This window comes from Sphingobacterium sp. HJSM2_6 (assembly GCF_049316305.1).
GTDB lineage: Bacteria > Bacteroidota > Bacteroidia > Sphingobacteriales > Sphingobacteriaceae > Sphingobacterium.
Window position 1 is genome coordinate 57,672 of sequence record NZ_JBMOXB010000014.1, and the last position, 84,653, is coordinate 142,324.

The following is an 84,653-nucleotide window of genomic DNA, read 5'->3' on the forward strand; positions in this document are numbered from 1 at the left end:
GAATAAGAAGCAACAAAGTTATAAAAATAAAATGGCTGTTCGGGATTATTTCGTGGGATTCAGCATAAGCAAATGGTTTACTTCTTGTTTGTAATGTCATTTAAATAGTGAAAATAGTTAATTACACTATCTTCAATCAAAGACACTGACACCGAACTATTTAAATCATAACAAGCAAAATGTCCTGAATAACACGATTTTACATAGTTAAACGTAAGTTCAAAAGGCCTTAACAATTCCTCTATAGTGTATTTACAAGTTCCATCAGGTCCATATGCTAACTCTTGAATCCCTACAGTAATCGCGATGTGTATATATTTTCCTGCCATCGCATAACCACTGTTTGAGCCGTAAGCCCAACCATAGGTTAATACCTCATCCAACCATTTTTTTAATAATGGCGGACAGTTAAACCAGTAAAACGGAAATTGTATAACAATGAAATCATAAGCACTCAATAATTCTTGCTCGGCAGGTATATTAATTTTTTCATCAGGATAAACTTCCTGAAGATGATGAACCTTAAACCTAGCGGAGTGCTTTTTTAATTCTTGAATCCAACGTTTATGAACCCTAGAATTCTCCAAATTTGGATGATCAACAATAACCAATATTTCCATAATCGCGCCATTAACTAAGCTGCTAATGTAAGCGATTAGTTAGATTAGCAAACTGATAATCCCAAATGATGAGCAGGCAACTAACCTTTCACTTACGTAAACAACTCTAATTCTGCTTTATGCACTCCATCGGGAGTTGTATAAAAAGGTCTCCCTTCAATAATCGCATGTTTCTGAGGATCAACACCTAAAGCATGATAAATTGATTGATGTATTCGTTCTATCCGAATCGGCTTTTCAATCGTTTTGCAAGGCCGCTCATCCGAAGTTTTACCATAAACATTTCCCTTCTTGATACCACCTCCAAACATTAAGATCGAACAACCATCTGTAAAATGGCGATGCATGCCATAATTCTTGATATCTTGAATCACATCTGGTTGTTCAACCTGATGTAATACCTCTGCTCCTGGCCTTCCTTCCATCACCATATCTCGACTAAACTCACTCGCTAATATAATTAATGTCCGATCCAAATGACCCGATTGATCTAAATCCTTAATCAATTGTGCGATAGGTGCATCAATTAATTTCTTCATATCTTTCGCTCTTGTGTGTCCATTTTCATGCGTATCCCAACCCATAAAAGGTTCGTATTCTGAAGTCACACTGATAAATCGCGCCCCTTGTTCCACTAAACGACGAGCCATTAAACAGCCTAAGCCGAACTTACCGGTATTGTAAACAGCATATTTTTCTTTAGGTTCTAACGATAAATCAAAGGCTTTAGATTCTGGAGATTTCAATAAAGCATATGCCTGCTCCATAGATCGTTTAAAAGATTCCTTTTGATAATCTGAGCCAAATTCACCGATTGGATTCTGCTGTAACAGCTCCGTATAAAGTTGATTTCTACGTTCAAATCTAGAAAATGACATGCCTGCGGGAGGTTTTACCGCATCTAAACCTGAAGTCGGATCTGGAATCATAAAAGGACCAAATTCACTGCCTAAAAAGCCCGCTGTATGAAATGCTTTTAATTCTTCCGCTTCCCCAACACTCATACGTTGTCCAATATTAATAAAGGCTGGAATAACCGGGTTTTTTGGCCCTAATTCCTGAGCAATCCAAGAGCCGATATGGGGTGCTGCTACCGTTTGTGGGGGCTCGTAACAAGTATGCCAATGGTATTGATGCCGAGAATGAAGAATATGCCCCAAATCTGCCGCCATATAGGATCGAATTACTGTTCCTTTATCTAAAACAGAGGCTATGGATTCTAAACCTTCTGAAAATTGAATCCCATCTAAGGCTGTAGGAATAGATTTAAATGTACTCAACACCTTATTGGAATCCAAGCCTTTCTCATACGCTGTAAAACGCTTAGGATCGAATGTTTCTGTATGCGCCATTCCTCCAGCCATCCATAATAAAATTACGGAATCGGCCGTTGAATTAGCACTCTTCTTGCATGATGATAAAAATCCAGCCAATGGCGAACCAGCTGCTAATGCGGCCATAGTACCCATGCTCGCAGATTTTAAAAAATCTCTCCTATTCCAATTACTCTTCATGTTTTTTCAAATTATTTTCCTCGACACTTTTCGCTCAACCTACCCCTATTTTTCCTTAATAATGCTTGTTATTCCCAATATAGCCTCCACTTATTCAATAAACTGGAATTCCGGAAGTAAAACGATAGCCCATAACAATTCCTGAACAGCGTCTTCCTTCACTTCATTGGCAAATAATTTAAGCGCTACTTGACGCTCTGCATCATTTACATTTCTTCCTAAGGTTTGCAAATATATGGCCTCAACCAAAGCTTGAGGATTAGTAAATTTCGTAACCCATTGTTTGGATGCCTGAACTAATGTTTCATTTAATTTTGTCCCATTGGTCAATTCCATCGCTTGTAACAAGGTCGCTTGCCCTTCCCGTACACTGGTGATGTTTTCACGACTTGGCCTTCCTAATGCCGTTAAAAACGGATCATTTTGCACCAAGGCTGCTCGCACAAAATTGGACGATTGCAAGTATGCTTGTGGATCACCAAATGGATTATATTTCAAAGCTGCCTCTCCATATAATGGATGCACCAATTGACTTACTGCATCAGCAAATTGTTCTGCAGTTAACTTCCGTTTTAAATGACCGTTAAATACAAATTTTTCCGAATTAATACTACTTGGATCTTCTACTATACTAGAAGGTAGTTGATAGGTTTTGGATGTCGCAATCAAATAGATTAATTTTTTGATATCATATCCTTCATCCACAAAATGTACAGCTAACCAATCTATTAAATCTTCACTCCATGGTTTTTTGTCCATTTCATCGGTTGGAGAAACAATTCCTCTTCCTAACATTTGAGCCCAAACTCGATTCACAATGGTACGGTATAAACGCCCATTACTTGGCAATGTTAGCGAGTCTGCCAATTGTTGCGAGCGTTGCTGAACATTAAATGCTTTATTTACACTTCCCAATTCCGGCCAAAGCAATCTCGTATCTGCCATTTTCCCAGTGGGCACATCACAGCGATTAATTTCCAAGGCGGTCTCAGAAAAAATATTTGCAAAGGCATAAGCATCATCCAATTTCCAATCACTCACAAAACTATCATGGCAAGAAGCACATTTCAGGTTTACGCCTAGTAGTGCTTGGGAAACATTTTGTGCCGCTTGCATAGCTGTCGTTTGACTGCTATTGACAGCTCCACGCCATTCAATACCCTTTATAAAACCTTTTGATTCTTCCGTAGGATTCAATAGTTCCTTGGCAAATTGTTGATATGATTTATTCGTTACTAAGGATTGGTATAACCAAGCTGAGATATTAAAACGTCCATTTGTGATATACCCTGTTCCGGTATAATCATTCCTTAATAAATCGTTCCAAAAAGTAGTCCAATGGGTGGCATATGCATGATTATTAGAAAGCAAATCCGTAACCAAACGTTCTCGCTTATCCACTGCAGGATCCGCTAAGAAACGCTGAATATCTTGTTCACTTGCAGGTAATCCTATAATATCAAAGTATACACGACGTAGATAGGTACGGTCATCTACACTTTCAGGCCACTGAATTTTATTCTTTTTAAAGTATGCATTCACAAGGAGGTCAATTGGGTTTGTCAACCCAGCTTCGGCCGCTGGCAATGTGACTAGCCTTGGCGCCAATGGTGCTACCCTAAAAATACCTTTCGCCTGGTCTGGCCATGGAGCACCTTGGTTAATCCATAATTTGATTACTTCAATTTCGTTTTCACCTAACTTTTTACCCTTAGTAGGCATCGCTTCTTTATGACCTGCCGGAAGCGTAATCCGACGAACTAATTCACTCCCCTCTGCATCACCTGGTTGGATAACCGCTCCAGATTCTCCTCCCTTAAACACTAAATCCTTCTCATCTAAACGCAATTCTCCTTCGGTCTTATCGCTACTATGGCATTGATAACAGTGATGTGCAAAAATCGTTCGTGCGGCTATATTTAGATTAACCTGCTGTTCTAAACTTAAGGTGTCACCAGGATTTGTGGTAAAGGAAGCTAAGTCAATAGTGGAGGCTGGCATCCCTTCCGCAAATTCAGACAATTCATCCTCATCGCTAGCCCAAGGTGTTGTACTCAATAAATACCCCTCTCCATGCGTTAAAGAGCCACCATAATGTCCTGTTAAAAAAACACTAAATACCGCTAGAAATAAACCTATACGGTAGACTATTATCAGTTTATTTTGTTTGTATTTTAAAATAATCCACAAAGAAATTGCGGTAATTCCAGACATAATGGCGGTACTTATTCCAAACCATTGATGCCATTCAAAATTTTCACCAGCGTAACTTCCCGTATTACCCAATATCAACCCTAACACCGTCGCAAATATTGCCCCAGCAGTACCTATAAATACCATCCAATTGGTCCCTGTCCGAAGATTTGATTGAAATCTACCAATTTTGGATATTTCCATTATTCCACCAATAACAATTAATGCAATAGGGAAATGGACTATTAATGGATGCAGTCGACCAAGAAAAACCCAAACCCACCAAGGCTCAGCATCTTCGACTGGTATTTCATTCGTTGATGCGACAATTTCTTGTGCATTAACTAGCGAACTGGACAATAGCAATAGCAACAAAAAAACTAAGTTTTTTCTATGAGGAACAGCATGAACACACTGAAAAAGTTTATACATGATTGGTTTATAATAATATTATAAGGACTTGTAAAGATACCGAATATCTTAACAAAGACTATCCTGCACTTACAGGTCACGAACCTAAAATGCCTATCCCATTCATTAGACTTCTCCTAATAATTAATAAATAAACTTTAGAGGATCCAAAATCTGAAAAACGTGAGGAAATTAATAATTAAATTATTGATTTATTAAGCTAAAATTGCGCGGATATGTATTATTTATTTACCAATATCTTAAAACCTTTTTAAAATAATAAAGCTTGAGTCAATCGGGCGATCGCTCAAGCTTTAAAAAATAACCTCTTATGAGGTAATCAACCTAAACCTAAAACAAAGGTAGAAAATTTCTTTCAACATTTCAAAATATATTTATGTAATTAAAGGGAGAACTTGAGTATAAAAATATTAACTAACTAGAAATCAATTATTTATAATAACAAAAAAGGTTTTCAAACGGGGAGAATGAAAACCTTTATAACCAATTATAAACCTAAATTATGATGACACAAAGATAGTGTACAATTTACACATATGCAAATATTTTTTAATTTTTTTTCAGTCTTCCTAGTTTTTACTTCCTATAAAGAATATTGTATCTTTGTCCTTATATCATTTACATTATGTTTACTGGAATAATTGAAACCTTAGGTACCGTTCAAAAAATTGAAAAAGATCAAGAAAACATACACTTCTATATCTCTTCGAATATCAGTAATCAACTTAAGATTGATCAAAGTGTCGCTCATAATGGGGTTTGTTTGACTGTAGTACAGGTGGAAGAAAACATACATCAAGTAACTGCCATCAAGGAAACTTTATTGAAGTCAAACTTAGGCAACTTGCAAATCAACGACGAAGTCAATTTAGAACGCTGTACGAGTGTAGGAGATCGCTTAGATGGACATATCGTTCAAGGGCATGTAGACCAAACGGCAATCTGTATCGCAAAAGAAAACCAAAATGGCAGTACCATTTATACCTTTGAATATGAAACTAACATGGATCATATAACTGTAGAAAAAGGTTCTATTACTGTAAATGGAATTAGCTTAACGGTTATTAATTCATTGACCAATCAATTTTCAGTAGCCATTATCCCCTACACCCTAGCACATACGAATCTAAAATGGATAGAAATAGGATCTACTATCAACTTGGAATTTGATATTATAGGCAAATACGTCGCTAAATTACTTTCTTTAAGAGATTAACTTTTGGAAGTAAGAGATACCTTTTTATAAAGAAAATCCAACCACCTCTTTCTTTTTCTTGCTTTTAAATCGTTCTGGTACGATTTGAAGAATCTCCTGCTTTAATATTTGAATCGCCTGCTTTTTCACATAATTATGAGGTGTGACTAAGCTAATCTCACGTACGGGCTCTGGACTCTTAAAATAGCGAACATGTTGCAGCTGATCTTCATCATAGGTCGCAATACTAAGCTCTGGTAATATGGTTATACCTCCATTTAAATCCACCATGCGTTTCAAGGTTTCTACACTCCCTGTATTATAATCAAATGTCCCTTCCTTGGCTTGGTTATGTTTAAAATTACAGATGTTCAAAACCTGACCTCGCATACAATGACCTTCATTTAACAACCATAACTTTTCCTCAGCAATTTCATCTGTATTTAACAGTTTCTTTTGAGCTAATTTACTTTGGTCAGACACATAAGCTACAAACGTTTCATAAAATAAGGGATACTCTTTGATAACAGCATCATGAAGCGGCGTCGAAATAATTCCACAATCCAATGTACCAAGTTTCAATTCAGTTATAATTTGTTCGGTGGTATATTCCCAGATCTGTAATTTCAATTTATCATACTTCTTTAGGAAATTAGAAATCACCAATGGTAATAAATAAGGTGCTACGGTCGGTATCACTCCAATTCTTAATTCCCCGGTTAACTCCCCTTTTTCGTTTTGCAACAACTCTGCAATCCGTTTACTTTCCATCAAAATGACTCTAGCTTGAAGAATAATTTTCTCCCCTATTTCAGTCGGAATTACCGGTTGACGGCTGCGATCAAAAATCTTCACACCTAAAGAATCTTCTAATTTTTGAATCTGCATACTTAAGGTTGGTTGCGTGACAAAACACTTCTCTGCGGCAGCAACAAAGCTTTTATATGTATCTACAGCAATAATGTATTCCAATTGAACTAAGGTCATCCTATAAATTTTAACTATACAAATGTACTAAGATTAACCAGCTTATAGTTATAATTTATCCGACAAATACAGGATTGTAGAGGACCATGTTTCGCTAAACTGATCTAGTTTAAGCAGATTAGCTATGGTTATTTTGAGTATGTCGAAGTTCTAATTCAAGAATAATATCCCGTTTTCTTCCTTCCAAAAAGGATAAATTACCAGCAACAAATACACCTTTATCACCCGTATGTATATTTCTAATTCCATATACGGATGACTCATCAGCAGGATCAGTGAGGCCTTCATATCGATATAAATAATCAATAATATATTGTTCAGCTTCGGATGCTAAACCATCAAATTCGATGTTGAAATCGATGCTATACCCTTTGCTTTGTAAATCGGCAATCGCCTGACTCGTGGTAGCGTATTTATGTGATGTCTTCATATCAACGAGTTTTTTCTTTTTAAAACAAGTAACTTTGCCTATTGTTTGTTTTTCAATAGCAATCTATACATTTAAAGTATTATGGCATTTATAGCTCCAGCACCTGAATCAAGCCCTTCAAAGGCTTTTGAACGTTTATTAACCGTACTCAATACCTTACGTTTAGAATGTCCATGGGACAAAAAACAAACGATGGAATCTTTAAGACACCTCAGTATCGAAGAGATGTACGAATTGGCCGATGCCATATTAGAAAAAGATATGCAAGAAATCAAAAAGGAACTCGGTGACCTACTGATGCATTTGGTCTTTTATGCTAAAATTGCAGAGGAGCAAAACGAATTTGATATAGTTGATGTATTGAATTCCATCTGTGACAAACTCATTCATAGACATCCACATATTTATAGCGATACGGAAGTAAAAAATGAAGATGAAGTGAAGCAAAACTGGGAAACTATTAAACTTCAAGAAGGAAACCAATCCGTACTAGCCGGAGTACCTAAGAGCTTACCAGCCTTAGTGAAAGCTTTTAGAATTCAGGATAAAGTTCGCGGAGTAGGTTTTGATTGGGAAGATAAAAAACAAGTTTGGGAAAAAGTGGAAGAAGAATTGGCCGAATTTAAACAAGAATTTGATATTCAAGCTGACGATATCATTAGTGATAAAGCAGAAGAAGAATTTGGAGACCTGTTATTTTCTTTAATTAATTATGCAAGGCATATTGGAATCAATCCTGAAAACGCATTGGAAAAAACGAATAAAAAGTTTATTTACCGATTTACTTACTTAGAAGCTAAAGCAAAAGAATTAGGAAAATCATTGCAGGAAATGTCTCTTGCAGAAATGGATGTTTTTTGGAATGAGGCAAAATTGTCTAAAACAAAATAATATCAGATAAATTTCTAATTTTAATTAGAAATTCTAAAATTTATGAAAAGGATAGGAAAATTTTTCAAATATTTAAGTATCAGCCTTATTTCTGTATTAGCCTTAATAATAATCGCTCTTTATATTTTTCGGGTAGACTATATTTTGAAAGGTATTTACGTAACCTACCTACACGGTCATCAAACAGCCTATCTTTCCGACTACAAACATTTTGACAACCATACCATTGCACATCAATCGGCAGTGCCTTGGCCCAAATCTACACGATATAATCAAAAAGAGATTAATGATACGCTTAAATCCATACACGAAAAATTAAGTTCTGTAGCTTACCTCATTATCCATCGAGATAGCTTAATTGTAGAAGAATACTACCAAGGATATACAGACTCTACGAGATCCAATTCGTTTTCAATGGCCAAAAGCATCGTATCAGCTATTTTAGGAAAGGCGATAGCGGATGGTTACATAACAAGCATCAACCAAAAAGTAAAAGACTTTGTTCCAGAAATTACGGGGCCTTATGCAGATTCTATTACCTTTAAGAACTTAGTAAGTATGAGTTCAGGAATGAAATGGAAAGAAGCCTATTACGATCCTTTTTCCATAACCACTCGGTTATATTTTGACAAAAATATCGTTGGCGCCTTGGAAGCTATGCCTATTGAAGCAAAGCCAGGAACCTTGTTTAAATACCAAAGTGGAGATACGCAATTATTAGGAATTGCTATCCAACGTGCTACAAAAAAGAGTTTATCTCAACTTTTAAGCGACTATTTTTGGAAGCCCATGCAGGCAGAACACGATGCTTTATGGCAAGTAGATAGTAAAAAACAGGGGATTGAAAAAGCCTATTGTTGTATTGCGAGCAACGCTAAAGATTTTGCGCGTTTTGGAAAACTTTACCTTCAGCATGGCAAATGGAATAATCAACAACTCTTGGACTCTTCCTATGTGCAGGAATCATTGACTCCAGTATTCGAAGAATCTACACAATATGGATATGGCTGGTGGTTGGGTCATTATAAAAACAAGCCTTATTTTTATATGGATGGTCATTTAGGTCAATTTGTCATTGTGATTCCAGCGGATGATTTAATCATTGTGCGTTTAGGAAACCAACTGGATCAGTTAGCCCATGAAGACCCTCGTTCTGCATTTTATAATTTTATCGATGCCGCATATCAAATTATTGATTAATCCTGTTTTAGGAATTTATTTTATGCTTAACTAAATAAAAAAGAACTGCGATCAATTGAATTAAGTAAGAATATGGGAAAGAATTATGGTGATACTTTTAATTATTGGATCTTCATTTTTAACATTATTAATAAAACTAATTAAAGACAAGCAATCCTTTAGCTAATGCATCCTATTAACCATTTCATTTTTCCAATAGGTATTTATGGATACAAATACCATTCTAAATACACAATGAAATTGAATCAGTTATAATTTACTTTGCTAATTTTTTGCTGAATACCATAACTAAAATTAGCACTTAGCAATTAGACACAACATTATTAGAAAAATCAAAGCCCCTTCTCGTTTTTGAAGGGGCTTTGATCCTATGTAGCTAAATTTATTTAGGGAATTCGGCAACTAGTTAAAATTTTAATTCTCTGCAAATTATTTAAGGATATAATCCACTAAACCATAACTAACTTCATTTATATCATCATAGGTTGTTTTCTCAAATATTAAACCTACCCCTTTTGATAACCAAGTTTCATAGGCAATGATGGTTGTAATACCTGTAATGCTATTAATTACTGTTTTTTTAGTTTCTAGCTTGATTACATTTTTATAGCTTTTACCATTAATAGTAGCATTAACTGATTTTTCTAATATTTTACCTTCGTTTATATGTTTTACAGTTCCAACTGCACTTCCTGTAATATTTAATACGACTTCATCTTTCCATTCTTGCCCAGCATTTAAATTGCTGTTCATAGAAATTATAGTTCCTGCAGAAATAGTCATTCCATTGTGAGCAATTACTCCATGCAATTCATAAAATATACCGTTATCTTCTCTTATCCCATAGGTGAGGTCCTCATCCTCCATTCCAATTGGTTTAAATTGAAAATAAGTCTTCCCTTCATATGCTAATGATTTATGAATGTGATAATTCATATCATCGGTCTCATCTTCAGGATTTATTAAATCCCATTGGTTTCCAACTTTTAATGGCCAATACGAATTACTAGATGAACCTCCCCCATTGTCATCGGGTCCTACATTGTCTGATTTGCTACATGCAGTAAATACGCTAATTAATAGTAATAAGAAATAATTTAAATTGATCTTCATAATAGATGTGTTTTTTGATTTATAACGCTGTTTTAATCTAGTTTGCTACATACACAAGGTTAAAATTAGCGTACTTGTTCTTTTTAGGTGCTTCATCAGCAATACCTATACAAGAAGTATTACAATCCGTTGGCGGGTTATTAACAGAAACAACAAAATACAAGATGCAGTATACCAAATCCTTATACTTTGTAATTTGGGAGTTCAATTGGCTCTTCGTGAATTTGATAATGAATTTTTATAGATAAAAACCAAGTCACATTATCTTTTGAAACATGACGTAATTTTTAAAACGAATTGCTGCTTATGTTTAATTATAAATTGGTAAAAACTTAAGAAAAGCACAGAACTGATACCCCTTCCAAATAACACGTTTTATTATGCTTATCTTTGCGGTAAATAGATAAAATACTATGCAACATAAAAAATTTTTCGCTGTGTTTACAGATGGCTCAATTCGCCATTTTTTTTATAGAAATTCAATTGAGGAAATTCTAGTTAAATACAAAGAAGTTTACAGCAATTCAGAATTTTACATTGTTGGAGTAATGGAAATAAAATCAGGTAAATTAGTATATCCTACCGATATAAACATTTCTAAACAAAATGAAAAGCTTAAATTTATTAAAAAATATTTAGTTCCTCCAACAAAGCCTAACTAATAAATTAGGCTTTTACATGCTCTTACGAAAGGTTTTTTAGGCAAATAAAGACAACATTTTATTAAGGCTTTTTTCTGTTGAGCCTTACAGGAGTAGGCATGGTTCAAATTTAAGCTTCTAAAAATCATTCCCTTATTTTGCTAAGAAATTAATTATCATCCATATTCACCCCTAAGCCGAGGTATATTATATATTGTACTTCACTTTGCTTTTGCTTATTATCTTTTTCGAACAACCCCATATGTTTTCCTAAAGCTTCTAAAGCCCGAAGCTTATCGTACATTTTCACCTTTTTTGATTCCCCAATTGGGACTCTCTGAACTCTAATCACATCTATTTATACAGACGAAACGGCTGCCGCTGTGTGATCATCCAATTGCCTAACATCATACAGATTATTGTCTGGAGTGAAAAGCTTCCTAACGTCACTAAAAGCTATCTTAGCATACTCTTCAATTACCCGTTGAGCAGTCACTCCCATTTGTTCAGAAAGATCTTGTTTAAGGGTTTGGATGGCTTCCTGGATAACAGGTTTTGACAGGTTTTCGCTTCCCATCTGTTGTGCAGTATCAGGACTATAGCCAGCACGAATAGCAGCTTGTGTGGCATTTAAGTCCACCATGTATTCTTCTATAAATCGTTGTTGCTTATCTGTTAATAACATTGCTAAAGTTTATTTTAAACGTATATTAAATCAAGTCTACCCTTTTTGTTATGTAGTATCCTATTTCTTGCTGTTGCTTGACTCATTCCATTCAATTCTGCATATTCATTTATTGAATAATAGAACACCCCTGTTTTTTCATCAAACAATATTTTAGACCTATCACGAAACACAATCGGGTTATTTGTCTTAGGTAGCTCACAATAAGATTTGTTATTAATAACATTATGCACTATAAGCTTATTGATATTTAAAACAGAAGCTAATTCCTTTTGAGTGAATTTATTTCTATTGCTTCTAATGTATTGTATTTGCTCGCTATTAAGTTTAGATCTCCCAGAGCCAAATTCTATTTTTTTAAATAATCCGCACTTCCATGCGTGCTTAGTATTCTCTTTATGTGTAACCCATTCAAGGTTGATTAAATTATTATTCAATCTGTTTCCATCAATATGATTGACACAACGTTTATTTAATGGATTATGAATAAATGTTTCTGCTAATATTCTATGTAAATGTTTAATTTCTCTCTTACCGCCTTCTGATAAAGAGACAGCAAAATATCCAGCAACTTTATATGATTTTAATTTAGCAAAATGGTTAACCTTAACTCTGAACACTTCGCCCTTAGTATTTACTTTATATTTAGTATAACCTTTAATATCAAACAATTCATTCATTACAATTTAGCTAAAATCAATCATACGTAATATTATCAAAACTAACTAAATTATTTTAGCAAAACAAACAAATACTAAAAATCATAGCAAAAAGAAAGCCCATACTTTTTGAGTATGAGCTAAAATTAATGTTGTTAATTTTTTTATTCCCCTTTAATGGATTTTAATAAATATTGGATTGCTATAGGAATTATTGCTTTTACAGTTTCAAAAGTTAATGACATTCCACTTGACTTAGCTAAGTCTTTAGTTTTGGTCCAAATAGTATCATCTAACATTTGTCTTAAAAACTCATGCCCATAGTATGTAATTTCAGTCGTAAAATATTCATATTTATTACTTTTACCATATATATCATAATCAATATACCCAGCTTCTTTCATTTTTTTTATTTGGTAAAAAACAAAATCATCATTATAACCATTTATGTGTGGAAATATTTGAAGTCCATTTATATCAGATTCATTTTCAATTTTCTGAAGGATAATTCTACATAATTCAATATCTAATTTCATATTAATTGATTATTTGAATATTATATATAAAGCCCCAATCAATTAAGGAAGGGGTTTTATTTATTTAATAGTTTTATTTACTTTTTATGACTAACTCTCTGGTCATCATCAATTATTGATTTTATCCTCTTAAAAAGATTGTTCGATAATTCTCTATAACCGTCTGGATTAGGCAAATACTTTAAAGCTCGATGATGAACCAAATCAGATGGAATATCGCCTAAATTTTGCGCAATAGGAATAACTATTTTTCCTAACGTATGTGCGATACCAGTTTCATACATAACATTGGGATTTCTATCACTAAAATCAACAATTACAATCTTCGAACAAAAAATTAAATCGAAAATATCCTGAATTATAGTGGAATTTTCCCAAATATCATCTGCTCTCAAACAATCCAATTGTAAATGATCTGCAACTCGTTTTATAGCATCATAAGTTCCTTTAAACGCTGGGTTAAATGGCATCATAACAGATATTAATTTAGAATTTACCGTTTTATTAGGGATTTTAAAAACCGCAGGAGAAAATGTGATTTGTTTAATTGCTTCAACTTCACTTATGACTGTTGATATAAATTGACCTGTTGTAGATACAATGAAAAATTGCCCATCAGATTTTTCTTTAAGAACTAATTTTGATGATTTTAAAGCTTTATTAACATCATCTACTGCTTTAACGTGGTCTAAATTATCATCAAATAGGAAATAGTCAGGATTTACAAGGGAAATAAGAACTTTAATTAAATCTTTGTTTGGTATATTATCGTCATCAGAACTTTTATCATTTAGAGTATTTAAAACAGTTTGAACCCACATATGACGTGTTGATCCATCATGTATAAACTCAAGATCATTGTCAATAAAAAACTTGGTTAATTGAGATGAAGATCGATAAGGAAAATGTTTAAATGATTCATTACCACAAATCATTTCTGATAATTTCAAAATCGCAGATTGACTTATTATCATAATATTTATTTTGGTTAATAAATTGGTTAATTTGTTAAATATAACAAAAATCCCCTACCGAGCGATAGAGGATTCTAACTAACCAATTATACCTAAATTATGAAAAGACGTTTTAAAAAAAAGGAGATTCCGCACCATTCTTTTTATATCCCTTTTCCTGATTGTTATATGCGATAATCAAAAACACTAAATATTTTAGAAATTACGAATTTTCATCCCATTTATTATGGCAAATTCCTGTACCCTATCAACTTTGGACCAATCCGATTTTAGATATACCTATTATCGTAATTTAAACTAGCTAACAAAAACTTCAATACCATCAGAAAATTTTGCTTGCATGTTCGTTATATACCTGAACTAGGTTTTCATAAGCTATGCAATAATAGTATCTTTGTCATAATGAAAGAAATAGCAACAATCTTTGATATGGATGGAGTTATTGCCCATACCAATCCATATCATGCCAAGGCCTTCGAAGTATTTTTAGATCAACGACAAATTGCGCACTCAGAAGCTGAATTTGAACAGCACATGTACGGCAAGCATAACAGCCATATTTTTACTTATTTTTTCAAAAGACCCATACAGGGAGAAGAATTATTAGCATTAGAAAGAGAAAAAGAAGGATTATTTCGCGAAATTTATGCTGCTGAAGCAAAGCCAATCCCTTACCTACCCGAATTCTTAGCCGACTTAAAAGAACATCAAATAAAGTTGGCTGTAGCCACCTCTGCTCCACGCGCTAACATGGATTTAATATTAAATAAATTGGAAATTTTTGATTTCTTTTCCAGCACCTTGAGTAGTGAAAATGTGGAGCTTCATAAGCCACATCCGGAAGTTTATTTAAAATCCGCAGAAAATCTTCAAATTCAACCCAGTAACTGTTTTGTATTTGAAGACTCATTTTCTGGAGTTACAGCAGGAATAAATGCAGGTATGAATGTTATTGGAGTGTTAAGTACCCATACGAAACAAGAGTTGCCGCCATGCATCCACTATATTGACAATTATAAAGAAATGAACAGTAAAAAATTAGCAGATTTACTAATCAATATACATGCTGACTAATAGTTTTGAATTACTTCAAACACCATACGCTTGGGCCTTATATTTCTTCTGTGCCATGCTTATTGGGGTATCCAAAACTGGAATACAAAATATTGGAACCTTTACCATCCCATTTTTTGCATTTCTATTCGGAGCGAAAGAGTCAACAGGCATAGTTTTAATTCTATTGTGCTTAGCAGACCTTTTAGCCATCATTTACTACCGCAAAGAATTCTTATGGTCTGAAGTTAAAGGAATGATGCCTTATGCAATTCTAGGTTTATTAATCGGCCTATTTATAGGCGATTGGATTAATGATCAAACCTTTAAAATTATCATGGGGGTATGCATATTGAGTTCCGTATTATTAATGATTTGGGGTCAACAAAAATCAAAAAATGAATTAACTGGAAATGATTATACCAAGAAAAAATGGTATTCTCCGGTATTTGGATTACTTGTCGGATTTTCCACGATGATAGGCAATGCCGCTGGACCTGCGCTAACCATATTTCTACTCACTAAAAAGTTAAACAAAGTTACCCTTGTCGCAACTGGAGCCTGGTTTATTATGATTTTAAATTTTTCAAAAATTCCCTTACAGGCATTTGTTTGGAAAAACTTATCCTGGGAAGGAATAATTCTCAACATCATTGCCATTCCATTTATTCTTTTAGGCGGCTATATAGGCATAAAATTAGTTAAAATCATTCCAGAAAAAGAATTCAGAATTGTCATTTTGGCCTTGGTATTATTATCGGCCATTATGCTTATTGTTGGATAAGGATACATTTTATATGAAAAGCCTGAATTAAAAATTCCTGATATTTCTTCGTACAAATCGATGCTAAGTATCCTATTTTTTACATCAAGAATTAGAACCCAATTGCCCATCTAATTTTAGTAGCATATTGATTTACCGCATTTTAGTAAATACTGCATAATTTTCTGAAAAATCGTTTTTTCCAATTGCTTTTATACGGATCTCCTTCGGATCTTACTCGGATATTGCTTGGATATCCATGCAAAAAACTCGAATGAAATGCGTTAAAGATCCATCGAAGTATGAATAAATTGTAGAATAATTGAAACGAATTATCAAAAGGAGAAAGGATTAGTTATTAGCCTGATTTTTAGCAAGAAATTTTACCCAATAATCAAAAACATAACCCTATTCCCTAAGCTGTAGTTTTGGATCAAAACTGATAGTTGAGCGATGAAAAGCAGGTCTTAAATGGGTTTTACAAAATCCATGTTTAGCATATCCTGATAGGAAATATAGCAAGTAATCACCTTAAGAAAATTGTTTACCTGTGATCAAGAAAAGTTATTTTAGGGCTAATGTAGAACAAAAACTTCAGGTAGAGCCTCCTATCGGAATCGAACCAATGACCTACTGATTACAAGTCAGTTGCTCTACCAGCTGAGCTAAGGAGGCTTTTGGGTTTGCAAATATGAAAATCTATCGGCTAAAATGCAAGCAGATTTGCAATTTAGCTGGTTAAAAAAAAGAAAACTAGTTGAAGCTCAATAGAATAATTTTGACAAGCGCATATTCGTATGTAAATTTGTCATCAAAACTCATAAACAACTGACACAATAACAGTTAAAGCGTCCAAAAAACGAGCAGGCATTCCTTTTGTTATTCGAATAATACAAATTTAAACCATATGAATTTTAATAATTATACGATAAAAGCACAGGAAGCTTTACAAAAAGCTTCAGAGATAGCCTTAGGCAACCAACAACAAGCTATAGAACCAGCACACCTATTGAAAGGATTACTATCGGTAGATGAAAACATAATTAGTCATTTGTTGAAGAAACTCAACGTTAACATCAATTATGTTAGCACAGAATTAGATCATCAGATCGCAGCTCTACCTAAGGTAAGTGGAAGCAATGTTTATTTGGCAAATCATACAGCCGCAATACTACAGAAAGCCCAAAGCTATTTAAAGGAGTTCAATGATGAATTTATTTCCATTGAACATATCTTATTAGCACTTCTCAGCGCAAATGATAAAACCTCCAATTTATTAAAAGATCAAGGAGCAAATGAAAAAGATTTAAAACTTGCGATAAAAGAATTACGTGGTAATAACCGAGTTACTGATCAAAATGCTGAAGCTACCTATAATGCTTTAGGTAAATATGCTAGAAATTTAAATGAATTTGCAGAATCAGGGAAACTAGACCCGGTGATTGGCAGAGACGAAGAAATTCGGCGTGTAATGCAAATTTTATCGAGGAGAACGAAAAACAATCCTATTTTAGTCGGAGAACCGGGAGTTGGTAAAACCGCAATTGCAGAAGGCATAGCCCATCGCATTATCAAAGGAGATGCTCCGGAGAACTTAAAAAATAAAACCGTATTTTCTTTGGATATGGGCTCTCTAATTGCAGGGGCAAAATATAAGGGTGAGTTTGAAGAGCGCTTAAAAGCAGTCGTAAAGGAAGTGTCTGATAGTGATGGTGAAATCATTCTATTTATCGACGAAATACACACTTTAGTAGGTGCTGGAGGTGGAGAAGGCGCCATGGATGCAGCCAATATTTTAAAACCAGCCTTAGCTCGTGGAGAGCTTCGCGCCATTGGTGCGACCACCCTCAATGAATATCAAAAATATTTTGAAAAGGATAAAGCCTTAGAACGTCGTTTTCAAAAAGTAATGGTGGAAGAACCCGATACACAAGATGCCATTTCTATATTACGTGGATTGAAAGAGCGTTATGAAACACATCATAAAGTGAGAATTCTGGATGAATCAATCATTGCCGCGGTGGAGTTATCCCAACGGTACATCACCGATCGTTTTTTACCTGACAAGGCCATTGACTTAATTGATGAAGCGGCTTCCAAATTACGATTAGAAATGGACTCAGTGCCTGAATCGGTGGATGAGCTGAATCGTCGAATCATGCAATTAGAAATTGAACGGGAAGCTATAAAACGAGAAAATGACACTAAAAAAGTAAGTGAACTTACAGAAACTATTGCCAATCTATCTACCGAACGAGATTCTTTAAAAGCGGCTTGGCAATCGGAAAAAAGTTTAGTAGATCAGGTGAACCAGGAAATTCAGCATATCGAAGATTATAAATTAGAAGCCGATCAGGCCGAACGAGCTGGAGACTATGGCAAGGTGGCTGAACTACGTTACGGTAAAATAAAAGATGCGCAGGATCAAGTAGAGAAATTGAAAGCAGCGCTTGCCGAAAAACAACAAAGTAGCAGAATGCTAAAGGAAGAGGTTACATCTGAAGATATTGCGGATGTTGTATCTCGATGGACAGGAATACCTGTCAGTAAAATGGTGCAGTCCGAGCGTGAAAAACTATTGAATTTAGAGGAAGAGTTGCATAAACGAGTGGCAGGCCAAGAAGAAGCTATTGAAGCGATATCCGATGCAATAAGACGTTCAAGAGCAGGTTTGAGTGATGCAAAAAGACCGATAGGATCTTTCATCTTCTTAGGAACTACAGGTGTTGGAAAAACAGAACTAGCGAAGGCATTAGCTGAATTCCTATTTGATGATGAGCAATCCTTGGTGAGAATCGATATGTCGGAGTATCAAGAGCGTCATTCGGTATCTCGTTTAATTGGAGCGCCTCCAGGATACGTAGGTTACGATGAAGGTGGGCAATTAACGGAAGCTGTAAGACGGAGGCCTTATTCTGTCGTATTACTAGACGAAATCGAAAAAGCACATCCTGATGTGTTCAACATTCTATTACAGGTGTTGGATGATGGGCATTTAACCGACAATAAAGGTCGAGTGGTTAATTTTAAAAACAGCATCATCATTATGACCTCCAATACCGGTTCACCGATCATTCAAGAAAATTTTTCAAAATTGACTGATATAAACCGTGATGAGGTAATCGCAAAAACGAAAGATGAGGTATTTGAGTTATTGCAAAAATCCATTCGTCCAGAGTTTTTAAACCGTATAGATGAAATTATAATGTTTACACCTTTGAGTCGAAATGAAATTGGCGACATTGTTAAAATGCAATTTTCGAATGTACAAAAACAATTGGCAGAGCAAAACATTTTCATTTCAGCCACAGAGGATGCATTAGACTGGTTAGCACAATTGGGTTACGACCCAATATATGGCGCTAGACCATTGAAACGTGTTATTCAGAAGAGAATATTGAATGAACTTTCCAAAGAAATTTTATCAGGAAAAGTATCTAAAGATTCAATCATCCAATTAGATTCTTTTGATGGGAAGTTTGTTTTCTTGAATAAAGCAGGAGAAACGGCCTAACTAAAATTGAGTTAATAAAGCAAAAAAGAAGGCTTATGAAGTATATCTTCATAAGCCTTCTTCTTATATTTTGCTATGCTAGCCTTTAAAGAAATAGTGAAAATGCAGGTGATCTGTAAATTAATTAGCAGCTCTTGCCGACATCTCCGTTAATTTTCTATTAGATTATTACAAGGCGATGAAATCCTTGTTCAATCTATTTAACCCCCTTAACCGATTTGGTCGGAATACAGGTATCTAATTTCTTCTCTTAAATTATACCGTGATGCCATTACTTCTCCATAGGCTCCTGCTGTGCGAATGGCAATGTAATCTCCACGTTCTGCTGTAGGAAGTAATACCTCTTTACCAAAACAATCGGAGCTTTCACAAATTGGACCAACAACGTCATAATTGATTTGTTCATTTTCTCCACTATCACCTAATTTTTCAATTTTATGAAAGGCTTGGTAGAGCGCAGGACGCATCAATTCCGTCATGCCTGCATCGAGGATTAAAAAGTTTTTTTTCACCCCATTTTTGGTGTATAAAACTTTAGAGACTAAAGTACCTGATTGCGCAACTAAAGCTCTACCTAATTCAAAATGCACCTCCTGGTGGGCATTTCGTTCTAAAAATTTATCAAAGACTTCGAAATATGCCTCAAAATCAGGAATTGGATGTTCATCAGGATGATGGTAGTCCACACCTAATCCACCACCTACATTAAGCACATGGATTGTTGTTCCGCGTTCTTCAAACCAATTTTTCCACTCATTGACTTTGACACATAAGCTCTTAAACACATTCATATCGGTAATTTGTGAACCTACATGAAAATGCAAACCTAGCAATTGAACATGATCACAAGCCCTTAATACCGCTGCTGCTTTTTCTAATTCCGAATTGGGAACTCCAAATTTGTTTTCATCCAAACCTGTGGTGATGTAATGATGGGTATGCGCATCTACATTTGGGTTAATCCGCAGAGAAACATGAGCCTTCACTCCTTCTTGCTCAGCTAATTCATTGATCACCAACAATTCTTGAATTGACTCTACATTAAATGCAAATATCTCTTGCTTAAGTGCTAAAATGATTTCCTTATCGGATTTACCTACACCTGCAAATGTGATTTTAGAAGCTGGAAAACCTGAGTCTATGGACTTCTGCACCTCATTTCCACTTACACAATCAGCACCAAAGCCTTTCGATTGGATAAGCTGTAGGACACGATCATTAAAATTAGCTTTGAGGGCATAATGTATATGAAAACCGCGTTTATCTGCTGCTTTTTTTGCTGAATCCAGGGTATTAGCCAACAATTGCATATCGTAATAATACAATGGCGTTTCTAATTCCTGAAGTTTATTGATATCCAATTGGTGAATATTCATACGTACTTATTAAAATAATCTATTGTGTAAAGATCTTAACGCTTCTATTTTATGCTCAGCTTCAATTAACAACGAGACATTATTATCTGATCCTCCATAGGAAATCATGCGAATAGGCAAATGCTTTACAGCGTCCAATACGCGGGCAGCGTAACCATGGGTATTCACGCCAAAATCTCCTACCACACAAATAATCGTATGATTGCGATCTACATCTACTGTACCAAAATCTTCCACTTCACGGATGATATCTTGTAAATTAGTGGTATCATCTATGGTTAAAGAAACTGCTACCTCGGAAGTCGTAATCATATCTATCGGCGTTTTATAGCGTTCAAATATTTCAAATATTTTACGCAAAAAGCCATAGGCTAATAACATTCTAGAAGAATGGATTTGTATCGCGGTAATATCATCCTTTGCGGCAATAGCGCGAATTGATCCTTTTTTACCACCATGCTCCGAAATCAAAGTTCCCTTAGCTTGAGGATCCATCGTATTTAATAAACGAACCGGGACATTATATTTTTGCGCAGGGAATACACTTTGAGGGTGCAAAATTTTTGCGCCAAAATAAGCTAATTCCGCCGCTTCATTAAAGCTTAATTCGGCAATTGGAGATGTGTTTTTAACAATTCTAGGGTCATTATTGTGCATGCCATCTATATCCGTCCAAATTTGAACCTCATCGGCTTGAATCGCTGCTCCGATAAGGGAAGCGGTATAATCAGAACCACCTCTTCTTAAATTATCGATTTCACCGAAAGAATTGCGACAAATAAATCCTTGCGTAATAAAAAGCTTATTAGTTGGATGCTGTGCTAGAATAGTTTCTAATTTTTCTTTTATAAATGGAACAACAGGCTCATTATCTTCATCGATTTTCATGAAGTCTAAAGCAGGCAACAAAACGGAAGAAATACCTATTTCCTCTAAATATAAGTGCCATAACGTGGTAGATATTAATTCTCCCTGAGCTAATGTTACTTTTTCCTCAGTATGCGTAAAAAGATCATTGGATAATGAAGAAATTAAGTTAAAATGATAATCAATCAATTCCTTACCGCGCTTATATCCGTTCTCTGTGCTGAAGAGTTCCTTGATCAAAGCCTCATATTTATTTTTATGGTCTTCGATTAATTGTTTGGCATCGTCTTGTTTACCATTGATAATCGCTTTAGAAATTTCCACTAAAGCATTGGTGGTTCCGGCCACGGCCGAAAGCACGACGATTTGGCGCTCTGCTGGGTTTACGATATCTAGTAAACTTTTGATACGCTCAGCACTTCCTACGGAGGTTCCTCCGAATTTTAGAATTTTCATATCTATATTTTAACTATATTTTTTAGCGGGTGTGAATATAAGGATATTAATAAAAAAAGCGGCACAAATGCTAAAAAAGCTTTTGTGCCGCATATATTTTATGCGGTAGCCCTATTTCTTCAGACCCTCGATTAATAAATTTGCTAGTTCTTCACCAATACGCTCTTGGGCTTCATTCGTTGCAGCACCAATGTGAGGAGTTAATGAAATTTTTGGATGAGTTAAGATTTCTTGTCTAGGCGTTGGCTCATTATCAAACACATCTATTCCTGCAAATGAAACTTTTCCAGAATTCAATGCCTCGACTAGCGCTAGTTCATCAATGACCCCTCCACGAGAAGCATTTACTAAACCTACACCATCTTTTAGCAAGTCAAATTCCTCTTTACCAATCACTGGTTTATCCGTGAAAGGTACGTGTAAAGAGATGAAATCAGCTTGTTTAAAAATTTCAGCTAATTCTACTTGCTCTACTGGAACTTCAACTTCCACGCCAGCAGTAAAGTTTAATTTTAAGGATATAGGGCCTTCGAATAAGTCGGAATAGATCACTTTCATGCCTAAAGCTAAACCAATTTTTGCCGTTTCACGACCAATTCTTCCGAAACCAACTACCCCTAATACTTTACCTTGCAGCTCAACACCAGCAGCATATGCCTTTTTTAAACCACCAAAATTGCTATTTCCTTCTACCGGCATTTTGCGGTTGGAATCGTATAGGAAACGAACCCCATTTAACAAATGCGCAAAAACCAATTCCGCAACAGAATGTGAAGATGCCGCAGGTGTGTTAACCACGTTAATACCTTTTGATCTAGCATAATCTACATCAATATTATCCATGCCTACTCCACCTCTACCAATAACTTTAATGTTAGGACAAGCATCAATTAATGCTTGTCTTAATTTTGTTGCGCTACGTACTGTAACAGCATCATACTCATTTAAGCGGTTGATTAATTCATCTTGAGGAATATGAACTGTATCGACTATAAATCCAGCATCCTCTAATATTTTTTTACCGATAGGATCAATCCCATCGTTAGCTAAAATTTTCATTTTTAATTATTTTTTATTCAACTCTTCAAATTCTCTCATCGCATCCACCAACGCATTGATGGAAGTTATCGTTAATGCATTGTATACAGAAGCTCTAAATCCTCCTACAGAACGATGACCTTTTATTCCTATTAAATTACGCTCTTTAGCTAGGGATAAGAAAGCAGCCTCTTCTTCTGCTGAATTCATCACAAATGTAATATTCATTCGAGAACGATCTTCTACTTCAGCTGTACCTTTGAAGAATGGATTACGTTCAATTTCATCGTATAACGTGCGAGCTTTAACAATATTTTCTTGTTCAATTACATCAATACCACCTTTTGCTTTTAACCAACGTAAGTTTAACATTGACACGTAAATGGAGAATACAGGTGGCGTATTGTACATAGAACCAGCCTTAGCATGCGCTTCATAATCGAAAATAGTTGGAATCGTACGCCCTGATTTATGGAATAATTCATCCTTAATAATCACCAAAGTTACTCCTGCAGGCCCCATATTCTTTTGAGCGCCAGCGTAAATTAAATCAAATTCTGAAACATCAATTTTTCTGCTTAATATATCTGATGACATATCCACAACAGTAGGAACTGAAGTAGCCGGTTTTTCAAAAATCTCTGTACCGTAAATGGTATTATTCGAGGTATAATGAAAATATGCAGCATCCGCAGGGATTGCAAAATCCTTAGGGATATAGTTGTAGTTTTTATCGCTAGAAGAAGCTACCACCTCAACTTGACCTATTTTCTTGGCTTCTTTAGCTGCCTTAGATGCCCAAACACCCGTATCTAAATAAGCTGCTTTAGCACCCTCAGGCAATAGATTCATAGGAACCATGGCAAATTGTTGACTTGCCCCACCTTGAAGAAACAAAATGGAATATCCATGAGGGACATTCATTAGTTCACGTACTAATCGCTCTGTTTCGATTACAACCTCTTCGAATTCTTTTGAACGATGCGAAATTTCCAATATGGATAAACCAGTACCATTAAAATCAATTACTGCTTTAGAAGCCTCCTCAAATACCTCTTTAGGCAAAATACAAGGACCTGCACCGAAATTATGTTTCATTATGACTGTTTAAATTTGTATAACATAAATTTGATAATCAACCTATAATAGGAAGTTTATACAAAGAAGTCTCAAAGGTAAAATATTTTTTAAAAATTTTTAAAACAAAATCCTAAATTGATTAAAATATTTTAAATTTTACACAATTTAGATATGATTTTATCAGTAAACTTCCCTTATCCAAAGGAAGGCTTTTAATAAAATTTATTCCAAAGCAAGCGTCATTATTAATAATTTTAAGAAAGGCTTTTACTAAGTTTTACGCAAAAAATTATGTATCTTCGCCTGCTAAGTGTCTTTTATTAATACGATAAAATAGAGCACACTTTATTGTTTGATTGAAACCAAAAAAGAATGGCTGAAGAAACAGAAAACGAAAACAATTTAGTTCCTGCAGAAAACAGGATTATCCCCATTAATATTGAGGACCAAATGAAATCTGCTTACATCGATTATTCGATGTCAGTGATTGTTTCAAGAGCACTTCCAGATGCTCGTGATGGTCTAAAACCAGTACATAGACGTGTTTTATACGGGATGTTAGACTTAGGTGTTACCAGTGGTAAACCTTACAAGAAATCAGCGCGTATTGTCGGAGATGTATTAGGTAAATACCACCCACACGGTGACTCATCCGTTTATGACGCGATGGTTCGCTTGGCCCAAAATTGGGCGATGAGGTATCCCCTAGTTGATGGACAAGGTAACTACGGTTCTGTGGATGGTGACTCTCCAGCAGCGATGCGTTATACCGAGGCTAGACTTCGTAAAATAGCAGAAGAAATGCTTGCTGACATCAACAAAGACACCGTTGATTTCCAGTTAAACTTTGATGATTCCCTACAAGAGCCTACTGTACTTCCAACACGTATTCCAAACTTATTAGTGAATGGTGCTTCTGGTATTGCTGTGGGTATGGCCACCAATATGGCTCCACACAATTTAACCGAAGTAATTGATGGCACCATTGCTTATATAGAGAATCGTGACATTGAAATTAGTGAACTTATTACGCATGTAAAAGCTCCAGATTTCCCTACAGGCGGATTAATCTATGGTTATTCCGGAGTAAAGGATGCCTTTGAGACTGGTCGAGGCCGTGTCGTTATGCGCGCTAGAACAGAAATCGAAACGACCAAATCAGGTCGTGAGGTGATTATTGTAACGGAGATTCCATACCAGGTTAATAAAGCAGATATGATCAAACGTACTGCTGATTTAATCCAAGAAAAAAGAATTGAAGGTATTTCTGAAATACGTGATGAATCTACCAAAGATATTCGAATTGTTTATGAAATAAAGCGCGATGCTAATGCCAACGTAGTATTAAACAATTTATTTAAACACACTTCTCTACAAACCTCATTTTCAGTAAATAACATTGCCTTGGTAAAAGGAAGACCAATGTTGATGAATTTGAAAGATATGATTCACGAATTTGTGGAACATCGTCATGTTGTGGTTATCCGTAGAACGAAGTTTGAGTTATCTGAAGCAGAAAAAAGAGCCCATATCCTAGAAGGATATCTTATTGCTCTAGATCATTTAGATGAAGTCATAAAATTAATTCGTAGTTCTGATACTCCAGAAGAAGCTCGTCTTGGTTTAATGGAACGATTTGCCCTTTCAGACATTCAAGCTCGTGCCATCCTAGACATGACACTTAGAAGATTGACTGGACTGGAAAGGGATAAGATCAAGGAGGAATATGCTGAATTGATGAAAACCATTGAATATTTGAAAGAAGTACTTTCCGATGAAGAGCTTCGGATGAGAATTATAAAAGATGAACTTCAAGAGGTTAAAGAAAAGTATGGTGATGAACGTCGTTCTGAAATCGTACATTCTACCGAAGAAATGAATTCAGAAGACTTCATAGATAATGAAGAAGTGGTGATTACCATCTCGCACAATAGTTATGTAAAACGTACACCTTTGACGGAATATCGTCGTCAAGGTCGTGGCGGGAAAGGTGCCATAGGCTCCACTACTCGTGATGAAGACTTTACAGAACACATTATCACGGCAATGGCGCATAACTACCTGTTGTTCTTTACAGAAAAAGGGCAATGTTATTGGCTAAGAGCTTTTGAAATTCCTGAAGGAAGTAGAACTAGCAAAGGTAGAGCTTTACAAAACATCATCAATATCCCTAAGGAAGAGAAGATTAAAGCCTTCATTAAGGTTACCGACTTAAAAGATAAAGAGTACTTAGATAATAACTTTATTATCATGTGTACGAAGAAAGGTACCATAAAGAAAACTTCTTTAGAAGCTTACTCACGACCACGTGCAAATGGTATTAATGCGATCAATATCAATCCTGGAGACGAGCTAATTGAAGCTACATTAACTACAGGAAATTCAGAAATTGTGATGGCATTGCGTTCAGGAAGAGCTATTCGATTCAATGAGTCTACTGTAAGACCAATGGGAAGAACAGCAACTGGAGTTCGTGGAATTACGCTTGGAAGTGATCGAGATGAGGTTGTTGGCATGATTAGTGTTAATGACCAAGAAACGACTGTTTTGGTAGTTTCCGAAAAAGGATACGGAAAACGTACAGATATTGAAGATTACCGTATTACCAATCGTGGTGGTAAAGGCGTAAAAACCATTAATGTAACTGATAAAACAGGAGAATTAGTGGCTATAAAAGGCGTGACCGATGAAAACGATTTAATGATTATTAACAAATCAGGTATTGTAATACGTATCGGTGTAGAAAGTTTAAGAACAATGGGCCGTGCCACTCAAGGAGTTCGCCTAATTACATTGAAAGGTAATGATGAGATTGCGTCCATAACAAAAGTCGATAGACAAGATGAAGAGGAATTTGAAGGTGAAGAAAATGAAAATCTTACAGAAGATAACTCAAGTAATTCAACGCATGATGAACAAGAATAATATTCGATTTGTAGCTGCACTATTTATGATGCTTTTGGTGAGCCAAGTAACCTTTGCTCAATCAGCATATAAAGAGGCTAGCAATGCTTTTGCTTTATATACTCAAACCAAAGAGGTAAAACATTTGGATAATGCCTATAAGCAAATTTCAAATATTTATAAAACGAAAAAGGATTCCTCTAAAACACGCGTCAATGTATTGCGTGTTTTAGTCTTGAGTTCCTTAGCTTATGCAGACTCGAATAGAACAGTAAAAACGGATAAAGATCCTATATTCCTGACACAACAAACTATGGAAAAATTTGACCGTAGTGATTTGGCTAATAATTCAGGAGAAATTGACTATGTAAAGCAGAATTTGGCGGCCGCATTGATTTTTAGGGCAAATCGATTTTTACAAGAAAACAAGTTTGCTGAAGCCTATGAAGATTTCAGTCAGGTCGCGCTATTAAATGGCTCCAATGCGGATGTGTTAAACAACTTAGCTTTATTGGCAAACAAAGCTGCTAAGAATGATGATGCTATAAAATATTACAAGGAAATTATAGCTGCAGGAAATGCAACCGCTGATCAGTACATCGAATTGGCTAATATTTATGACAAAAAGAACGAACGTCAATTATCCTTAACCACATTAGAAGAAGCTAAAACAAAGTTTCAAGATAATAAGTCGGTATTGTTTTTATTGATCGATAAATATGCTAAGAATAAATCTTATGATGCCATCGTTCCTATTATTGAAGGAGCCATAAAATATGAACCAGAAAATATAGATTTAAACTATTTAGCTGGATATGCTCATGAGAATGCAAATCAACCTCTTATCGCGAAGAAGTATTATGAAAAAGTTCTTGAGTTGGATGCAAATAATTACGAAGCAAATTTAGCTTTAGGATTGTTGTATTTAAATGATTTTTTAAAGGAACCAGATAATCAAGAATTCCAATATTATGCTCAAAATTTCTTATTGAAGGCTAATGAAATAAAGCCTTATGAAATAAACGCGTTAAAATCATTAGCTTTATATTACGAAAAAGCGGAAGATGAAGCACAATTAGACCGTGTAAATCTGCTATTAAATCAACTTACAAATTAAAATAAACAAATAAAACGATATGAATTTAGGGAAATCAATATTATTCGTAGGATTAGTATTTGCAACTTGCTCCTCTGCTTTGTATGCGCAATCGAGTAATGTTAAGAAAGCAAAAACTAACATTGTTAAATTTGAAGGACTAAAAAATACTGGGGCTTTAGATTTAATTAAACCAAGTTTGACTGCAGCACAAGAAGCCATAGATTTAGCTGTCGTTCATGAGAAAACAAAGGAAGATGCGGAAGCATGGACTTATTATTCCTTAGTTTATGCAAACCTTGCTAAATTAGATTCAAGTGCAGACGCAGCTACTAAAGCAGAAGCAGGATTGAAAAAAGCGAAAGAACTAGATGTTGAGAAAAAGCATGCTGAAAACTTAGATATTGCTGGTCAAACATTAGGTCAATTTAAATTTAATCAAGCTGTTAAAGCTTGGGATAGCCAAAATTATAAATTGGCATATAATGAATTCAATGGTGCTCTAACTTACCTTCCTGGTGATACTACCTTAACTTTTTATGCTGGTTTAGCAGCCTATCACAATAAAGATTATGATAATGCGATCGCTAAATACAAAGAGTTAGTGCCTTTAAAGGATTATTCTTCACATAAGTCTATTATGTTGAATCTTCCTAGAATTTACAATGAAAAAGGCGATACTGAAGCAGCTTTAGCTGCAGCTAAAGAAGCAGTAGCTGCTTATCCAAATGATAATGAAGCTGCCGTATTGAATATCGAGCTAAATTTAATCGCTGGTAAAGAAGCTGAAGTTATCAAGGATATTCAAAGCCAAGTAGAAAAAGATCCTCAGAATAAAAATTTATTATATTACCTAGGTTTAGCTTATGGTTCTTCTGGAGATAATGTTAAAGCATTGGAAGCGTATCAAAAAGTATTAGCAATCGATCCTAATCATAAGGAAGCTAATAATAATTCAGCGGTGGTAATTATGAATACTGGTCGTGATGAATTATTAACTTTGAACGAAGATAAAACCATCTCTACTCCTGATTATAATAAAAAAGTTGCGGAATTGAAGGGTAAAATTGGTAAAGCACTGCCTTTTTTAATTAAAGCAACTGAATTGGATCCTACAAATGTAGATGCTTTCAAGAACTTAAAAAACTATTATGATTTTGTAGAAGATGAAGCAAAATCAGCGGAGACACAAGCAAAAATGGATGCTATAAAACAATAAATTAATAGCTTACTACAAAAAAGAGCGGTTAGATTAAATCTAACCGCTCTTTTTTGTAGTATGAATGCTTGTTCTTATAACCAAATGGCGTTCTATCCTAGGGCAACATCTAAAATCATCATGATCACAAATCCAAGAATAAACCCTAAAATAGGTATATCACTGTGCTTCTCTTGTTGGGTTTCTGGAATTACCTCTTCTATTACAACAAATATCATTGCTCCTGCAGCAAACGCTAAAGCATAAGGTAGAATTGGCAAAAAGAACCCTACGGCAAAAGCTCCTAAAACTGCAAAAATAGGTTCTACTACAGCGGAGAGTTGACCATATTGAAAGCTTTTCCACTTGGATAAACCCATTCTTCTTAAGGGCATAGATACCGCTACACCTTCAGGAAAATTTTGAAGTCCTATACCTAATGCCAACAACACTGCTCCAGCAATACTTGCATCTGGATTACCGGCAGCTGCACCCCCAAATAATACACCTACAGCTAAACCTTCTGGAATATTATGTAGTGCAATAGCAATGGTCAATAAAGTAGTGCGATGTAAAGAAGATTTAGGTCCCTCCGATTTTAAGAAGTTAAGGTGTAAATGCGGCATTAGTTTATCGAGCCCAAAAATAAATAAAGCACCTAAACTAAATCCGATAGCGGAAGGCATTACTTTTTCAAAACTTTCTCCCTCACTCATTTCAATAGCTGGAGCTAATAGCGACCAAAAGCTTGCGGCCACCATTACACCACCTGTAAATCCTAACATTCCATTGAGTAATTTCTTATTTATACCTTTAAATAAGAATACAAAAGAAGCCCCTAAAGCGGTAACGGCCCAAGTAAATAATCCAGCATACAATGCTGCTGTAACAGGATGAAGCGTTTCTAAGTATTTAATTAATCCTTCCATAGAAAATTTATAAGGAGTGTTGATTTGACGATGAAATTAACTAAAGTTTTGAATATAATGCGACAAAAAACCTATTCTAATCCATAAATTTTAGAAATAGTATTAAAAAACAAAAAAAGCTCCGTTTAGGAGCTTTAAGTTTCATAGTTTCATACTATTTTAGATGAGATCTTAACATCCAAGCCGTTTTCTCATGTTTTTCTATGATTCCAACTAAGAAGTCTTCTGTTCCTGCATCGTTATGTTCTTCAACTAATTTAATTTGTTCTCTGAGGCTTATAATAATGCTTTCATAATCTCCCAATAACTCTTTAATATATCCAAGACTATCATTTTTGGTATACTTCATTTCAGTGAGTTGCGTTAACTCCAAATACTGCTTTAAGCTGCCTACGGCATAATGACCAATCGCACGAGTACGTTCAGCGATTTCATCTATTACTTCTGCGATTTCATTATATAAACTTTCAAAAAATAAATGCTGCGCGTGAAAATCAGGCCCTTCTATATTCCAATGCGCATTTCTAATCTTCATATACAACACGTGCTCATCTGCTAACAATTTATTTAGAATAGCAGCAACTGCGGCTGTATCATTCTCTTTAATTCCAATGTTAATTTTCATATGTATATTCTTTAATTGTAATCGTATTGACTTGCTTCATTCAATTTACCCAATGCATCCTCCCCTAACCTGACTTGCAAGGCGGCAACAAATGCTGCCAAATGGGATTCTTTCGTAGCACTAGCAATGGGAGCCGTAATAGTAGGCTGTGCTAATAACCAAGCTAAAGCAATAGCAGAAGCTGACGTGTGGTACCCTGCTGCGACTTCTTCTAAGGCAATGATAATTCGTCTACCACGATCATTCCAATAACGTTTTTCAATACCACTTCCACGTGTATACTGTTTAAAATCCGCTTCAGATTTATATTTACCTGTTAAAAAACCACTTGCTAAAGCATAATAAGGAATAACCCCCAATTGGTTTTCTTGTGCAATCGCTAGATACTGCGTTTCATAATGAGCTCGATCAAAGAGATTATATTCAGGTTGAAGGGAGCTGTATTTTGGTAGTTGCTGCGCGTTGGCAATCGTCAAACTCTCTTGCAATCGCTCCTTTCCAATATTAGAAGCGCCAATGTATCTTACCTTCCCTTGTTGAATCAGTTGCTCATAAGCCTTTAGGGTTTCATCTATGGGCGTTTCTTCATCGTCATAATGGGTTTGATAGAGATCGATATAATCTGTTTGCAGGCGCTTTAATGAATGCTCTACTTGTTCTAATAGATAAGATGCTCGAACATTGGGTTTACTTTGATAATCAAAACGGCCTCCAACTTTCGTAGCCAAAATAATTTGATCACGTTTATTCGTCTTTTGGAGCCATTTTCCGATAATGGTCTCAGATTCGCCACCAATATGGCCAGGTACCCAATGTGAGTAATTATTTGCTGTATCAATGGCATTAAAACCTAAATCAATAAATTGATCTAAAATTTGAAAAGATTGATTTTCATCTAAGGTCCAGCCCAATACATTTCCTCCAAAAATAATAGGAACAACAGCAAGTTCAGAATGTCCTAATACACGTTTATTATCCATATTTTATTCCATTTTACGCTATACAAGTTAACAAATAATTTTGCCAAAGGTTTAATAGAATAGCATATTCTTGTCATAAAATATTGATTTTTAGCAATGGCATTTCAACTAGGAATGTTAATTTTGCAAAGCTCATGACAAACAATAGTTTATTCAAAAATCCGCCCCACTTTCATGCCTTCAAGCATGATATATCTAAGATAACAATCCCAGAACAGTTTACCTTTCCGTTTTGCTACGAACCTCATCCATTAAGCTTACTCGCTGTAAAGGAATTGCAGCATTATTTGGAAAATCAGCAGGATTTCGAGCATAATTTTGGATTAAAAAAGGATCAGAAAGGATTAGTTATTGGCAAAATGTTTGGGGTTTTAGTAGTTTCAGATGAGGATCATAATTTGGGATACTTAGCAGCTTCCTCCGGGAAATTAGCTGGTTCTAACCAGCATTCGTATTTTGTGCCAGCAATTTTTGACATGTTGGATCCCCAAGGTTACTTCTTAAAGGAGGAAAATAAAATCAATGCATTAAATAAAGAAATAGCGCAAATCAGTACGAATACCACGCTTATTGCATCCAAAAATCAAATGGATGAAATGCAAATGGAGATGCAACAATCTTTATCTGCATTGAGGATTCAACATAAATACAACAAGCAGGAAAGAAAACGGATAAGAACCCAAGAAAAAGAACGCCTAAATGAGGTTGATTACCAAGTGCTAATCGAAGACTTAATTAAACAAAGTTACCGAGACCAACATGAATATGATGTTGCAAAAATGACTGCTAATGAAAGATTTCAAGAGGTTTCACAAGTCTATCAACAACAATTAAATCAACTTACCGACTTAAAGGAAAGGCGGAAAGTTATGTCCAATGAATTGCAACAATACTTATTTGATCAGTATCATTTTTTTAATGCCAATTCAGAGACAAAGCCATTATTAGCCATATTTAATAATTCAGGAGGAATTATTCCCCCTGCTGGTGCAGGAGAATGTGCTGCCCCTAAATTATTGCAATATGCTTATAAGCATCAATTAAAACCAATATGCATGGCTGAATTTTGGTGGGGAGCATCCCCAAGTTCAGAAGTAAGAAAACATGGATATTTTTATCCTGCATGTCGAGGTAAGTGTGAACCTATTTTGAACCACATGTTGCAAGGATTAAAAGTTGAAGCAAATCCAATGCTTGTTGGCCCTAGTCAAGAAATAGAACTAGAAATATTGCATGAGGATGAAGACATTATTGTAATCAATAAGCCGGTGGAATTTTTATCTGTTCCTGGTATAAACGTTCAAGACAGTGTGCAAGTTCGAATGGAAGCACGCTTTCCTGAATTGAATAGTCCAATGATTATTCATCGATTGGACATGTCTACATCAGGGATTTTAGTCTTGGCAAAGAATAAATATGCGCATCAATTTATTCAAGAACAATTTATTAATCATACGGTAGAAAAACGTTATACGGCCTTATTAGATGGGTGCCTTAAAGAGACAGAAGGAATAATAGACCTTCCTTTACGCGTAGACTTAGATGATCGACCTCGGCAGGTGGTTTGTCAGGAATATGGTAAACCAGCAAAAACTAAATTTAAGGTTGTTGCTATAGAAAATAATAAAACACGGGTACACTTTTACCCATTAACGGGACGAACGCATCAATTACGTGTACATTCCGCGCATAGTTTAGGTCTAAATACAGCTATTTTAGGTGACGATTTATACGGAAAGAAATCCGATAGGTTACATTTACACGCTGGATATATTGCATTTATACACCCCAGCTTAAAGGAAATAATCAGATTTCATTTACCTGATCCATTTTAATTTATTTGATTGAATAGGTATATTCGATCAAATATAAACGCTAAGTCCTATGGATACTCTCCGTTATGCCTATCAACACCCTTTGTTCCAATCAGCTGATTTTGAATTGTTGTTTGCTGCACATAAAAAAATGACCGTTCCTAAAGGAAGTTATTTATTAAAAAAAGGTCAAGTGGCTAATGATTATTATATTCTTGAAGATGGCTTAGTCAGGACTTATTTATATGACTATGAAGGAAATGAAATCACAACCTCATTTGCTGGTACGCAAGAAGTGGTGATCGAAGTTGCTTCCATATTTCAACGAATACCAACTCAAGAATATATTCAGTGCATCACCGATTGTCAGTTATGGAAAATTTCATACACCGATTTTCAAGAATTATTTCATAAAATACCCGCAATGCGAGAATGGGGCCGCGCTTGGATGGCATTTGAACTTTATTTGAGTAAAAAACGCGCAACCGAAATGATTACTGAGTCTGCAAAGAATAGGTACTTAAAATTAATGGAAGAAAAGCCTCAAGTACTGCAGCAAGCACCACTGAAATATATCGCATCCTATTTGGGCATTACGGATACTTCCCTCAGTCGAATAAGGAAAGAGATTTAACTTAATATTATCAAAAATTGAATATATCTTACGTAGAAAATAAGCGATTTCAAGGTATAGTTATCGATAGAAACGACCTTGTATCGGAATACGAAAAATGTGAATTTATTGCTTGCAATTTTTCGGGAATTGATTTAAGCAATATCAAGTTTATTCATTGCCAATTTGTAGACTGCAATTTAAGCATGGCTCTCTTAAAAAACACAACCTTAGAAAAAGCACATTTTGTCTCGACTAAATTATTAGGCGTAAATTTTAGTGAATGCAACGCTTTTAACCTAAGCTTATCTTTTGAAGAATGCACCTTAAATGACAGTTCATTTTACGGCTGTAAATTAAGTAAAACTACTTTTACACATTGCAGAATCTGCCATGTAGATTTTGAAAATGCTGATTTTAGCAAATCTAAGTTTGTAGATTGTTTATTAACGGGATCAAACTTTTTCAACACAAATTTACAAGCTGCCGATTTATACACTGCCCAGGAATTCTACATAGACTTAGATCATAATAAAGTAAAGGGAGCTATATTTTCTTTGGAAGGATTGCCAGGGCTTTTGGAAAAATATAAATTGAAAATAAAAAACTAAAGTTTATAAAGAATCATTTTCGATCTTGCATGACTGCTCATAAAAACATTGCCAACAAGATCCTTGCGATCAAGAACCGATGGATAGATTGTGTTAACCATAAATTGGCTATGCATGAAATTGACAGAGAACAGCTTCACATTTTAATGGTTGTGTATAAAGATTTACAGGTTTTGGAACTTTATGGAAGTCATCGGGATGCGGATACCTTTAAGAAAATAAGTACGTTTGAACTGACCAAACGGAGTGGCCGTTTAGGACCAAAACGTCAAGAAGGGGATAAACAAGTTCCAGAAGGTTTTTATGAGATCGATGTGTTTAATCCCGATAGCAAATATCACCTATCCCTACGTTTAAATTATCCGAATGCATTTGATCAAAGCCATCAGTATACAGGATCTTCAATATATATACATGGCGGAAATGAATCTGTTGGTTGTATTCCTGTAGGTGATACTGCCATGGAGGAAATTTATATTTTTGCATCGCTAGCAAAAGATAATGGACAAATAAATATTCCTGTCTATAGTTTTCCTTTTCCAATGAGTACCGAATACCTCAGTAAATATTCGGGCAACCCATATCAAGAAATAATTCCATTTTGGAAAAATTTACAAGAAGGTTATCAGCAGTTCATGGATACAAAAAAGAAATTATCCATTCAATATTTGGATGGGAAATATCATTTCCATCATTAATTGGCCATGTACGATAATTTAGATTTTAGATCAAGTAAAAAACAATCATACAGCAAAATGAAATTTTCCTATAAAATTGATCAAAGTGGCCTTTAACCGATTTTTTAAACCAGTTCACTAGGCTACTTTATGAAAACTAGGTTTAAAAAGTTTTCAAATGATTACAGAGAATTTACAGAAAGAGTATTCATCAGAAATTAACATATTTATAAAATAGCGCAATATGCATATCATATACTTTATATCGTTTTGGATTTGTCAAATAGCCTCTAGCATCATTTTTAAAAGTGCTGGCATACAACCCAAATACCAATGGCTAGGATTACTACTGGGAAATGCAATTTTAATAGGAGCTAGTTGGTTTTTATTGCAATTATTTAAATCTGTTCCTCAACCCATAGTGATTGCATTATGTTCTGGAGGAACTTTCTTGTCAGTGCAACTTGCCATGGCCTTATGGTTTAAAGAATCATTATCCCTAAATCAAATCTTAGGTTCCTTTATCATTATCGTTGGAATGGTATTGGTTACTTTTGGTGGAAAATCCGCAGTACAATCTTAAGCTTATGAAAAATGAATTAGAAGTATGGATGCGGGGCCAAATTCCCGACATATCCCCTTTTCTTCAACCTACAGCGCATGCTTTATTACAGGTTCAAGAAGATATTGAATATCATTTAAGTGCTGATCTAGATGATATGCTCTGGGAAAAACCCTTTGGTATGGCTTCTATAGCTTTCCACGTGAGGCATATCATCGGAGTTACGGATAGAATGTTTACTTATGCAAGAAACGAGTCTCTCAATGAGGATCAATTTGATTACCTAAAAAATGAATCTATTTTCCATGAGCATATAGACAGTTACTTTCTAAAAACAGCGCTACATAATCAAATTAACAGTGCCATTCAACAACTTAAAACCATTAAAGAAAGTGAAATTACCGAAGTTCGCTATTTAGGTCGACAAAGAATTCCAAGCACGTTAATAGGATTATTGTTTCATGCTGCAGAACATGCCCAAAGGCATTTTGGCCAACTACTCGTTACCTTAAGCATATTAAAAAATTCTAAACCTTCGATTTAACTATTTATACCTTATGCTATAAATTATTTTGTATGTCTTCCAATGATTTTCCTTTAGTCTCAGGCATGGCGATGATGAAGAAAAACGAAAAAACAACCATGATCGAATAAAATAGAAATATATAATAACCTCCGGAACTGAAATTTTCCACCACTACTGGGAAAACCCATGAAATAATCGTAGCCATTACCCAATGCGTCGTGCTGCCTAAGGATGTTCCTTTAGCGCGAACAGCATTAGGAAAAATCTCGGAAATAAATACCCAAATCACCGCTCCTTGAGACAGTGCAAAAGAACCTATAAAACCAAGAATATAATATAATAAATAGGTTGTATTTCCAGATTTTAATCCAAGAGCGACTAATAGTAGGAATATGAACATACCTACTGCCCCACTTAACAACAATTTTTTCCGACCAAATTTATCAATGATTGACATACCGATTAATGTAAATACCATATTCGTTCCTCCAATAAATATTGGTTGTAAAAAGGCTAATTCCTCATTAAAACCAGCCATTTCAAATATTCGTGGAGCATAGTATAGTATGGCATTAATGCCTGTCAATTGATTAAACAAGGCTAATAAAACCGCAAATAGAATGGGTTTCATATATTGTTTTTGAAACAAAGGTTGTTCTTTTTTTTCTTCTTGAGATTGCTCGACGGGCTGCGCATTAGCTTGACCTAATAATTCGAAAACAGCTTTTGCCTCTTCTTTGCGGCCTTTTAACATTAACCATCTAGGAGAATGGGGAATAATTTTTAAAAGCACAATAAATGCAATAGATGGTATAGCCATAATACCTAACATATACCTCCAAGCATGCTCTCCAATGCCTGCAAATAAGTAGTTAGTCAAAAATGCAATAAAAATACCTCCTACGATCATAATTTGAAACATACCAGTCATTCTTCCTCTGGTACTTGCTGGTGCAATTTCAGAGATGTATAATGGCCCCACAACAGAACTTACGCCGACGGAAATACCACCTATTAATCGAAATATTAAGAACATCGGCCAATTAAAGGATAGACCACAGCCTACAGCAGAAAGTAAATACAAAACAGCAACCCATTGCAATACTCGCTTACGGCCATATTTTTCGGAAGGCTTTGCTGCGAATATAGCCCCAAAAATGGTACCTATCAAAGATATAGATACTGTAAACCCATGCCAAAAAGAGTTTAAATTCCAAAGTTCTTGAATGATCTTTTCTGCTCCAGAAATAACAGCAGTTTCAAATCCAAATAAAAATCCTCCTAAGGAGGCAATGATGACATAGGTCCAAATCTTATTCATATGATAATTTTCAAACGCACAGTGTAGCAGATAAAGTCTGTAGAAATATCGATAATAATAAATCTATAAAATTAAACTGTTGTAATGGCGGTTAGGTTTTATAATGTAAGCTTTTGCGTTTTAGCTGAGCTAAATATAGAATTAATTATGGAAAAAATGAATTTTTTGAAGAAATTTGAGAACAGTGTTTTTGAAGAAAAGGATTATTTGATCTCAATGACCTCATCATGTATAATTGCATAAATCGTGCTATCTTCCTGTTTCTTCATCATATGGAGACCTGTAAATTTTCCAAAGGCAGGAAGGATGAGTAAATGATCTTGAATGTAAAAGCAAGGTAGTCGAAAGTTTTGCCTCCCCTTAAATCCGACTAAATAACCAGGATGAATATGCCCCACAATATTCAACATATACGTCGGTAAACCTACAATGGGTTCGTGAGAAAAGACTAATCCTTCGCTGAGGATATATTCCGAACGTATCGCGATAGGCAGCTTATTAAAATGCTTTTTATCTAATACATCATGATTTCCCTTAGTCAAGGTGAATTTGATTTGCTGAGCTACAGAATTAATAAATGTTTTAAAATACTCCCAATCGGTATTCCATTCCGAATGAAACAAATCGCCCAAAAAAATAATTTCTCGAATTGGTAAATCAGAAATTAACAACCGAAGTTCATCTATTTCTAAAGAAATATCTGGGGATGGAACAAAAAAGCCCGCATTTCTAAAATGTTTCAATTTACCTAAATGCCAATCGGATATGACTAACAACTCATATTTAGAAACATACATCGCCTTTTGAGGAAGTAGAAAACACTCCAATCCATTTAATTCTATACGTTTAGCCATCTAAGAGCTGAGATTTTAATTTTTCTAAACGACTTTGCCAATCTTCATTACTATATCGTTCTCTAAACGACTCCGCAAATATAGGAAATGAAAAAGGGGTTAATCGTTCTGGTTTACTCAAAATAATTTGATGATCAGCAATGCGCTCAAAAGCACGTTGCATTCTTCCTTCATCAAGTTGAAAATCGAAAACTTCATCATAGGATTGTCGAAGTAATAAATTGCCAGGATCATAATCGGAAAACACAGAAAAAAACAAACTCGCATTAGCCTGTAGATGTTTACCCTTCATTTGCTTGCCAGGAAATCCTTGAAAAATCAATCCAGCTATTCCTGCAATATCCCGAAATCGACGTCTTGCCATTTCTTGAACATTTATTCCGGAATTAATTGCTTCGTGTAAGCCTTTGGATGAAAAAATCTGCTGTAACATTTCTTGGGTTAAATCATATTTTACATCGGATAGCAATTCGACCCCATATTCATTGCTTGCAATACTAAAGGTCGCAGATTTAATTAATCCTAACCTATAAGCGATTACCTGCGCCATTCCCTCATGGACTAATTTACCTTCAAAGGGATAAAAGAATAAATGATATCCGTATTTTGTTTCTAAATACTCCACTAATAATTCGGATTCATATGGTAGCGCGGATAGACGCTGCTGTTCTGCAAATAATGGTTTCAAAAACTTTATTTCATCGGAAATATTGGTAAGCTTGTGAATATTTTGAAAGCTATGCCGAATGGCAATCCCTAAATCTGGAGAGATCGAAAAACGTCCGCCCATCCAGGATGGTACAACGCCTTTTTTCTTTTCGGTGTATTTAACGATGACATCATTAACAATAACTTGAACCAGTTCCAATTGCCTGCCTGAAAACCAAAATACATCGCCTACGTTAAGCTTTGAGATGAAGGATTCCTCAATCGAACCTAAATATTTTCCTGAAAACAGTTTAACCCGCATCATGAGATCAGATACTATCGCACCGATAGATAAACGATGCCGCATCGCTAATTTTCTAGAAGTAACTTTATATTTTCCATCTATCTTGACCAAACGGTGAAAATCATCGTATGCTGACAAACTGGAGCCTCCATGAATTAATAATGCCATACATTGATCAAATTCCTCTGGACTAATTGATGAGAAACAATGCGTATGGATTACTTCTTGAAAAATCTGATCTGCGTCGAAACCGTCTCCTACAGCCAATGTCATTAAATATTGCAGTAATACATCAAAAGATCGAATGTACGGTATTCGACTTTCCACTATTTTATTACTCACGGCAAATTTTAATGAATCTCCTTCAATAATCTCTAATGAGTTGGTTGGTACATAATAAATCTTAGAAGTGGCATCAGGTCGATGTCCAGACCTCCCTGCCCTTTGTAGAAACCGTGCAATACCTTTAGGCGAACCAATTTGAATGACACAATCGACAGGCCTAAAGTCTACGCCCAAATCTAAACTACTGGTGCAAACTACAGCCTTTAGCTTCCCTTCATGCAATGCTTCTTCCACCCAGAATCGAACTTCATCGCTTAAAGAACCGTGATGAATAGCCAGCAAGCCTGCAAATTCAGGATAATTCATAATAATTTGTTGATACCATATTTCGGCTTGCGATCGAGTATTGGTAAAAATCAGGGTCGTTTGGTACTGATTTATTATTGGAATAACTTTGTCTAATAATCGAATACCTAAATGTCCTGCCCATGGAAATTTCTCTAACGTATCTGGAAATACCGTTTGTATAGCTATTCGTTTATTGATATTGGCTTGAATTAATACACCCGGTTGTTTTGTTCCCAAAAGAATTTCCTTTGCTTCTTCTAGATTTCCAATGGTAGCGGAAATACCCCATATTTTTAATGATGGATTAATTGCCTTTAACCGGCTTAAAGCCAATTCAATTAACACGCCTCTTTTAGACCCTATTAATTCATGCCACTCATCAACCACAATAAATTCAAGGTGCTTAAAATAATCCTGACCTGATTTACTAGCCAATATCAAATGAACACTTTCTGGAGTGGTAATTAATGCATTTGGCGGGTTTTTTCGTTGTTTCTGACGATGACTAATGGATGTATCTCCAGTCCTCAGTTCGACTTCATAATCCAAATCTAAATCTTCTGAAACCTGCCGTGTTGCTTTCCCTATTTCTTTCGATAGTGCTCGCAATGGGGTAATCCATAGACAATGAAGATTTTTCTTCTTCGACACAGTCGTTTCTATTTTCCTATGAGTATAATAATGAGCTATAACTCCAAACCAAATGGCAAAAGTTTTCCCATAGCCTGTTGGAGCATTTAATATACCAGACTTCCCTTTAGCTATAGCTTTCCAACTTTCTGTTTGAAAGGAATGGGGCTTCCATCCTTGGTTAAAAAACCATACTGACGCAAATTCATTCTCCATTTATGCAGGTTGATATTCCATTTTACAAAGCCAAATTCCTATTTATAAATAACAATTATTAACCTCAATTGTTACCAATTAAAACAAATTATTATGCGTGTTAAAAAAATAGGAATATTGATAGGATCCTTAAGAAAAGAATCTTATAATCGTAAAATCGCAAAACACATTATGGAACTGGCAACGGAAGGACTTGATTTTAAAGAAATTAAAATTGATAATTTACCTTTCTACAATGAAGATTTAGATAAAGAAAAAACTCCAGAAGCCTATCTGGATTTTCGTAAAAGCATATTATCCTTGGATGCCATATTGTTTGTGACTCCGGAATATAACCGATCAATACCTGCGGTATTGAAAAATGCCTTGGATGTAGGATCTAGACCTTATGGGAAATCCGTATGGGATTTAAAACCAGCAGCCATCATTTCATCTTCTATTGGAGCAATAGGCGGATTTGGTGCTAACCATCACCTCCGGCAATCACTGGTTTTTCTCAATATGCCTTGCCTTGCTCAGCCTGAAGCTTATATCGGTAATGCATCCAAATTATTTGATAAAGCGGGAAAAATGATAAATGAGGATACAGATAAATTTTTAAATCAATTTATAATATCTTTTAGCGAATGGATGGAAAGGTTTCAAAAATAAATATTCTCGATGCTGAATTCAATCAAATACACCATCGAGAATTAATTCAGTTATTCAAACGGAAAAAGCCTAAAGGCTATCTGCAATTGCATCCCACAATAGCATTCTTTTTTGCAAAGCCTCTTTAGCAACTTGCTTCATATCTGCCCATTTCTCTACATCCTGTTGTGCTAAATCCTCAATCATTAATTTTGCTAATGGTCCATGTTCATCTGCGTCCAACTCAATATGTCGTTGAAAATAATAGATTAGTGATTTTAAAGCAGCATCAGGGAAATTCTTCTGGATTTCAGTTAGAATAGAGGTGAACATCTTTGGTATCAAATCCTCGCGCCCAAAGGTAAATACAGCGGCAATTTTATGCAGCTCCTTAGTCCGAATAATCTCAAAAGTAAACTTTAGAAAATCTTTAATTCGTAAATCAAGTTCACTAAGTTGTATCGCATGAAATATATCCGATTCATGCTGGCATAAGTTCAAGAAACTATCGATTTGATCCGTATTTGCATGAATTTGGTTCATAGCAATCTGATACATTTCAAAATGACTCATTCGATTACCATCTATGAATTCATCAGATTCCTCTGCTAGCACAATCTCATTAATCAAATACCTGGTTTTAGGATTCGCAGTAGCATACCATGGCACTTGCACACAGGTAAGCTCTATTTGTAAAGCCTTTAATAAAGACATAAAATCCCATACAGCATAAACATGACCCTCTGTAAATTTTTTAAGATCGTCTATGTGTTGTATTCTTTGATATAAGGGATGATTTAAAAGGAGCTTTTTTTCTTCGGAAATATAATTCTCTAATTCTTCAAAATAGTTCATTCGCAAAAATACTGCGTATATGTCAATTAAAGAAAATATATTTCAGCTATAAATTCATTTTTAAGACCTAAAAACTGAAAGAGAACCCTATTTAAATTGGATTTCTCCAAAATATTCTGGGAGATGAAAGTTAGGCGTTTCACTCAACACTTCATTCCACGATAAAAAATGCGGATTTGGAAGTTTATCTCCACATTTATAGAAGTTAGCGTGAACTATTTTACCATTTAATTGATGGCCCTCTTTGCCAAAAAGGCTTAAAGGAATGGCCAAAATGATTCGCCATTCCTTTTTACCTTGTATGTTTTTTACTACAGTGTAGGTATCTACCGATTGAATTTCACTATCCTTTAGCCTTTGTCGATCACTTTTCAAACTAGGGCCAAATCCAATTAAACCCGTACCTAACACATTAAATTCGAAGTTATAATAGGTTTTTCCAGCATCCAATGACAGAAAAAATTCCACGCAGCTATCTTCCCAAACATTTTCATTGGGGCGGATATAATTGGCTTTAATATATTGTTCTTGGACCTGATAATGAATAAAGAGGTGTGAACCCTGGTAGGCAATCTGAAAATTAGCTTGAGTTTCCGAAGGATACGCTCGTGACCAATTTGCAAACTCCAATGTATTCCAAGGCAAACCTGCCAATTCAGTTGCTAATTCGGAATAAGTACTTTCCGAATAAGGTAAATCCAAAAAATCAATTTCAAGCCTTTTCATGTTAATTATCGATCAAACTTTCTGAAAGAATTGCTACCAATTCATTTTGATGTTTTTCTAATTCCGCTACTAATTTTAATTGCGCTTTCGTACGAACTAAATTATGGGTGGCATAAGCTATCTTATAATAGGTGTCTCCATTGATGTAATCGGTTAAAAACCGTACAGCCTGCATATACGGCAATAGATGAACCGCATATATTAAAGTATTTATCTCGGTATCTGTTAAGAAATCTTTTGCCTCCGATAAATACCCTTCCGTAAACGATCTAAACAATGGAATATTCAATACGATTTTGGATACATCTTCTTCATCTTCCGCAGCAGAATTAATAATGGTACGAATTGCATCTCCAAAATCATAAGCCACATAGCCTGGCATCACCGTATCTAAATCAATAACACATTGAACTTGATCGTTTTTATCCAAAAGTACATTATTAAATTTTGTATCGTTATGGGTAATCCGTAATGGTAATGCCCCAGACAATCCTAAATTTAATATTGTTCTCATTTTTTCTTCCCGTTCAAAAATATAGTCCAAGAGGTCTTGAATTTCATCCAATCGCCCTACCGGATTGCTAGCAATTGCCGAACGTAGATTATTCATTCGAAAATCGATATTATGAAAGTTGGGTAATACCTCCACGATTTTCTTCGGATCTAAATCACTCAATTGCTTTTGAAATTGACCAAAAGCCATTCCTCCGGAATAGGCTTGTTCCGTTGTCTCCAGAATATCGTAACTTCTCGTATCAGGAATCAATATAAATACCCGCCAGAAATCACCATTTGCGTCTTCGTAATAGTTTTTTCCAGTTTTAGTAGGTATTAAAGTCATGGTTCTTTTAAGAACCTCTTCCTCCCCTAAATGAGCGAGTTTAGCTTTTAAATGGTTACATACAACTTCAATATTATTCATCAAACCCTCAACATCTTGAAATATATGGTGATTGATTCGTTGCAATAAATAGATATTATTCGTATTCGAGCTCGTAGTAATTTTATAGGTGTCATTAATATGCCCAGATCCAAATGGACTAGTACTTAATACTTCACCTTCTAAATTAAATTGTTTTGCAGAGTTTATGCTATTTTCAGTTTCTTTGGTTGACATCACTTAGTTTTCATTCATAATTATATGTAAGTAAATGCAATATCTATATAAGCAATCAATAATTAAAATATTTTTTTCAATCAAACGGTTGCATTAAAAATATTTATTTTTTTGCCATGCTTAACTGATTTAATAAAAAACATTTCCAATTTAAAAAGTAGATTTTTTAAAATAATCTATAGAAAAATGCGTATTTTGTGAATTCTATCGCGATAATATATATATGGTCACCGAAATAATTATTATTTTACTATTAATAATCCTTAATGGAATTTTGTCTGCTTCTGAAATTGCTATTGTTTCCAGCCGGAAAGCTAGGCTAAGTGCAGCTAGTGAAAACAACAAAGGGGCAAGAACTGCACTGCTACTAAAAGAAAATCCAAACAATTTCCTATCCACTGTCCAAATCGGAATTACTTTAATAGGTATTCTAACAGGTTTTTTTTCCGGTGGTTCTATTTCCTTATTTATAGCCGAACAACTAAAATCCATTTCGGTCATTGCACCTTATAGCGAGCAAATCTCGGTAGTATTAGTCGTATTAATTATCACCTATTTATCATTAGTGGTTGGTGAACTTGTTCCTAAACGTATTGGGATGGCTATTCCTGAAAAGTATGCGTCATTAATCGCGGTACCTATGTCCGTATTAAGTAAGATTGTAAAACCGTTTGTTTGGTTATTAAGTATATCTACCGATTTCATTGTAAAACTATTTCAAATCAAATCCAATGCAAATAGTGTGACTGAAGAGGAAATTAAAGCTTTAGTAGACGAAGGCGTAGACAGTGGGGTTATTGAACATTTTGAACATGATTTAGTAGATCGTGTATTAAGTTTGGGCGATAAAAAAGCAATTAATTTAATGGTTCATCGTGGAAAGATTACCTATTTAGATATTCAGAAACCTTTTGAACATATTAAGAAAATCATCATGAAAGACGAGCATACAGAATATCCTGTATGTAATGGTAATTTCGATCATGTTATTGGTCTTGTACATGTTAAAACCTTATTTAGAGAATACCTTACCAATAAAGAACCAGATCTTACCAAATTAATAAAGCCAATACCGTACGTAAACGAAAACACTTATGCCTATAATGTATTGCAAACTTTAAAATCTTCTAAAGTTACCCAAGCCGTTATTGTAGATGAATATGGTAGCCCTCAAGGTATAATTACCGTTACGGATATTGTAGCTTCCTTAGTTGGTGGTTTTGATTCCGCAGAAAATGAAGAAAAGAAAACTATTCGTAAACGTGAAGATGGTTCTTTCGTTATAGACGGAAGTTATCAACTCCAAGATTTTATCGAATTGTTTAACCTATCGCTTTCTGAAGAGGATGAGGATGAAATTGGAAATTTAAGTACGGTAGCAGGTTTAGTGTTTTTGCTGTTAGACCATATTCCGGTAGAAGGCGATCGTGTTACGTATAAAAATTTAGAGTTTGAAGTATTGGATATGGATGGTCACCGTATCGACAAGATCATTTTAAATACGCTTAAAGACTCCGATGACGAACCTGATAATATAGATTAAAAGCACAAGTCATATGGATTAACCAATTGTTAATCCGTATGGCTTCTTATAATTTTCAACAAATCTTGTTTACTTTGGAGGCCACTTTGCCTCCAAACTTGTTTACCCTCTTTATATAAAATTAAGGTAGGCACACCTTGAACCTGAAATTTCGTTGCAATCAATTGATTTTTATCGACATCAATTTTAAGGACCTTAAGCGAATCCCCCAACTCATCCTTTACCTCTTTCAGTATTGGCGCTAGCACTTGGCATGGACCACACCATGAGGCAGTGAAATCAATTAATACAATATTATTACTTTGAATTAGCTTGTTAAATGTTGACATAAATCTTAATTTATTAATTATATGGAATACAAAGTTCTTCTAATTCTTCCATATTTCCGACAAACATATTTAAATCCACTGGACCTTTGATACCATTGACGGTTCCCTTTTCTGAAAACTGCCAAATATTCCAATGTTTTTTAGGACGTTCTACCCAAAAATTATAATTTGCAATCCACAAAGTATAATCTTCAAATTCTTCCTCTAGAAAATCTGCAAAATATTTATCCCCAGAATATAAAACAGGCTTTACCTCATAATGTTTTTCTACAAGGTCCAACCATCGCTTTAGACCAATTTTCAGACTATCCATGGATTGATTCCTAGGCATTTCCTCGATATCCAATACAGGCGGTAAATCCCCCGGATCTAAAGCTACCTTTTTAATAAAATTCTTAGCTTGTTTTACCGAATTCTCATTCGGCCTAAAATAATGATATGCCCCCCGCAATTTATTTTTCTGCTTTATAGCCTTCCAATTCTGTGAAAACTTCTTGTCTATCCCATCCTCTCCCATTGTTGCGCGGACAAAGATGAAATCAACAGGAAATTCATTATTGATAAAAATCACCTCTTCCCAATTTATTGATCCTTGATATTGTGACACATCAATCCCGTATAAATGATCATTATGACGCTTCATCAAGGCAATATTTCTTACATCATATTTACTTTGATCTTTATCAAGGAGTTCTTCCTGATGAAACCATTCTTGAAATAAATAAGATATCCCTGCACGATGTTGCCAAGCAAATAAGCATATGACTAGAATCAAAGGAATCGAAATACTCCAAAACAACATTTTATGCCTCATCTGTTGATCAGGATTTACTTTTCCCTTGCCTGTATGGTTGTTTTTTGACATATTGCGTGAAATTAACTATTTCAACTTTTTTGACAAAACATTTTATCAATGATTGTTTACAACCCTAAAGATTGGTTAAGTAAAACCATATATCTGCATTCTTTTAAAGTATTTAAAAGGCTACTTCCATATTTATGTGTTTCTGTATTTATATCTTGGGGTTTAGCTTTTTTGGAACTGGAATACTTGAAACTATCTGATAAAAGCTGGCTAAAGAACATCACCCTGGTGCACAGTTTATTAGGATTTGTATTATCCTTACTGTTAGTGTTTAGAACCAATACCGCATATGACCGCTGGTGGGAGGCTCGAAAACAATGGGGAGCATTAACCAATTCGAGTAGAATTATTGCCATGAAAATGAATGCTTTCCTCGATATAGAGGATAAAGTAAATCGGAGCTTTTATAGAAAGTCCATTGCCTTGTTTTCCGAAACTTTGTTTAATTACCTTCGTTCCGATTATACAAAGTTTATGTTGGATGAGGCTGAACATCCTGAACTTAAAGATTTAGATGAAAAAAAACATGGCCCCAATCAAGTAGCCTCTTTAATATTTAAAAAGACAAACCTCTTATATATGCAGGGAAAATTGCTCCCTGAACAATTTCTCATCATCAATAAAGAAATTACAACATTGACTGAAATTACTGGAGCTTGCGAACGGATTAAGAATACACCTATCCCTTTAGGATATAGTGCTTTCATTAAAACGTTTATCATAGCCTATACAGCAACTTTACCCATTGGATACGTGTTTTCTATGGGTTACTTTGTCATTGCAGCTGTGCCTTTTATTTTCTACGTATTGGCAGCATTAGAAATGATTGGTGAATCAATCGAAGATCCTTTCGGTACTGATTCTGATGATCTACCAATTGAAAAAATAACTTCAAATATTAAAAAACATTGCAATGAAATTCTGCATGCTTAAGCAGAATCAGCCGTCTAATTAGAAAATATGCTTGGATTAATATAAGGAAAACAGGTCTTTAACGCCCAACAATTTTCTACAAGTAAATCCTTCTGCATACTTAACCTGGATGGATCTACCAAACTCCTGTGCTCGCGCCTTAGTAGATTGCATAAAATCAGGATTAGAGATATACGTATTAGGTTCTTCATCCGTATCAGACACATTAAATTGTGTCGTATATGCTAGAATGGACTGCTCTTTAATATCCCAAAATTCCGTAATATCAATTAGCACATCCGGTTCAATAAATTTATCCTGAATTAATTGCAACTGTAGTCTGGGGCGGAATGCTTCCTGCTCTACCTCATCAAGCTGAGTCGAAATTCTTCTTAGTCCTGCTAAAAATAAAGCATCATTTACCAAATGACTTGCTCTACCATGATCTGGATGTCGATCATCCAAGGCGTTTGTAATGACTATTTCAGGTTGATATTTTCTAATCGCTCGAATTATCGTCAATTGACTTTCTTCATCGTTTCGAAAAAAACCATCCCGAAGTTTAAGATTATCGCGCATTGCTACACCCAATATAGCAGCCGCATGTTGAGCTTCGATATGACGAGTTTCTAGAGTCCCTCGGGTACCTAGCTCTCCTTGTGTCAAATCTATTATTCCAACTTTCTTTCCTTCTGCCACATACTTCGCAATCACTCCTCCAGCACCTAATTCAGCATCATCTGGATGAACGGTCATAACTAATAAATCTAACTTCATTTGTTTCTCTTTTTTCAAAAGTACAAATTTACATGGCTAAACACCTACCTATAGCAGTTCTTCTATACGTTTGTGGATTTTCTTTGACAAAGGACTTGTCAAAGAATAATAATAATCAACCACCTCCCCTTTTCTATTGACTAAATATTTATGAAAATTCCACATTGGATTTGAATCAACCTGACCATTGAGTTTAATATCAGACAGATACCTATACAGCGGATCCTGGTACTCACCGATCACATGAATACGTTTAAAAACTGGAAAACTCACCTGTTGACCTATTCTACAATAAGTTTCTAAGTTTGAACCCGTTAAAGGTTCTTGTTCTTTAAAATCATTGGACGGGAAAGCTAGAATTTCAAATCCCTGATCTTTATATTTTTTATATAAGATCTCCAAAGTTTTAAACTGTTTCTTAAAAAAGCATTGACTAGCTGTATTTACAATAAGTAATACCTTTCCTTCGAAATCTTTCAATGATTTTTTTTGCCCATTAAATTCCAAAGCTGAATAATCATAAACAGTCATATCCATAAAAAAAATAAATATTAAGGGTTTGCAACGGGTCTAACACGCTCATATTCGCGTATGATATTTTCTATTTCGAATTCTTCTTGGGGATCATAGGTACTTTTCAAATCATGACCGAATATTTTCGCCACACCTTGAAAAACAAAAGCCGATATGTTTCCTTTTAAGTCTTTAACCAATTCAAAACTGGTACTTCCAGTTTGTCGTTCAATCAGTTTAATCAATATTTTGCCTTGCGATATACTCAGATTTTTTACCTCTGAAGTTATTTTATCTTTAATCTCTCGTTCACATTCTTTAATCAACCGTTTCTCTTCTCGCCTTGAACTGGCCAAAGCTAAATCTCGATCCAATTGATCATAACGCCTTTGAGCATATATCGCATAGGGCAATACCCGTATCACATTCCGCTTTAAGCGCAGGTAGGTTTGCCGCTCTTCTTCTGATTTAAATCTTCTTACCGCTCTGATGACGATCTCTTCAATGGGAAACCAAGGCACTACTTCTCCATTATCTAATGTGGTCGTGGCATAATGCGTTACAACTTCCGCCTTTCCTTCCCCATACTGCGGTTTAGTCAATGCTTGACCCTCACTTTTTATAGGGAAAACAAAGAGAACAAACAGTAGGAAAAACAAGCCTTTTTTACACGCACACATCGTCAATTTATTATGTCCTTAGCGTTAATAATTAAAATTTATCTGTATATTTATATTTTAATAAAAGTACTAAAAATATAGATTATTTACCCTATAAAAATAGGAAATAATTTTAAATACATTGTCATTATCAGGAAGTTTTATGGAAGAATATGTGATTGATATTGAGGCTGAAAATAAAGAAATCCGTAAAAGATATCGTGCATTACTTAGAGCTTGTAAACCTACCTTGCAAAAGGGGGATAAACAGCAGATAAGAATGGCTTTTGACTTAGCGCTAGAAAGTCATAAAGATATGCGCCGCAAATCGGGCGAACCTTACATCTACCATCCTATTGCTGTTGCTCAAATTGCAGCCGAAGAAATTGGTTTAGGAACAACTTCCATTGTCTGTGCCTTATTGCATGATGTCGTTGAAGACACAAGCATCACCCTACAAGATATTGAAGAACAATTCGGAAAAAAGGTTGTTCGCATCATTGATGGCTTAACAAAAATTTCAGGAATTTTTGACCCAAATAGTTCCATGCAAGCGGAAAATTTCCGCAAGATGTTACTCACTTTAGCTGATGATGTCCGTGTAATTCTAATCAAACTTGCCGATCGCTTACACAACATGCGAACCATGGAGTTTATGGCACGCCATAAACAATTGAAAATTGCTTCGGAGACCAGCTACCTTTACGCACCATTAGCGCATCGACTTGGCTTGTACGCGATTAAATCTGAATTGGAAGACCTATCCATGAAATTCACGGATCCGGACACCTATAAGTTTATCGCTAAAAAGTTAAATGAAAAGAAAGCCGAACGGGAACGTTTTATTGCAGACTTTATCAGTCCTGTAAATGAAATATTAGCGGAAGAAGGCATTCATGCCTCCATATTTGGAAGACCAAAATCCATACATTCCATTTGGAATAAAATGCGCAAGAAATCAATCCCTTTCGAGGAAGTCTATGATTTATTTGCTATTCGAATCATCATCGATTCCGAAGATGAAAAAGAAAAAACAGAATGTTGGAAAGTGTATTCCATAGTTACTGATCTCTATAGACCAAACCCTGATCGGTTGCGCGATTGGATTTCATCCCCAAAAGCAAATGGTTACGAATCCTTACACACCACGGTTATGGGACCTAAAGGCCAATGGGTAGAAGTTCAAATTAGAACCCGCCGGATGAATGAAATTGCAGAAAAGGGATTTGCTGCACACTGGAAGTATAAAGAATCCAATTCGGATAATGGATTGGATCAATGGATTCAAAAGGTTAGGGATATCTTAAATAATCCAGAACCTAATGCCTTGGATTTCATTGATGATTTCAAAATGAATTTATTCTCTGATGAAATCTTCATTTTTACACCAAAAGGAACCTTGGTGCAATTACCGAATGGGGCAACAGCCCTGGATTTCGCATTTGAAATACATACCGATATTGGGGCTACCTGTATTGGAGCAAAAGTAAACCACAAACTAGTTCCTTTAAGTCATGAATTACAAAATGGTGATCAAGTCGAAATCATCACCTCTAGTAAACAATCGCCTAAGGAAGATTGGTTGAGTTTTGTCGTAACGGCTAAAGCGAAATCAAAAATAAAATCCTCGTTAAAAGAAGAAAAAAGACGAGTAGCGGAAGATGGAAAAGAAATATTAGAGCGTAAACTAAAGTCTTTAAAAATCACGTACAATACTGAAAACATTAACAAAATTTCGAATTATTTCAAGTTTCCTTCCTCCCAAGAGCTTTTTTACAATGTGGCGAAAGGAACTATTGACATCCGAAACTTACGTGAATTTGTTGCTAATGAGCGTTCCGAGGACAGCAGTCAAAATCAATTTCAATCCCATATTTCTGGTTTAGTAGAAAAAATCAATAAAAAAGATGATACGATTCTAATTGGTGATGATTTCCAAAAAGTCGATTATACCCTTGCCCCTTGTTGCAATCCCATTCCAGGCGATGACATCTTTGGTTTCTTGACGGTAAATGACGGCATCAAAATACACCGTACCAGTTGTCCGAATGCTTCCAAATTAATGGCAAACTACGGCTATAGAATCCTAAAAGCCAAATGGGCTTCCTTACATAATACTTTAGCCTTTTTAACCGGGCTTCGCATCGTTGGAATTGATGACGTTGGCCTAGTCAATAAAATTACAACCGTTATTTCTCAAGAATTTCATGTCAATATTCGGTCTTTATCGATATCGAGTAATGAAGGAATATTTGAAGGTGATATCATGGTATTTGTGAATGATACTGATCAATTGGATAGCCTCATCAAGCACTTGAAAAATATCAACGGAATTACGGGGGTTACTCGCTATGAATCCGAGAACTAATTATTACACGCTATCAACATAAATACTAGCGAATACCATAGTTATTTGCTAAATTTGAATCTTTTAAAAAGTTGAAATCAAATGAGACAGGGCGAAAATTACGAAACTGTTAAAAAGATTTTTGAAGCATATCTCGAAAACAAAAATCTAAGAAAAACTCCAGAACGTTATGCGATATTGGAAGAAATATACTCACGTTCAGACCATTTTGATGTGGAATCTTTATACATCCACATGAAAAACAAAAAATACCGTGTAAGCCGTGCTACCGTTTATAATACATTAGAACTCTTAGTTTCTTGTGATTTGGTGACCAAACACCAATTTGGTAGAAATATGGCACAGTTTGAAAAGTCATACGGTTATAAGCAACATGATCACGTAATTTGTATTGAATGCAACAAAGTTGTTGAGTTTTGCGATCCTCGCATTCATCAAATTCAATCCATGATCGGTGATTTATTAAATTTTGACATAAAACACCACTCTTTAAATCTATATGGAATTTGTGCGGATTGCAGAAAAAGCAAAGTCCCTCAAGACCATGTTTCCAAGGAAGCACTAATTTCAAATTAAATTAACATTCGTCAAAATATTATATACCTTTGTTCGGAAAAAGTCATACTATAACACTTTTTCCGAATTGCTTTTTTTATTCGTTAATAAGAAATAATTAATTAAACACACATAATTCAATAAATACTATGCAAGTTGATGTGCTTCTGGGTTTGCAATGGGGTGATGAAGGTAAAGGAAAAATCGTAGATGTATTCTGTCCAAAATATGATTTAATAGCTCGCTTCCAAGGTGGGCCGAATGCTGGACACACTCTGGAATTTGACAACAAGAAATTTGTCTTAAACACGATTCCTTCAGGAATTTTTAATGAAGACACATTGAACCTTATTGGGAATGGTGTTGTGATAGACCCGATCATCCTAAAAAGAGAATTAGACAACTTAAAAGCTGCAGGATTTGATCCAGTAGGAAAAGGTAAGTTAGTTTTAGCACGTAAAGCACACTTAATTCTACCAACGCATCAATTATTAGATGCGGCCTCTGAATCAAATATGGGTGCTGGTAAAATTGGCTCTACCTTAAAAGGTATTGGCCCTACCTATATGGACAAAACAGGAAGAAATGGCCTTCGTGTGGGCGATACTACCCTTTCTGATTTTCAAGAACGCTACGAGAAACTGAAGCAAAAACACATCTCCATGCTTTCGCATTACGGAGAAATCCCTGATTTTGCAGAAAAAGAAGAAGCTTTCTTAGCAGCAATCGAATTCTTAAAAACTATTCCACATGTTGATTCTGAACATTTAGTCAATCAATATTTAAAAGAAGGAAAACGTGTTCTGGCTGAAGGTGCACAAGGAACTTTATTGGATGTAGATTTCGGTTCTTATCCATTTGTTACTTCATCCAATACAACTACCGCTGGGGCTTGTACTGGATTAGGTATTGCTCCTAATAAAATTGGTCAAGTATATGGTATTTTCAAAGCATATGCTACCCGTGTAGGTGGAGGACCTTTCCCTACGGAATTAGACAATGAAGTTGGAGAGAAACTACGTCAATTAGGCCATGAATTTGGTGCTACTACTGGACGTGCTCGCCGTACAGGTTGGATTGATCTTCCGGCATTAAAGTATGCAATCATGATTAATGGCGTTACTGAATTAATTATGATGAAAGCTGATGTTTTGGATACTTTTGATAAAATTTACGCGTGTACACATTATAATTACCTTGGTGAAACTATCGATTACATGCCGTATGAGATTATTACCAATAAACCTGAACCTGTCTTAAAAGAAATTGAAGGATGGAATCAGGATTTAACAGGTATTCGTAGCCAAGATGAAATTCCTCAAGCTTTAGCGAATTATATTTCGTTTTTAGAGCAAGAGTTAAATGTGCCGATTAAGTATCTTTCTGTAGGTCCAGATCGTACGCAAACAATTGCATTATAAGAGAATATGGCCAAAGCCATTTTTGAAACGAATACGAAGCAATTTTTAGCCAAATGCCTGCAATGGTCTAAAAGCTATCAACATGTTTGTTTGTTTCATTCCAATGGTTTTCAAGACCAATATTCCACGATACATAGCCTGTTGGCTATTGGTGCGAAAGATGAATTTTCAGCTCAAGCTGGTCAAGCATTCGCCGCACTTGAAGATTTTAAATCCCGACATAAAGGAAGCTTTATGCCGGGATTTTTTAGTTATGAACTTAAAAATGAGCTCGAAACATTAAATTCCAAAGAACAAAATGTATTGGAATTTCCGGACGCCTATTTTTTTATTCCTCAAATTAGCATCGTATTTTATGGTAATTCCATCGAAATTTCTTGCGAAGAGGACCCTCAAATTTTATTCAATAATATTATTCAAACCGCAGAAATAGCGGATAGCGAAAATTTTCAAATTCATATTCAACCTAAGATGCAAAAGGAAGAATATATGGAAGCTTTCCATTCTATGATTCAGCATATTCAGCGTGGAGATATCTATGAAGCAAATTTGTGTCAAGAATTTTTTGACGATAATGCCCATATTGCACATCCTGAGCAATTATTTTTAAAACTCAACACACTTTCCCCTACTCCATTTGCTAGTTTTTTTAAAATCAATAAACATTACATCATCAGTGCTTCACCCGAAAGGTTTCTCGCAAAACGCGGTAATACGCTAATTTCACAACCGATTAAAGGAACTGCCCCAAGGGGACGTTCTCCTGAGGAAGATCAACAGCTAAAGGACAAGCTTAAATCTAATCCGAAAGAAATTGCTGAAAACGTCATGATCGTGGATTTAGTGCGAAATGATTTAACCCGAAGTGCTGTCCCTGGTACCGTTCAAGTAACTGAAAAATTAGGATTATACAGCTTCAAACAAGTGCATCAATTAATATCAACTATAACTTGTATTAAAGACCAACATATCTCTGATATTCAAGCGATAAAGAATACATTTCCAGCAGGTTCTATGACAGGCGCACCTAAATTATCTGCCATGAAAATTTGTGATCAACTTGAAAAATCGAGACGTGGCATTTACTCCGGTAGTATTGGTTATTTCGATGCGAATGGTGATTTTGATTTCAACGTGGTCATAAGAACTATCTTGTACAATCAACATAAAAACTATCTTTCATTCCATACTGGCGGTGCAATAACCATTGATGCAAATGCAGAAGCCGAATATGAAGAATGCTTAACCAAAGCCAGTGCAATCTTAAAGGCTTTAAACCAAACAATTAAGTAATTTCCCACCTTTTTGAATTTTTTCTAATTATTTTTTCAATAAAATCACTTAATCATTAACATTTTACTATTTTTGTCAGCATTATAAGGCTATGGGTTTCTGATCGTGGAACCACAAACTAGTTAATTTTTTTTTATAAAATTTTAATGGGAAGACATATTTTAAAAAGAGAACAAGCGATAACGTTTGTAAAGGAAACTTTTGCAAATGGCTTAAAAAATGTATTGAATTTAACTCCAGTTTCTTCACCTATCGTGGTTTTGGATGGCACAGGTATTAATGATGATTTAAATGGCATTGAAAGACCTGTATCCTTCCCTATCAAATCTTTAAATGATCAACGTGCTGTTGTAGTCCATTCATTAGCTAAATGGAAAAGGATCCGCTTAAAAGAGTTGGAGATGTTGCCAGGTGAAGGGATATTGACAGATATGCGTGCTTTAAGACCTGATGAAGATTATTCACCTATACATTCCATTTATGTGGACCAATGGGATTGGGAAAAATCCATAGATACTAGTGATCGTAATTTAACCTTCCTGAAAAAAACCGTGGAAGACATTTACCAAGTCATTTTTCAAACAGAAAAAGCAGTTTCCGAAAAATATCCTGAAATAAAAGCTATTCTACCAGAGGAAATACATTTTGTATCTTCTGAAGAACTCCTGCTTACCTATCCTACCTACACACCAAAAGAACGTGAAAATGCAATTGCAAAAGAATATGGCGCTGTATTTATCTACGGAATTGGCGGAAGTCTTTCCAATGGAGAACCACACGATGGACGTGCAGCAGATTATGATGATTGGAGTACCAATAACGAGCGTGGTTACCGTGGTTTAAATGGGGATATTTTAGTTTGGAACCCTATTTTAGGTACCGCATTTGAATTGTCTTCTATGGGTATTCGCGTGGATAAAAAAGCGTTAATGACCCAATTAGAAATCCGTAATAGTTTAGATAGACAACAATTAACCTTTCACCAGCTTTTGTTAAGCAATCAGTTGCCCGAATCAATTGGCGGTGGTATTGGACAATCTAGAATATGTATGTTTATGTTAAAGCTGCAACATATTGGCGAAGTTCAAGTAAGTATTTGGGATCCTATTAAAAAGGATTCACTCTTAGCTAAAGGAGTAGAACTTCTATAATAATGCTATAGAAGTTAAAAAATAGTACTAATATTTTTAGTAATTAAAAATATTAGTACTATTTTTGTTTAATGAAGAATCCAGAATATGCTATTGTTGACATTGAGACAACCGGATCTTATGCTGCTGCAAATGGCATTACGGAAATTGCAATCCTTATTTTTGATGGAAAACAGGTTATTGAAAAATTTAGCACCTTAATCAATCCACTTCAACCCATTCCTTTTCACATTCAGGCATTAACTGGAATTTCAGATGACATGCTTGCTCCCGCACCTACCTTTAGCGAGGTAGCCGCCCAAATTTTCCAATTATTAGCTGGTCGTGTTTTTATAGCGCATAATGTTCATTTTGACTATTCCTTCATAGAAGCTGCCTTAAAGTTGGCAGGGTATGATTGGAGGGCTCCAAAACTATGCACAGTCCGCTTATCTAGAAAAATTTTCAAAAACTTACCTTCCTATAGCCTTGGTAAACTTTGCCAATCTTTAGGTATACCCATAAGAGATCGACATCGTGCTTTTGGAGATGCAGAAGCGACTTTAACCTTGTTTAAAATGCTATTAGCTGCCGATGAGGAACATCATATTGTGAAAGCTACGCTACCGAAGGCCAAAGAACAACGGCTGCCTACTCACCTACCAAACGATGTTTTTGAATCCTTACCCCAAACTACTGGCATTTATTTATTTAAAAATGCGCAGGATAAAATCATTTATGTAGGTAAAGCCATCAATATTAAAAAACGAGTCATTGGTCATTTTACTGGAAATAGCTCCAGTTTGCGTAGGCAGCAATTTATCAATGAAATCATACATATTGAATTTAAAGAAACAGGAACTGAATTGATGGCTTTATTAATGGAATGTGATTATATCAAAAAATTATGGCCTAAATATAACCTCGCTCTTAAAAAATACGACCCTAAATATGGCTTATGGTGCTATGAAGATCAAAACGGTTATTTAAGATTATCAATCGGTCAGATTCGTAAACACACTCAGCCATTATACTATTTTAATTCTGTATTGGAATCCACTCAGTTTCTCCATAAATTAATCCATGATCATCAACTTGTTCTAGGTCTTTGTCAATTTTTCAATCCTACTGCCCTTCCACAAATTGACCGCATATCCACCTTGAGCATGGAGTTTCCTGACCAAAAAACCTACAATTTGCGCGTACAAAATGCCCTTTTAGCTTTAGAGAATCAACAAAAATCTTTCGTTATTGTCGATAAAGGAAGAAACTCGGACGAAAAAAGTTTCATATATTTTAAAAAGAACAAGTTACATGCCATCGGTTTTATTGAGAATGAATTAAGCTTTTCGCATATTGATGAAGGGATAACACAAGATCAACTGGTCACTAGCAACTTTTACATGAATAATTTAGCCATACAATTTGCCAAATCATTCCCTTCCAAAACCCACGAAATTCAAGGAAACTGGTCAGAATAACCGTAACTGAACATCAACTTGCTGATCTTCGGCTGGATCTATAAAGTTTGAAATGGTTAAGCCTAATAACCGGACAGCTTTTGATTCCCAATTATACAATGCGAATAGTTCTTTGGCACAATCGTTTAAGGCTTTCTTACCTATTAACTTTTGGGTATAGGTTTTACTTTTACTGCTGACACTAAAATCAGCGAATTTTACTTTTAATGTTAGGGTTCTACCCCAACTTTCCGATTTTGCAATCCGCTCAGTCAATTTTTCACTTAATTTCAACAACTCTTCAAGCAAATCTTCCTCCTTATGCAGGTCATTCTCAAAGGTATCCTCTATTCCAATAGATTTACGTATTCGATTAGGCTTAACTGGTCTATCATCAATGCCACGAACCATTTGATGAAAAAACTTTCCGGATTTCCCAAATCGTTGTTTCAATAGGTCTTCAGAAAAATTCTTCAGATCCGAGCCGGTAAATATCCCCATACCTTTCATTTTTTCAGCGGTTACTCTTCCTACACCAAAAAAACGTTCTATTGGTAAGGACTCTAAAAAAGGGATGATTTTTGAAGGACCAATAAATGTCAATCCATTTGGCTTATGGATATCAGAGGCAATCTTGGCGACAAATTTATTGACAGATATTCCCGCGGAGGCAGTCAAATTCAATTCGAATTGAATCGCATCTTTTATCTGTTGGGCAATTTCCAAGGCTGAACCTATATTCAACTTATCTTGTGTAACATCCAAATATGCTTCATCTAATGACAAAGGTTCTATCAAGTCTGTGTATCGCCTAAAAATAGCCCTGATCTGATTTGAAACCTCTTTATAAACTTCAAATCGAGGCCGAGTAAAGATTAATTGAGGACAAAGTTTTAAGGCCATTCTAGAAGACATGGCAGATTTAACGCCGTATTTTCTAGCTTCATAACTCGCTGTAGCAACCACTCCTCGCCCATCTGGTGAACCCCCAACAGCTAAGGCCTTTCCTCTAAATTCAGGAAAATCTCGTTGCTCTACAGAAGCATAGAATGCATCCATATCAATATGAATGATTTTTCGCATAAACAAAGTTATTGATTTCTTGTTTAATCTTTAGGTGTTCAGATGGGCTAATTCAGGAACTTGACTAGAACATAATTTAAGTCCTACTTCCTTTTTCCTTTAGCTCATGAAATATCATTATCTTTACGCCCAAAATATACATAAATAAGAAAGATGAGTAAAGTAAATGTTGGTTTAGTTCAGATGTCTTGTGTAAAAGATAAACAAGCGAATCTAACTAAAGCTATTGAAAAAGTTCGTGAAGCCGCTGCTAAAGGTGCTCAAATTGTTTGTTTACAAGAGTTATTTACATCACTCTATTTTTGTGATGTGGAAGATTATGATAATTTCGATTTGGCCGAATCTATCCCTGGCCCATCCACTGATGCGCTTGCTCCTATTGCTAAGGAGTTAGGTGTAGTCATTATTGCTTCCTTATTTGAAAAACGCACTCAAGGGCTTTACCATAATACCACCGCTGTTATTGATGCAGATGGATCATATTTAGGGAAATACCGAAAAATGCATATTCCTGACGATCCCGCATTCTATGAAAAGTTTTATTTCACTCCAGGTGATTTAGGTTATAAAGTATTCAAGACCCAATTTGGTAAAATAGGTATTTTAATTTGTTGGGACCAATGGTACCCTGAAGCATCAAGAATTACAGCTTTAATGGGTGCAGAAATATTATTCTACCCAACAGCGATTGGTTGGGCAACAGACCAAGATGAAGAAACCAATGCGGATCAATATAATGCTTGGCAAACTATTCAACGCTCTCATGCCGTAGCGAATGGTGTTCCCGTTGTTTCCGTGAATCGTGTAGGCTTTGAACAAGACGGTGCCATGAAATTTTGGGGTGGAAGTTTTGTCGCCAATCCTCAAGGTAAATTGTTATATCTTGCCTCACACGACCAAGAAGAAGTACAAGTCGTTACATTGGATTTAAACCAGTCAGATTATTACCGGAAACATTGGCCTTTTTTAAGGGATCGTAGAATTGAAACTTACAGTCCAATCACCAAACGATTTATTGACGAAGATTAATTTCTGATTTTATTTAATATACCTTGTTTCTACATCAGGAACTATGTATCTTATTTTTTTACCACATGAGTAATACGGTTAATTCAACACTATATACTATTCAAGACAGCCCAAAAGCACAGGGTTTTAGGTTTCCCGCGGAATGGGAAAAACAAGAAGCCTTATGGCTGAGTTGGCCACATAAAGAAGCATCATGGCCTGGAAAACTCGAAAGTATTTTCGAGCCATACGCTAGGTTTATTCAATTGGTAGCTGAAGATCAATACGTTCGCATCAATGTCGCAGATGAAGCGATGAAAACCTTCGCCTTATCCCATATTAAACTTGCAGGTGCAAAACTGGAGCATATCAGTTTCCATTTCAATCCCACTAATGATGCTTGGTGTAGAGATCATGGTCCTGCTTTTTTAATCAACGAAGATACTGGCGAAAAAGCAATCGTTGATTGGGGCTACAACGCATGGGGAGGTAAATATCCACCCTTTGACCTAGATGATGTGGTTCCTACTCGCATTGCTGAAGAATTTAAGTTAAAATTATTTACACCTCCTATCGTAATGGAAGGTGGATCTGTAGAGTTTAATGGTAAGGGTACCGTACTCACGACCACAGCTTGTCTATTAAATGAAAATAGAAACCCGCAATTAACGAGGGAGCAAATAGAAAACTATTTAAAAGATTTCTACGGCCAAGAGCAGGTGTTATGGCTTGCTGATGGAATTATTGGTGATGATACCGATGGCCATATTGATGACATTACACGATTTGTTTCTGAAGACACTGTCCTTACGGTAATCGAAGAAGATCCTAATGATGATAACTATGCGATCTTACAGGAAAATTTAGAAATCTTAAAATCGTTTCGCTTACTAGATGGCCGTCCGCTTCAAATTATTGAACTTCCGATGCCAAAACCAGTTATTTTTGAAGATCAACAGCTTCCTGCATCGTATGCCAACTTCTATATTGCAAATAAAGTGGTGGTCGTTCCAATTTTTCAAGATGCAAATGATGAGCGAGCGCTTGAAATTATTCAATCTTGCTTTCCTGATCGTAAAGTGATAGGAATCAATTCGGTGGATATTATCTGGGGACTAGGAAGTTTCCATTGTTTAAGTCAACAAGAACCTAGCATATAATCTTTAGTTTATGAAAACATTCTCCCGTCTGTTGATAATAGGAGCGCTAATTATTGGAGTAAATCAAGGCGCTCAAGCACAAGAACGAGATGATCGTGCAACGATCTTGAATTTTAAAGGAATTCAGTTTAAATCAAAAGATTCGCTATTCTACACGAACTTTCGTTTTCGAATGCAAAACCGTTTAGGATTTAGCAATGTAATCAATGGAGAAGATGATGGGAATTTCGACGCTAGAATTCGCCGCCTCAGGATGCGGATGGATGGGTATATCTATACCCCTAAAATATCCTACTCCGTGCAGTTAGCTTTTTCACGTTCTGATCAGGATTATGACGATACGGGCATTCCAAACATTGTGCGTGACGCGGTGATGTTCTACAATTTCTCCGACGACTTTTACATTTCTTTTGGTCAAAATAAATTGCCTGGAAACCGACAAAGGGTTAACTCTTCTGGTTCTTTGCAATTTGCAGATCGCTCCCTTGTAAATACGAACTTTACCATCGATCGTGATTTTGGACTTTCCCTGAACTACAGCAAGGAAGTTGGATCTGTAGCTTTTGTAGCAAAAGCAGCAGTCACCACGGGAGAAGGTAGGCCCGCAAATTCTACTGATGATGGCTTAGCCTATACCGGTAGGGTAGAATTTTTACCTTTCGGCAAGTTCACCAATGACAATGATTATTCTGAAGGCGATTTGGAACGTGAAGAAACGCCAAAGCTTTCTATTGGTGCTGGCTATAGCTATAACGATCGGACGACTCGTGAGGGAGGGCAAACGGGCAAATATGTGCTCAATCCCTTTTCCTTAAAAACCAGTTATGCTGATGCTATCTTTAAATACATGGGATTTGCTTATCAGGTGGAATATATGCGTCGGGATGTAGATAATCCCTTAAATATGACTGATGAGGATGATCCTACCGAAACTGTAGCCTACAAAGGTTGGGGAATCAACCAACAAACCTCTTATTTATTAAATAAAGGGTATGAAATTGCAGCGCGTTACACAGTCGTTCAACCGCATCAGGATATTAAATTTTTCGAAAGACAAACGGAAGTGATGGAACTCGGTTTAACCAAATACATGAAAGCACATCGTTTGAAATTTCAATTAAATGGAAACTATACGTTTAAAGATGGAGATTTCAAAAATCATAACCAACGCAGTTCTTGGGGTGGTACATTCCAAGTAGAACTAGGAATTTAATACGTATTTTACGGTATTCAATACAGCATAAAAAAAGCCTCCAAATCGTTTGGAGGCTTTTTTTATTAGCTATCTTAATTATCGTCCCAGCCCGGGTTTTGATCTAAATTCTCATTTAATTGCAAATCCTCTAATGGCAAAGGGTAAAAATAATCTTTTGCTTCATCAAATACTTTGCTGATATGTGAATTGATGATGACATTACCACTCGTCCCGTTTTCAAGAAGTATTTCAGAACCTAATTTTAACAATTGTATGCCCGATGCCGTAGGCTTATTTCCTTCATAAATCCACAAATCATCTTTACCATCCTGATCCAGATCAAATTTACCAACACTAGGAAAATACATTCCTTTGAATTGCCTAGTTACCAATTGACCACATTTCCACCTTAAAATATCATCCCAACGATACGTTTCCATCACTAATTCTATTCGTCGTTCTCGTCTTATTTCTAATATGGCTCCTTTTTGTGCAGAAGTAACTAAAGGGTAATCTGCGGCTAAATAACTATCGGGATTTGCATTGGCATTGGCAAGGTTCAATCCTGGCATACCTACACGCGTCCTTAAAAGATTCAACGATAGGTCCAAATCGGCTTGTGTTAGGGTTCCGAGTTCTGCCTTGGCTTCCGCATAATTCAAAAGCACTTCGGCATAACGAATTACAGGCATATCATTCTCCGAACGATTGAAGTTATCGTATTTTACATCCCCAACAAATTTAATCAATTGATAGCCCGTTATCGTATTTCCGAAATTTGGAGCTAAGGCGGCAGCTCCACCTATTCGCTTATACCCAGGAGTACGAATTGTTTGGCTTAAGCGTGGATCACGATCTTTAACTTCTTCCGAAAAAGTCATTTTTTCGTAATTAGGCTTATCTGTAAAGCGTGTACCATCCTTCATCAAATAAGAATTCACCAAACGCTTTTCTAATCCAGGCTTCCCATAAGAAGCCGTAATGGTATAATAATTTACATTATGCCAAATCTGTAGGGCATCAGAAAATTTTCTTGCTAAAATTACTTCTTCCCCAATGCTATTCACCGAGCGGAATAGGGCACCATAGGAATCAACTCCATCTCCAGTATACACTTGGTATTGCTTGCCATCTATGAGTTGTTTGGCTGCATCTGCTGAAATTTGCAGTAATTTATCCGCATCAGGTAAATTCAGGTTCTTATGGTATTTTCTAAACGTACCTTCAAATAAGGCTACACTGGATTTTAAAGCCAATGCTGTCCATTTCGTTGCCCGTTCATTGGATTTTACAGCAGACATCTTGGCAATGGCGTAATCTAAATCAGCAAGAATGGAATCTACGACTAAAGTTCTTGGATCGCGAGCTTTCATCAGCAATTCATTATCCTCCGGATTTAGTTGCTTACTGTACCAAGGAACATCTCCAAATCGCTTTAATTTTTCGAAATAAAAGTAAGCTCTAAAAAATCGACCTACCCCAGCATACGGACCTGCTTCCGTCTCTGACAATGTATTGAAGCAATTATCTAAGAAGAAGTTGATGTTTCGAAGTTGAGACCAAGACCATCCCCCTCCGTTCACTGGAACCACTCGTTTTCCTGTCAGGTTATCATCCAAGGTTGTTTTCACAATATTATCTACCGATTCATTATAAACACCCTCTGCGGAAGGCAGATAGTCGTAAAATGAATTGGTAAACAGTTCTAAATCTTTTAAAGTCTTAAAAGATGCATCTGGAGAAATACTAGACTGTGGTGTACGGTCTAAATAGTCTTTACTACAACCCGTTATCGTAAAGCCAGCTATAATTATATATAAATAAACTAATTTTTTCATGATTTAAAAGCTAAAGTCTAATCCAAAAGAAAATGTTCTCGAATAAGGATATGCGCGTCCATTAGATTCTTGAGAAGCTTGTTCAGGGTCAATGTACTCAGAGCGTAATTTCGTCGCTGTCCATATATTATCTCCCGATAGAAAAATACGCGCACGGCTTAACTTCATTTTTTGAATGAATGCCGAAGGCACGGTATAGCCGATGGTTAAATTTTTTAATCGGATATAGGCTAAATCTTGCAGGTACCGATCCGATTTAACATTTAGCGATCCGCGATCATTCAATGCAATGTAGCCTCTTAATAATGGAAAATAGGCATCTTGATTTTCTGGGGTCCAAACATCCTCTTCGAAATCCTTAGGCACAAAAGAGAAATAAGGTCTAGAATATGGCCCCCAAAATTTATCGGCATTTGCTCCTGGCCACCAATTTTGTCGACCTATTCCTTGGAAGAATGCAGATACATCAAATCCCATGTAATTAGCTCCTAGGTTTACTCCAAAGGTATATCTTGCTCTTGAATTACCAATAATCACTTGATCACCTGGGTTATATAAGGTGTTTTCTCCATTATCCACCTTTCCATCTGGCACCCCATCTTTACCGGATAGGTCTACAAATTTTAAATCCCCAGCTTGAAGTTTAGACCAGTCACCAGGTGCCGCTAAGCGTTGTCGATCCACATAGTCTTGATTGATTGTCCAACTGGCAGCTTCTTCATTACTTTGGAAAAATCCAGCTGTTTTGTATCCCCAAATCTCCCCGACCTCTTGCCCTACATAATAATTGCTCAATTGGAATTTCTCATTATCAAATCGAGTTATTTTAGCCTTAGAATCCGATAAGCCAATACCTATATTATACCCAAAAGTTTTTTCATTGATTTCCATATTGTCTCTCCAAGCCAAAGAAAGTTCCCAACCTACGTTTCTCAAATCACCGGCATTTGTTCTAGGTGACGATGCCCCAAATACGGAAGGAAGAGTTTTACCAGGAATCAACATGTCTAGCGTTTCACGAATAAAATAATCAAAGGAAGTCGTCAAACGATTCTGTAGAAACTCCAAGTCAACGCCATAATTTAAGGTATTCGTACGTTCCCAAGTTAAATCTGCAGAAATTGGAGTTGGGGAACTCAGGAATTGAGTTTTTGTACCATTTGTGATATAGTTATTCGTACCGGCATTCAACAAGGGAACATAACCATATACTGCTGCCTCTTGCGCATTTCCTAATGATCCATAAGAAATTCTAATTTTAGCTTCGTTCACAATATCCTTTCCTGCAGCTAAGAAAGGTTCCTCCATAATTCGCCAACCCGCTGAAAAAGATGGAAAAAACCCATAGCGTTGATTGGAAGGAAATTTCGATGTTCCATCATACCTACCATTTACTTCCAATAAATACCGACCTTTATAATTGTAATTTACCCTTCCGAAAAATCCTTGTAATGCCCAGGTATTCGCTCCTCCAGCTAAAGTAGGTTGTCCTGTTCCCAATGCGAAATCATTTAAATCTTCGGATAATAAATTGGTATGAGTACCACCGATATTATCATACACATTTAACTCTTGATTATATCCCGCTGTCGCTCCTATTTGGTGATCTCCCAATTGCTTATTAAAATTGGCAAATAAGTTTAAGGAATGCTTTTTAGTCAATGCAAGTGATTCCACCAATTGATCATTCCCTAGATAGCTGACTACTCCTGGAAATATGGACCAAGGTGCTGGAACACGACGTGTAAAGCGATTTAATGGATTGTAAGTAAAGGTATAATTCCCTGTTAATACCAATCCAGGCATTAGTTTCGCTTCTGCTTCAAAAAGATTGATAAACTCATATTCCTTATCCCCTCCTTTTGATTTACCGTAAAGTAAGTCTGCCATGATCCCATCACCGATATTGTAATTATTTAATTCCGTACGATACGTGGCTGTTCCGTCTGGATTGATCGGCACATAGGATGGCAATGCATGCACTGTAGTCGAAATAAAGTTATTATTCGCATCAGCACTGGAATTCCATCCGGGATAGGTGTAGTTTTGATAATTGAGTTGGGAATTATTGCTCACTTTTAACCAATCGGTTACCTGTCCATTTATTCGTGATCTTAAATTGTACGAGTTAAAGTCATCCTGCTGAACCTTCATCAATCCACCTTTCTGGTATAGTCGACCTGAAATATAGTAATCAATCTTTTCAGAACCTCCAGAAAACGTTAACGCATGTTCCATGGAATTCATTCGGTCTCGGTAAAACGTATTCCACCAATCTGTATTTGCGTAGTATACAAATTGATCTTTACCATTTCTATTCTGAATAACTACCGCAGGAAGACTTGGATCATTTTTTCTCTTGAGCAATTCGGCATAGTCATCATCGGAATATCCGGTATACTTATTTCCAGTAGCACGAATAAAGGCCTCATCATTTAGGATGGCTGCATCATATCCACTGGTCATAAAGTCGGTATTTACCGTTAGATCTGCCATCCCAAAATTATTGCTATACCCAATGTTCATTTTGCCCGCTTTTCCTTTCTTGGTCGTGACCAACAAGACGCCAAATGCTCCACGAGCACCATAAATAGCGGCAGCAGAAGCATCCTTTAACACAGAAATAGACTCAATGTCTCGAGGATTTATATTATTGATATTGCCAGGCACACCATCAACCAAGACCAATGGAGCCGCATTTGCAGAATTAATCGAAGCAAATCCCCGGATATTAACGGATCCCTCACCTCCTGGCCTACCATTGCTAAAATTAATATTCAAATTGGGTACAGCTCCTTGTAGTGCTTGCGTTGCATTTGCTACAGGCCGATCCTCCAACACTTTCGAATCAATCTGTGCTACAGCACCCGTCAAATTCACCTTTTTTTGTCTTCCATACCCCACTACAACAACTTCATCCAACTCTTCATTGGATGAAACTAAGGTAATGACCATATCATTTCCTTGGACTAGCACATCTTGCGAAGTATATCCAACCATCGTGATTCGAAGCTGATTTCCCAAACTCGCAGCAATTTCGAAATCGCCCTGTTCATTCGATTGACTAATTACAGAGCTAGTCAAATTTCGCACCGAAGCTCCAGCGACCCCTTCGCCATTGGAATTTTTGATTTTACCTCGAATAATGTTTTGTGTCAACTCAAAATCTATTCGTTCAACGCTACTTAGAGGTTTCCCTGAAATAACTTCTGAAAACGAATAAACTGACAAGCCTAATAACATAGGCAGCAATGCATAATGTTTTTTCATAAGGTTGATTTAAGTTTTTATTTAACAGCAAAGTAAACACTTGTAAAATATTCTTAATATTAATAAAGTATTAAATAATTTTAAAAATTTTAAGACAAGTAACTAGGTATAATATGTTTTAATTAGGTAATGACAGAGATATAATATAATTTATTAATATTAACACCCTAATTTATTAAAATTTTGCTTCAATAACAGTGTAATTATTATATTAATTAGTTAAAAATAATTTCAATCGATTTTTTTAATAATCAATAGACAAAACATGCTTCTAAAGCATCGAAAAACATCCTTTAGACACAGGGTAAATAGGGGTAGGACCCTTTTTCTCTTAAGCGCATCTTATTCGGATCTCCTTCGGATATTGAACGGTTCTAGATTTAAAATAACCGAACAAAATCCAAACAAAATCCAAAATTGATACCTAACATACCTTATGCAATTCACCTTATTATTGCATCATGGAGAGAAGAATGCTTATCTTTAAAACTTTAAGAGAAACATGAAATATTACATCATAGCGGGAGAAACATCAGGCGATTTGCATGGTGCTAACTTAATTAAAGCTTTAAAAAAAGAAGATCCATCTGCTTCATTTACCATAGTAGGTGGAGATGAAATGCAAAAAGCTTCCGAAGAAAGGGCATTAATACATACTTCAGAAATGGCTTTTATGGGTTTTGTTGAAGTCCTGATGAATATCCGGAGTATTGCAAAAAACTTAAAAAAAGTCAAAGCAGATATTCTTGAGGTACAGCCAGACAGCCTGATCTTAATAGATTTTCCAGGCTTTAACCTAAAAGTTGCGGCATATGCTAAAAAACTGGGGATTAAAGTCTGTTACTATATCTCTCCAAAAATTTGGGCATGGAACCAGAAAAGAGTTTATAAAATCAAAAAGTTGGTAGACCATATGTTTTGTATTTTACCATTTGAAGTTTCCTTTTATAAGCAATTCAATTACCATGTGGATTATGTAGGCAATCCATTGTTGGATGCCATTAGTCAATATCAACCAAACCATAATTTCAAACGTGACCATGAACTAAATGATCATCCAATCATTGCTTTATTACCGGGTAGTCGGAAGATGGAAATTGCGCATATTTTACCAGAAATGGTAAAACTTCACAATTTCTTTCCATTGCATCAGCTGATAATTGCGGGGGCACCAAATTTTGAACTCAGTTTTTACGAGCAATACTATGGGGATTACCCCATTAAAGTCGTTTTTAATCAAACCTATGATTTATTGACGCATGCCGATGTAGCCGTCGTTGCAAGTGGAACAGCAACGTTAGAAACAGCGCTTTTCAAAGTACCTCAAGTTGTTGTTTATAAAGCCAATCCAATTTCTGTATACATCGCAAGACAAGTTATCAAAGTGCGTTTTATCTCTTTGGTTAATCTTATCAACAATTATTTATCGGTTATTGAATTAATTCAAGACGATTGCAATGCTAGAACCATTGCCGATGAAGTCGGCAAATTATTGACCAATCCGGAGCACCGAGCTAGCGTATTGGAGAACTACGAGGATTTAATGGAAAAAATGGGAACACCTGGAGCTTCAGAGAAAACAGCTTCATTGATAAAAAACTACTTAACAGCTGCTAACTAAACCTTTTTAACTAAAATTTGTCTTACTTATTTAATGTAATTAAGTTATTATGAAAATATTAATTAGCATAGGTCTCCTTTTATCAAGCTTTATGGGGATGGCACAAACCGAACACATCCAACGCTTAGAATTAGGGAAAAAGCAAAAAAAATTATTTAATCGAGGAGATTCTTCCATGACGATCATTATTGACACATTGATCATGGCTGATCGCTCGAAATTGGAGTTTTTTGGCAAAAAAGATGTAAAACTAGAAATTGGTTATGCAGAAATAGGCAATAACGTAGTCATTTTTGGTCAAGATAGTAAGAACAATGCCAGCAATTTGGATATAAAGGTTAACATACAAAAGTTAGGCTCATTATTTTTAATTGGTAGAGGCAATGATGCGATGAATGGAACAAAAACCTACCCTAATGGAAATGGTGCTCAGATTAAATTAGCTTATAATACCCAGGGTATTCAACCTCAAATGACCAATAAGAAAGGTAAAAACTTTCTCTTTGTCGATGTAGAACCTGGAGGGTTAAGATCTAGCGCTGACAATGAAATACGTCAAATCTACAGTCGAATCTCCTTATCTTCACCAGGATTACGTGGTTTGCCTCAAGGTCAAATCTATTCCGGTTCCCCAGGTAATCAGGGTAAATTCGAGCTTGTAGCTTATTAAGAATGAGCTCGATCCAATTAGGATAGGGCCATAAGCCATTAGTCTGTTTAGAACCACTCGGTAAGAGACTAAGGCGTAACTGCATGTCTTTATGCTTCAGACTAATGAAAATTAGTCTGAAGAATAAGCTTCCGATTCGTTTGGCAACTCCATCACGCAGTGGTTTTAAAGATGAATGGAATATCCAAGGTTCTGCAATCTTTAGGCGCGTATTCGATAGCCTTTTCCTTCGTTATGGCGAGGAGCAACGTTATTTGCTTCCTTCCCACGATAAATTACTCTCCTTTTCTTTACATAAATCTAACAGCAAAAACCCCTAATTTTTTGTACTTTTAGGAATGAAAATTTTGGCTTTTGCAGGAAGTAATAGTAGTCGATCAATTAATAAAAAATTAGTGACTAGTGTTTCCAAATATTATAAGGAATCGGAAGATGTTATTCAGATATTGGATTTGAATGATTTTGAAATGCCAATATTTTCGATCGACCGGGAAGAACAAAATGGAATACCGGAACAAGCACATCAATTTGCAGCACATATTGACTGGGCAGATTTCATCTTAGTTTCATTATCCGAAAATAACAGCAGTTATGCTGCTGCGTATAAAAACCTGATGGATTGGACATCCCGAATTAAGGGAAGAAAACTATTTAGTCAGAAACCTGTTTTTCTAATGGGAACCTCCAACGGAAAGAATGGAGCTAAGTTTGTGCTTGAAGCAGCGGAGCAACGAATGCCTAGAGATGGCGCTCGTTTATTGGCGGTCTTTTCCCTGCCTTTATTTTATGAAAATTTTGAGGAAGGTAAAGGCGTGATTAATCCATTGTATCGAAGTCAATTGGAAGCCAAAGTACGGCTTACCAAACGTTTAATAGCTAAGGGATTCGAAGAATCAGAATAAAATAAATAATACGGTTTAATAGTTCATTAATAAAAAAGCATCATGGCAAAAAAAATTTTATTATTAGTAGGAGATTACGTAGAAGATTACGAAGCAATGGTACCTTTTCAGGCAATGGGCGCCATCGGTTTGGAGGTTGATGCCATTGCACCCGATCGAAAAAAAGGCGATGTTGTTCCAACTGCGTTACATGATTTCACAGGTGATCAAACTTATAAAGAATTAAGAGGACATAATTTTGCAATAAACAAAGATTTCGATGCGGTAGATCCTTCAGCCTATGATGGACTTTATATCGCTGGGGGTCGTTCTGCAGAATATATCCGATTAAATAAACGTGTGATTGAAATTACCAAACATTTCTTTGAAACAAATAAACCTGTAGCAGCCATCTGCCATGGTATCCAAGTATTGACCACTGCTCGAGTGTTAGAAGGAAGAACGCTTACGGCCTATGTGGCTGTTGGTCCAGATATTGAATTAGCTGGAGGTACTTGGAAAAATATTCCTGCAGACCAAGCGATAGTGGATGGAAATCTCGTAACCTCGCCTGCATGGCCTGGTCATCAAGCAATCCTCAAAGAATTTTATAAATTATTAAATATTACGATCACCCTATAAATTGTATGCAACAGAAACGAAAAAAACTTTGGTGGGTATTGATTCCAATTCTGGGAATTATAGGTTATATCTTGTATGATTCCTTCTCGCAACCATCCATAAAAGATTTGCAAGGTGGCTTTGAGGAAGTGGCATTTATAAGAAATGAGCAGAATAAAGGTGGAATAATTCGAATTTATGCGGTGACAGTCGCTGATCCAATCAATGCGCAATATGATGAATGCGCCGATTTATTTCCAGTTAATGATTATGGTAGTATCACCAAAGTGTATTTCTTTGATAAAAACAAGCCTTTTCCAAAAACCTTAAATTTGGAAGAACCTCATTTTGACAGTAATAGCTACCAAGCAATCAATATTCTTAAAAGAAGAGGCTTAACTAAGTAAACGGTATTTTAGACTTGTATAAGCTAAGCGATAATTTCATTCAAGAAATTATCGCTTTTCTATTTTACAGCCAATCTTGTAGTACAAATTACATTCGAGCAATTAAAATTTACCATCTAGGTAATATTTTAACTATATTTTTAAAAAATAATTGATACAATTAATGAAATATCCGACTAAAAATATCCATTCCTGAGCGCAAAGTAAACTTTACGGCTCCTATAATTTACTCTACCACAGTTTAATGTAGATCTATCAATATTATTTAATAATATGGTATTATTTTCTTAACTTAAAATTCACAAAGCTCCAACATATTTGGAGCAATTATGAATTTACAAGAGATGGCTGGAAAGTTTATTCCAAGAGATATTAGTTGGTTAAGTTTTAATGGTAGAGTGCTTCAAGAAGCTGCGGATCCGAACGTCCCTTTGGTTCTTCGTTTAAAATTTTTAGGAATATTCTCTAACAATTTAGATGAATTTTTTAGGGTCAGAGTCGCTGCATTAAAAAGAGCCGCTGAGTTAAATAGTAAAGAAGTAAATTCCTATTATTACGAAAATCCCACGATCATATTAGATAAAATCACGGAGCTGGTTATAAAACAACAGAAGAAATTTGATCGAATCTGGCAACAGGTTCAAAGGGAAATGGCCAAGGAGAAAGTCTACATCAAAACCGCTGAGGAATTAAACGCGACTCAATTGGCTTTCGTACGTGATTATTTTGATCAAGAGGTCGAAAGCAGCATCATCCCATTATTGCTCGATGATAGCAAACCTATGCCTTACCTCAGAGATAAAAGCTTGTATTTAGGGGTAGCCATGTATAAAAAAGAATGGCAGTATGATACAAAGCTCGCTATTATCGAATTGCCTTCTCGACAACTCGGCAGATTTGTAATATTACCCTCCCCAAAAAATCAGAAACACATCATTTTAATTGAAGATGTGGTCAAAGTAAACTTACCTTTCATATTCTCTTATTTCGGTTTTGACAAATTTGTGGCAAATACATTTAAAATCTCTAAGGACGCAGAATTTGATATTGATAATGATGTAAACACCAGTCTAGTTGAAAAAATAAGTAAGGGAATAAAGAATAGAAGAAAAGGAAAACCTACTCGATTTGTATTCGATCAAGACATGGATGCTAAGTTATTGGACTTTTTAATAAAAAAGTTAAATCTGACGAAAAAAGACAGCATCATTCCTGGTCAACGAATTCATAATTTTAAACATTTTATGGATTTTCCTAATGTTTTCAAATCCTCTCATCAGCCAGAAGAAAGAACCTCGTTTATACATCCTGAGTTTGCAGGAAAAGAACGTATAACTGATATCATCCTAAAAAAGGATGTACTCCTCTCCTTTCCTTATCATGAATTCAGACCCTTGATCGATCTTTTGCGGGAAGCTGCTATGGATCCAGAAGTAAAAACTATTAAAACGACCATTTATCGAATGGCGACTAACTCTAAGATTGCGAATGCATTAGTAAATGCTGCACGTAATGGCAAGGAAGTCACAGTGATGTTGGAATTACGAGCTCGATTTGACGAAGAGCACAATTTGGATTGGAAAGAACGTTTTGAAATGGAGGGGGTAAAAGTACTGGTAGGTATCCCAAATAAAAAAGTACATGCAAAACTGTGTATTATTAAAAAGAGGGTTAATAATAAAACCATTCAATATGGATTTGTAAGTACGGGTAATATCAATGAAAAAACAGCCAAACTCTATGGTGATTACTGCCTCATGACCAGTGATAAAAGTATAATGGCTGACATCAATAAAATTTTTAATGCCTTAAGTAAACCAAAAGTAGATTTAAGTCTTTCGATCAAAAACAATAAAAGTTTGATGGTATGCCCATTGGATATGCGCAAACAAATTTCCATGTTGGTTGATAAGGAAATAGCCGAAGCCAAAGCCGGAAGAACCGCTCGCATTATCATAAAAATCAATTCCCTTAGTGATAAAGACTGCATCAAAAAACTATATGAAGCAGCAACTGTAGGCGTTAAGATAGATTTGATTGTACGCGGTATTTATTGCGCAATTAACCAAAAGAAATTTGTGAAACCCATACATGCCATCAGTATTGTGGATGAATACTTAGAACATGCGCGCGTTTTTTACTTTTACCATGGGGGTAAAGAATTAACATATATCTCTTCAGCAGATTTAATGACTAGAAATTTAGACCATCGAATTGAAGCAGCTGTTAAGATCCATCAAAAAAAATTGAAACAGGAACTTCGAGATATGTTAGAAATTCAATTGAATGATAACGTAAAAGCTCGAATCCTGAATAACAAACAAAATAACGAGTACGTAGCCCATGGCGAAGAAGTATTTCGATCGCAAATCGAAATTTATAAATATTTAAAAAAGAAAAGTAAAAATTCAAGCAAGGAAGATCTTGAATAATCATGAAGACTTTACACTAAATTACTAATATTTTTAGTAATTTAGTGTAAAATATGTCATCATGGAAAATCTAATCTTTAAGGGAAGAGGAGCTCAACAGAATGTTCCGAACGTTTTTTTAAAAGAATCCTATACGAAAGAGCATCCAGAAGGTATAGACGATTGGGAAGAAATAGATCCAAAAACGCAGTATACGCTGGTCAACCCGAAAACTATAGTGAATAAAGTGAATAGTCCAGATGTTGGCATGGAATATTCGTTAAACCCCTATCAGGGTTGTGAACATGGTTGCATTTATTGTTATGCAAGAAATTCACATCAATATTGGGGCTATAGTGCAGGATTGGATTTTGAAACCAAAATTTTAGTAAAGCAAAATAGTCCAAAACTTTTTAAAGAGTTTTTAGAAAAGAAAAACTGGTCGGGCTCAGCAATTAGTTTATCTGGAAATACCGATTGCTATCAGCCTATCGAAAGGAAGTTCAAATTAACACAAGCCCTTTTGAAAATTGCATTAGCTTATCATCAACCCATAAGTATCATTACCAAAAACAGCTTAATTTTAAGAGACCTGGATCTTTTGACCACTATGGCTACTAAGCAATTATGTGTAGTCTATATTTCCATTAACTCACTAACGGAATCTACTAGATTAAAATTAGAACCCCGGACAGTGACAGCATCGCAACGGTTAAAAGTTATAGAAACATTGAGTAAACATGGAATTCCTGTAGGTATAATGTGTGCCCCTGTAATACCAGGTTTAACAGATCATGAAATCCCCAATGTATTAAAAGCAGCATCGGCCGCTGGAGCAAAATGGGCTGGATACAGCACTGTTCGTTTGAATGGAGAAATAAGCAAAATTTTTAAAAATTGGCTACAAACTGCTTTTCCTGATCGGGCAGATAAAATTTGGCATCAAATTCAAAGTTGCCATCATGGGCAAGTGAATAATAGCGAGTTTTTTAATCGCATGAAAGGAAGTGGAAATATGGCAACAATGATTAATAATACGTTTAAACTGCATTGTAAACGCAATAAATTGAATCTTAGCCAACCCTTATTGGATAGCAGTTTATTTAATGTGAAACAACAAATTCAATTAAGTTTATTTTAAAACCAAGCCTGTTAAGTATTGTTAAATTTAAGCTGTAACAGCTATGTTGCAATTAGACTGGCATTGTGTTTGGATAATCCACCCTGGATAATTTATTGAAAAACATTTTAAATAAACGTATTATGAAAAATTTCGTGAAATTGTTAGGTCTAATGATCATGGTTGCGCTTACCTTTACTGCCTGTTCAAAAGACGATGATCCTGCAGATAACAACTTGTTTGTCGGAAGGTATGATGGAGATATAGGATATATCGATTTCAACAATAATGAAAATAATGTGGAATATGGGGATGGATCCGTGACGGTAGCAAAAGTGGGTAATAATTATAATTTTGCTTTTGGCAACAATATTCCCAATCTAAATGACATCGTAATGTCTAAAGGGGAAAACAACAGCCTGTTTTTCACTTCAGAAGGAATAGGTTCGATAACGATAACGGAATCTACTTTGGAAATTACCTATGCCAAGGATGGTAAAACCTGGAGAGCGAGTTGTATTCGGGAATAGAACAATTTAAAATTCTATATATACAGTTTAATTTATTGTTTAGGAGTCTATTCAACCAATAGGCTCCTTTACTATTTTATAGGATTAAGATCGTGTAATAGCTAAATGGACCTTAAAAATATTGCTATTGCTATTATAGATTAGATGGTATTGATCGCTATAGTGGTGTTTTAAACGATCTTCAAATAGATTTAAGGTTTTATTCCCAGCCTGGTTTTCGATATAATGGTTCACGCGATTGCTGATATCCACCTGAAGAAAAGATTCTGATGCTTTAATATTAACTTTTATGGGATACAATTCCATACCATGATATCCCAATTGTATGGAATTTTTCAATAATGGAAACAAGATTAATGGTTTTATAGCTGTTGAAAAAATGACTTTACTAGCCTCGAGTTTGAGTGAAATAGATTGATTCGTTAGATTCCAAAGATTAAAATAGGCTTGTAAGGCAGAAATTTCCTGTTCGATGGTCCAGGGCATATCATCGACCAAATTGACTAACTGATCTTGAAATGCAAGGTATTGATTTAAAAAATCAGTATTTTCAGTAGCACGAATTGCAGCAAATAAATCGGAATCCCATTGGGATTCTCGAAAGACACGCGCTGAATGAGATTGCAACAAATTAGTTGTTAAGGCTTCAATAGCTTTATTATTCTTACTCCTAAAGGATAACATCTTATTTACTTCCTTCTAAACCACTTACACCTCCAGAGACTACCAGCTTCATAGCATCGGTACCTGACATATTTAATTTCTGTACTTTGCTGGTATGGACCACTACTACTTGACCCGCTACAGAATAAGAATAAGGAAAATACACTACCACTTCATCCATTAAACCGATGGCAGATAAATCTTTTTGGGTTAAGAACCCAATCTTCTTAAGTCCCATATCATTTACATCTACCAATACCGGTTCATTAAACTTCTTAGCATCACCTACAAAAGCTTCGGTAAAATCCTTAATGGACGAGTATAGTGTATTAAATAATGGTATTCTATTGATACTTTTATTTAACCAAATCCGTATTGGTGCTGTCACAAATGTGGTGAAGATAAATCCTACCAAAGCCAATAACAAAATAACGGATAGAATTCCAATGCCCGGGATATATAATGGATGGCCAGTATCGTCTTCTAAGAAATGTCCCGTAATATTCAATGCCCCATCTAACGTAGCGACTAACCAAACGATCACAAATATTGCCCCAGCAACTGGTGCCACTACTAAGGTTCCTTTAATTATATAATAAAATAATTGCTGAAAAATCTTTCTAATCATTATTCGTAAAAATAAACTCGTTTAACTCTACTTGAAATATTAACTAACAACTCGTAAGGAATGGTATCAATGGCTTTTGCTGCTACATATATATCTGGAAATACCAAGACCTCATCCCCCACTTGTACATCCATCCCGGTAATATCTAACATGCACATATCCATACAAATTACGCCTACAGTTGGAACCAATTGATTTTGAATCATCATTTGTCCAACAGCATGTCCAAATTTACGATTATATCCATCCGCATAACCTATTTTCACCGTGGCTATTAGGCTATCCCGAAGTAAGACGCCGGATCTATTGTATCCTACCGTTTCTCCTTTGGATAACTTTTTTATTTGTGAAACCGTGGTTTTTAAAGAACTTACTTGCTCTAAATTAGCCAATTTTTTATCCATATCGATGCCATACAAGCCAATTCCTAATCGTACCATATCTAAATGAGATTGAGGCCATTTAACTATTCCCGAAGTATTTGCAGCATGTTTAATGAACGAATAGCCTAAACCATGCGCTAAAACCTCTGCTGCTTCGTTGAATATACTTAACTGGGACTGCGTAAATTCATCGTGTTTGGCATCACCTGAAGCTACCAAATGCGTAAAAAACGATTGCACATGAATTTCTTCCTGCTGGCTAAGATGTTCAATGACCTCAGGAATCTCTTCAGGAAAAAAGCCCAATCTATGCATCCCTGTATCTAATTTTAAATGGATAGGATAGTTTTTTACAGCATGAAGTTTTAAAAAGCTAATAAATTCAAGCAAAAATTCCATACTGTAGACCTCGGGTTCTAACTGATGCTTCAATAGGGAATCAAAGGTATCAGGATCTGGACTTAAGACCATAATGGGCAATTTAATTCCGGCAGACCTTAGCTCCACTCCCTCATCTACAAATGCCACAGTAAGGTAATCAACCTGGTGAAACTGCAGTAAATTAGCCACTTCAAAACTGCCACTACCATATGAAAATGCTTTGACCATTGCCATTACCTTCACATCGGGAGGGATTAAAGACCGATAGGTATTGAGGTTATTGGAAAGTGCATTCAGATTGATTTCTAAAACGGTACCGTGGGAACGCAGGCTCAATTGCTGAACTAGCTTTTCAAATTCATATTTTCGAGCTCCTTTTATCAGTATACTTTCATTTGCAAAAGGAATCTGATGAAGCGCTTGAACTAAGGTATAGGTATCTTTGTATACTTGAAGATCGGCTATCGGTAATTCGTTTAGCCAACTGAAGTTACTACCCACCCAAATAAGCCTAGCAATAGCTTGCGCGGATAACAAATCCTTCAATTTGCTTTGCATCTTTTCACTTTCTTTTAATCCTTCTAATTCAGATAAAATAATCGTTTGTTTAGGATGCTGATTTTGCTGCTTCAAAAAATCCAAGGCAATGCCTAAGGAGGCAATATCATTGGAATAGGAATCATCAATTAAGGAACAACCTTTTATTCCCTTTTTGAGTTGCATACGCATTTCTAAAGGTCTTAAATGTTGTATCCGCTCTATAATGATTGGCATGGAATACCCCAGCTGAAAAAGCACTGCAATGCAACTTAACACATTTTCTTTTGCAGCTTTATCACTAAAAGGAATTAAAAAGCTGTACAGCTCCTCTGAAACGCGCAGGTTAAGCTGTGTAGATTGGCCTATACGTTCTTCGGATATTAATTGTACATGATCGGTATTTTGGGAACCCCAAGTAATAAGCTTTACTTCCTGATTTAGTTGTTGTTGTTGGATATAGGTAGAACCTGCAATCAGCGTTTGGGCATGTTGAAATAATTTCAGCTTTTCATTTAGCTTTTGTTCTTTGCTCTCGAAATTCAAGGCATGCGCCATACCTATATTGGTAAATACACCTATAGCTGGCTGTATCATTTTCTCCAAGTTTTGCATTTCCCCTGGCTGACTAATACCGGCCTCTATCAAAGCAATATCGTAGTGGTCCGAAAGATTCCAAAGGGATAAGGCTACTCCAAGTTGAGAATTATAACTTTTAGGGCTTTGATAAACGTGTTGATCGGGTGAAAGCAATTGAAATAGCCATTCTTTGACAATGGACTTTCCATTACTTCCTGTGATTCCGATGATGGGATAGTTAAATCGCTCCCGATGATGCTGGACAAGATGCTGCATAGCTTGCAAAACATCTTCTACACGTATTACATTGACATCATCCCATTGCTGGAATACAGGAACGACTTTGGACACAATAAAAGACCTAATCCCTTGATCATAGGCATCTTTCAAAAAGTCATGCCCATCACGAACACCTTGTAAGGCAAAGAACAATCCCTTTGCTGGGCTTAATACTTTTCTAGAATCGTATACTAATTCACTAATTAAATGGTCTTTATCAAATATTTTAAAGGGATCACCAGCGAATAATTTTAAAATGAAATCAATAGTATACATCATGTATTAATTATGAAACGAAGTTCATCATTTTTTTTAAAAGTTCATCATTTTTTGAACATTTGTATCATGGAAGAAGAATCTAGAAAATTAAAGCGCTTTACACCGAACGAAGCAAAACGAAAGGCGGAAGCATTCTGCGCTTATCAAGAACGAGCACAACAAGAAGTCCGTGATAAGCTCTATTTTTGGGGTTTACATGAGGCTGATGTCGAAAATATCATTTCCTATTTGATTGAAGAAAACTATTTAAATGAAGAAAGATTTGCTAAAGCTTACGTGTTAGGAAAATTTAGGATAAAAGGATGGGGTAAAATCAAAATAATATACCACCTAAAACAAAAAAAGGTATCAAAACCCCTGATAAACATAGCCGTATCACAGATAGATGAGGAGGATTACAGCAAAATGATTCATGAAATTATAGCAAAAAAAATAAAAAAACCATTGAAATCAATTTCTGCAATTGAAAAAAACAAATTATTAAGTTTTTTACAATCAAAAGGCTATGAAAATGAGTTAATTTTTAAAATTTTTAAAGAAAATTAAGCTTAAACTACAAAAATAGATTAACAGCATAACCGATTGATATTCAGCAATAAATACTAAAAAAATATTTTATTTTTCGACTAAAATACTGTATTTTTGAAACATCAAAATAAGGTCTGACATACACTGCTTTTTTGAATACTGGAATGAAAAAAAGAATAAATACATATATCATCATGCTCTTCGGGATATTCCTGCTAAGCAGCATGTATATGTATGTTCAACTAAGTGTAAATGAAGTAGAGATGGAATGTTTAGAGCAATCTACTAATGAACAAGAGGATCAAGAAAACAAAAGAGGTCTAGAAGAAATTCTTGCCATCATTAACCAAGATCCCAAATTCTCTCAAAATCTTTATCAAGAACCTCATTTGCTTTACAACGATAAAAACTCCATACCGATAGCACGGAGTTTACACTGCCCCCCTCCTAACTTTTCCTAATCACCTTAAAGTCTTTTCGACTTTTTGGTACCAGCATTTAATAACTATTTAATCTTAGAGATTTTCATTAATCTCTAAACCATACTGTAATAAATTTTATAAAAATAAGAAAATGAAAAAAAGTGTTTTATTCCTTTCAGCGTTTATGCTATTTACATTAACTTCTATCGCTCAAGAAATTAAAGAAGAAGAATTAAAATTAAATGTTCAAAAAATTAGTAATTCTACTGAAAAATTAAAAAGCCTTGAGCCTGTTAGCTATGACTATAACAATGAAAAATACAAGGGATTAAATTTACCGGCTGGAAATCAATATGGATTTTTAGCTAAGGATGTTAAAAATACATTCCCTGAACTCGTAAAAACTTCATCTAAAGTGCAAACTGCAGGAAAGAATAGCAGCAAAGTATTGAAATATTCGGAGGTAGATCAGGAAGAATTAATTCCACTGTTGGTTGCCGCAATTAAAGAACAGCAAGAGGAAATTGAATTGCTTAAAGAAGAATTGAAAAAAATCAAGTCCAAGTAAAAAAATGGGAAATTGGAGTTTCCTCCAATTTCCCTTTACATTAAACTATTATTCTACTATATGGTATTTAGAAAGAATAAACAAAAGCTAGAGACGCCTGACTAGCATTCTTCGTACCAATCAATCCATCCTTTTTCAAAAATCCGGCATTACTATCTTTATCTAAACGAACCTCAGGAATCAAAGAGAACCCATTATGGGATAATTTTGCTGATAAGGTAAATGAAGTAAATTCGGAGTTTTCAACATCTTCAACATCTTTATTTTTAAAGTACTCTGCACGAAGTCCAACACCTACATGCTCTGTGATAGCATACCTAGGGTATAATGCCACCCCGGAATACCCTCCTTCACTTTGAAACGTATAATCTGCCGCATTTAATCCCAAGCTTACTTTTTCAGAAAAGTTATAACTTGCAACTAGATCAATCAAGGTTCCTGAACTGTAATTATCTGCTCCTCCGTCTGAAGAACCGGTTAAAAAATTCACATAAGCTGTCAACCCTTCTACCGGAGCTAAGGATAACTGCGCTCCAAAATGAGATACCCCATTAAAATCTTGATATACGTTCCAATCATTGAATAATCCCGCCATTAAGGAAACTTTATCGGAAAATGCATAGGTAGCTTTTATACCTGCATTTTGAAATGGCCCTGCTCCAAATAAATAGGATGTAGAATAATGAAAATTTGCGGCTGGCGAAATCACTTCGTACCCAATAAATGTTCCCATATATCCTGCCGTCATACTGAATGCCTCGGTAAAGTTATATGAAGCATATAAATTTTGGATATGAAAGGAATTACCGGCATTGCTGCTATTGCCATCTCCATTTGGTATACTTAAATATTGACCGCGAGGACCAAATGCCAGTTCTCCAACAAAAGTTGCTTTTCCAGCAGCTTTCTTTAATCCAAGTCCAATCATCCCTAAGGATATGGAATTATGATCATTTGCAAAATAGGTACCTATATTAGGTTGCTCTGCAAAATCATACTTATAGTAGGCATCTGCATATCCTGAAATTTCCAAAGCACTACTCTCTTGAGCAATAGTTGATAAAGAATATAGACAAGCTGACAAGGCAAAGATGATTTTTTTCATAATTTTTTAAGTTTTTAGTATTTATTAATCTGTTAAATAGGTTAAATACTCAAAAAAATGAAATCAAATCGTAAAAACAACAATAAAAACTGTTTAAATTTTAAAAATATAGTATCAATATTAATAAAATATAGAAAATCACCAATAAAAAATCAGAAATGAATCATTATTCTGAATTTTACAAGACAAATAATGATATATTTTTATTTAAAAACAAGTTATATTATATTTTTTTACAAGAAATATTTTAAATTAAACTTATTTTGACCATTTTATTTAATTTACAAGTCTATTTTTTAAAATTTCTAACAATTTTGCTAATTATTTTAAATTTATGTTGCATAATTCATTTTATTATTCCAATATTTACAATGAAAATCAAAAACCAATAGAAAATTTTTAAAAAAACAACTTAATTTTTAGAAAAAAACAGGATTTCAAACTAAACCAAATTAAAATGAAAAGAATACTACCATTTAGTTTACTCGCATTAGCAGCCATCCTTGCCTTGGTCATCCCTTCATCGGAAGTAATTAACAATCCTGAGAACAGTATTGACACTGGCGATACCGCTTGGTTATTAATGTCCGCAGCATTAGTTCTACTAATGACACCAGGATTGGCATTTTTCTACGGTGGAATGGTAAGGAAGAAAAATGTGATCTCCACCATGCTTCAAAGCTTTGTCTGTATGGGCCTCATTACAATCATTTGGGTTATTTTTGGGTTCAGCCTCGCTTTTGGAGATGACATCGGAGGTATCATCGGAAATCCATCAACATTCTTTATGATGAATGGAATGATAGGTAACGCTGTTTGGCCTGGCATGCCTACGGTACCTATCGCATTATTTGCTATGTTTCAATTAAAATTTGCAGTCATCACCCCTGCACTGATTACTGGAGCTTTTGCGGAACGTATAAAATTTAATTCTTACCTCATATTCATCACCTTATTTGTCATCCTGATTTACGCACCGCTTGCTCACGCTACCTGGCACCCAGAGGGTATATTAGCTAAAATGGGCGTTCTAGACTTTGCCGGAGGAACAGTCGTACATATGTCTGCCGGATGGGCCGCACTTGCATCAGCATTATACCTCGGAAAAAGAAAGGTTCAAGAACACACCCCAGCACGTATTAGCTATGTAATTCTAGGAACAGGATTACTGTGGTTTGGATGGTTTGGCTTTAACGCCGGCTCGGCTGGTTCCGCAGGCACATTGGCAGCCTCCGCATTCGCAACAACAACCACAGCTTCTGCTGCTGCTGCAATAGCTTGGATTTTCTTCGATATCTTGAAAGGTAAAAAACCTTCCGCAATGGGTGCATGTATCGGTGCAGTTGTTGGATTAGTCGCCATCACTCCTGCTGCAGGTTTTGTTTCCATTCCCCACTCTTTAATCATTGGTGTAGTTACCGCAGTTATTAGTAACCTAGTCGTGATTTGGAGAACTAAAAAAGGAATTGATGATACTCTAGATGTTTTTCCTTGTCATGGTGTAGGTGGTATGGTCGGAATGGTTCTTACCAGTGTATTTGCACACAGCAACATTAATGGCGTTGTTACTGTCAATGGCTTGTTTTTTGGAGAAACTGGATTATTCACAGCGCATCTAATTGCATTAGTAGGCGCTTCAGCATTCGCTTTCTTAGGTTCCTTGTTATTATTAAAGGTTACAGATTTGCTTGCTCCTTTACGAGTAAGTGTTGAAGAAGAAGACCTAGGTTTAGACGCTTCTCAACATGATGAAGAATTATAATTAATAAAAGCTTAACCTGTCTTAACTTTATTCCCTTGATTACCAAGTTAAGACAGGTTTTTACAAAATAATTGCCTAATTATTTTAAAATATATTTTGCAACATTTCACAAAATATCTATATTTGCACCACTTCCAAGCGAAAGTAGCTCAGTTGGTAGAGCACAACCTTGCCAAGGTTGGGGTCGCGAGTTCGAATCTCGTCTTTCGCTCA

At 35.5% G+C, this 84,653-nt stretch carries 77 protein-coding genes and 2 tRNA genes; 42 read left to right on the top strand and 37 right to left on the bottom strand.

Going from position 1 to position 84,653, the window contains the following annotated elements; all coding sequences use genetic code 11:
• Window positions 1-77: 77 nt before the first annotated feature.
• From ACFRAE_RS12875 to ACFRAE_RS12885, 3 genes are all read right to left on the bottom strand, one after another.
• Complete coding sequence (locus ACFRAE_RS12875; RefSeq protein ID WP_422797573.1) at window positions 78-620, bottom strand: NAD(P)H-dependent oxidoreductase; 543 nt, start codon at window positions 618-620, stop codon at window positions 78-80.
• Window positions 621-712: 92 nt separating this feature from the next.
• Window positions 713-2,134 carry a DUF1501 domain-containing protein gene (locus tag ACFRAE_RS12880; protein ID WP_422797574.1) on the bottom strand — a complete coding sequence of 474 codons (1,422 nt, stop codon included), beginning with the start codon at window positions 2,132-2,134 and terminating at the stop codon, window positions 713-715.
• A 90-nt stretch (window positions 2,135-2,224) separates the two neighbouring features.
• Window positions 2,225-4,759 carry a DUF1549 domain-containing protein gene (locus ACFRAE_RS12885; RefSeq protein WP_422797575.1) on the bottom strand — a complete coding sequence of 845 codons (2,535 nt, stop codon included), beginning with the start codon at window positions 4,757-4,759 and terminating at the stop codon, window positions 2,225-2,227.
• A 625-nt stretch (window positions 4,760-5,384) separates the two neighbouring features.
• On the opposite strand from ACFRAE_RS12885, the gene ACFRAE_RS12890 reads away from it, so the two are divergent.
• Window positions 5,385-5,975 (top strand): riboflavin synthase, encoded by a 591-nt coding sequence (locus ACFRAE_RS12890; RefSeq protein WP_422797576.1) that lies wholly within the window; start codon window positions 5,385-5,387, stop codon window positions 5,973-5,975.
• 24 nt (window positions 5,976-5,999) lie between these two features.
• Here ACFRAE_RS12890 and ACFRAE_RS12895 read toward each other — a convergent pair whose 3' ends face one another.
• A complete protein-coding gene (locus ACFRAE_RS12895; RefSeq protein ID WP_422797577.1) occupies window positions 6,000-6,941 on the bottom strand; it encodes a hydrogen peroxide-inducible genes activator in 942 nt (313 codons plus the stop codon).
• 118 nt (window positions 6,942-7,059) lie between these two features.
• A complete protein-coding gene (locus ACFRAE_RS12900) occupies window positions 7,060-7,371 on the bottom strand; it encodes a hypothetical protein (protein WP_422797578.1) in 312 nt (103 codons plus the stop codon).
• A gap of 81 nt (window positions 7,372-7,452) precedes the next feature.
• Between ACFRAE_RS12900 and mazG the strand changes: the two genes are divergently transcribed.
• Both mazG and ACFRAE_RS12910 read left to right on the top strand, forming a co-directional pair.
• Window positions 7,453-8,262: a nucleoside triphosphate pyrophosphohydrolase gene (gene mazG / locus ACFRAE_RS12905; protein WP_422797579.1), complete on the top strand. Its 810-nt coding sequence runs from the start codon at window positions 7,453-7,455 to the stop codon at window positions 8,260-8,262.
• Between the two features lie 42 nt (window positions 8,263-8,304).
• Window positions 8,305-9,462 (top strand): serine hydrolase domain-containing protein, encoded by a 1,158-nt coding sequence (locus ACFRAE_RS12910; RefSeq protein ID WP_422797580.1) that lies wholly within the window; start codon window positions 8,305-8,307, stop codon window positions 9,460-9,462.
• Window positions 9,463-9,891: 429 nt separating this feature from the next.
• Here ACFRAE_RS12910 and ACFRAE_RS12915 read toward each other — a convergent pair whose 3' ends face one another.
• Window positions 9,892-10,575: a hypothetical protein gene (locus ACFRAE_RS12915; protein WP_422797581.1), complete on the bottom strand. Its 684-nt coding sequence runs from the start codon at window positions 10,573-10,575 to the stop codon at window positions 9,892-9,894.
• A gap of 413 nt (window positions 10,576-10,988) precedes the next feature.
• Here ACFRAE_RS12915 and ACFRAE_RS12920 point away from each other — a divergent pair, with 413 nt between their 5' ends.
• On the top strand, window positions 10,989-11,237 hold the full coding sequence (locus ACFRAE_RS12920; RefSeq protein ID WP_422797582.1) for a hypothetical protein: 249 nt from the start codon (window positions 10,989-10,991) through the stop codon (window positions 11,235-11,237).
• Window positions 11,238-11,385: 148 nt separating this feature from the next.
• Here the strand turns inward: ACFRAE_RS12920 and ACFRAE_RS12925 are convergent, their stop codons facing one another.
• The 5 genes from ACFRAE_RS12925 to ACFRAE_RS12945 form a co-directional block, all read right to left on the bottom strand.
• Window positions 11,386-11,520: a hypothetical protein gene (locus ACFRAE_RS12925; RefSeq protein WP_422797583.1), complete on the bottom strand. Its 135-nt coding sequence runs from the start codon at window positions 11,518-11,520 to the stop codon at window positions 11,386-11,388.
• 54 nt (window positions 11,521-11,574) lie between these two features.
• Window positions 11,575-11,901, bottom strand: a complete 327-nt coding sequence (locus ACFRAE_RS12930; RefSeq protein WP_422797584.1) for a terminase small subunit — start codon at window positions 11,899-11,901, stop codon at window positions 11,575-11,577.
• 14 nt (window positions 11,902-11,915) lie between these two features.
• The gene (locus ACFRAE_RS12935) at window positions 11,916-12,581 is read right to left on the bottom strand and encodes an HNH endonuclease (RefSeq protein WP_422797585.1); all 666 of its coding nucleotides are present in this window, start codon (window positions 12,579-12,581) and stop codon (window positions 11,916-11,918) included.
• A gap of 143 nt (window positions 12,582-12,724) precedes the next feature.
• On the bottom strand, window positions 12,725-13,096 hold the full coding sequence (locus tag ACFRAE_RS12940) for a DUF2513 domain-containing protein (protein WP_422797586.1): 372 nt from the start codon (window positions 13,094-13,096) through the stop codon (window positions 12,725-12,727).
• Window positions 13,097-13,173: 77 nt separating this feature from the next.
• Complete coding sequence (locus ACFRAE_RS12945) at window positions 13,174-14,070, bottom strand: hypothetical protein (RefSeq protein ID WP_422797587.1); 897 nt, start codon at window positions 14,068-14,070, stop codon at window positions 13,174-13,176.
• 402 nt (window positions 14,071-14,472) lie between these two features.
• On the opposite strand from ACFRAE_RS12945, the gene ACFRAE_RS12950 reads away from it, so the two are divergent.
• On the top strand, window positions 14,473-15,144 hold the full coding sequence (locus ACFRAE_RS12950) for an HAD family hydrolase (RefSeq protein ID WP_422797588.1): 672 nt from the start codon (window positions 14,473-14,475) through the stop codon (window positions 15,142-15,144).
• Window positions 15,134-15,907: a sulfite exporter TauE/SafE family protein gene (locus tag ACFRAE_RS12955; RefSeq protein ID WP_422797589.1), complete on the top strand. Its 774-nt coding sequence runs from the start codon at window positions 15,134-15,136 to the stop codon at window positions 15,905-15,907. Before ACFRAE_RS12950 ends, ACFRAE_RS12955 begins: the two co-directional genes overlap by 11 nt.
• 581 nt (window positions 15,908-16,488) lie before the next feature.
• Here the strand turns inward: ACFRAE_RS12955 and ACFRAE_RS12960 are convergent.
• Window positions 16,489-16,561: transfer RNA gene (locus tag ACFRAE_RS12960), tRNA-Thr, on the bottom strand.
• Window positions 16,562-16,793: 232 nt separating this feature from the next.
• On the opposite strand from ACFRAE_RS12960, the gene clpB reads away from it, so the two are divergent.
• Window positions 16,794-19,400 (top strand): ATP-dependent chaperone ClpB, encoded by a 2,607-nt coding sequence (clpB, locus tag ACFRAE_RS12965; protein ID WP_422797590.1) that lies wholly within the window; start codon window positions 16,794-16,796, stop codon window positions 19,398-19,400.
• Between the two features lie 209 nt (window positions 19,401-19,609).
• Here the strand turns inward: clpB and lysA are convergent, their stop codons facing one another.
• The 4 genes from lysA to serC form a co-directional block, all read right to left on the bottom strand.
• Window positions 19,610-20,776, bottom strand: coding sequence for a diaminopimelate decarboxylase (lysA, locus tag ACFRAE_RS12970; RefSeq protein WP_422797591.1), 1,167 nt, complete (start codon window positions 20,774-20,776; stop codon window positions 19,610-19,612).
• 9 nt (window positions 20,777-20,785) lie between these two features.
• Entirely contained in the window at window positions 20,786-22,099 is a 1,314-nt protein-coding gene (locus ACFRAE_RS12975) for an aspartate kinase (protein WP_422797592.1), read from the bottom strand.
• A 111-nt stretch (window positions 22,100-22,210) separates the two neighbouring features.
• Window positions 22,211-23,158, bottom strand: coding sequence for a D-2-hydroxyacid dehydrogenase (locus tag ACFRAE_RS12980; RefSeq protein WP_422797593.1), 948 nt, complete (start codon window positions 23,156-23,158; stop codon window positions 22,211-22,213).
• Window positions 23,159-23,164: 6 nt separating this feature from the next.
• Window positions 23,165-24,235 carry a 3-phosphoserine/phosphohydroxythreonine transaminase gene (serC, locus tag ACFRAE_RS12985; RefSeq protein WP_422797594.1) on the bottom strand — a complete coding sequence of 357 codons (1,071 nt, stop codon included), beginning with the start codon at window positions 24,233-24,235 and terminating at the stop codon, window positions 23,165-23,167.
• Window positions 24,236-24,589: 354 nt separating this feature from the next.
• Between serC and gyrA the strand changes: the two genes are divergently transcribed.
• The 3 genes from gyrA to ACFRAE_RS13000 are packed head-to-tail and all read left to right on the top strand — an operon-like array spanning window position 24,590 to window position 29,436.
• Window positions 24,590-27,142, top strand: coding sequence for a DNA gyrase subunit A (gene gyrA / locus ACFRAE_RS12990; RefSeq protein WP_422797595.1), 2,553 nt, complete (start codon window positions 24,590-24,592; stop codon window positions 27,140-27,142).
• Window positions 27,126-28,238 (top strand): tetratricopeptide repeat protein, encoded by a 1,113-nt coding sequence (locus ACFRAE_RS12995; protein ID WP_422797596.1) that lies wholly within the window; start codon window positions 27,126-27,128, stop codon window positions 28,236-28,238. Before gyrA ends, ACFRAE_RS12995 begins: the two co-directional genes overlap by 17 nt.
• Before the next feature lie 19 nt (window positions 28,239-28,257).
• Window positions 28,258-29,436 carry a tetratricopeptide repeat protein gene (locus tag ACFRAE_RS13000; protein ID WP_422797597.1) on the top strand — a complete coding sequence of 393 codons (1,179 nt, stop codon included), beginning with the start codon at window positions 28,258-28,260 and terminating at the stop codon, window positions 29,434-29,436.
• Window positions 29,437-29,528: 92 nt separating this feature from the next.
• Here the strand turns inward: ACFRAE_RS13000 and ACFRAE_RS13005 are convergent, their stop codons facing one another.
• The 3 genes from ACFRAE_RS13005 to ACFRAE_RS13015 form a co-directional block, all read right to left on the bottom strand.
• Window positions 29,529-30,344, bottom strand: a complete 816-nt coding sequence (locus tag ACFRAE_RS13005; protein ID WP_422797598.1) for a ZIP family metal transporter — start codon at window positions 30,342-30,344, stop codon at window positions 29,529-29,531.
• Between the two features lie 154 nt (window positions 30,345-30,498).
• Entirely contained in the window at window positions 30,499-30,969 is a 471-nt protein-coding gene (locus ACFRAE_RS13010; protein ID WP_422797599.1) for a Dps family protein, read from the bottom strand.
• 11 nt (window positions 30,970-30,980) lie between these two features.
• On the bottom strand, window positions 30,981-31,949 hold the full coding sequence (locus ACFRAE_RS13015; RefSeq protein ID WP_422797600.1) for an aldo/keto reductase: 969 nt from the start codon (window positions 31,947-31,949) through the stop codon (window positions 30,981-30,983).
• Between the two features lie 134 nt (window positions 31,950-32,083).
• Here ACFRAE_RS13015 and ACFRAE_RS13020 point away from each other — a divergent pair, with 134 nt between their 5' ends.
• The 6 genes from ACFRAE_RS13020 (at window position 32,084) to ACFRAE_RS13045 (ending at window position 36,770) form a co-directional block, all read left to right on the top strand.
• A complete protein-coding gene (locus ACFRAE_RS13020; RefSeq protein WP_422797601.1) occupies window positions 32,084-33,784 on the top strand; it encodes an RluA family pseudouridine synthase in 1,701 nt (566 codons plus the stop codon).
• 49 nt (window positions 33,785-33,833) lie between these two features.
• Window positions 33,834-34,397 carry a Crp/Fnr family transcriptional regulator gene (locus tag ACFRAE_RS13025; RefSeq protein ID WP_422797602.1) on the top strand — a complete coding sequence of 188 codons (564 nt, stop codon included), beginning with the start codon at window positions 33,834-33,836 and terminating at the stop codon, window positions 34,395-34,397.
• A 17-nt stretch (window positions 34,398-34,414) separates the two neighbouring features.
• Window positions 34,415-34,987, top strand: a complete 573-nt coding sequence (locus tag ACFRAE_RS13030) for a pentapeptide repeat-containing protein (protein ID WP_422797603.1) — start codon at window positions 34,415-34,417, stop codon at window positions 34,985-34,987.
• A 29-nt stretch (window positions 34,988-35,016) separates the two neighbouring features.
• On the top strand, window positions 35,017-35,685 hold the full coding sequence (locus ACFRAE_RS13035; protein ID WP_422797604.1) for a L,D-transpeptidase family protein: 669 nt from the start codon (window positions 35,017-35,019) through the stop codon (window positions 35,683-35,685).
• Between the two features lie 223 nt (window positions 35,686-35,908).
• Window positions 35,909-36,247 (top strand): hypothetical protein, encoded by a 339-nt coding sequence (locus ACFRAE_RS13040; RefSeq protein WP_422797605.1) that lies wholly within the window; start codon window positions 35,909-35,911, stop codon window positions 36,245-36,247.
• 4 nt (window positions 36,248-36,251) lie between these two features.
• Window positions 36,252-36,770 carry a DinB family protein gene (locus ACFRAE_RS13045; protein WP_422797606.1) on the top strand — a complete coding sequence of 173 codons (519 nt, stop codon included), beginning with the start codon at window positions 36,252-36,254 and terminating at the stop codon, window positions 36,768-36,770.
• 16 nt (window positions 36,771-36,786) lie between these two features.
• Here the strand turns inward: ACFRAE_RS13045 and ACFRAE_RS13050 are convergent, their stop codons facing one another.
• The 3 genes from ACFRAE_RS13050 to ACFRAE_RS13060 form a co-directional block, all read right to left on the bottom strand.
• Window positions 36,787-38,073 carry a sugar porter family MFS transporter gene (locus tag ACFRAE_RS13050; RefSeq protein WP_422797607.1) on the bottom strand — a complete coding sequence of 429 codons (1,287 nt, stop codon included), beginning with the start codon at window positions 38,071-38,073 and terminating at the stop codon, window positions 36,787-36,789.
• A gap of 203 nt (window positions 38,074-38,276) precedes the next feature.
• On the bottom strand, window positions 38,277-38,927 hold the full coding sequence (pdeM, locus tag ACFRAE_RS13055; protein ID WP_422797608.1) for a ligase-associated DNA damage response endonuclease PdeM: 651 nt from the start codon (window positions 38,925-38,927) through the stop codon (window positions 38,277-38,279).
• The gene (locus ACFRAE_RS13060; RefSeq protein WP_422797609.1) at window positions 38,920-41,358 is read right to left on the bottom strand and encodes a ligase-associated DNA damage response DEXH box helicase; all 2,439 of its coding nucleotides are present in this window, start codon (window positions 41,356-41,358) and stop codon (window positions 38,920-38,922) included. Before ACFRAE_RS13060 ends, pdeM begins: the two co-directional genes overlap by 8 nt.
• Window positions 41,359-41,448: 90 nt before the next feature.
• On the opposite strand from ACFRAE_RS13060, the gene ACFRAE_RS13065 reads away from it, so the two are divergent.
• On the top strand, window positions 41,449-42,009 hold the full coding sequence (locus tag ACFRAE_RS13065; protein ID WP_422797648.1) for an NADPH-dependent FMN reductase: 561 nt from the start codon (window positions 41,449-41,451) through the stop codon (window positions 42,007-42,009).
• 69 nt (window positions 42,010-42,078) lie between these two features.
• On the opposite strand, the gene ACFRAE_RS13070 is transcribed toward ACFRAE_RS13065, so the two are convergent.
• The 3 genes from ACFRAE_RS13070 to ACFRAE_RS13080 all read right to left on the bottom strand — a co-directional run bounded on the left by ACFRAE_RS13070 (window position 42,079) and on the right by ACFRAE_RS13080 (window position 44,686).
• Window positions 42,079-42,843 (bottom strand): DUF3050 domain-containing protein, encoded by a 765-nt coding sequence (locus ACFRAE_RS13070; RefSeq protein ID WP_422797610.1) that lies wholly within the window; start codon window positions 42,841-42,843, stop codon window positions 42,079-42,081.
• Between the two features lie 87 nt (window positions 42,844-42,930).
• Window positions 42,931-43,569: a carbohydrate-binding family 9-like protein gene (locus ACFRAE_RS13075; protein ID WP_422797611.1), complete on the bottom strand. Its 639-nt coding sequence runs from the start codon at window positions 43,567-43,569 to the stop codon at window positions 42,931-42,933.
• Window position 43,570: 1 nt separating this feature from the next.
• On the bottom strand, window positions 43,571-44,686 hold the full coding sequence (locus ACFRAE_RS13080; protein WP_422797612.1) for a phosphotransferase enzyme family protein: 1,116 nt from the start codon (window positions 44,684-44,686) through the stop codon (window positions 43,571-43,573).
• Window positions 44,687-44,909: 223 nt separating this feature from the next.
• On the opposite strand from ACFRAE_RS13080, the gene ACFRAE_RS13085 reads away from it, so the two are divergent.
• On the top strand, window positions 44,910-46,229 hold the full coding sequence (locus ACFRAE_RS13085) for a hemolysin family protein (protein WP_422797613.1): 1,320 nt from the start codon (window positions 44,910-44,912) through the stop codon (window positions 46,227-46,229).
• Window positions 46,230-46,258: 29 nt separating this feature from the next.
• Here the strand turns inward: ACFRAE_RS13085 and trxA are convergent, their stop codons facing one another.
• Both trxA and ACFRAE_RS13095 read right to left on the bottom strand, forming a co-directional pair.
• Window positions 46,259-46,558: a thioredoxin gene (trxA, locus tag ACFRAE_RS13090; protein WP_422797614.1), complete on the bottom strand. Its 300-nt coding sequence runs from the start codon at window positions 46,556-46,558 to the stop codon at window positions 46,259-46,261.
• A gap of 13 nt (window positions 46,559-46,571) precedes the next feature.
• A complete protein-coding gene (locus ACFRAE_RS13095) occupies window positions 46,572-47,423 on the bottom strand; it encodes a glycoside hydrolase family 25 protein (RefSeq protein WP_422797615.1) in 852 nt (283 codons plus the stop codon).
• A gap of 48 nt (window positions 47,424-47,471) precedes the next feature.
• Here ACFRAE_RS13095 and ACFRAE_RS13100 point away from each other — a divergent pair, with 48 nt between their 5' ends.
• On the top strand, window positions 47,472-48,356 hold the full coding sequence (locus ACFRAE_RS13100; RefSeq protein ID WP_422797616.1) for a bestrophin family protein: 885 nt from the start codon (window positions 47,472-47,474) through the stop codon (window positions 48,354-48,356).
• 36 nt (window positions 48,357-48,392) lie between these two features.
• Here the strand turns inward: ACFRAE_RS13100 and bshB1 are convergent, their stop codons facing one another.
• The 3 genes from bshB1 to ACFRAE_RS13115 are packed head-to-tail and all read right to left on the bottom strand — an operon-like array spanning window position 48,393 to window position 50,305.
• Window positions 48,393-49,112 (bottom strand): bacillithiol biosynthesis deacetylase BshB1, encoded by a 720-nt coding sequence (gene bshB1, locus ACFRAE_RS13105; RefSeq protein ID WP_422797649.1) that lies wholly within the window; start codon window positions 49,110-49,112, stop codon window positions 48,393-48,395.
• A 48-nt stretch (window positions 49,113-49,160) separates the two neighbouring features.
• The gene (locus tag ACFRAE_RS13110; protein WP_422797617.1) at window positions 49,161-49,649 is read right to left on the bottom strand and encodes a glutathione peroxidase; all 489 of its coding nucleotides are present in this window, start codon (window positions 49,647-49,649) and stop codon (window positions 49,161-49,163) included.
• Window positions 49,650-49,663: 14 nt separating this feature from the next.
• Complete coding sequence (locus tag ACFRAE_RS13115; protein WP_422797618.1) at window positions 49,664-50,305, bottom strand: DUF4294 domain-containing protein; 642 nt, start codon at window positions 50,303-50,305, stop codon at window positions 49,664-49,666.
• Window positions 50,306-50,447: 142 nt separating this feature from the next.
• On the opposite strand from ACFRAE_RS13115, the gene ACFRAE_RS13120 reads away from it, so the two are divergent.
• From ACFRAE_RS13120 to ACFRAE_RS13145, 6 genes are all read left to right on the top strand, one after another.
• Complete coding sequence (locus tag ACFRAE_RS13120) at window positions 50,448-52,652, top strand: RelA/SpoT family protein (protein ID WP_422797650.1); 2,205 nt, start codon at window positions 50,448-50,450, stop codon at window positions 52,650-52,652.
• Window positions 52,653-52,733: 81 nt separating this feature from the next.
• Window positions 52,734-53,228 (top strand): Fur family transcriptional regulator, encoded by a 495-nt coding sequence (locus ACFRAE_RS13125; RefSeq protein WP_422797619.1) that lies wholly within the window; start codon window positions 52,734-52,736, stop codon window positions 53,226-53,228.
• A 128-nt stretch (window positions 53,229-53,356) separates the two neighbouring features.
• Window positions 53,357-54,628 carry an adenylosuccinate synthase gene (locus ACFRAE_RS13130; protein ID WP_422797620.1) on the top strand — a complete coding sequence of 424 codons (1,272 nt, stop codon included), beginning with the start codon at window positions 53,357-53,359 and terminating at the stop codon, window positions 54,626-54,628.
• A gap of 6 nt (window positions 54,629-54,634) precedes the next feature.
• On the top strand, window positions 54,635-55,921 hold the full coding sequence (locus ACFRAE_RS13135) for an anthranilate synthase component I family protein (protein WP_422797621.1): 1,287 nt from the start codon (window positions 54,635-54,637) through the stop codon (window positions 55,919-55,921).
• Window positions 55,922-56,067: 146 nt separating this feature from the next.
• A complete protein-coding gene (gene asnA, locus ACFRAE_RS13140; protein ID WP_422797622.1) occupies window positions 56,068-57,072 on the top strand; it encodes an aspartate--ammonia ligase in 1,005 nt (334 codons plus the stop codon).
• A 71-nt stretch (window positions 57,073-57,143) separates the two neighbouring features.
• Window positions 57,144-58,532, top strand: a complete 1,389-nt coding sequence (locus tag ACFRAE_RS13145) for an exonuclease domain-containing protein (protein ID WP_422797623.1) — start codon at window positions 57,144-57,146, stop codon at window positions 58,530-58,532.
• Here ACFRAE_RS13145 and dinB read toward each other — a convergent pair.
• Window positions 58,524-59,594: a DNA polymerase IV gene (dinB, locus tag ACFRAE_RS13150; RefSeq protein WP_422797624.1), complete on the bottom strand. Its 1,071-nt coding sequence runs from the start codon at window positions 59,592-59,594 to the stop codon at window positions 58,524-58,526. The genes ACFRAE_RS13145 and dinB overlap by 9 nt on opposite strands.
• A gap of 153 nt (window positions 59,595-59,747) precedes the next feature.
• Between dinB and ACFRAE_RS13155 the strand changes: the two genes are divergently transcribed.
• From ACFRAE_RS13155 to ACFRAE_RS13165, 3 genes are all read left to right on the top strand, one after another.
• Window positions 59,748-60,623 carry a carbon-nitrogen hydrolase gene (locus tag ACFRAE_RS13155; RefSeq protein WP_422797625.1) on the top strand — a complete coding sequence of 292 codons (876 nt, stop codon included), beginning with the start codon at window positions 59,748-59,750 and terminating at the stop codon, window positions 60,621-60,623.
• A 65-nt stretch (window positions 60,624-60,688) separates the two neighbouring features.
• Window positions 60,689-61,762 (top strand): agmatine deiminase family protein, encoded by a 1,074-nt coding sequence (locus ACFRAE_RS13160; protein WP_422797626.1) that lies wholly within the window; start codon window positions 60,689-60,691, stop codon window positions 61,760-61,762.
• Between the two features lie 10 nt (window positions 61,763-61,772).
• Window positions 61,773-62,975: a porin gene (locus ACFRAE_RS13165; RefSeq protein WP_422797627.1), complete on the top strand. Its 1,203-nt coding sequence runs from the start codon at window positions 61,773-61,775 to the stop codon at window positions 62,973-62,975.
• 74 nt (window positions 62,976-63,049) lie between these two features.
• On the opposite strand, the gene ACFRAE_RS13170 is transcribed toward ACFRAE_RS13165, so the two are convergent.
• Together ACFRAE_RS13170 and ACFRAE_RS13175 are read right to left on the bottom strand one after the other, a co-directional pair.
• Complete coding sequence (locus ACFRAE_RS13170) at window positions 63,050-64,795, bottom strand: RagB/SusD family nutrient uptake outer membrane protein (RefSeq protein ID WP_422797628.1); 1,746 nt, start codon at window positions 64,793-64,795, stop codon at window positions 63,050-63,052.
• Window positions 64,796-64,798: 3 nt separating this feature from the next.
• A complete protein-coding gene (locus ACFRAE_RS13175; protein WP_422797629.1) occupies window positions 64,799-68,065 on the bottom strand; it encodes a SusC/RagA family TonB-linked outer membrane protein in 3,267 nt (1,088 codons plus the stop codon).
• A gap of 502 nt (window positions 68,066-68,567) precedes the next feature.
• Between ACFRAE_RS13175 and lpxB the strand changes: the two genes are divergently transcribed.
• The 9 genes from lpxB to ACFRAE_RS13220 all read left to right on the top strand — a co-directional run bounded on the left by lpxB (window position 68,568) and on the right by ACFRAE_RS13220 (window position 76,326).
• Window positions 68,568-69,686, top strand: a complete 1,119-nt coding sequence (gene lpxB, locus ACFRAE_RS13180) for a lipid-A-disaccharide synthase (protein ID WP_422797630.1) — start codon at window positions 68,568-68,570, stop codon at window positions 69,684-69,686.
• A 49-nt stretch (window positions 69,687-69,735) separates the two neighbouring features.
• Window positions 69,736-70,356 (top strand): hypothetical protein, encoded by a 621-nt coding sequence (locus ACFRAE_RS13185; protein WP_422797631.1) that lies wholly within the window; start codon window positions 69,736-69,738, stop codon window positions 70,354-70,356.
• Between the two features lie 104 nt (window positions 70,357-70,460).
• Window positions 70,461-70,676 carry a hypothetical protein gene (locus tag ACFRAE_RS13190; protein WP_422797632.1) on the top strand — a complete coding sequence of 72 codons (216 nt, stop codon included), beginning with the start codon at window positions 70,461-70,463 and terminating at the stop codon, window positions 70,674-70,676.
• Window positions 70,677-70,694: 18 nt separating this feature from the next.
• Window positions 70,695-71,258 (top strand): NADPH-dependent FMN reductase, encoded by a 564-nt coding sequence (locus ACFRAE_RS13195; RefSeq protein ID WP_422797633.1) that lies wholly within the window; start codon window positions 70,695-70,697, stop codon window positions 71,256-71,258.
• A gap of 42 nt (window positions 71,259-71,300) precedes the next feature.
• Window positions 71,301-71,879 carry a DJ-1/PfpI family protein gene (locus tag ACFRAE_RS13200; RefSeq protein ID WP_422797634.1) on the top strand — a complete coding sequence of 193 codons (579 nt, stop codon included), beginning with the start codon at window positions 71,301-71,303 and terminating at the stop codon, window positions 71,877-71,879.
• A gap of 5 nt (window positions 71,880-71,884) precedes the next feature.
• On the top strand, window positions 71,885-72,265 hold the full coding sequence (locus tag ACFRAE_RS13205) for a hypothetical protein (protein WP_422797635.1): 381 nt from the start codon (window positions 71,885-71,887) through the stop codon (window positions 72,263-72,265).
• A 329-nt stretch (window positions 72,266-72,594) separates the two neighbouring features.
• Entirely contained in the window at window positions 72,595-74,697 is a 2,103-nt protein-coding gene (ppk1, locus tag ACFRAE_RS13210) for a polyphosphate kinase 1 (RefSeq protein WP_422797636.1), read from the top strand.
• Between the two features lie 61 nt (window positions 74,698-74,758).
• On the top strand, window positions 74,759-75,817 hold the full coding sequence (locus ACFRAE_RS13215) for a PA0069 family radical SAM protein (RefSeq protein ID WP_422797637.1): 1,059 nt from the start codon (window positions 74,759-74,761) through the stop codon (window positions 75,815-75,817).
• A 122-nt stretch (window positions 75,818-75,939) separates the two neighbouring features.
• The gene (locus ACFRAE_RS13220) at window positions 75,940-76,326 is read left to right on the top strand and encodes a hypothetical protein (RefSeq protein WP_422797638.1); all 387 of its coding nucleotides are present in this window, start codon (window positions 75,940-75,942) and stop codon (window positions 76,324-76,326) included.
• Window positions 76,327-76,410: 84 nt separating this feature from the next.
• Here the strand turns inward: ACFRAE_RS13220 and ACFRAE_RS13225 are convergent, their stop codons facing one another.
• The 3 genes from ACFRAE_RS13225 to ACFRAE_RS13235 are packed head-to-tail and all read right to left on the bottom strand — an operon-like array spanning window position 76,411 to window position 80,055.
• A complete protein-coding gene (locus ACFRAE_RS13225; RefSeq protein WP_422797639.1) occupies window positions 76,411-77,010 on the bottom strand; it encodes a hypothetical protein in 600 nt (199 codons plus the stop codon).
• Window position 77,011: 1 nt separating this feature from the next.
• Window positions 77,012-77,617, bottom strand: a complete 606-nt coding sequence (locus tag ACFRAE_RS13230) for a DUF502 domain-containing protein (RefSeq protein WP_422797640.1) — start codon at window positions 77,615-77,617, stop codon at window positions 77,012-77,014.
• Window positions 77,617-80,055 (bottom strand): bifunctional UDP-N-acetylmuramoyl-tripeptide:D-alanyl-D-alanine ligase/alanine racemase, encoded by a 2,439-nt coding sequence (locus tag ACFRAE_RS13235; protein ID WP_422797641.1) that lies wholly within the window; start codon window positions 80,053-80,055, stop codon window positions 77,617-77,619. Before ACFRAE_RS13235 ends, ACFRAE_RS13230 begins: the two co-directional genes overlap by 1 nt.
• A gap of 66 nt (window positions 80,056-80,121) precedes the next feature.
• Here ACFRAE_RS13235 and ACFRAE_RS13240 point away from each other — a divergent pair, with 66 nt between their 5' ends.
• The 3 genes from ACFRAE_RS13240 to ACFRAE_RS13250 all read left to right on the top strand — a co-directional run bounded on the left by ACFRAE_RS13240 (window position 80,122) and on the right by ACFRAE_RS13250 (window position 81,573).
• The gene (locus tag ACFRAE_RS13240; protein WP_422797642.1) at window positions 80,122-80,601 is read left to right on the top strand and encodes a regulatory protein RecX; all 480 of its coding nucleotides are present in this window, start codon (window positions 80,122-80,124) and stop codon (window positions 80,599-80,601) included.
• A 146-nt stretch (window positions 80,602-80,747) separates the two neighbouring features.
• Window positions 80,748-81,044, top strand: a complete 297-nt coding sequence (locus ACFRAE_RS13245; RefSeq protein WP_422797643.1) for a hypothetical protein — start codon at window positions 80,748-80,750, stop codon at window positions 81,042-81,044.
• Window positions 81,045-81,156: 112 nt separating this feature from the next.
• Entirely contained in the window at window positions 81,157-81,573 is a 417-nt protein-coding gene (locus ACFRAE_RS13250) for a tail fiber domain-containing protein (protein ID WP_422797644.1), read from the top strand.
• 67 nt (window positions 81,574-81,640) lie between these two features.
• On the opposite strand, the gene ACFRAE_RS13255 is transcribed toward ACFRAE_RS13250, so the two are convergent.
• The gene (locus ACFRAE_RS13255; protein ID WP_422797645.1) at window positions 81,641-82,678 is read right to left on the bottom strand and encodes an outer membrane beta-barrel protein; all 1,038 of its coding nucleotides are present in this window, start codon (window positions 82,676-82,678) and stop codon (window positions 81,641-81,643) included.
• A 457-nt stretch (window positions 82,679-83,135) separates the two neighbouring features.
• Between ACFRAE_RS13255 and ACFRAE_RS13260 the strand changes: the two genes are divergently transcribed.
• Both ACFRAE_RS13260 and ACFRAE_RS13265 read left to right on the top strand, forming a co-directional pair.
• Entirely contained in the window at window positions 83,136-84,440 is a 1,305-nt protein-coding gene (locus tag ACFRAE_RS13260; protein WP_422797646.1) for an ammonium transporter, read from the top strand.
• A 138-nt stretch (window positions 84,441-84,578) separates the two neighbouring features.
• A tRNA-Gly gene (locus ACFRAE_RS13265) sits at window positions 84,579-84,651 on the top strand.
• Window positions 84,652-84,653: the final 2 nt, after the last annotated feature.

Excerpts from the sequence above, each read along its gene's own strand:
- ACFRAE_RS13165 (WP_422797627.1), top strand. The coding sequence starts at position 61,773 with ATGAAAACATTCTCCCGTCTGTTGATAATAGGAGCGCTAATTATTGGA.
- ACFRAE_RS12940 (WP_422797586.1), bottom strand. The coding sequence starts at position 13,096 with ATGAAATTAGATATTGAATTATGTAGAATTATCCTTCAGAAAATTGAA.
- serC (WP_422797594.1), bottom strand. The coding sequence starts at position 24,235 with ATGAAACATAATTTCGGTGCAGGTCCTTGTATTTTGCCTAAAGAGGTA.
- ACFRAE_RS13010 (WP_422797599.1), bottom strand. The coding sequence starts at position 30,969 with ATGAAAATTAACATTGGAATTAAAGAGAATGATACAGCCGCAGTTGCT.
- ACFRAE_RS12875 (WP_422797573.1), bottom strand. The coding sequence starts at position 620 with ATGGAAATATTGGTTATTGTTGATCATCCAAATTTGGAGAATTCTAGG.
- ACFRAE_RS12880 (WP_422797574.1), bottom strand. The coding sequence starts at position 2,134 with ATGAAGAGTAATTGGAATAGGAGAGATTTTTTAAAATCTGCGAGCATG.
- ACFRAE_RS13015 (WP_422797600.1), bottom strand. The coding sequence starts at position 31,949 with ATGGATAATAAACGTGTATTAGGACATTCTGAACTTGCTGTTGTTCCT.
- ACFRAE_RS13060 (WP_422797609.1), bottom strand. The coding sequence starts at position 41,358 with ATGGAGAATGAATTTGCGTCAGTATGGTTTTTTAACCAAGGATGGAAG.
- bshB1 (WP_422797649.1), bottom strand. The coding sequence starts at position 49,112 with ATGAAGTTAGATTTATTAGTTATGACCGTTCATCCAGATGATGCTGAA.
- ACFRAE_RS13255 (WP_422797645.1), bottom strand. The coding sequence starts at position 82,678 with ATGAAAAAAATCATCTTTGCCTTGTCAGCTTGTCTATATTCTTTATCA.
- ACFRAE_RS12980 (WP_422797593.1), bottom strand. The coding sequence starts at position 23,158 with ATGAAAATTTTAGCTAACGATGGGATTGATCCTATCGGTAAAAAAATA.
- trxA (WP_422797614.1), bottom strand. The coding sequence starts at position 46,558 with ATGTCAACATTTAACAAGCTAATTCAAAGTAATAATATTGTATTAATT.
- ACFRAE_RS13175 (WP_422797629.1), bottom strand. The coding sequence starts at position 68,065 with ATGAAAAAACATTATGCATTGCTGCCTATGTTATTAGGCTTGTCAGTT.
- ACFRAE_RS13215 (WP_422797637.1), top strand. The coding sequence starts at position 74,759 with ATGGAAAATCTAATCTTTAAGGGAAGAGGAGCTCAACAGAATGTTCCG.
- ACFRAE_RS13035 (WP_422797604.1), top strand. The coding sequence starts at position 35,017 with ATGACTGCTCATAAAAACATTGCCAACAAGATCCTTGCGATCAAGAAC.
- ACFRAE_RS13155 (WP_422797625.1), top strand. The coding sequence starts at position 59,748 with ATGAGTAAAGTAAATGTTGGTTTAGTTCAGATGTCTTGTGTAAAAGAT.
- ACFRAE_RS12900 (WP_422797578.1), bottom strand. The coding sequence starts at position 7,371 with ATGAAGACATCACATAAATACGCTACCACGAGTCAGGCGATTGCCGAT.
- ACFRAE_RS13170 (WP_422797628.1), bottom strand. The coding sequence starts at position 64,795 with ATGAAAAAATTAGTTTATTTATATATAATTATAGCTGGCTTTACGATA.
- ACFRAE_RS13200 (WP_422797634.1), top strand. The coding sequence starts at position 71,301 with ATGGCAAAAAAAATTTTATTATTAGTAGGAGATTACGTAGAAGATTAC.
- gyrA (WP_422797595.1), top strand. The coding sequence starts at position 24,590 with ATGGCTGAAGAAACAGAAAACGAAAACAATTTAGTTCCTGCAGAAAAC.
- ACFRAE_RS12935 (WP_422797585.1), bottom strand. The coding sequence starts at position 12,581 with ATGAATGAATTGTTTGATATTAAAGGTTATACTAAATATAAAGTAAAT.
- ACFRAE_RS13120 (WP_422797650.1), top strand. The coding sequence starts at position 50,448 with ATGGAAGAATATGTGATTGATATTGAGGCTGAAAATAAAGAAATCCGT.
- ACFRAE_RS13005 (WP_422797598.1), bottom strand. The coding sequence starts at position 30,344 with ATGGAAGGATTAATTAAATACTTAGAAACGCTTCATCCTGTTACAGCA.
- ACFRAE_RS13195 (WP_422797633.1), top strand. The coding sequence starts at position 70,695 with ATGAAAATTTTGGCTTTTGCAGGAAGTAATAGTAGTCGATCAATTAAT.
- ACFRAE_RS12930 (WP_422797584.1), bottom strand. The coding sequence starts at position 11,901 with ATGTTATTAACAGATAAGCAACAACGATTTATAGAAGAATACATGGTG.
- ACFRAE_RS13070 (WP_422797610.1), bottom strand. The coding sequence starts at position 42,843 with ATGAACTATTTTGAAGAATTAGAGAATTATATTTCCGAAGAAAAAAAG.
- ACFRAE_RS13050 (WP_422797607.1), bottom strand. The coding sequence starts at position 38,073 with ATGAATAAGATTTGGACCTATGTCATCATTGCCTCCTTAGGAGGATTT.
- ACFRAE_RS13225 (WP_422797639.1), bottom strand. The coding sequence starts at position 77,010 with ATGTTATCCTTTAGGAGTAAGAATAATAAAGCTATTGAAGCCTTAACA.
- ACFRAE_RS12890 (WP_422797576.1), top strand. The coding sequence starts at position 5,385 with ATGTTTACTGGAATAATTGAAACCTTAGGTACCGTTCAAAAAATTGAA.
- ACFRAE_RS13235 (WP_422797641.1), bottom strand. The coding sequence starts at position 80,055 with ATGATGTATACTATTGATTTCATTTTAAAATTATTCGCTGGTGATCCC.
- ACFRAE_RS12945 (WP_422797587.1), bottom strand. The coding sequence starts at position 14,070 with ATGATAATAAGTCAATCTGCGATTTTGAAATTATCAGAAATGATTTGT.
- ACFRAE_RS13240 (WP_422797642.1), top strand. The coding sequence starts at position 80,122 with ATGGAAGAAGAATCTAGAAAATTAAAGCGCTTTACACCGAACGAAGCA.
- ACFRAE_RS13135 (WP_422797621.1), top strand. The coding sequence starts at position 54,635 with ATGGCCAAAGCCATTTTTGAAACGAATACGAAGCAATTTTTAGCCAAA.
- ACFRAE_RS13250 (WP_422797644.1), top strand. The coding sequence starts at position 81,157 with ATGAAAAAAAGTGTTTTATTCCTTTCAGCGTTTATGCTATTTACATTA.
- ACFRAE_RS13020 (WP_422797601.1), top strand. The coding sequence starts at position 32,084 with ATGACAAACAATAGTTTATTCAAAAATCCGCCCCACTTTCATGCCTTC.
- ACFRAE_RS12910 (WP_422797580.1), top strand. The coding sequence starts at position 8,305 with ATGAAAAGGATAGGAAAATTTTTCAAATATTTAAGTATCAGCCTTATT.
- lysA (WP_422797591.1), bottom strand. The coding sequence starts at position 20,776 with ATGAATATTCACCAATTGGATATCAATAAACTTCAGGAATTAGAAACG.
- ACFRAE_RS13130 (WP_422797620.1), top strand. The coding sequence starts at position 53,357 with ATGCAAGTTGATGTGCTTCTGGGTTTGCAATGGGGTGATGAAGGTAAA.
- dinB (WP_422797624.1), bottom strand. The coding sequence starts at position 59,594 with ATGCGAAAAATCATTCATATTGATATGGATGCATTCTATGCTTCTGTA.
- asnA (WP_422797622.1), top strand. The coding sequence starts at position 56,068 with ATGGGAAGACATATTTTAAAAAGAGAACAAGCGATAACGTTTGTAAAG.
- ACFRAE_RS13245 (WP_422797643.1), top strand. The coding sequence starts at position 80,748 with ATGAAAAAAAGAATAAATACATATATCATCATGCTCTTCGGGATATTC.
- ACFRAE_RS13115 (WP_422797618.1), bottom strand. The coding sequence starts at position 50,305 with ATGTGTGCGTGTAAAAAAGGCTTGTTTTTCCTACTGTTTGTTCTCTTT.
- clpB (WP_422797590.1), top strand. The coding sequence starts at position 16,794 with ATGAATTTTAATAATTATACGATAAAAGCACAGGAAGCTTTACAAAAA.
- ACFRAE_RS13220 (WP_422797638.1), top strand. The coding sequence starts at position 75,940 with ATGAAAAATTTCGTGAAATTGTTAGGTCTAATGATCATGGTTGCGCTT.
- ACFRAE_RS13080 (WP_422797612.1), bottom strand. The coding sequence starts at position 44,686 with ATGTCAACCAAAGAAACTGAAAATAGCATAAACTCTGCAAAACAATTT.
- ACFRAE_RS13025 (WP_422797602.1), top strand. The coding sequence starts at position 33,834 with ATGGATACTCTCCGTTATGCCTATCAACACCCTTTGTTCCAATCAGCT.
- ACFRAE_RS13205 (WP_422797635.1), top strand. The coding sequence starts at position 71,885 with ATGCAACAGAAACGAAAAAAACTTTGGTGGGTATTGATTCCAATTCTG.
- ACFRAE_RS12885 (WP_422797575.1), bottom strand. The coding sequence starts at position 4,759 with ATGTATAAACTTTTTCAGTGTGTTCATGCTGTTCCTCATAGAAAAAAC.
- ACFRAE_RS12895 (WP_422797577.1), bottom strand. The coding sequence starts at position 6,941 with ATGACCTTAGTTCAATTGGAATACATTATTGCTGTAGATACATATAAA.
- ppk1 (WP_422797636.1), top strand. The coding sequence starts at position 72,595 with ATGAATTTACAAGAGATGGCTGGAAAGTTTATTCCAAGAGATATTAGT.
- ACFRAE_RS12920 (WP_422797582.1), top strand. The coding sequence starts at position 10,989 with ATGCAACATAAAAAATTTTTCGCTGTGTTTACAGATGGCTCAATTCGC.
- ACFRAE_RS13095 (WP_422797615.1), bottom strand. The coding sequence starts at position 47,423 with ATGTCAAAAAACAACCATACAGGCAAGGGAAAAGTAAATCCTGATCAA.
- ACFRAE_RS13045 (WP_422797606.1), top strand. The coding sequence starts at position 36,252 with ATGAAAAATGAATTAGAAGTATGGATGCGGGGCCAAATTCCCGACATA.
- ACFRAE_RS12955 (WP_422797589.1), top strand. The coding sequence starts at position 15,134 with ATGCTGACTAATAGTTTTGAATTACTTCAAACACCATACGCTTGGGCC.
- ACFRAE_RS12995 (WP_422797596.1), top strand. The coding sequence starts at position 27,126 with ATGATGAACAAGAATAATATTCGATTTGTAGCTGCACTATTTATGATG.
- pdeM (WP_422797608.1), bottom strand. The coding sequence starts at position 38,927 with ATGGCTAAACGTATAGAATTAAATGGATTGGAGTGTTTTCTACTTCCT.
- ACFRAE_RS13260 (WP_422797646.1), top strand. The coding sequence starts at position 83,136 with ATGAAAAGAATACTACCATTTAGTTTACTCGCATTAGCAGCCATCCTT.
- ACFRAE_RS13000 (WP_422797597.1), top strand. The coding sequence starts at position 28,258 with ATGAATTTAGGGAAATCAATATTATTCGTAGGATTAGTATTTGCAACT.
- lpxB (WP_422797630.1), top strand. The coding sequence starts at position 68,568 with ATGAAATATTACATCATAGCGGGAGAAACATCAGGCGATTTGCATGGT.
- ACFRAE_RS12925 (WP_422797583.1), bottom strand. The coding sequence starts at position 11,520 with ATGTACGATAAGCTTCGGGCTTTAGAAGCTTTAGGAAAACATATGGGG.
- ACFRAE_RS13160 (WP_422797626.1), top strand. The coding sequence starts at position 60,689 with ATGAGTAATACGGTTAATTCAACACTATATACTATTCAAGACAGCCCA.
- ACFRAE_RS13125 (WP_422797619.1), top strand. The coding sequence starts at position 52,734 with ATGAGACAGGGCGAAAATTACGAAACTGTTAAAAAGATTTTTGAAGCA.
- ACFRAE_RS13190 (WP_422797632.1), top strand. The coding sequence starts at position 70,461 with ATGAAAATTAGTCTGAAGAATAAGCTTCCGATTCGTTTGGCAACTCCA.
- ACFRAE_RS13230 (WP_422797640.1), bottom strand. The coding sequence starts at position 77,617 with ATGATTAGAAAGATTTTTCAGCAATTATTTTATTATATAATTAAAGGA.
- ACFRAE_RS13110 (WP_422797617.1), bottom strand. The coding sequence starts at position 49,649 with ATGGATATGACTGTTTATGATTATTCAGCTTTGGAATTTAATGGGCAA.
- ACFRAE_RS12915 (WP_422797581.1), bottom strand. The coding sequence starts at position 10,575 with ATGAAGATCAATTTAAATTATTTCTTATTACTATTAATTAGCGTATTT.
- ACFRAE_RS12950 (WP_422797588.1), top strand. The coding sequence starts at position 14,473 with ATGAAAGAAATAGCAACAATCTTTGATATGGATGGAGTTATTGCCCAT.
- ACFRAE_RS13100 (WP_422797616.1), top strand. The coding sequence starts at position 47,472 with ATGATTGTTTACAACCCTAAAGATTGGTTAAGTAAAACCATATATCTG.
- ACFRAE_RS13145 (WP_422797623.1), top strand. The coding sequence starts at position 57,144 with ATGAAGAATCCAGAATATGCTATTGTTGACATTGAGACAACCGGATCT.
- mazG (WP_422797579.1), top strand. The coding sequence starts at position 7,453 with ATGGCATTTATAGCTCCAGCACCTGAATCAAGCCCTTCAAAGGCTTTT.
- ACFRAE_RS13075 (WP_422797611.1), bottom strand. The coding sequence starts at position 43,569 with ATGAAAAGGCTTGAAATTGATTTTTTGGATTTACCTTATTCGGAAAGT.
- ACFRAE_RS12975 (WP_422797592.1), bottom strand. The coding sequence starts at position 22,099 with ATGAAAATTCTAAAATTCGGAGGAACCTCCGTAGGAAGTGCTGAGCGT.
- ACFRAE_RS13085 (WP_422797613.1), top strand. The coding sequence starts at position 44,910 with ATGGTCACCGAAATAATTATTATTTTACTATTAATAATCCTTAATGGA.
- ACFRAE_RS13040 (WP_422797605.1), top strand. The coding sequence starts at position 35,909 with ATGCATATCATATACTTTATATCGTTTTGGATTTGTCAAATAGCCTCT.
- ACFRAE_RS13185 (WP_422797631.1), top strand. The coding sequence starts at position 69,736 with ATGAAAATATTAATTAGCATAGGTCTCCTTTTATCAAGCTTTATGGGG.